The 113915-nt window shown below is 70.8% G+C and carries 99 protein-coding genes and 13 pseudogenes (1 of these 112 running past the window's edge); 67 read left to right on the top strand and 45 right to left on the bottom strand.

Features of this window, described 5'->3' with window-relative positions:
* Positions 1–1616, top strand: a pseudogene (locus ADL12_RS11010) (xanthine dehydrogenase family protein molybdopterin-binding subunit) (it extends 539 nt beyond the left edge of the window).
* 272 nt (positions 1617–1888) lie between these two features.
* A pseudogene (locus ADL12_RS11005) lies at positions 1889–2192 on the top strand (SbtR family transcriptional regulator); the annotation flags it as partial.
* Between the two features lie 128 nt (positions 2193–2320).
* On the opposite strand, the gene ADL12_RS11000 reads toward ADL12_RS11005, so the two are convergent.
* Both ADL12_RS11000 and ADL12_RS10995 read right to left on the bottom strand, forming a co-directional pair.
* Entirely contained in the window at positions 2321–3184 is an 864-nt protein-coding gene (locus ADL12_RS11000) for a class I SAM-dependent methyltransferase (RefSeq protein WP_062701025.1), read from the bottom strand.
* Positions 3185–3327: 143 nt separating this feature from the next.
* Positions 3328–4206 carry a helix-turn-helix transcriptional regulator gene (locus ADL12_RS10995; RefSeq protein WP_062701023.1) on the bottom strand — a complete coding sequence of 293 codons (879 nt, stop codon included), beginning with the start codon at positions 4204–4206 and terminating at the stop codon, positions 3328–3330.
* Between the two features lie 102 nt (positions 4207–4308).
* Between ADL12_RS10995 and ADL12_RS10990 the strand changes: the two genes are divergently transcribed.
* Positions 4309–5004, top strand: a complete 696-nt coding sequence (locus ADL12_RS10990) for an SDR family NAD(P)-dependent oxidoreductase (protein WP_062701021.1) — start codon at positions 4309–4311, stop codon at positions 5002–5004.
* Positions 5005–5095: 91 nt separating this feature from the next.
* Here the strand turns inward: ADL12_RS10990 and ADL12_RS10985 are convergent, their stop codons facing one another.
* Complete coding sequence (locus ADL12_RS10985; RefSeq protein WP_062701019.1) at positions 5096–5773, bottom strand: helix-turn-helix domain-containing protein; 678 nt, start codon at positions 5771–5773, stop codon at positions 5096–5098.
* 72 nt (positions 5774–5845) lie between these two features.
* Here ADL12_RS10985 and ADL12_RS10980 point away from each other — a divergent pair, with 72 nt between their 5' ends.
* Entirely contained in the window at positions 5846–6694 is an 849-nt protein-coding gene (locus ADL12_RS10980) for an aldo/keto reductase (protein WP_062701017.1), read from the top strand.
* Positions 6695–6821: 127 nt separating this feature from the next.
* Positions 6822–7298 carry a tautomerase family protein gene (locus ADL12_RS10975; RefSeq protein ID WP_062701015.1) on the top strand — a complete coding sequence of 159 codons (477 nt, stop codon included), beginning with the start codon at positions 6822–6824 and terminating at the stop codon, positions 7296–7298.
* A 13-nt stretch (positions 7299–7311) separates the two neighbouring features.
* On the opposite strand, the gene ADL12_RS10970 is transcribed toward ADL12_RS10975, so the two are convergent.
* Entirely contained in the window at positions 7312–7896 is a 585-nt protein-coding gene (locus ADL12_RS10970) for a TetR/AcrR family transcriptional regulator (protein ID WP_079051961.1), read from the bottom strand.
* Positions 7897–8122: 226 nt separating this feature from the next.
* On the opposite strand from ADL12_RS10970, the gene ADL12_RS10965 reads away from it, so the two are divergent.
* From ADL12_RS10965 to ADL12_RS10925, 9 genes are all read left to right on the top strand, one after another.
* On the top strand, positions 8123–9160 hold the full coding sequence (locus ADL12_RS10965) for an AraC family transcriptional regulator (RefSeq protein WP_063806645.1): 1038 nt from the start codon (positions 8123–8125) through the stop codon (positions 9158–9160).
* A 56-nt stretch (positions 9161–9216) separates the two neighbouring features.
* Positions 9217–10740, top strand: a complete 1524-nt coding sequence (locus ADL12_RS10960) for a flavin-containing monooxygenase (RefSeq protein WP_062701011.1) — start codon at positions 9217–9219, stop codon at positions 10738–10740.
* A gap of 2 nt (positions 10741–10742) precedes the next feature.
* Positions 10743–11891: a serine hydrolase domain-containing protein gene (locus tag ADL12_RS10955; RefSeq protein WP_062701009.1), complete on the top strand. Its 1149-nt coding sequence runs from the start codon at positions 10743–10745 to the stop codon at positions 11889–11891.
* Positions 11892–12002: 111 nt separating this feature from the next.
* The gene (locus ADL12_RS10950) at positions 12003–12326 is read left to right on the top strand and encodes a putative quinol monooxygenase (protein ID WP_062701006.1); all 324 of its coding nucleotides are present in this window, start codon (positions 12003–12005) and stop codon (positions 12324–12326) included.
* Between the two features lie 72 nt (positions 12327–12398).
* Positions 12399–13418, top strand: coding sequence for a zinc-dependent alcohol dehydrogenase (locus tag ADL12_RS10945; RefSeq protein WP_062701005.1), 1020 nt, complete (start codon positions 12399–12401; stop codon positions 13416–13418).
* 269 nt (positions 13419–13687) lie between these two features.
* A complete protein-coding gene (locus tag ADL12_RS10940; RefSeq protein ID WP_062701003.1) occupies positions 13688–14377 on the top strand; it encodes a PaaI family thioesterase in 690 nt (229 codons plus the stop codon).
* A gap of 200 nt (positions 14378–14577) precedes the next feature.
* The gene (locus ADL12_RS10935; RefSeq protein WP_244187868.1) at positions 14578–15366 is read left to right on the top strand and encodes an MFS transporter; all 789 of its coding nucleotides are present in this window, start codon (positions 14578–14580) and stop codon (positions 15364–15366) included.
* Between the two features lie 178 nt (positions 15367–15544).
* Positions 15545–15919 carry a VOC family protein gene (locus tag ADL12_RS10930; RefSeq protein WP_062701001.1) on the top strand — a complete coding sequence of 125 codons (375 nt, stop codon included), beginning with the start codon at positions 15545–15547 and terminating at the stop codon, positions 15917–15919.
* Positions 15920–16077: 158 nt separating this feature from the next.
* The gene (locus ADL12_RS10925; protein WP_062700999.1) at positions 16078–16662 is read left to right on the top strand and encodes a GNAT family N-acetyltransferase; all 585 of its coding nucleotides are present in this window, start codon (positions 16078–16080) and stop codon (positions 16660–16662) included.
* Here the strand turns inward: ADL12_RS10925 and ADL12_RS53890 are convergent.
* Positions 16628–16900: a hypothetical protein gene (locus ADL12_RS53890; RefSeq protein WP_159053139.1), complete on the bottom strand. Its 273-nt coding sequence runs from the start codon at positions 16898–16900 to the stop codon at positions 16628–16630. The genes ADL12_RS10925 and ADL12_RS53890 overlap by 35 nt on opposite strands.
* Before the next feature lie 6 nt (positions 16901–16906).
* Here ADL12_RS53890 and ADL12_RS10920 point away from each other — a divergent pair.
* Positions 16907–17359, top strand: a pseudogene (locus ADL12_RS10920) (P-loop nucleotide/nucleoside kinase family protein); the annotation flags it as partial.
* Positions 17360–17496: 137 nt separating this feature from the next.
* Here the strand turns inward: ADL12_RS10920 and ADL12_RS10915 are convergent.
* Positions 17497–17805, bottom strand: a pseudogene (locus ADL12_RS10915) (XdhC family protein); the annotation flags it as partial.
* 181 nt (positions 17806–17986) lie between these two features.
* Here ADL12_RS10915 and ADL12_RS56340 point away from each other — a divergent pair.
* The 6 genes and pseudogenes from ADL12_RS56340 to ADL12_RS10890 form a co-directional block, all read left to right on the top strand.
* Positions 17987–18193, top strand: a pseudogene (locus tag ADL12_RS56340) (DUF6766 family protein); the annotation flags it as partial.
* 49 nt (positions 18194–18242) lie between these two features.
* Positions 18243–18989, top strand: coding sequence for an SOS response-associated peptidase (locus ADL12_RS10910; protein ID WP_062700995.1), 747 nt, complete (start codon positions 18243–18245; stop codon positions 18987–18989).
* Positions 18990–19142: 153 nt separating this feature from the next.
* Positions 19143–20084: a metal ABC transporter solute-binding protein, Zn/Mn family gene (locus ADL12_RS10905; RefSeq protein WP_062700993.1), complete on the top strand. Its 942-nt coding sequence runs from the start codon at positions 19143–19145 to the stop codon at positions 20082–20084.
* Positions 20085–20095: 11 nt separating this feature from the next.
* The gene (locus ADL12_RS10900; RefSeq protein WP_062700991.1) at positions 20096–20929 is read left to right on the top strand and encodes a metal ABC transporter ATP-binding protein; all 834 of its coding nucleotides are present in this window, start codon (positions 20096–20098) and stop codon (positions 20927–20929) included.
* A complete protein-coding gene (locus ADL12_RS10895; protein WP_062700990.1) occupies positions 20926–21801 on the top strand; it encodes a metal ABC transporter permease in 876 nt (291 codons plus the stop codon). Before ADL12_RS10900 ends, ADL12_RS10895 begins: the two co-directional genes overlap by 4 nt.
* Positions 21802–21843: 42 nt before the next feature.
* Complete coding sequence (locus tag ADL12_RS10890; RefSeq protein ID WP_079051960.1) at positions 21844–23841, top strand: heavy metal translocating P-type ATPase; 1998 nt, start codon at positions 21844–21846, stop codon at positions 23839–23841.
* Between the two features lie 317 nt (positions 23842–24158).
* Here the strand turns inward: ADL12_RS10890 and ADL12_RS10885 are convergent, their stop codons facing one another.
* From ADL12_RS10885 to ADL12_RS10870, 4 genes are all read right to left on the bottom strand, one after another.
* On the bottom strand, positions 24159–25226 hold the full coding sequence (locus ADL12_RS10885; protein WP_062701049.1) for a LacI family DNA-binding transcriptional regulator: 1068 nt from the start codon (positions 25224–25226) through the stop codon (positions 24159–24161).
* A 98-nt stretch (positions 25227–25324) separates the two neighbouring features.
* Positions 25325–27694 carry a beta-galactosidase gene (locus ADL12_RS10880; RefSeq protein ID WP_062700986.1) on the bottom strand — a complete coding sequence of 790 codons (2370 nt, stop codon included), beginning with the start codon at positions 27692–27694 and terminating at the stop codon, positions 25325–25327.
* Positions 27691–29457, bottom strand: a complete 1767-nt coding sequence (locus ADL12_RS10875) for a beta-galactosidase (protein ID WP_062700984.1) — start codon at positions 29455–29457, stop codon at positions 27691–27693. The genes ADL12_RS10880 and ADL12_RS10875 overlap by 4 nt, the downstream gene beginning before the upstream one ends.
* Positions 29458–29494: 37 nt before the next feature.
* Positions 29495–30667 carry an MFS transporter gene (locus ADL12_RS10870; protein ID WP_062700982.1) on the bottom strand — a complete coding sequence of 391 codons (1173 nt, stop codon included), beginning with the start codon at positions 30665–30667 and terminating at the stop codon, positions 29495–29497.
* A gap of 153 nt (positions 30668–30820) precedes the next feature.
* Here ADL12_RS10870 and ADL12_RS10865 point away from each other — a divergent pair, with 153 nt between their 5' ends.
* The 3 genes from ADL12_RS10865 (at position 30821) to ADL12_RS10855 (ending at position 33083) form a co-directional block, all read left to right on the top strand.
* On the top strand, positions 30821–31606 hold the full coding sequence (locus tag ADL12_RS10865) for a helix-turn-helix transcriptional regulator (RefSeq protein ID WP_244187871.1): 786 nt from the start codon (positions 30821–30823) through the stop codon (positions 31604–31606).
* The gene (locus tag ADL12_RS10860) at positions 31603–32580 is read left to right on the top strand and encodes a threo-3-hydroxy-L-aspartate ammonia-lyase (RefSeq protein WP_062700980.1); all 978 of its coding nucleotides are present in this window, start codon (positions 31603–31605) and stop codon (positions 32578–32580) included. The genes ADL12_RS10865 and ADL12_RS10860 overlap by 4 nt, the downstream gene beginning before the upstream one ends.
* Positions 32581–32720: 140 nt before the next feature.
* Positions 32721–33083: a cupin domain-containing protein gene (locus ADL12_RS10855; protein WP_062700978.1), complete on the top strand. Its 363-nt coding sequence runs from the start codon at positions 32721–32723 to the stop codon at positions 33081–33083.
* Between the two features lie 24 nt (positions 33084–33107).
* On the opposite strand, the gene ADL12_RS10850 is transcribed toward ADL12_RS10855, so the two are convergent.
* Positions 33108–34082, bottom strand: a complete 975-nt coding sequence (locus ADL12_RS10850) for an NAD(P)-dependent alcohol dehydrogenase (RefSeq protein WP_062700976.1) — start codon at positions 34080–34082, stop codon at positions 33108–33110.
* A gap of 126 nt (positions 34083–34208) precedes the next feature.
* Between ADL12_RS10850 and ADL12_RS10845 the strand changes: the two are divergent.
* A pseudogene (locus ADL12_RS10845) lies at positions 34209–34672 on the top strand (SDR family NAD(P)-dependent oxidoreductase); the annotation flags it as partial.
* Positions 34673–34722: 50 nt separating this feature from the next.
* On the opposite strand, the gene ADL12_RS10840 reads toward ADL12_RS10845, so the two are convergent.
* Together ADL12_RS10840 and ADL12_RS10835 are read right to left on the bottom strand one after the other, a co-directional pair.
* Positions 34723–36081 carry a vWA domain-containing protein gene (locus ADL12_RS10840; protein ID WP_062700974.1) on the bottom strand — a complete coding sequence of 453 codons (1359 nt, stop codon included), beginning with the start codon at positions 36079–36081 and terminating at the stop codon, positions 34723–34725.
* The gene (locus ADL12_RS10835) at positions 36078–36944 is read right to left on the bottom strand and encodes an AAA family ATPase (protein WP_062700972.1); all 867 of its coding nucleotides are present in this window, start codon (positions 36942–36944) and stop codon (positions 36078–36080) included. Before ADL12_RS10835 ends, ADL12_RS10840 begins: the two co-directional genes overlap by 4 nt.
* 146 nt (positions 36945–37090) lie before the next feature.
* Here ADL12_RS10835 and ADL12_RS50090 point away from each other — a divergent pair.
* Positions 37091–37505: pseudogene (locus tag ADL12_RS50090) on the top strand (TetR family transcriptional regulator); the annotation flags it as partial.
* A gap of 165 nt (positions 37506–37670) precedes the next feature.
* Here ADL12_RS50090 and ADL12_RS10825 read toward each other — a convergent pair.
* Together ADL12_RS10825 and ADL12_RS10820 are read right to left on the bottom strand one after the other, a co-directional pair.
* Complete coding sequence (locus tag ADL12_RS10825) at positions 37671–38981, bottom strand: ABC transporter permease (protein ID WP_062700970.1); 1311 nt, start codon at positions 38979–38981, stop codon at positions 37671–37673.
* A 3-nt stretch (positions 38982–38984) separates the two neighbouring features.
* Positions 38985–39770 carry an ABC transporter ATP-binding protein gene (locus ADL12_RS10820; protein ID WP_425265087.1) on the bottom strand — a complete coding sequence of 262 codons (786 nt, stop codon included), beginning with the start codon at positions 39768–39770 and terminating at the stop codon, positions 38985–38987.
* A 216-nt stretch (positions 39771–39986) separates the two neighbouring features.
* Between ADL12_RS10820 and ADL12_RS10815 the strand changes: the two genes are divergently transcribed.
* Together ADL12_RS10815 and ADL12_RS10810 are read left to right on the top strand one after the other, a co-directional pair.
* Positions 39987–40916, top strand: coding sequence for a hypothetical protein (locus ADL12_RS10815; RefSeq protein WP_062700966.1), 930 nt, complete (start codon positions 39987–39989; stop codon positions 40914–40916).
* 224 nt (positions 40917–41140) lie between these two features.
* A complete protein-coding gene (locus ADL12_RS10810; protein ID WP_062700964.1) occupies positions 41141–42679 on the top strand; it encodes an FAD-dependent oxidoreductase in 1539 nt (512 codons plus the stop codon).
* A gap of 10 nt (positions 42680–42689) precedes the next feature.
* Here ADL12_RS10810 and ADL12_RS10805 read toward each other — a convergent pair whose 3' ends face one another.
* The 6 genes from ADL12_RS10805 to rhaI all read right to left on the bottom strand — a co-directional run bounded on the left by ADL12_RS10805 (position 42690) and on the right by rhaI (position 50432).
* Positions 42690–43331, bottom strand: a complete 642-nt coding sequence (locus ADL12_RS10805) for a LutC/YkgG family protein (RefSeq protein WP_062700962.1) — start codon at positions 43329–43331, stop codon at positions 42690–42692.
* Complete coding sequence (locus tag ADL12_RS10800) at positions 43328–44815, bottom strand: LutB/LldF family L-lactate oxidation iron-sulfur protein (protein WP_062700961.1); 1488 nt, start codon at positions 44813–44815, stop codon at positions 43328–43330. Before ADL12_RS10800 ends, ADL12_RS10805 begins: the two co-directional genes overlap by 4 nt.
* Positions 44812–45567 carry a (Fe-S)-binding protein gene (locus ADL12_RS10795; protein ID WP_062700959.1) on the bottom strand — a complete coding sequence of 252 codons (756 nt, stop codon included), beginning with the start codon at positions 45565–45567 and terminating at the stop codon, positions 44812–44814. The genes ADL12_RS10800 and ADL12_RS10795 overlap by 4 nt, the downstream gene beginning before the upstream one ends.
* Positions 45568–45672: 105 nt before the next feature.
* The gene (locus ADL12_RS10790) at positions 45673–47121 is read right to left on the bottom strand and encodes a rhamnulokinase (protein WP_425265085.1); all 1449 of its coding nucleotides are present in this window, start codon (positions 47119–47121) and stop codon (positions 45673–45675) included.
* Positions 47118–49157: a bifunctional rhamnulose-1-phosphate aldolase/short-chain dehydrogenase gene (locus ADL12_RS10785; protein ID WP_062700957.1), complete on the bottom strand. Its 2040-nt coding sequence runs from the start codon at positions 49155–49157 to the stop codon at positions 47118–47120. The genes ADL12_RS10790 and ADL12_RS10785 overlap by 4 nt, the downstream gene beginning before the upstream one ends.
* A gap of 114 nt (positions 49158–49271) precedes the next feature.
* Complete coding sequence (gene rhaI / locus ADL12_RS10780; RefSeq protein WP_062700955.1) at positions 49272–50432, bottom strand: L-rhamnose isomerase; 1161 nt, start codon at positions 50430–50432, stop codon at positions 49272–49274.
* A 282-nt stretch (positions 50433–50714) separates the two neighbouring features.
* On the opposite strand from rhaI, the gene ADL12_RS10775 reads away from it, so the two are divergent.
* The 10 genes from ADL12_RS10775 to sigJ all read left to right on the top strand — a co-directional run bounded on the left by ADL12_RS10775 (position 50715) and on the right by sigJ (position 61510).
* Positions 50715–52232, top strand: coding sequence for a sugar ABC transporter ATP-binding protein (locus ADL12_RS10775; RefSeq protein WP_062700953.1), 1518 nt, complete (start codon positions 50715–50717; stop codon positions 52230–52232).
* Positions 52229–53269, top strand: a complete 1041-nt coding sequence (locus ADL12_RS10770; protein ID WP_062700951.1) for an ABC transporter permease — start codon at positions 52229–52231, stop codon at positions 53267–53269. Before ADL12_RS10775 ends, ADL12_RS10770 begins: the two co-directional genes overlap by 4 nt.
* Entirely contained in the window at positions 53262–54257 is a 996-nt protein-coding gene (locus tag ADL12_RS10765) for an ABC transporter permease (RefSeq protein WP_062700949.1), read from the top strand. The genes ADL12_RS10770 and ADL12_RS10765 overlap by 8 nt, the downstream gene beginning before the upstream one ends.
* Positions 54258–54377: 120 nt before the next feature.
* Positions 54378–55457, top strand: a complete 1080-nt coding sequence (rhaS, locus tag ADL12_RS10760; protein WP_062700947.1) for a rhamnose ABC transporter substrate-binding protein — start codon at positions 54378–54380, stop codon at positions 55455–55457.
* 17 nt (positions 55458–55474) lie between these two features.
* Complete coding sequence (locus ADL12_RS10755) at positions 55475–55795, top strand: L-rhamnose mutarotase (protein ID WP_062700945.1); 321 nt, start codon at positions 55475–55477, stop codon at positions 55793–55795.
* A gap of 50 nt (positions 55796–55845) precedes the next feature.
* Entirely contained in the window at positions 55846–57276 is a 1431-nt protein-coding gene (locus ADL12_RS10750; RefSeq protein WP_062700943.1) for a BNR repeat-containing protein, read from the top strand.
* 84 nt (positions 57277–57360) lie between these two features.
* A complete protein-coding gene (locus ADL12_RS10745) occupies positions 57361–58386 on the top strand; it encodes a LacI family DNA-binding transcriptional regulator (protein ID WP_062700940.1) in 1026 nt (341 codons plus the stop codon).
* A 101-nt stretch (positions 58387–58487) separates the two neighbouring features.
* Positions 58488–59789, top strand: a complete 1302-nt coding sequence (locus ADL12_RS10740) for an alpha/beta fold hydrolase (protein ID WP_062701045.1) — start codon at positions 58488–58490, stop codon at positions 59787–59789.
* A 28-nt stretch (positions 59790–59817) separates the two neighbouring features.
* Positions 59818–60561: a PIG-L deacetylase family protein gene (locus tag ADL12_RS10735; RefSeq protein WP_062700938.1), complete on the top strand. Its 744-nt coding sequence runs from the start codon at positions 59818–59820 to the stop codon at positions 60559–60561.
* A 49-nt stretch (positions 60562–60610) separates the two neighbouring features.
* A complete protein-coding gene (gene sigJ, locus ADL12_RS10730; RefSeq protein WP_062700936.1) occupies positions 60611–61510 on the top strand; it encodes an RNA polymerase sigma factor SigJ in 900 nt (299 codons plus the stop codon).
* A 3-nt stretch (positions 61511–61513) separates the two neighbouring features.
* On the opposite strand, the gene ADL12_RS10725 is transcribed toward sigJ, so the two are convergent.
* A complete protein-coding gene (locus ADL12_RS10725; RefSeq protein WP_062700935.1) occupies positions 61514–61714 on the bottom strand; it encodes a DUF5999 family protein in 201 nt (66 codons plus the stop codon).
* Positions 61715–61855: 141 nt separating this feature from the next.
* On the opposite strand from ADL12_RS10725, the gene ADL12_RS10720 reads away from it, so the two are divergent.
* Positions 61856–62698: a pentapeptide repeat-containing protein gene (locus ADL12_RS10720; protein WP_208614515.1), complete on the top strand. Its 843-nt coding sequence runs from the start codon at positions 61856–61858 to the stop codon at positions 62696–62698.
* On the opposite strand, the pseudogene ADL12_RS10715 reads toward ADL12_RS10720, so the two are convergent.
* Positions 62660–63187, bottom strand: a pseudogene (locus ADL12_RS10715) (cytochrome P450); the annotation flags it as partial. The gene ADL12_RS10720 and the pseudogene ADL12_RS10715 overlap by 39 nt on opposite strands.
* On the opposite strand from ADL12_RS10715, the pseudogene ADL12_RS10710 reads away from it, so the two are divergent.
* Together ADL12_RS10710 and ADL12_RS10705 are read left to right on the top strand one after the other, a co-directional pair.
* Positions 63128–63412 (top strand): annotated as a pseudogene (locus ADL12_RS10710) (TetR/AcrR family transcriptional regulator); the annotation flags it as partial. The pseudogenes ADL12_RS10715 and ADL12_RS10710 overlap by 60 nt on opposite strands.
* 31 nt (positions 63413–63443) lie before the next feature.
* Positions 63444–64169: a DUF2470 domain-containing protein gene (locus tag ADL12_RS10705; protein ID WP_062700931.1), complete on the top strand. Its 726-nt coding sequence runs from the start codon at positions 63444–63446 to the stop codon at positions 64167–64169.
* On the opposite strand, the gene ADL12_RS10700 is transcribed toward ADL12_RS10705, so the two are convergent.
* From ADL12_RS10700 to ADL12_RS10690, 3 genes are all read right to left on the bottom strand, one after another.
* A complete protein-coding gene (locus ADL12_RS10700; protein ID WP_208614516.1) occupies positions 64137–65357 on the bottom strand; it encodes a lactonase family protein in 1221 nt (406 codons plus the stop codon). The genes ADL12_RS10705 and ADL12_RS10700 overlap by 33 nt on opposite strands.
* A 113-nt stretch (positions 65358–65470) precedes the next feature.
* Positions 65471–66529, bottom strand: a complete 1059-nt coding sequence (locus ADL12_RS10695) for a hypothetical protein (protein WP_062700929.1) — start codon at positions 66527–66529, stop codon at positions 65471–65473.
* Between the two features lie 46 nt (positions 66530–66575).
* Positions 66576–67829 (bottom strand): FUSC family protein, encoded by a 1254-nt coding sequence (locus ADL12_RS10690; RefSeq protein WP_062700926.1) that lies wholly within the window; start codon positions 67827–67829, stop codon positions 66576–66578.
* A 265-nt stretch (positions 67830–68094) separates the two neighbouring features.
* Here ADL12_RS10690 and ADL12_RS10685 point away from each other — a divergent pair, with 265 nt between their 5' ends.
* Positions 68095–69426, top strand: coding sequence for an erythromycin esterase family protein (locus ADL12_RS10685; protein ID WP_062701038.1), 1332 nt, complete (start codon positions 68095–68097; stop codon positions 69424–69426).
* 14 nt (positions 69427–69440) lie between these two features.
* Here the strand turns inward: ADL12_RS10685 and ADL12_RS10680 are convergent, their stop codons facing one another.
* Positions 69441–69935 (bottom strand): FBP domain-containing protein, encoded by a 495-nt coding sequence (locus tag ADL12_RS10680; RefSeq protein WP_062700924.1) that lies wholly within the window; start codon positions 69933–69935, stop codon positions 69441–69443.
* A 102-nt stretch (positions 69936–70037) separates the two neighbouring features.
* Here ADL12_RS10680 and ADL12_RS10675 point away from each other — a divergent pair, with 102 nt between their 5' ends.
* On the top strand, positions 70038–70961 hold the full coding sequence (locus tag ADL12_RS10675) for a DUF3626 domain-containing protein (protein WP_062700922.1): 924 nt from the start codon (positions 70038–70040) through the stop codon (positions 70959–70961).
* Here the strand turns inward: ADL12_RS10675 and ADL12_RS10670 are convergent.
* Positions 70892–71488 (bottom strand): PAS domain S-box protein, encoded by a 597-nt coding sequence (locus ADL12_RS10670; protein WP_425265086.1) that lies wholly within the window; start codon positions 71486–71488, stop codon positions 70892–70894. The two genes, ADL12_RS10675 and ADL12_RS10670, sit on opposite strands and share 70 nt — an antisense overlap.
* A gap of 522 nt (positions 71489–72010) precedes the next feature.
* Between ADL12_RS10670 and ADL12_RS10665 the strand changes: the two genes are divergently transcribed.
* The 5 genes and pseudogenes from ADL12_RS10665 to ADL12_RS10645 all read left to right on the top strand — a co-directional run bounded on the left by ADL12_RS10665 (position 72011) and on the right by ADL12_RS10645 (position 79117).
* On the top strand, positions 72011–72832 hold the full coding sequence (locus tag ADL12_RS10665; RefSeq protein ID WP_062700919.1) for a lipase family protein: 822 nt from the start codon (positions 72011–72013) through the stop codon (positions 72830–72832).
* Positions 72833–73322: 490 nt separating this feature from the next.
* The gene (locus tag ADL12_RS10660) at positions 73323–76487 is read left to right on the top strand and encodes a cytochrome P450 (RefSeq protein WP_062700917.1); all 3165 of its coding nucleotides are present in this window, start codon (positions 73323–73325) and stop codon (positions 76485–76487) included.
* A 23-nt stretch (positions 76488–76510) separates the two neighbouring features.
* Positions 76511–77497, top strand: coding sequence for a phosphotransferase family protein (locus ADL12_RS10655; protein WP_062700915.1), 987 nt, complete (start codon positions 76511–76513; stop codon positions 77495–77497).
* Between the two features lie 28 nt (positions 77498–77525).
* Positions 77526–78815: an ROK family transcriptional regulator gene (locus ADL12_RS10650; RefSeq protein ID WP_062700913.1), complete on the top strand. Its 1290-nt coding sequence runs from the start codon at positions 77526–77528 to the stop codon at positions 78813–78815.
* A gap of 72 nt (positions 78816–78887) precedes the next feature.
* Positions 78888–79117: pseudogene (locus ADL12_RS10645) on the top strand (hypothetical protein).
* Between the two features lie 27 nt (positions 79118–79144).
* Here ADL12_RS10645 and ADL12_RS10640 read toward each other — a convergent pair.
* From ADL12_RS10640 to ADL12_RS10620, 5 genes and pseudogenes are all read right to left on the bottom strand, one after another.
* Positions 79145–80198, bottom strand: a pseudogene (locus ADL12_RS10640) (SDR family oxidoreductase).
* Positions 80199–80269: 71 nt separating this feature from the next.
* The gene (locus tag ADL12_RS10635) at positions 80270–81232 is read right to left on the bottom strand and encodes an SDR family NAD(P)-dependent oxidoreductase (protein WP_062700911.1); all 963 of its coding nucleotides are present in this window, start codon (positions 81230–81232) and stop codon (positions 80270–80272) included.
* Between the two features lie 292 nt (positions 81233–81524).
* Positions 81525–82660 (bottom strand): annotated as a pseudogene (locus ADL12_RS10630) (FUSC family protein).
* Positions 82657–83202 carry an HAD family hydrolase gene (locus ADL12_RS10625; protein WP_062700909.1) on the bottom strand — a complete coding sequence of 182 codons (546 nt, stop codon included), beginning with the start codon at positions 83200–83202 and terminating at the stop codon, positions 82657–82659. The pseudogene ADL12_RS10630 and the gene ADL12_RS10625 overlap by 4 nt, the downstream one beginning before the upstream one ends.
* Positions 83203–83255: 53 nt before the next feature.
* A complete protein-coding gene (locus ADL12_RS10620; RefSeq protein ID WP_062700907.1) occupies positions 83256–84302 on the bottom strand; it encodes a PHP domain-containing protein in 1047 nt (348 codons plus the stop codon).
* A gap of 114 nt (positions 84303–84416) precedes the next feature.
* On the opposite strand from ADL12_RS10620, the gene ADL12_RS10615 reads away from it, so the two are divergent.
* Positions 84417–84653 (top strand): hypothetical protein, encoded by a 237-nt coding sequence (locus tag ADL12_RS10615; RefSeq protein ID WP_062700905.1) that lies wholly within the window; start codon positions 84417–84419, stop codon positions 84651–84653.
* 9 nt (positions 84654–84662) lie between these two features.
* Here ADL12_RS10615 and ADL12_RS10610 read toward each other — a convergent pair whose 3' ends face one another.
* On the bottom strand, positions 84663–85892 hold the full coding sequence (locus ADL12_RS10610; RefSeq protein WP_062701037.1) for a ricin-type beta-trefoil lectin domain protein: 1230 nt from the start codon (positions 85890–85892) through the stop codon (positions 84663–84665).
* Between the two features lie 198 nt (positions 85893–86090).
* On the opposite strand from ADL12_RS10610, the gene ADL12_RS10605 reads away from it, so the two are divergent.
* Positions 86091–86867 carry a sulfite exporter TauE/SafE family protein gene (locus ADL12_RS10605; RefSeq protein WP_062700903.1) on the top strand — a complete coding sequence of 259 codons (777 nt, stop codon included), beginning with the start codon at positions 86091–86093 and terminating at the stop codon, positions 86865–86867.
* 119 nt (positions 86868–86986) lie between these two features.
* On the opposite strand, the gene ADL12_RS10600 is transcribed toward ADL12_RS10605, so the two are convergent.
* Positions 86987–87625, bottom strand: a complete 639-nt coding sequence (locus ADL12_RS10600) for a VanZ family protein (protein WP_107119879.1) — start codon at positions 87623–87625, stop codon at positions 86987–86989.
* Positions 87626–87857: 232 nt separating this feature from the next.
* Here ADL12_RS10600 and ADL12_RS10595 point away from each other — a divergent pair, with 232 nt between their 5' ends.
* Complete coding sequence (locus ADL12_RS10595) at positions 87858–88181, top strand: hypothetical protein (protein WP_062700901.1); 324 nt, start codon at positions 87858–87860, stop codon at positions 88179–88181.
* Between the two features lie 15 nt (positions 88182–88196).
* Here ADL12_RS10595 and ADL12_RS10590 read toward each other — a convergent pair whose 3' ends face one another.
* Entirely contained in the window at positions 88197–88859 is a 663-nt protein-coding gene (locus tag ADL12_RS10590) for a DUF4230 domain-containing protein (protein ID WP_062700899.1), read from the bottom strand.
* Positions 88860–89031: 172 nt separating this feature from the next.
* On the opposite strand from ADL12_RS10590, the gene ADL12_RS56335 reads away from it, so the two are divergent.
* The 4 genes from ADL12_RS56335 to tuf all read left to right on the top strand — a co-directional run bounded on the left by ADL12_RS56335 (position 89032) and on the right by tuf (position 92329).
* Complete coding sequence (locus ADL12_RS56335) at positions 89032–89253, top strand: hypothetical protein (RefSeq protein WP_062700898.1); 222 nt, start codon at positions 89032–89034, stop codon at positions 89251–89253.
* Positions 89254–89346: 93 nt separating this feature from the next.
* Positions 89347–90003 (top strand): cytochrome P450, encoded by a 657-nt coding sequence (locus tag ADL12_RS10580; RefSeq protein WP_062700896.1) that lies wholly within the window; start codon positions 89347–89349, stop codon positions 90001–90003.
* Positions 90004–90104: 101 nt separating this feature from the next.
* On the top strand, positions 90105–91058 hold the full coding sequence (locus tag ADL12_RS10575) for a ribose-phosphate diphosphokinase (protein ID WP_062700894.1): 954 nt from the start codon (positions 90105–90107) through the stop codon (positions 91056–91058).
* Positions 91059–91135: 77 nt separating this feature from the next.
* On the top strand, positions 91136–92329 hold the full coding sequence (gene tuf, locus ADL12_RS10570; protein ID WP_062700892.1) for an elongation factor Tu: 1194 nt from the start codon (positions 91136–91138) through the stop codon (positions 92327–92329).
* A 28-nt stretch (positions 92330–92357) separates the two neighbouring features.
* Here tuf and ADL12_RS10565 read toward each other — a convergent pair whose 3' ends face one another.
* Complete coding sequence (locus ADL12_RS10565) at positions 92358–92738, bottom strand: anti-sigma factor antagonist (protein WP_062700890.1); 381 nt, start codon at positions 92736–92738, stop codon at positions 92358–92360.
* Between the two features lie 152 nt (positions 92739–92890).
* A complete protein-coding gene (locus ADL12_RS10560) occupies positions 92891–93328 on the bottom strand; it encodes a MarR family winged helix-turn-helix transcriptional regulator (RefSeq protein WP_062700888.1) in 438 nt (145 codons plus the stop codon).
* Positions 93329–93431: 103 nt separating this feature from the next.
* Here ADL12_RS10560 and ADL12_RS10555 point away from each other — a divergent pair, with 103 nt between their 5' ends.
* Together ADL12_RS10555 and ADL12_RS10550 are read left to right on the top strand one after the other, a co-directional pair.
* A complete protein-coding gene (locus ADL12_RS10555) occupies positions 93432–94883 on the top strand; it encodes an aldehyde dehydrogenase family protein (RefSeq protein ID WP_062701033.1) in 1452 nt (483 codons plus the stop codon).
* Between the two features lie 25 nt (positions 94884–94908).
* Complete coding sequence (locus ADL12_RS10550) at positions 94909–96015, top strand: NAD(P)-dependent alcohol dehydrogenase (RefSeq protein ID WP_062700886.1); 1107 nt, start codon at positions 94909–94911, stop codon at positions 96013–96015.
* Between the two features lie 12 nt (positions 96016–96027).
* Here ADL12_RS10550 and ADL12_RS10545 read toward each other — a convergent pair whose 3' ends face one another.
* Positions 96028–96978: an NADP-dependent oxidoreductase gene (locus ADL12_RS10545; protein ID WP_062700884.1), complete on the bottom strand. Its 951-nt coding sequence runs from the start codon at positions 96976–96978 to the stop codon at positions 96028–96030.
* Positions 96979–97049: 71 nt separating this feature from the next.
* On the opposite strand from ADL12_RS10545, the gene ADL12_RS10540 reads away from it, so the two are divergent.
* The 7 genes from ADL12_RS10540 (at position 97050) to ADL12_RS10510 (ending at position 103563) form a co-directional block, all read left to right on the top strand.
* On the top strand, positions 97050–98024 hold the full coding sequence (locus ADL12_RS10540; protein ID WP_062700883.1) for a GlxA family transcriptional regulator: 975 nt from the start codon (positions 97050–97052) through the stop codon (positions 98022–98024).
* Positions 98025–98106: 82 nt separating this feature from the next.
* Positions 98107–98958: a hypothetical protein gene (locus ADL12_RS10535; protein WP_062700881.1), complete on the top strand. Its 852-nt coding sequence runs from the start codon at positions 98107–98109 to the stop codon at positions 98956–98958.
* A gap of 266 nt (positions 98959–99224) precedes the next feature.
* Positions 99225–100949, top strand: coding sequence for a sensor histidine kinase (locus tag ADL12_RS10530; protein WP_062700879.1), 1725 nt, complete (start codon positions 99225–99227; stop codon positions 100947–100949).
* A gap of 5 nt (positions 100950–100954) precedes the next feature.
* On the top strand, positions 100955–101365 hold the full coding sequence (locus ADL12_RS10525; protein WP_062700877.1) for a roadblock/LC7 domain-containing protein: 411 nt from the start codon (positions 100955–100957) through the stop codon (positions 101363–101365).
* On the top strand, positions 101362–101733 hold the full coding sequence (locus ADL12_RS10520) for a DUF742 domain-containing protein (protein WP_062700875.1): 372 nt from the start codon (positions 101362–101364) through the stop codon (positions 101731–101733). Before ADL12_RS10525 ends, ADL12_RS10520 begins: the two co-directional genes overlap by 4 nt.
* Positions 101714–102319 carry a GTP-binding protein gene (locus ADL12_RS10515; protein WP_062700873.1) on the top strand — a complete coding sequence of 202 codons (606 nt, stop codon included), beginning with the start codon at positions 101714–101716 and terminating at the stop codon, positions 102317–102319. The genes ADL12_RS10520 and ADL12_RS10515 overlap by 20 nt, the downstream gene beginning before the upstream one ends.
* Entirely contained in the window at positions 102316–103563 is a 1248-nt protein-coding gene (locus ADL12_RS10510) for a cytochrome P450 (RefSeq protein ID WP_062700871.1), read from the top strand. The genes ADL12_RS10515 and ADL12_RS10510 overlap by 4 nt, the downstream gene beginning before the upstream one ends.
* A gap of 148 nt (positions 103564–103711) precedes the next feature.
* Here ADL12_RS10510 and ADL12_RS10505 read toward each other — a convergent pair whose 3' ends face one another.
* The 3 genes from ADL12_RS10505 to ADL12_RS10495 form a co-directional block, all read right to left on the bottom strand.
* Entirely contained in the window at positions 103712–105328 is a 1617-nt protein-coding gene (locus ADL12_RS10505) for a hypothetical protein (RefSeq protein WP_244187867.1), read from the bottom strand.
* Positions 105329–105924: 596 nt separating this feature from the next.
* Positions 105925–107559 carry an amidohydrolase gene (locus ADL12_RS10500; RefSeq protein WP_062700870.1) on the bottom strand — a complete coding sequence of 545 codons (1635 nt, stop codon included), beginning with the start codon at positions 107557–107559 and terminating at the stop codon, positions 105925–105927.
* Positions 107560–107626: 67 nt separating this feature from the next.
* Positions 107627–109129, bottom strand: coding sequence for an APC family permease (locus ADL12_RS10495; protein ID WP_062700868.1), 1503 nt, complete (start codon positions 109127–109129; stop codon positions 107627–107629).
* Between the two features lie 136 nt (positions 109130–109265).
* On the opposite strand from ADL12_RS10495, the gene ADL12_RS10490 reads away from it, so the two are divergent.
* Together ADL12_RS10490 and ADL12_RS10485 are read left to right on the top strand one after the other, a co-directional pair.
* Positions 109266–109985 (top strand): TetR/AcrR family transcriptional regulator, encoded by a 720-nt coding sequence (locus ADL12_RS10490; RefSeq protein ID WP_062700866.1) that lies wholly within the window; start codon positions 109266–109268, stop codon positions 109983–109985.
* Between the two features lie 54 nt (positions 109986–110039).
* A complete protein-coding gene (locus ADL12_RS10485) occupies positions 110040–110504 on the top strand; it encodes a pyridoxamine 5'-phosphate oxidase family protein (protein ID WP_062700864.1) in 465 nt (154 codons plus the stop codon).
* A gap of 414 nt (positions 110505–110918) precedes the next feature.
* Here ADL12_RS10485 and ADL12_RS10480 read toward each other — a convergent pair whose 3' ends face one another.
* The gene (locus ADL12_RS10480; RefSeq protein WP_062701029.1) at positions 110919–111221 is read right to left on the bottom strand and encodes a DUF4235 domain-containing protein; all 303 of its coding nucleotides are present in this window, start codon (positions 111219–111221) and stop codon (positions 110919–110921) included.
* Between the two features lie 42 nt (positions 111222–111263).
* Positions 111264–112142, bottom strand: coding sequence for a glutathione S-transferase family protein (locus ADL12_RS10475; protein WP_062700862.1), 879 nt, complete (start codon positions 112140–112142; stop codon positions 111264–111266).
* A gap of 107 nt (positions 112143–112249) precedes the next feature.
* Here ADL12_RS10475 and ADL12_RS10470 point away from each other — a divergent pair.
* Positions 112250–113189: pseudogene (locus ADL12_RS10470) on the top strand (cation diffusion facilitator family transporter).
* A 95-nt stretch (positions 113190–113284) separates the two neighbouring features.
* On the opposite strand, the gene ADL12_RS10465 reads toward ADL12_RS10470, so the two are convergent.
* Entirely contained in the window at positions 113285–113734 is a 450-nt protein-coding gene (locus tag ADL12_RS10465) for a nitroreductase family deazaflavin-dependent oxidoreductase (protein ID WP_062700860.1), read from the bottom strand.
* Between the last annotated feature and the right edge of the window lie 181 nt (positions 113735–113915).

Here is a 113915-nt window from a genome sequence, read left to right as displayed (position 1 = left end):
GCTCACTCTGTGGGAGAAGACCAACTGGGTGAGTGGCACCGTGATGACCATGGCCGCCGAGTTCGGCCTGACGCGGGACAAGATCCGTGTCATCGCTCCGGTCCTCGGCGGTGGCTTCGGCAGCGCCGGCCGGACCTGGGTGCACACCGTCATCGCGGCCATGGCTGCCCGGGATGTGAAGCGCCCCGTGAAACTCGCGCTCACCCGCAGGCAGACGTACTTCGGCGTGGGGTTCCGGCCCGCATACGAGTACGGACTGCGGCTGGGCAGCGACCGGCGGGGCCGCCTGACCGCGTCGGTGCACGATGCCCGCGCCGAGACCTCCAGCTACGAAACGCACAGGGAAGGCGTGCTCATTCCCGGCCGGATGCTCTACAGCACGCCCAACGTCCGCCAGGTGTACGGGCACGTACCGCTGGATGTGAACACACCGACGTTCATGCGCGGTCCCGGCTATGCCAGCGGCGCCTACCCCGGCGAGTCGGCGATGGACGAACTCGCCCACGAACTGGGCCTCGACCCGATCGAGCTGCGGCTGCGCAACGAACCCAGCGCCGACGAGTCCAGCGGGCTGCCGTTCTCCACCCGCCGCCTGCGCGACTGCTACCGCGTGGGCGCCCGCGAGTTCGGCTGGCACCGGCGCAACTCGAAGCCCCGCTCAACGCGCGACGGTGACTGGCTCGTCGGTATGGGGATGGCTGCCGGTGTCTACGACACCGAGCGCAGCGAGGCCCAGGTCTCGGTGGCTCGACGCCGACGGCAGCGCCCTGCTGCAGTCCGGCACCAGCGACATGGGTCCCGGCACGGCCACGTCCATGACCCAGGTCGCCGCCGACGCCCTCGGCCTGACCATGCGTCAGGTGACTTTCCGGCTCGGCGACTCCCTCATGCCCCCGGCCCCCGTCCACGCCGCCTCGCAGACCATGGCCAGTGTCGGCCCTGCCGTCCAGGACGGCTGCGACAAGCTGCGGGGGCAGGCCATCACGCTCGCGGTCAAGGACGAGGTATCACCGTTGCACGGCGTCGACCCCGCTGACGTCGTCGTACGCGGCGGCCGGCTGCACGTCAAGGACAACCCCGCGCGCGGGGAGACGTACCAGCGGCTCCTGGCCCGCAACGACCTCACCCACCTCGAAGCGCTCGGCTCGTACGCCGGGGCGTCCGGATCGGAGAAGTTCTCCTTCTACGCCTACGCCGCGACCTTCGCGGAAGTGGCCGTCGACGCAAGCCTCGGCCTGGTACGGGTCCGGCGCATGGTCGGTGTGTACGACGCCGCCCGGATCATCAGCCCGAGACTCGCCGACAGCCAGGCCATCGGCGCCATGATCGGCGGCATCGGCCAGGCCCTCCTGGAGCACACCGTCACCGACCACCGTGACGGCCGGATCGTCAACGCCAACCTCGCCGACTACCTCGTGCCGGTGCACGCCGACATCCCCGCCGACCTGAAGGCGGTCTACATCGACGGGGAGGACTACGAGGCCGACCCGATCGGCGTCAAGGGGCTCGGTGAGATCGTCATCGTCGGAGTGGCGCCCGCCATCGCCAACGCGGTCTTCAACGCCACCGGCCGCCGGATCCGCGAACTGCCCATCACCCCCGAAGCCCTGCTCTGAACGGCCGGGCGGTTCGGTTCACCCGCCGGCCACCCGGGGATTCCCCACGAACGCCCGGCGCTTACGACGCCACACCGCCGGGCATCAGGGCCGCCGCCGCGTCCTCTTCCCCCCGGGGGGGCACGGCGGCGGTGCGCTCGACCCCCTTTCCCGGAGCGCACGCCATCCTGAACAACGCGGGGCCGTGACGGGCTCGTGAGGCTTGACGTCCTTGCATGACAGGACGAGGGCGTGCACCGCCCGCTCAAGCCGGACTCGTTCGCCCGCGCACCAAGAAGGCGGGCGTCGGGCAGGGGACGTTCCACCGCAACTTTCCCCATCGTGAGGCGCTCGTCCTGGAGGTGCACAGCCATGAGGTGCAGCAGCTCACCCATGGTCGAGCTCCTGCTCGACGCCAACCGCAAGGCCGGTACCATCCGCGCGGGCGTGACCACCGACGACTTCATCCTCGCCATCGCGGGCATCTGGGAGATCGACCCCGGCGGCGACTGGCATTCCCAGGCCGCCCGCCTCCTGGACATCATCATGGACGGCTTGTGCGCGGGAGCGCCCGGTCGACGCCGGCCCGGCCCGTGACGAGCGCCAGGGGTGGTCGGTCAGACACGGCTGGGCTCCTTCGGCGGTTGGGACGCGGAAGGGGCGGGGCGTGTCGGCGCGGCCAGGAACGCGCCGGACGCCGACGCCCGCTGCCTGTCGGCTGTGCCTCAGGGCACCCTGGTCCAGGCGCCGTACTGCAACGCCCCCAGGACCTGACTGCCCTGTTCCAGCACGGCCTTCTCCAGCTGGTCCGGCAGGGTGTCGTCGGCGACGAGGCCCTCGGGCAGGGACAGACCCGTCTTCGCCAGCACCGGTTCGATGCTGCGCAGCGTGTACGCCAGCCACGGAACGATCGGTGAGTCCCCGCCCGCTGCGACCGGGGCCTGGCACTCAACCGTCGGGGCGGGCAGTCCGGCATCGAGGAAGGCGCGGTTCAGCCGGCGGCCGAAGTCCGGAGGTGTTCCGGTGACCCGGTACACCTCGGAGAGCAGCCGGTAGCACTCGTCCCACAGAGGGCTCGGCGGCCAACTGGGGTTCTGAACGGTGAAGTCGACCTCGTGGAACGCCACGATCCCGCCCGGCCGCAGGAACCGCGTGAACCGGCGGAGCGTGTCGGCGGGATCCTTCTGGTACATCAGGACGTAGCGGCCCACCACGGCGTCGAAGCGCTCCGTGGTATCGAAGCCGTCGAGCTCGGTGACCTCGAACTCGAGGCTTCCGCCGAAGCCTTCGTTCTCCGCCCTGCGGCGGGCCTTCTCCGTGGTCACCTGGTCGCGGTCGATGCCCAGGACCCGCCCGCGCGGCCCCACGACCTCGCCGGCCAGCATCGAGACGTCACCCATCCCCGAACCGAGGTCCAGGACGGACATGCCGGGCCTCAGACCGCCCAGGCGCAGGAACCGATCCGTGGAGGAACGCAGGATCCGTCCCTGCAGCATGAGACGCCGGTGCTCCAGATCCGAGCCTCCGAGCAGGTAGTCGGCGTACGCGTCGGATTGGGCCCCAGTGGCCGGGATGGCGTGTTCCGTCATTTTCTTTCCCGTCCTTCGTGATGTCCCAGGTTTCGTCGAGCGCGCCGTCGCGACCGGCTTCCAGCAGGCGGGTGACTCGGCTGCCTCCGTCCGGTCCAGACACGAGGAGGGCGGCGGTTGGACGGGTCCGGTCGGCCCGATCGTTACGGCGTGGAGAACAGGCCGGGACCCGGAGGTGAGGGGCCGTCTGCGCGGGCGCCGTTCGTGACCCGTAGGAACTCCAGCTTTTCCGCGTCGGCGGATCCTGCTGCCACCGTGTAGACGACGAGGCGGATGTCGCAGCCTGGGACGGTGAGCACGTCGCAGTCGCAGATCACCTCACCCACCTGGGGGTGTACGACGGTCTTGCGGGCCGAGACGTGCGGGCCGACCGTGCCCTCGTCCCACAGCCGGGCGAACTCCGTGCTGGTGGAACGCAGTTCCTCGACGAGGTCGGTCAGGCCGCGGTCGCGGGGGTAGTCGATGAGAGCTGTGCGCAGGTCGGCGACGAGGGCGAGTTTCAGGGCGTCGCGGTCCTGGAGCACGGGCCAGGACGTGAGCCGGCTGGGCCCTGTGGCGAAGACCGCCCGTGCCAGGTTGCGCTCGTCGTGTGTTCGTGCGCTGGGGTCGCCCATCAGTACTGACCAGGCGGGGGTCCAGGACAGCAAGGTCCAGTCGGCGCTGAACACGCCCACGGGGAACTCCCCGAGGCGGGCCAGCATCCGCTGGACCCCGGCCGGAACATACGTGGAGACCGTTCCCTCCTGGGGAGGCAGGAGGCCGGCCAGCCGGTAGGCGTGATCGCGCTCCATGGGCTGCAGTTGCAGTGCCCTGGTCAGGCTCGCGACGACCTGCGCCGAAGGGCTCGTGGCGCGGCCCTGCTCCAGGCGGACCACATAGTCGACCGACAGCCCTGCGAGCTCGGCCAGTTCCTCGCGTCGCAGCCCCACCGCGCGTCGTCCGGGCCGTGAGGTCAGTCCGACGTCGGCGGGAGAAAGGCGGTCGCGCCAGCGGTGCAGTGCCGTGCCCAGGGTCTCGTCCACTCGGCCATTGTGTCCGCCGGACAGTCGTTGTGCCTGGTACTGGCTGTCCTACCGTCACGGAGAGCACTGGTTGTCCTCTCGTCACGCGCCGAGAGTGGACGCATGACTACAACATTCATCACCGGAGCCAACAAGTCCCTCGGGTATGAGACTGCCCGCCGCTTGATCGAGGCCGGCCACACCGTGCTCGTCGGTGCGCGTGATCCGGAGCGCGGCCGGGCGGCCGCCGACGCGCTCGGGGCCCGTTTCGTCCAGATCGATGTGACGGACGACGCGTCAGTGGCTGCGGCCGCCGCCGATATCGGGGCTCACGAGGGCGGCATCGACGTCCTGATCAACAACGCAGGTGTCTTCGGGACACACAGCCCCGCCGAGCAGATCACGGCCGCTGACGCCAGCGAGGTGTTCGAGGTCAATGTCGTGGGGATCGTCCGGGTGACGCACGCGTTCCTGCCGCTGCTGCGCAAGGCCGCGAGCCCGGTCATCGTCAATGTGTCCAGCGGCATGGGGTCGTTCGCGCTGACCCACGACGCCGAGCGCGTCGAGGGCCGGGCCATCGCGCCGCTCTACACGGCGTCGAAGGCCGCCGTGACCATGCTGACCACGCAGTACGCGAAGTCCTGGCCGGACATGAAGGTGAACGCCGTCGACCCGGGCTACACCGCGACCGACTTCAACGGTCACAGCGGCCCGCAGACCGTGACCGAGGGAACCGACGCGATCGTCGAACTCGCCACCATCGGGGCGGACGGACCGACCGGAACCCTCCGTGACCGTCACGGTGAGCTGGCCTGGTGATCCACCCCTGAATCCGGGGCGTGCCCCGGCTGCTGCTCACAAGGGGCCGTCACCCGTGTGCTGCGGCAGTGGCTCGGCTGGAGAAGGCCGCTCACCTGCGGGTCAGGCCCAACTCGCCCGCGCGCATGCCGGCCTGGAAACGTGAGTCCGCGCCCAGGGCGACGAGGAGTTCGGCGACCCGGCGGCGGTAGGTGCGCAGCGACATGCCCAGGTCTCGTGCGGCTGCTGCGTCGGTCACACCGGAGCCCAGTGCGTGCAGCACCGCACGGGCCTGTGTGTCGATCTGAGGCCGGTCGGGGTGGAAGAAGGCTGCCAGGTCGGTAGCGGTCTCCCACGCGGCTTCGAACAGCGCGTACGCCCCGCTGACCAGGGCGGGTTCGGCGCTCATCGTGTACGTACGGTGACCGTGGCCGCGAGCGGACGGGGACGCGGAGGCGGCTGTGGGATGGGTGAGGAACATGGTTCGCCGGTCGATGAAGACCGTTCCCTGCGAGAGCGGGGTGGCGGCGATGCGTACCTGCATGCCGTGGGCGGCCATCTCCCGGAGAGTCTCCCGGTCGCCCTCGTCGGCGAGTACGGCGGGACTGTACAGCTTGCGGGCCCGACGTGCCCCGTCACGTCGGGCCCGCAGTCGTGCGGCCGCGCGGGCGCCGGGCCAGGTGTCGAGGTCGCGCGCGGCGCTGACCCATTCCGCGTCGTACGACTCCGCCAGGGGCACGACCCGTGCCCGCAACTCGAGATCACCCCTGAGGACCATGTTCTGTGGCATGCGTTCATTGTGTCCCTGGCAGCAAGGTGCCACTGCCTCGTCAGCAGGTTTGAGGCTGTGCAGGCTGGGCTCATGAACAATGAATTCCGCCTCGGTGGAGACCTGGCCATCAATCGGCTCGGCTTCGGTGCCATGCGCCTGCCGTCCAAGGACGGCATGGGTGGTCTCGCCCGCGACCCCGAGACCGGCCGTGCCGTACTGCGGCGCGCCGTCGAACTCGGCGTCAACCACATCGACACCGCCGACTTCTACGTCAGTGCCGGCGGTGCGGTGCGAGCGAACACTCTGATCCGCGAGGCCCTGCATCCGTACCCGTCCGACCTGGTCATCGCCACCAAGGTGGGCCCGATCATCCGTGAAGGCGGCCTGCACCACGCCACCCTGGCCGACATGCGTGGCCTCGTCGAGGCCAACCTCGAAGGCCTGGACGTGGACCGCCTCGATCTTGTGTATCTGCGCATCGGCCCCATGGAACCCCCGCGCGGTGAATCCCTCGCCGCACGCTTCGAGGCGCTCGCGGCGCTGCGCGAGGAGGGCCTGATCCGGCACCTCGGCCTCAGCAACATCGACATCGACCACCTCGCCGAGGCCCGCGCGATCGCGCCGGTGGCGGCCGTGCAGAACGAGTTCCACGCCGCCGAGCGCGGCGACGTGGAGCTGCTGGCCGCCTGTGAGGAGTCCGGTATCGCGTTCGTGCCCTTCTTCCCGCTCGGTGGCGGCCGGGAACTCGACGATGAGCGTCTGGCCAAGGTCGCCGCCCGGCACGGCGGCTCCGTGTCCCAGATCGGCCTGGCCTGGCTGCTGGCCTCCTCCCCGGTGACCCTGGCCATCCCCGGCACGGGCTCCCTCTCGCACATCGAGGACAACATGGCCGCCGCCGGGATCACCCTGACCGGGGAAGACCTCGCCGACATCGCCTGACGTCAGGTCCCCGGATCGTCATCGGGCCAGGATCAAGCGGGCGCGCGAACACCGGCGCTCGGTATGACAGTGGCTCCAGAACTGTGTAATCTGCTGCTGTTCTATAACGAGTGTCATAGGAGCTGTCGTGACGATCATCACCGTGAATACCCCGAAGGGGCGCCTGAGCCTTGAGCAGCGTCGTGAGTTGGCCGAGACGCTGACCGACGCGGTGCTGGTGCCCGAGGTCGGGCAGCACGCTCCGGCCGCCAGGGCCGGGTTTCAGGTGCACTTCGTCGAGCGTGAGCGGGACATGATGGCCATCGGCGGACGGCTGTTGGCCGACGCCGATCATGACCTCGACGTCATGGTGATCGACGTCGCGGTCATGGACGCCGCCTGGCAGCAGGACGTGCGGGCCGAGGTGATCGAGCGGGTGCTGGCCGCGCTCGCGGCGGCCTGTGGGCTGGAGAAGCCGGCGCCGGCCTGGTGGGTCAACTTCCGTGTGATCGACGAGGGCAGTTGGGGGTCGTCGGGGGGTGTGCTGTCCGTCCTGCCGCTCCTCGAGAGCGGGGTCTTCACCGAGGAGCGGGTCAAGGCCGTCCGCGCGGCACTGGGGGCGTGAAGCCAGTCCTCGATCAGCCCTCGATCGCGGCGAGGACCAGGGCCTGCAACTGCTCCGCCGTGTCGTCGAGGGGCTGGGTGCTGCGCTTGGCGCGGCACATGGCCACGGTCCCTTCGACCGCTGCGACGATGAGCGTCGCAAGCTGAGCCGCCTGCCGTGGCTCGGCGCCGTGCTCACGCAACGATCCGGCCAGCAGGTTCTCCCACTCGGTGAAGACGTCGGCGGCGGCCAGGAGAGAGGCCGGTGGCTCATCGGTAGGGGGCTCCTCGACGGAGACGGCCAGGACGGGGCAGCCGGCCCGGAAGTCGCTGTCGACGACGATCTTGCGCCACAGGGCAAGGAAGGCGCGAAGTCCGGCGACCGGTCCCGCCTGAAGTTCCTTGCGCAGACTGCCGGCGGTCCATGCCCCCGTGTAGCGGACTGCCTCGGTGACGAGTTGCTGTTTGCCCTCGGGGAAGTAGTGATACGTCGAGCCGAGTGGTGCCCGGGCATGCTTGGCCGTCTCGCGGATGCTCGTGGCGTTCAGGCCGCGCCGACTGATCATGTCGGCCGCACCGGCCACGATCCGCTGGCGCACTGTCGTACTGGACTTGGTCACGGACGAAACCCCTTCTGAACCCACCGGCTATGACGATCGTCATAGCATAGCGCGAAGCAGATATACGAAGCAGATGGATCACGCCGTCCCGGCCGCCGCCGGACTGGCCGCGGACGACGCCTTGCGGGGGAATGCCGGTGGGCAGGGCGAGACGGGCAACGGCGATGCATGAACCGTACGTCGCCGAGGGCGCCGTCCTGGCGGCCATAGCGTGGGGATATTGCAGATGGAAATCCGGGCCGCTGCGATCCGGGGCATCGACCGGCTGATCGACGATCTCGGCGGCGACGGGGCGGGGTTGCTCGCCGAGTTCGGCGTCTCACCGGGTGACCTGGATTCCGACCACGGGCTGCTGCCGGCGGTGACGGCCGGGCGGATCCTGCGCCGCGCCACGAAGAAGCTGGACTGTCCGGATCTCGGACTGCGTCTGGCGGCGTACCAGGACATGTCGATGCTCGGCCCGCTGGCTCTGGCGGTCGGTAACTGCGACACGGTCGGAGAGGGTCTGGACTGTGCGTCGCGGTTCCTCTTCGTGCACAACCAGGGCATTCGTCTGTCTCGTGCGGAGGATCCCGAGCGCTATGCGGGGGTGGGCGCCGTCGAATACCGGATGTTGCATCCGGATACTCCGTACGAGCCGCAGACGATCGACGCGGGTCTGGGGCTGCTGCACCGCAATCTCATCACGATGAGCGGCGGATACGAGTTGCTCGGGGTCTACATGCCTCATCCGCCCCTGACGGATGAGTCGGTGTACACCGAGTTCTTCGGGGCACCGGTCCGGTTCAACACCGGACGCGCCCTGCTGCGGGTGCCGGCCAAGCTCTTCGTCCAGCCGATGTCGACCCCGGTCAACCCCGAACTGCGGCGCATGGTCGTGGAGTACCTGGAGGCGCACTACACCGATCCCCGCGACAGCGTCACGACCACGGTGCGGTCGGCGGTCGGGCGCGCCCTGGGCACGGTTCCCGCGCGGATCGACCTGGTCGCGGCGTGGCTGCACATACATCCGCGCACGCTGCAGCGGCGGCTGGCGCAGGAGGGCACCTCGTTCCAGGCGATCCTCGACGACGTACGCAAGAATGCGGCGCACCGGCTGTTGACGGGGACCGACATGCCGTTCTCGCAGGTCGCGTCCTTGGTGGAGCTGGCCGGGCAGGCGGCGCTCACGCGTGCGGCGCGCCGCTGGTTCGGCCGGACGCCGACGCAGGTCCGCCGTGACGCCAAGCGCATTCCTCTGTCACCGCGTGTCGGGCAGAGTTAAATTTTTGTCGCCCAGGGTAAAGCGGAGCTCTCGGAGCGTTTCCATACTCGGGTGCCATGACCAGCTCCCCACGCTCCGCCTCGCTGCCCGCCCATGTCGATGTCCTGATCGTCGGCGCGGGTATCTCCGGTATCGACGCCGCGTACCGGGTTCAGTCGCGGTGCCCCGACCGGTCGTACGCCGTACTGGAGGCCCGTGAGTCCCTGGGCGGGACGTGGGATCTGTTCCGGTACCCGGGGGTCCGCGCCGACTCCGACATCTACACGCTCAGCTTTCCGTTCCAGCCGTGGACCGGCGAGAACTCCATGGCCGACGGGGACGAGATCCTCGACTACCTGCGGCGCACCGTGGAACGGTTCGGCATCGACCGCCACATCCACTGCTCGACGAAGGTGATCTCGGCCAACTGGTCGGGCGAGACGGCCCGTTGGACGGTGACCGTCGAACGGAGCGGCGGCGAGGAGAGTCCGCGGCGGTCCACCATGACCTGCTCGTTCCTCTACATGTGCACCGGCTACTACGACCACGAACGCGGCCACGACCCGCAGTTCCCGGGCGTCGAGTCCTTCGCCGGCACGGTGGCGCATCCGCAGTTCTGGCCCGACGGGCTCGACCACACCGGCAAGCGTGTCGTCGTGATCGGCAGCGGCGCGACCGCGATCACGGTGGTCCCCGCGATGGCCCGGGACGCGGCGAAAGTGACCATGCTGCAGCGCACGCCGACATGGATCAGCGCGCTGCCGCGCCGGGACCGGTTCGCCGCCAGGGTCCGGCGGCGGCTGCCCGCCGCACTGGCGCACCGGGTCATCAGGGCGCGCAACGCCGCCTACTCCAACGGCTTTTACCACTACTGCCGACGCTTCCCCGACCGGGCGCGGGCGCTGCTGACCACGGCCGCCGCGCGGCGGATCGGCCAGGACGCGGTGCGTGAGCACTTCACCCCGTCGTACGCGCCGTGGGACCAGAGGCTGTGCATCACGGCCGACGCGGACCTTTTCAAGGCGATCCAGCGCGAGGAGGTCGACGTGGTCACCGATCAGATCGAGGGCTTCGTCGCCGAGGGGATCCGGTTGCGGTCGGGCAGGGTGCTGCCGGCCGACATCGTGGTGACGGCGACCGGGCTGCGCATGCTGGCGTTCGGCCACATCGCGGTGAGCGTCGACGGCGAGCCGGTCGAGCCCGCGCGTCACCTGCTGTGGCGGGGCGCCATGCTCAGCGACGTGCCGAATTTCGCGCTCTGCTTCGGCTACGTCAACCTGTCCTGGACGATGCGGGCGGATCTCACCGCGCGGTTGGTGTGCCGGGTCCTCAACCACATGCGCCGCGCCGGCCTCGCGGCGGTCACCCCGTCCGCGGAACCCGGCGTCCGGGAGCAGCCCATGATCGAGCTGGCTTCCGGCTACGTCCAGCGGGGCGTCCAGAGCTTTCCACGGCAGGGCCACCGCGCCCCATGGCGGATGCACCAGACCTATCTGCTGGACGTGGCCGACATCGCGCGCGCGAGCCTGCGCCGCGAGTTGCGCGGCGTGCCCCGCGCGGCGGTGCGTCCGGCCGGCGACGACGTCCGGACGGGAGGCTGACCATGGCGGAGCTGGAAGGAGTGTGCGACCCGCGCTTCGCGGAGCTGGCCGCGCGGCTGTCCGAGAACCTCGACGCGGGCGAGGAACTCGGTGCCTGCGTCGCGGTCACGGTCGACGGGGAGCCGGTGGTCGACCTGTGGGGCGGATGGGCCGACCAGGGCCGGTCGGCGCCGTGGCGGCGCGACACGATCACCAACGTGTGGTCGTGCACGAAGACGGTCACGTCCCTGGCGGCGCTGCTGCTGGTCGAGCGCCAACTGCTCGACATCGATGCCCCGGTGGCCCGGTACTGGCCCGAGTTCGCCGCGCGCGGCAAGGAAGGCGTGCTCGTCAGGCACCTGCTGTCGCACACCTCCGGCGTCTCGGGTTGGGACCGGCCGGTGACCGTCGCGGACGTCCTCGACGTGCCGGCGTCGACGGCCCGGCTGGCCGCGCAGGCGCCGTGGTGGCCCCCGGGCACGGCGTCCGGCTACCACCTGCTCAACTACGGTCATCTGGTGGGCGAGTTGGTCCGGCGGATCGACGGGCGCACCCTGGGCGGGTTCGTCGCCGAGGAGATCGCCGGTCCGCTCGGCGCCGACTTCCACATCGGTCTGCCGGACTCCGAGTTCGGCAGGGTCGCCGATGTCGTACCGCCGCCGTTCCGGTCGAGTGACCTCGCCGGCGCCGACCCGAACGGTGTGGCGATGAAGACCTTCACCGGCCCCCTGGGCGGTGCCGACGAGTCGTGGCGTCCCGAGTGGCGTCGCGCCGAGATCGGTGCGGCGGGCGGCCACGGCAATGCCCGGTCGCTCGCCAGGATCCACTCCGTCATCGCCTGCTGCGGCACGCTGGACGGCGTACGCCTGCTGTCGCCGTCGACCATCGACCTGATCTTCAGCCGGCAGTCCGACGGCCCCGACCTGGTACTCGGAGCGCATCTGCGCTTCGGCATCGGCTTTGGGCTGCCGTCGCCGGCGGTGCCGTATCTCCCGCCAGGACGGATCTGCTTCTGGACCGGATGGGGCGGATCGGTGGTCGTGATCGACACCGAACGCCGGGCCGCGATCTCGTACGTCATGAACAGCATGGGCACCGGGATCCTCGGCAGCGACCGCACACACCAGTACGTCGAGGCCGCTTTCGCGTCCCTGGGAAAGGTGCACCGATGAGTCGCGCCAGTCCCCACGCCGATGTGGAGCTGCCCGCCGCTGGTGTGAACTGCCAGGTAAGACGCGTGTCATAATTATAACGAGTGTCATATAGGTGAAAGGTGTGAGCCCATGACAGATCCGGTGGTTCTGGTGGCGACGATGGTCGCCAAGCCCGGCCAGGAAGAGCTGGTCGAGAAGACGTTGGCGGCGGCGTTGCCCAAGGTGCACGCCGAGCCTGGATGCCTGCGGTACGCGCTGCACCGCAAGGCCGGTACCACCGGTGAGTTCGTCATGATCGAGAAGTGGGCCTCGCAGGAGGCGCTGGGCGCGCACATGAAGGGTGCCGCGATGCGGGAGGTGGGCGCCGCCCTGGCGCAGGCACTGGCCGGCCCCCCGGACATGGTCTTCCTGGACGCGATCTCCGCCGGCGACCCGGACGCCGGCGCCGTCTGACCGAGTACGGCGACCGGGTCGACCGGCACCCCGGCCGGCCCCGGGTTCCCCACGAGACCGAGGAGCTTTCCCATGAAGAGCCTGATGTTCGTTGCGCCCGGACACCTGCGCTTCGACGAGGTCGACGCCCCCACCATCGTCGAGGGCACGGACGCGCTCGTGCGCCCGCTCGCGGCCACGACATGCGATCTCGACCACCATGTCATCGACGACAAGACGCCGTTCTCCGGATTCGGCCCGTTCCCGATCGGCCACGAGTGCGTGGGCACGGTGGTCGAGGTCGGCCCCGACTGCACGGATGTCGCGGTCGGCGACGTCGTCGGCGTCGCGTGGCACATCGCTTGCGGCAACTGCGCGCAGTGCAGGCTCGGACACCCGGCCCGCTGTCTCGTCCACGGCGACGCCCAGTACGGACTTCCGGTGAACGGGGCCTGGGGCGGGACCTTCGACGAACTCATCCGCGTTCCCTACGCGGACTTCAATCTCGCCAAGCTGCCCGCCGACGTCGATCCGGTGCACCTGGCCTCGATCGGCGACAACCTCGCCCTCGGCTGGGAGACGGTGATGCCGACCGTCGCCGGGATCTCCGACCCGAAGATCGCGGTATTCGGCGGGACCGGCTCCATCGGCCTGTACTGCGTCGACGTCGCGGTCCACTGCGCCCGCGCCCGCACCGTGTACTACGACGACGACCCCGTCAGGATGAAGGTCGCCGAGCAACTCGGCGCCGAGGTCCACGACATCAACGGCAAGCGGGAGAAGGACTTCCACCTCGCCGTGGACGCCAGCTGCAACCCCGAGCGGCTGCGCAAGGCGCTGCTCTCGGTCATGCCCGAGGGCTACGTCAACAGCGTCGGCATCTACTTCGACGAGGTCCAGCTCCCACTGCTCGCGCTGTACCAGCGCGGAGTCCACTTCCACAACGGCAAGGGGCACGCGCGGCCGAACATGACACCGACGCTGGAGGCGGTGGCCGCGGGGACGCTCCATCCCGAGCTGGTCACCAGCGGAGTGTACGGCTGGGACGAGATCCCCGACGTACTGACCTCGGACCGCGCCGGCCACAAGCCGATCTTCGTCCTGGAGAACTGAGGCGGCAGACCCTACGGTCCGTCGTGGCGGGGCGCGGTGGGTCGGTCCGTGAATGGGGGAGGGGCACCGATGGCCTCGGCCTCGCCGCCTCCGACATCGATGTCCCGCACGGGCCGTCTCCCGCATCCTCGGCCGGGAACAACTTCCCGACGCCCTGCGCGAGAAGAACCTCAAGCCCGTCCTCGTACGCGACACCGCCCCGATCCCCACCACGACAGGCTGACCCCCACCGGGCTGCGACATGCAGCACGGCGACACCCGGAAACGCGATGAACTCGTCTTTGAATGACCACGCCACGACCAGCGCCGTCCCTGAACAACCGGCACACCACGAACCGGAACACGAACGGGCGGCGATTGCCGCACTGGGCCACGAGCTGCGTGCCCTGGTCGACGCCACCGTCCGCACCGCGGCCTCGCCGGACACCTTGCACCGCGTGACGGACGGAGTCCGCAGCCTCACCAGGCAGCTGACCGGGCGGCGCCGCGCACGCGCGGAGATCCCGTCGGTGGACGAGTTTCCGGGAGGGGTGCGGATGTACAGCCCTGTCACGGGTGCCGGCAGCCCACTCGCACCCCCCATGCGCGTCACGCCGGCCGACGGCGGAGTGGCGGGAACCTGCGTCCTCGGCAAAGCGCACGAAGGCCCGCCCGGTTACGGGCACGGAGGCATGAGCGCCATGCTCCTGGACGAACTGATGGGCTGGGCCTGCGTCGCCGCCGGGACGCCGGCGATGACCGTCTCCCTCCAGTTGCGCTACCACCGTCCCGTTCCTCTGGACACGCCTCTGCGCGCGTTCGCCCAGGTCACCGGGGTCGAGGACCGAAGAGTCTCGGTAGGCGGCGTCATCACCACCGAGGAGGACCACGCCACGGTCCTGGTGGCAGCGGACGGCGTCTTTGTGTCTCCGGACCCCGACCGTGCCCGCGCGCTGTTCCCAAGCCTTCCGGGCACGTGACCTCCTCACCGACCTGGCCGTCCTGCCGGGCCTGGCCGGCGAAGCGGTCGTAGGAGACCTGCCGCCCGTCGGGAACAACTGCTCCCTGGTTCGTTCATGCGCGCCGTTCCCCTACGCTCGAGGAAGTCATCAACTACCGCATGACATCTGCCCGGTGACGGAGTCGGCGTGGGGTGCGCGTCGGGCGAAAGGGATGCGTCGTGCCTTCGGCTTCGGCGAACTACCGCACCCTGCTGCGCACTTCGGGTGCCGCGGCCTTCTTCCTTCCGGCCGCTGTCGGGCGTCTGGGCATCGCCATGACGGGGATCGGCATTGTCTGGCTGGTGCACGCACGCACCGGGTCGTATGCCGCCGCGGGTCTCGTCACCGGTGGGTTCGCTGTCGCGGACGCCGTCGCCGGGTCCCAGATCGGTCGCCTTGTCGACCGGTTCGGGCAGACGCGGGTACTTCCCTGCGCCCTGGGCGCACATGCCGGGGCCGTGGCGCTGCTGCTCGTCGGCGCCGTTGTGGACCTCGTCGCCGGAGTGCTCGTCGGGGCAACGCTGCCCCAGCTCAGTGCCCTGTCCGCCGCTCGCTGGTCCGCCCTGCTGTCCGGCGAACGGGCTGCCGCGCTGCCCACCGCCTTCGCCCTGGAGGCCCTCGCCAACGGCGTGTCCTACCTGGCCGGCCCGGCCCTGGTGAGCGTCCTCGGCGCGGCGGGCCGCCCGGGCGCCGGGGTGCTGCTCGCCGCCGCGAGGAGGTCACCGCCCCGACCGGGAATTTGGACAAGGACGGCAACATCGATCAGGCGGGGATCAATCATTGCCCTCGATCAGCGAGAGGTGCGGGTAGGCGCCGCCAAGGTGCTGAGCAACGAAAGAGTGCAGGGTTCCCTATTACCTCGAACATGTTCAGCGCAACCCGACCGGCTGGCCGGCGAAAACGTAGCCGATGGCTTGGCTGTTGAATGCGGAACCGCAGCGATTCCGCGTGCCGTACGAGGGCCGTGACGCGATCTGCGGCCGCCACGGCCAGCCTGGCCTCGGCGGACGGGGTTCTGTTCGCGCTTTCTGGGTGGAGCCCGGCGGCGGTCCGGCGTGCCGCCGCGCATGCCCGCCGCGGTGGCGGGTACGACCCCTCCCGTGCCGGGGCGTCGCGGAAGCGGCCTAAGAGCGAGGGGTGTTGGAAGTGATCCGAAAGCTGCAGGCGGTCGCGCTGGACTGCGCTGATCCGGTACGGCTCGCTGAGTTCTACGCGGATCTGCTCGGCGGCCGGGTGATCGCGGACCCTGACGAGCCCGACTGGGTCGAGGTGCACGGGTTCGAGGGGACACCGCTGGCCTGCCAGCGGGTGGACGGCTACCAACCGCCCGAATGGCCCGGCCAGGAGCGCCCGCAGCAGCTCCACCTGGACTTCGACGTGGACGACCTGGACGGAGAGGAGAAGCGGGCGCTCGCCCTCGGCGCGACCGTGCTGGAGAGGACGGACCAGATCCGCCCCGGGGCCAACTGGCGGATCTACGCGGACCCGGCCGGCCATCCGTTCTGCCTCTGCTTCCACTGAGTCCATTTCCACTGAGTCCATCGGGCCCAGTCCTGGCTCCGAGCACTTCCTGGCATTCGTCGCATCGCCGGCGCCCTCATCTGACACCGCCGCTACACCAACTGAGCCGGCGTCGTATTCATTTGCCGCAGGCCGGCCCGGTCGGATAAGAAGCCTGCATGCTGAAGGGCAACAAGGTCGGGCTGAGGGCCCGGCACGAGGACGACATCCCGATCCTGCGGGCCGAGCTCTACGACGACGTGGTCAACTCCTCGCGGGCCGAAAGCGGGCCGTGGCGGCCGATCACGCCGGGCTCGAAGGACCCGCGGCTCGTGGTGGACGACAAGGAGCAGGGGCACGTCCCGTTCTCCGTGGTGGAACTGGACGGCGGCACGCTGGTCGGCACCGCGACGCTGTGGGGCATCGACAATCACAACCGGTCCGCGCACATCGGGCTGGGGCTGCTGCCGTCCTCGCGCGGCAAGGGCTACGGCACCGACGTCGTCGCGGTGCTGTGCCACTACGGTTTCATCGTGCGCGGCCTGCAGCGGCTGCAGATCGAGACGTTGTCGGACAATTTCGCGATGCTGCGCTCCGCCGAGCGCAACGGCTTCGTCCGCGAGGGCGTGCTGCGCTCCTCGGCCTGGGTGATGGGCGAGTTCCTGGACGAGGTGCTGCTCGGGCTCCTTGTCCAGGACTGGAAGCCGGACTCGACATCTGCTATCGCCGCTACACCGACTGAGACGCCCCCCTGTTCGTCGTGACGTGGGTGGTCAGGGCGGTTGTTGATCGGCGTCCGGTCCGGGAGGGCGAGCGGGCGGCGTTCGCGTAGCGGATGGCGGTGGCTGTGCTGATGCCGAAGACGGCGGCCAGGCAGACAGCAGCCAGGCGGAGTGGGTCGGGGCCGCCCTGCGATGGTGATGAGGCGCGGTGGCCTGGATCCAGGGCGTGGAGCTGGAGCCTGCGGATGTTGCCGACCTTCGGCGGCAATTCCTGCAGCATGAGTGCATGCTCATCGTGATCGGCGGACTGCCTGCAACGGGAAAGACGACCCTGCGGGTCGACACCATCGAGCAGGCCATCGTCCGCTCCGGCCTGGCTCACCACCCCGTCGGACCGGTCGGTTACGTCGTCGGATACGCCCTGGCCAAGGAGTATCTCCACCAGGGACTGACCGTGATTGCGGAGTCGGTGAACCCGCTCGCCGTCACTCGGGACAGCTGGCGGGACGTGGAGACCAAGGCAGCCGTGGCCGTCGCCGAGGTGGAAGTGATCTGCTCCGCTCCGGCGGAGCATCGACGCCGTGTCACCTCACGCTCGGTCGACATCCCCGACCTGCCGCTGCCCGACTGGCAGCAGATCCTCGACCGCGACTACGCATCATGGGACCGCGAACACATCGTCATCGACACCGCCGAGCAAGACCCACAGGAATCGCTCGCCGTCCTCCTCCACAGCCTTGATCGCCTTCGGTCCACACCGCACAACTCGCACCCGGCTTACGTCCAGCGTGGGGGCGTCACACAATGCCACCGCCGCGCCCCGACGGGGAGCGGGTCCGCGGCGGAGACCCCAGGGGCGATCGGCCCTTCGATCACTCAGCTCACTGAGGCCGGTTGTTCCTGCCGGGTCGGCTGATGGATCGGGCCGGCGGTCTGGGACAGGGGCAGGCTCGTTCCCTTGCCGGTGCGGGCGATGATCTCCGCTGCGATGGGCACGGCGGTTTCGTCGAGCGTGCGAGCGCCGAAGGCGAGGGCGGTGGGTGAGGACGCAGACAGCCGTACGGGCGTCCAGGCCGTGCTTTCCCGGTAGCGGTGCGGCCGGTCGGCCGCGACGTCGTCCGCATGTGGAAAGCGCGCGCGGGTGGCGAAGACCGGGCGGGCGTCGCACACGGTGACCCGATAGCCGCGACTCGGATGTGAGGTGCGGCGGCTTCCGCGCCTGCCGACCACGGCCTTCCAGCGAACACGTGCCCTCGGCCGTAGTTGATCGCGGAAGTCAGGGAAGTCAGGTATCGCCGTCGCGCGACGCCGGCGGTGGCGCTGTGGTGCGGCGCGCCACCAGCGCGGGTGAGAGCGTGACACGGTCGAACAGCAACTGCGCGGCCTCCAGGCCCCCATCAGCTGGGCCCAGTACCTCACCTCCGCCGACTTCTGGAACCGCACCCTGCAGAACTGGCAGTCCGAGCTGCTGGCGGTGGCGTCGATGGTCGTCCTGTCGATCTACCTGCGCCAGCGCGGCTCCCCGGAGTCCAAGCCCGTCGGCGCCGCGCACACCGCGACCGGCGTGGAGGGGGGGATGACGAGCCGGAGCGCAGTTCGCTCCCATGCGGCACAGTGGCAGTATGTGCGGCCGCTACGCCTCCTCCCGGGGCCCCGAGGACCTCGCCCAGCTGTTCCAGGTGTCCGAGTGGCATCCGGAGGAAACCCTCGCGGCGAGCTGGAACGTGGCCCCGACCGACGAGGTGTGGGCCGTCCTCGAGCGCACGCCGCGCGGCGCTGCCGAAAACGAGCCGGCCCGGCGCCGACTGCGGCCCCTGCGCTGGGGCCTGGTGCCCTCGTGGGCGAAGGACGCGAAGATCGGTGCGCGGTTGATCAACGCCCGGGTGGAGACCGTGCACGAGAAGCCGGCCTTCCGCCGCGCGTTCGCCAAACGCCGTTGCCTGCTGCCGGCCGACGGCTTCTACGAGTGGGACGAGGTCAAGGACCGGAAGTCGGGCAAGGTCCGTAAGCAGCCCTACTTCATCCACCCGGAGGACGGGCAGGTGATGGCCCTGGCGGGCCTGTACGAGTACTGGCGCGATCCGGAGATCAAGGATGCCGACGACCCTGCCGCCTGGCTGCTGACCTGCACGATCATCACCACCGAGGCCACCGACGCGGCAGGCCGCATCCACCCCCGCATGCCCCTCGCCCTCACCCCCGACCACTACGACGCCTGGCTCGACCCGCACCACCAGGCCACCGACGACCTGCGCACCCTGCTCACCCCACCGGCAGGCGGCCACCTGGACGCCCGACCCGTCTCTCCGGCCGTGAACAGCGTCCGCAACAACGGCCCCCAGCTCCTGGACGAGGTCCCCGCCCCCTGACCGGTGCAGGCGACCGGAGTAGGTGAGTTCTCGGTAAGGGCTGCGCCCGCGGACGCCCGAGCGAGGCTCTTGATATCCATTTTCATCTAGCGTGGAGCCGAAGCCGGGACGGATGGAGCTCGGCGGACCATTCGCCGTGCCTCGGAGGTATCCATGCCCGCGCCCTCGTCCCGACGTCTTGCCCCGCTGATAACCGGCACCTGCCTGATCCTCCTTGCGGGCTGCGGCAGCTCTTCGGACTCCGGAAGCGACACCGACGCAGCGCAGAGCCCCGCCGCGGCCTCCGTCGTCCCGGTGGTGGCCTCGACGGATGTCTACGGGGACATGGTCGAGCAGATAGGCGGCGGGAAGGTGGCGGTCACCTCGATCATCAGTGACCCCGACCAGGATCCGCACTCCTACGAGGCCAACACGCAGAACCAGCTGGCGCTGTCCAAGGCGAAGGTCGTCATCGAGAACGGCGGCGGTTACGACGACTTCATCGACCGCATGATGAAAACGAGCGGCGGTTCGTCCGCCGAGGTGATCAACGCGGTCAAGGTGTCCGGCAAGAGCGCCCCGGCGGGCGGGGAGCTCAACGAGCACGTCTGGTACGACTTCCCCACGGCTGCCAAGCTCGCCGACCGCATCGCCGCCGCCCTGGCCAAGGCGGCCCCGGACGACGCCGCCACCTTCACGAAGAACGCCAAGGACTTCAAGGAGAAGTTGAAGCCCCTGGAGCAGAAGGAAGCCAAGATCAAGGCCGACCACGGCGGCGAGGCGGTGGCCATCACCGAGCCCGTGCCGCTGTACATGATCGAGGCGAGTGGGCTGAAGAATGCGACGCCCGCGGCGTTCAGCGAAGCCATCGAGGAGGGCGACGACGTCTCCCCGAGGACCCTGCAGGACACGTTGGCACTGTTCACCGGCAAGAAGGTCAAGGCGCTGGTCTACAACGAGCAGACCTCCGGACCGCAGACCGAGAAGGCCGAGCAGGCGGCCAGGGCGGCCGGGATCCCGGTCGTCCCCGTGACCGAGACCCTGCCCAAGGGCAAGGACTACCTCGGCTGGATGACCGCCGAGGTCGACGCGCTCGCGAACGCGCTGGCCAAGTGAGGCGCGTCGGCGTGTCCGACCCTCGCACGGACACCGCGGTGATCAGCCTGCGGGCAGCGGCCCTCTCCTACGGCGAGCGCGTGCTGTGGCGGGACCTCGATCTCGACGTACGGCCGGGCGAGTTCCTGGCCGTGCTCGGCCCCAACGGATCGGGCAAGACCAGCTTGGTGCGCGCCCTGCTGGGCGGGCGGCAGCTGTCGGCCGGCACGCTGACGGTGCTCGGCCGTCCGCCCCGGGGCGGCAGTCGGCACATCGGTTACGTCCCGCAGCAGGGAACGCTGTCCGCGCACGCCATGCTGCGCGCCCGGGACTTGGTCCGCTTCGGCATCGACGGGCACGGCTTCGGACCCCGGCTGCGCACCAGCGCCGTACGCCGCCGCGTGGACGAGATCCTCGCCTCGGTCGGGGCCGCCGCGTACGCGGACGTCCCCGTCGGCCTGCTCTCCGGCGGCGAACGCCAGCGCGTACGCATCGGACAGGCGCTGGCGACCGACCCCCGGATCCTGCTGTGCGATGAGCCACTGCTCTCCCTCGACCTGCACCATCAGCGGGCCGTGACGGAGCTGGTGGACGCCCGGCGCCGCTCCCACGGCACGGCGGTGGTCTTCGTGACCCACGAGATCAACCCCGTACTGGGACTCGTGGACCGCGTGCTGTACCTCGCCCGCGGCGGCTTCCGGGTCGGCGCACCCGACGAGGTGCTGACCTCCGAGGCGCTGTCGCAGCTGTACGGCACGCCGGTCGACGTCATCCGCGTCCGGGACCGGATCACGGTCGTGGGCGTGCCCGACGAGGTGGCGCAGCCGCCGCATCACCCCGAACTGCCGCACGGAGTACGGCCATGACCATCGCCGACGGGATCTGGCAGCAGATCTTCAACTTCGACAACTACGGCGAACTGCTCGCCCTCGTCCGCAACTCCCTGATCGCCGGCGTCGCACTAGGCCTGGTCGGCGGTCTGGTGGGGGTCTTCGTGATCATGCGGGACCTGCCGTTCGCGGTGCACGGGATCAGCGAGCTGTCGTTCGCCGGTGCCTCGGCCGCGCTGCTGCTGGGCGTGAACATCGTGGCCGGCTCGATCGTCGGTTCCCTGATTGCCGCCGGAGCCATAGGGCTGCTCGGTACGCGCGCCCGGGACCGCAACTCGGTGATCGGCATCATCATGCCCTTCGGCCTCGGCCTCGGCGTGCTCTTCCTCGCCCTGTACAAGGGCCGGGCGGCGAACAAGTTCGGCCTCCTCACCGGGCAGATCGTCGCCGTCGACACCCCGCAGATGTCGTGGCTGCTCGGCACGTCGGCGGTGGTGCTCGTGGCGCTGGCCGTGATGTGGCGGCCGCTCGCCTTCGCCAGCGCCGACCCGGATGTGGCCGAGGCGCGGGGCGTGCCGGTACGGGGGTTGTCGTTCGCCTTCATGATCGTGCTGGGCCTCGCGGTCGCGCTGTCCGTCCAGATCGTCGGGGCGCTGCTGGTCCTCACCCTCGTCGTCACGCCCGCGGCGGCCGCGGCCCGGATCACGGCCTCACCGGTGCTCCTGCCGACGCTGAGCGTGGTGTTCGCGGTGGCCTCCATCGAGGGCGGGATCCTGCTGGCCCTGGGCAGCAGCGTTCCCATCAGCCCATACGTCACCACGATCTCCTTCACGATCTACCTCGTGTGCAGGCTGGTGGGCAGGTCCCGGGCACGGCGGTGGGGAGCCGCGCGAGCCGCTCCAGTATGAAGACATGAATGAGTCTTCATCTGTTCCTGTATCGTGTCGTGCATGACTTCCACGCTTACCTCGCCGTCGGCCGACCGAGCTGTGTCCGCGCGGTCCGGCGACGTGCCCCGGCGGCGTACGCGGCTCCTCGCACTGCCGGAGGTCCGCTGGGCCGTCGCGGCCACCGTGCTGTTCCTGCTCGCGCTGCCCCTGCAACTTGCCGGAGCACCTGCCTGGACCTGGGGCCCGCTGTACGCGCTGTCGTATGCCACGGGTGGCTGGGAGCCGGGCTGGGAGGGGCTCAAGGCGCTGAAGGACAGGACCCTCGACGTCGATCTGCTGATGGTCGTCGCCGCGCTCGGCGCCGCCTCGATCGGGCAGGTGATGGACGGCGCCCTGCTGATCGTCATCTTCGCGACCTCGGGTGCCCTGGAGGCGCTGGCCACCGCGCGCACCGCCGACTCGGTACGCGGACTGCTCGACCTCGCCCCCGCCACGGCCACCCGGATCGGCCCCGACGGCACCGAACAGGCCGTCCCCGTGGAGGAGTTGGCGGTCGGCGACACCGTCCTCGTGCGACCCGGCGAGCGCGTCGGAGCCGACGGCCGGGTGCTGGACGGCGCCAGTGAGGTGGACCAGGCGACCATCACCGGCGAACCGCTTCCCGCGGCGAAGGAGCCGGGCGACGAGGTGTTCGCCGGCACCCTCAACGGCACCGGCGCCCTGCGCGTCCGGGTCGAGCGCGACGCCTCCGACTCCGTGATCGCCCGGATCGTACGGATGGTGGAGGAAGCGTCCGAGACGAAGGCCCCCACCCAACTGTTCATCGAGAAGGTCGAACAGCGCTACTCGCTGGGCATGGTGGCCGCGACGCTCGCCGTGTTCGGCGTCCCGCTCGCCTTCGGTGAGGCGTTCTCCGAGGCGCTGCTGCGCGCCATGACCTTCATGATCGTGGCCTCGCCGTGCGCGGTGGTGCTGGCCACCATGCCGCCCTTGCTGTCGGCCATCGCCAACGCCGGCCGGCACGGTGTCCTGGTGAAGTCGGCGGTGGCGATGGAACGCCTCGGCCAGGTCGACGCCGTCGCACTGGACAAGACCGGCACCCTCACCGAGGGCACGCCGCGCGTCACCGACGTACGGCCGCTGCCCGGACGCGACTTGGACGAGGACGAGTTGCTTTCGCTCGCCGCGGCCGCCGAGCACCCCAGCGAACACCCGCTGGCCCGGGCCGTCGTGGCCGCGGCACACGAGCGCCACCTCGAACTGCCCTCCGCGCAGGACTTCGCCTCAGCGCCCGGGGTCGGCGTGAGGGCCCTGGTCGACGGCCGCACGGTCGAGGTGGGTGCCCCCGCCCGCCTGCTCGACGACACCGACGGTGACGCGAGCCCGGCCGCCACGCTCGCCGGGGAACTCGAACTGTCCGGACGTACGGCCGTCCTCGTGGTCGTCGACGGCGCCTCCGCAGGAGTCCTCGGCATCGCGGACCGCCTGCGCCCAGACGCAGCCGCCACCGTCGCCGCACTCACCACCCTCACCGCAGCCGCCCCGATCCTGCTCACCGGCGACAACCCCCGGGCCGCCGCCCACCTGGCCGCCGAGGCCGGCATCGAAGACGTGCGCGCCGGGCTGCTGCCGCAGGACAAGACGGGCGCGGTCAAGGAGTTGGAGGGCGCGGGCCGCAAGGTGATGGTCGTCGGGGACGGTGTCAACGACGCGCCCGCCCTGGCCGCCGCCCACATCGGCGTTGCCATGGGCCGGGCGGGCTCCGACCTCGCCCTGGAGACCGCCGACGCGGTGATCGTCCGCGACGAACTCGCCGCCGTCCCCACCACCGTCGCCCTCTCCCGCCGGGCCCGCAAACTGGTCGTGCAGAACCTCGCCATCGCCGGGGTGTTCATCGCGGGCCTCGTCACCTGGGACCTGGTCGGCACCCTGCCGCTGCCGCTCGGCGTCGCCGGCCACGAGGGCTCCACGGTCCTCGTCGGCCTGAACGGCCTGCGCCTGCTGCGCGAGGGAGCCTGGCAGCGGGCGGCGACCGACGGGACCGGCCGAAGGGACTGACGGGCCGTTGGACCGCCGGTCGCGGTGAACTGGTAGAGCTTGGGCGTCGGCTCGTTGCTGATCGCGGCGCCGGCCGGACAGCTGCCGACCGTCACCCTGTCCTCGGACACTGTCACGTCGTAGGCGTTCAAGGTGTTCGGGGTCTCCGGGCTGAGGTCCGCTTGCCGTCCAGGTAGGCACGGGCGGCTGCTGCCGCGCCGCCCGGGGCCGGGGCCGGCTCCCGGTTGTGACCGCGCGGCGATGTGCGGTTCCATCAACGGGACGGGCGTGCCCACAGGTGACTTCCGGCCGCCGGAGGCGCTCTCGGGGGAGGGCCGTCAGTGTCCCTGCGCCGGGCCGCTGCTGCGGCGGATCACGAGGTCGACCGGGACCAGAGTGTCGACCGGGGGCGGCTCGGCGGGGCCGTCGAGCCGGCTCAGGAGCAGGCGCAGCGAGCGTGTGCCGATCTCGGCGAAGTCCGTGCGTACGGTGGTCAGCGGGGGCAGGAAGTGCGCGGCCTCGGGGATGTCGTCGTAGCCCACGACGCTGACGTCGTCCGGGACCGAGCGGCCGGCTTCGTGCAGGGCGTGCAGCAGACCGAGGGCCATCTGGTCGTTGGAGGCGAACACGGCCGTGACCTCCGGGTGCCGGGCCAGCTGTCGGCCCAGCTCGTAGCCGGAGTCGGCGCTCCAGTCGCCGATCAGCGGGGCCGGGACCTCGGCGCCGGCGGCCTCCAGAGAGGCCTGCCAGCTGCCCGTCCGGTGGTCGGCGGAGGTCCAGCCGGTCGGGCCCGCGATGTGCCACACGGTGCGGTGGCCCAGCCCCAGCAGATGCTCGACGGCCTTGCGGGCCCCGGCCCGGGAGTCGCCGGTGACCTGCTGGGTGTCGACGTCGAGGCCGTTCTCCAGCACGACCAGCGGGGTGTCGAGGCGGGTGTCCGCAAGGGTCTTGCCCACCCACAGCTGGGGGGCGATGGCGATCACCCCGTCCGCGCCCTCGGCCGACAGTCGGTTCACCGCCTCGACCACCGTGTCCGGCTCGGCCGTGTCCAGCGCGATCGAGCTCAGCAGGTAACCGGCCTCCTGGGCCGCGGTGTTGATCGCGGTGAGGATGGCGGCGGGCCCGTAGCGGGCCGCGTCGAAGGAGATCACGCCGAGCATCCGGGTCCGGCCACTGGCCAGCGACCTGGCACTGCGGCTCGGTCGGTAGCCCAGCGTCCGCATGGCCGCCAGAACCGTCTCGCGGGTCTCGGGCCGCACCGACGGATGGTCGTTGAGGACGCGCGAGACGGTCTGCTTGGAGACACCGGCCAGCCGGGCCACGTCGTCCATCACGGGACGCGAGCCCGCGAAGTTCCGTCTGCTGCGTCCCCTCGGAGCGGAGCCGTCGGCGGAGCTGCGGGTCATGATGGCTGTTTCCTCGACGTCGGTACGGCGGTGGTGTCCCGCCCCGGCAGACCCCAGCATAGGCAGGCCGACGGGGCGGGTTCCCGGACGGGCGCCGCTCAGCCCGGCGGTCGGACCGCCCAGGTACGGCTGCTGATCCACTCGGCCCGCGTCACGGCAGCCGTCCGCGCCGCGTCCCCCGCGTCCTGCGGCACATGGACCCTGGCGTCGGCGTGCAGGGGCAGCACCCGCACCCGCAGCACCGCTCCCGCCGGGAGCCGTCCGATGTCCCAGACCCGCCCCGAGAAGAACTGGTCGGCGACCAGCGTGTCCCCCACATACGCCCGCCCCACGTCCCCGCTCCAGTACAGCCGCAGGACGGTCCCGTCCGGGAGATCCTCCGGTACGTCGATGCGGTACTCGACGGCCACCGTGTCGAAGTACTTGTCGGCAGGCGCGCTCGCCCGCTTCAGCACGCCCGTCGAGGGCTCGGGCGCCGGACCGGCAGGCCGGACGAGGGTGACCGGCGCCGCGGAAGCCTCACCCTCGCCGCCGCCCCCGACGGTGTAGCGGGCGAACACCCCGTCCGCCTCGCCGGCCACCGTCCCACCGCCCACCACCAGCGGATGCTCCGGCGCGGGCAGCACGGCGAACGACGGCCGTGCGGCAGTGCTGTGCACCCGTACCTCGTCGCGGTCGAAGACGACCCCGTCGGCGCACAACACCAGCCGCTCGGCACCCCACGCCTCACCCCGGTAGACGGTACGAGCCGTCGCCGCGTCCAGCACCAGCAGACCGACCCGCCCGCCGTCCACCGCCTCCACCTCGACCAGCGCGTCGGTTCCGGGCCGCAGTCCCGTCACCAGGATCCGGCCGTCGATGTCGGCGATGTCCCCGGACGGCGCGCTCACGGACTTCACCGTGCCCGCGTCCAGGGCGAGTTCGGGCCCGATGCCGTCGGTGGCGGCGAGCACGAGGACCGTACGTCCGCCGAGATCGACCGTGCACACCGGCTGCGCGGTCGCCCACTCCAGCCGCACACCCGCGACGTCGAGCCGCAGCGGCCAGCAGAAGTAGGCTCCCGCGGGCACGGTCACGGGCGAGCTGGGCAGGGTCAACGTCCCTGCGCCGACCGGGAATTCGACCGTGAAGGAGGTGTCCGGGCGGTCGGGCAGGGGCTCGTGCGGCTGGTGGTTGTTGACGAACAGGAAGCCCGAGGTGCCGTCCGCGCGGACCGCCCAGCGCAGCGTGTCCCGGTCGTGCTGGCCCGCGGGCCGATCCTGCGGCAGCACGGACTGCATCGGGGCGATGAGGTGGCCGAGGTCCGCCAACAGCAGGTGCTGGAGGCGCAGTTCGTCGTACGAGGGCCGGTACTGGCCGTACTCGCCGAGCGGTGCCTGGAAGTCGTACGTCAGGACGGGCAGGTCGTTGGGGTAGGCGGTGGCGTGGGACTCCTGGAGTGTGGACAGCTCCCCGGCCGGATTCGTGCCGCCGTGGAACATGTAGTAGCCCTGCCACACCGAGCCGCAGCCGATCTTGGTGAGCCCGAGCGCGCCGATGTCGGCGGCGTTCAGACGCGGCCGTCGGTGGTAGGCCACCGCCATGCCGCCGCCCAACTCACAGGTGGCCCAGGGGAATCGGTCCGCGAAGGCGTCCGGGTCACCGCCCCGGACGGTGGTCGGCCGCAGATCGGCGCCGATGCCCTCGTCGTCGCGCTGGTGGGTGAAGAAGAAGTGCTTGCGGCAGGTGTCGGGCCAGCCGCCGTCCGCCTCGGTCCAGAAGGCCTCGGGGTAGCCGCCGTACAGGGGGAGCAGTTCGTCGCCCGGGAGCTGGACGCCGCCCCACGCGGTCGACGTCCACATCGGCGCGCTCAGGCCGGCCTCCTGGGCGAGGCGCTTCAACGTCCTGAGGTGACCGGGCTGGTCGTAGAGCTCGTTCTCGATCTGGATCGCGATGATCGGGCCGCCGTGGCCGCGGTCGAGGCCGCGCAGCTGCTCGGCGATGGCCGCGAACCAGCCGCGCACCGGCTCCAGATACGCCGGGTCGTCGGTGCGGGGCGTGCAGTCGCGGGTCAGCAGCCAGTCGGGCAGACCGCCGTTGCGGACCTCCGCGTGGGACCAGGGGCCGACGCGCGGGATGAAGTCCAGGCCGTGGCGGGCGCACAGCTGGGCGAAGCGGCGCAGGTCGCGGTTGCCGTCGAAACGGACGCGGCCCTCGATCTCCTCGTGGTGGATCCAGATGATGTAGGAGGCCACGGCGGTCACTCCGCCCGCCTTCATCTTCAGCAGCTCCTCCTCCCACTCCCCGGCGGGGAAGCGGGAGTAGTGGAACTCGCCGGAGACCGGGAACCAGGGGCGTCCCCCGCGGGTGAGCCAGCGGCTGGTCACCTCGATCGGGTCGGTGACGCCGGGCGCGTCGGCGAACGGGAGGTGCCCCGTCAGTGGGGGAGTGGCGGGTGCGGGGATGCGCAGGCGGTGTGGCTGGGTCACCAGGTGTTCTCCGGTCCGAGGTCGGCGGTGTCGGTGAGCTGGGCGCGGGTGGCGGTGGTGGCGTGCAGTTCCAGGACGACGAGGTCGTTGGTGCCCGGGCGCAGGACCGGCGCGGGGACGTACAGGGTGTGCTGGGGGCCGCGGTTCCAGTAGCGGCCGAGGTGGAAGCCGTTGATCCAGGCCTGGCCCTTGGTCCAGCCGGGCAGGGCGAGGAAGGTGTCGGCCGGGGTGTCGACGTCGAAGGTGCCGTGGTGGAAGGCGGGTTCGGCGGCCGTGGGTGCGTCTGACGGCTCGAACGGCACCGCGTCCAGGCTGTCCAGCGGCAGCGGGTGGCAGTCCCAGCCGTGCAGGGGGATGCCGTTGAAGGAGACGGGGCCGAGGAGGCCCTTGGGGGCGCCGATGCGGGGGCCGTAGTTGACACCGCCCATGTTCTCGACGAGTACCTCCAGCGTGGCGCCGGGGCGCGGCACGCGCACGGGGAGGGTCTCGTCGTGCCGTTCGCGTTCGAGGACGCCGACGGGGGCGCCGTCGACGAAGACCTGGGCGCGGTCGCCGACTCCGCCCGCGAAGTGCAGCAGACCGTCGCCCGCCGCCTCGAACGTCGTGCGGTAGAGGGCGTAACCGGTCTGCAGGCCCAGGCCGTTCATCGTGGCCGGGTCGTCGGTGCGGACCGGTTCGGCGAGGGTGGACGCGTGGGGGAGGAGCGGCGCTCGGCGGTCCAACTCGACGATGACGGGCGGGAGTTTGATGGCGGGCGCGGGGGCCGGCTCGTCGGGGACCGGTGCGTGGCGGGCGATGACCTCGCGGAAGGCGTGGTACTTGGGGCCGGGGTCGCCGCACTCGGTGAGGGCCGCGTCGTAGTCGTAGGACGTGACGGTGGGCTCGTAGGCGTACTTGTGGTTGGCGCCGTTGGTGAAGCCGAAGTTGGTGCCGCCGTGGAACATGTAGATGTTGACCGAGGCACCCGCGGACAGCAGGCGGTCCAGGTCGGCGGCGGCGTCGGCCGCGTCCCGCACATGGTGGGGCCCGCCCCAGTGATCGAACCAGCCGATCCAGAACTCCGCGCACATCAAGGGGCCCTCGGGCTGGTGCCTGCGCAGCTCCGCCAGATTCTGGTCGACCCGACTGCCGAAGGTGGCCGTGGCCAGGACGCCGGGAAGGCCCCCGGTGGCCAGGTGCTCGGGGTTGGCCTGGTCGCAGGTGAAGAGCAACTCCTCGACGCCCCGGGAGCGGAAGGCCTGTTCGAGGTGCTTGAGGTAGGCGGAGTCGTCGCCGTAGGCCCCGTACTCGTTCTCCACCTGTACGGCGATCACCGGGCCGCCCGCCGCGGCCATGTGCGGCAGCAGCGGGGGCAGCAGGACGTCGAGGTAGCGGTCGATGGCCCCGGTGAAGCGGGGGTCGCTGGTGCGCAGCCGGATGTCGTGGTCCGCGATCAGCCACGCGGGCAGACCGCCGTCGTCCCACTCGGCGCAGATGAACGGACCCGGGCGCAGCAGGACGTGCAGGCCCTCGTCGCGGGCGAGGCTCAGATAACGGGGCAGGTCGAGGAAGCCGTCGAGGACGAGGGGGCCGTCGGGATCGGGCTGGTGGAGGTTCCACGGTACGTATGTCTCCACCGAGTTGAGCCCCATCAAGCGGGCCTTGCGCAGCCGGTCGGCCCACTGGTCGGGGTGGATCCGGAAGTAGTGCATCGCGCCCGAGATGATCCGGAACGGCTCGCCGTGCAGCAGAAAACCGTCGGGGGACGTCGTCAGAGAGGACATGCGGAAGCTTCCCTTCGCTATGAAGTGCGCAGCGGGTTCAGCGAGTTCGCGTACTGCGGATCAGCCAGAGCGTGGCGGCGAGGCACAGCGCCGAGACACCGGACAGCAGGAGCGGGACCGCGCGGATCCCGGACCACTCGATGGCCTTGCCCAACGCCGGACCCGCCACCACGCCGCCGACCATGGAGGCGGCGATGACCACCGCTCCCGCTCTGCGTGCCTGCGGGGCCGCACGGTTCAGCCACGGCAGCCCGGTCGGGAAGATCGGCGCGATGAACAGGCCGACGCCTGCGTACGCGTACGGAGCCAGTGCGGGGACAGTGGCGAGCAGCAGGCACACCGTCATGCCCGCGCACGAGACGGTGATGATGGCCTGGGCCGAGAAACGCAGCGCGATCGGGGCGACCAGGAAGCGGCCGACCGTCATCATCAGCCAGTACACGGACGTGGCGGTCGCGGCGAATCCGGCGCTGTAACCGACGGTCTCCAGATGGGTCGGTTCCCAGCCGCCGACACCGGCCTCGATGCCGACGTGCAGGACGTACAGGGCGACGAACACGGCGAGCACGGAGCCGAGACTGCGGGCCAGAACCTGACCGCCGTGCGACTCGCCGGCCGCCTCGGACGGCTGCGGCGCCCGGTCGCGTACGCCGCGCAGGCACAGCAGCAGCGGCAGGTTGGCCAGCGCGAAGCCGAGGAAGACGGCCGGGTAGTGGGCGGCGCCGACCGTGCCGATCAGGGCAGGGCCGAGGATCGCGCCGATGCCGAAGTGGGCGTTGAGGATGTTGAGCATCGCGGTCGAGCGGTGGCCGAAGCCGACCGCGAACAGCTGGTTGAGGCCGTAGTCGATACCGCCGAAGCCGAGCCCGGCCAACAGGGCCATGGCCAGGGCGGTCGGCCAGTTCGGCGCCAGCGCGAATCCGGCCGCGCCGACGGCCATCAGCAGATACGAGGCGCCCAGGATCCGCCGGTTGCCGATCCGGCCGTAGAGCCGGTCGAAGAGCAGCACGCCGGCCACCCCGCCGACGAAGTGCGCGCTCAGCCCGAGCCCGGCCGCCGACGGGGACAGGCCGAACTCCTCGCGGAAGGCGGGAATCGCGGGGCCGTACAGGGCCTGGAGGGCGCCGATGAGCATGAAGCCCACGCAGGAGGCGACTACGGCGGCGGGGCTGAAGACCCGGGGGTGCGGGGGTGCCGACGTCACTGTCATGAGGCGCTATGTTACCGGTAACATAACGCCGCTCGTCAAGATCCGTGCCGCATTCCGGGATGCTCTGGACTGCCAGTACAAGCTCTGGACGTATAGTCTAGGAGCTGCTCGGTGGGGTATCACGCCGAGCCAAGGGCGGACGAGGAGTGCGCGATGGCGGCCGAGCAGGCCCTGGAATCCGAGCGGGACGCGATCGTCGCCGCGCTGACGCCGGTCATCGACGGTCTCGCGGCCACGTTCGGGCCGATGTGCGAGGTGGTCCTGCATGACTACCGGCGGCCGGAGAAGTCCGTGGTCGCCGTGGCCGGTTCGGTGACCGGGCGGGCCGTGGGCGGGGCGATGAGCGAGATCGGCATGCGGATCGTCGCGCGCGGCGACGGAGCGGGCGACGAGCTGAACTACGTCACCCGGACCCGGGGCGGCAAGCTGGTCAAGGCGTCCACCATGGTGCTGCGGGACTCCACGGGCACCGTGTTCGGTGCCCTCTGCGTCAACCTGGACGTCACCGCCGTCGGCGACGCCCACGCCCTGCTCGGCGCCCTCGCCGGCATCGGCGGCACCCCGGCCGACGTGCCGGTCACCACCTTCGGCAACGACATCGACTCCGTCGTCGACGCCATCCTCGACGCCCACCAGCTCCGGCAGAACGGCAGTTGGGCCGCTCTCGACCGCGCCCAGCGCCTGGAGCTGTTCCGCGGCCTGGACGAGCGGGGCGTCTTCGCCGTGCGGCGCGCGATCGAACAGGTCGCGGCACGGCTCGGCATCTCCCGCGCGTCCGCCTACAGCTATCTGTCGCAGGCACGCGCCGACGCCCAGGCTGTGACGGACCGAGTGCCGGACCGCACGACGGACCGGGCGCCGGATCGAGCGACGGACCGCGCAGCGACCGAGACGGACCTTGCAGCGACCGACGAGACATCCCCTGGAGGACACGCGTGACGACCACCACCCCACCGGTCACCCTCGACGACGTCCGCGACGCCGCCGCGCGGCTCAAGGGCGTCGCGCACCGCACGCCGGTGCTGCGCTCGCGGACGCTCGACGAACTCGTCGGTGCCGAGGTCTTCCTCAAGTGCGAGAACTTCCAGCGCGTCGGCGCCTTCAAGTTCCGCGGCGCCTACAACGCGGCCTCCCGTCTGACGCCGGAGCAGCTGGACCGCGGCATCGCCGCCTACTCGTCCGGCAACCACGCCCAGGCCGTTGCCCTGGCCGCCCGGGAACTCGGCACCACCGCGGTGATCGTCATGCCCGAGGACGCCCCGCCGTCGAAGCGGGCGGCGACCGTCGGCTACGGCGCCGAGATCGTCACATACGACCGCTACACCGGCGACCGCGTCGCGATCGGCGAGGCCCTGGCCGCCGAGCGCGGCCTCGCGCTCATCCCGCCCTACGAGCACCCGCATGTCATCGCAGGCCAGGGCACCGCGGCCCTCGAACTGCTCGAAGAGGTAGGGGAGTTGGACGCGCTGGTCACGCCGGTCGGGGGCGGCGGACTGATCGCCGGCAGCGCCACGGTGGCCAAGGGGCTGCACCCGGACATCCGGATGATCGGCGTCGAACCGGAGGCCGGCGACGACACCAAGCGATCCCTGGAAGCGGGGCGGCGGATCAGCATCCCGGTGCCGCACACGATCGCCGACGGCCAGGCCCTGCACACGCCGGGCGAGCTCACCTTCTCCGTGAACCGGCGGCTCGTCGACGAGATCGCGCTGGTCGGCGACGACGAGATCCGGGACGCGATGCGGTTCGCGTTCGAACGCCTGAAGATCGTCGTCGAGCCGAGCGGCGCCACCCCGCTGGCCGCCCTGCTCGCCGGCCGGGCGGGTGCGCTGCCGCGCCGGGTCGGCGTGATCATCTCCGGCGGCAATGTCGACGCCGAGCGCTTCGCCGAGCTCTGTGGGAAGCAAGCCTGAGCGGACGTTCCCCGATTGGCGGGCCCGGATGGACGGGCGGACCATGGACCGGTAGGGGGTCGGCCGCCGACGGCGGTGTCCAGGGCCACCGGGGAGACCGGCCCCGGTCGCGGTGATCCGCGGCCGGAAGGGAGCGCGTCATGACCTTGGAAGTGAAGACGCTCGACAAGCCGGACGAGCGCCGTGATTTCCCGCGCGGCCACCTCGAAGCCGTCCACATGACGGACCTCGACTTCGCCGTGGCGACCTTCGAGCCCGGCTGGCGCTGGTCCGAGTCCGTGGCCCAGATCGCGGGCACCGAGAGCTGTCAGATGCACCATAACGGCTACATCGTCCAGGGCCGCATGCACATCCGCATGGACGACGGCGGCGAACAGGAAGTCGGCCCCGGCGACGTCTTCGTCTGCTCGCCCGGACACGACGCCTGGGTCGTGGGCGACGAGCAGTGCGTGGCCTATGACTTCCAGGGGCAGACGGCGAGGGAGTACGCGAAGAAGGAGTAGCGCCGCCCGTCCCGCGCCGGCTCGTCACACGGTGACGACGATCTTCGCGCGCGCGTGCTCCACCTCCAGGTGCCGGATGGCCTCGGCCGCCTCGCTGAGCGGATACGTCCGCTCGACGACCGGGGTCATCTGGCCGGACTCGGCGAGTTCGCGCAGCGTCGCGAGGTTCGCCCTGCTTTGCCTGGCCGGGAGTTCGAGCAGTCGCTGGCGGGCGAAGGGGGCCGCCAGCCGCCTCTTGAAGAAGAGCCCCATCGGTCCGACGATGCTGCCGCCCTCGTACACGCCGCCGCCGGACAGCACGAGCGTGCCGGTGGGAGTGATCGCGCGCCGGAACCCGGCCAGCGAGTGGTTGCCCACCAGGTCCAGCACGACGTCGTACCGCCGGCCGCCCCGGGCGAAGTCCTCGCGGGTGTAGTCGATGACGTAGTCCGCGCCCAGGGAGCGGACCAGGTCCGCGTTCCTCGTGCTGCACACCGCGGTCACCTCCGCGCCGTACGCCTTGGCCAGCTGCACGGCGAACGTGCCCACACCGCCCGACGCGCCGTTGACCAGGACCGTCTGGCCCCGCTGCACCCGGCCCACGTCCCGCAGCCCGATGAGGGCGGTGTTCCCCGCCAGGGGTATCGCGGCCGCCTGCTCGAAGGTCAGGTTGGCCGGCTTCGGGCCCACCATGGTGTCCTTTGCGCACACGAACTCCGCGAACGCGCCGTCGGCCTCGCCGAACACCTCGTCGCCGGGCTTGAGCCCCATGACCCCGCTGCCCACCGCTTCGACGCGGCCGGCGAAGTCCCGGCCCCGGACCCTGGCCTTCGGCCTGGTGACTCCGAGGACCAGGCGGGCGATCTTCGGGTCGCCGTGCATCAGATGCCAGTCGTAGGCGTTGACCGAGGCCGCGTGCACCCGCACCAGCACCTCGTCGGCCGCCGGCACCGGAGTGTCGAAGTCCCTGAACTCCAACGTGTCCGCCGAGCCGTACCGGTCCTGAACCACTGCCTTCATGGGATCCCCCTCTGTTTGTGGCGAGCGTACGGAAGGCCCACGGAACCGGATATCGGGGATGAACCCTGATTTTCTCCGGGGCCGACCCTGACCTTGTCCGTGTTCCGAGACAGCCGGGAGAGACCCATGACCACCATCGAAGGCTCCGTCGCCCTGGTCACCGGCGGCAGCCGCGGCATCGGCCGCGCCCTGGTCGCCGCCCTGTACGAGCGGGGCGCGAAGAAGGTGTACGCCAGGTGAACGCGAACTTCATCGACTCGCCCGTCGACGACGTGCGGCGCGAATTCGAGACCAACTTCTACGGACCGCTCCTGGTCACCCGGGCCTTCGTCCCCGTCATCGAGCGCAACGGCGGCGGCCACATCCTCAACGTCCACTCCGTGCTGTCGTGGATCGGCCTCGTCGGCTCCCACAGCGCGTCCAAGGCCGCCTTCTGGTCACAGACCAACTCGCTGCGCCTCGACCTGAAGCCGCGCGGCATCGAGGTCACCGGCCTGCACGTCGGCTACGTCGGCACCGACCTGACCGCCGGCATCGACGCGCCCAAGTCCACAGCCGAGAGTGTCGCGGCCCAGGCCCTCGACGGGATCGCGTAGGGCGCCCTCTACCCGCAGCTCACCGCCGCTTGATCAGCTCCCGATCACACGGGCAGCAGGCGCGCCACCAGCGCGCTGAGCTGCCGGGCGGTGCGGCACTCGTGCATCTCGACCAGCTCGGCGTAGTCGGGCGCGGCGGAGTCGCCCGTGCCCCAGCGGGAGCGCTGCTCGGGGTTCAACCAGTAGACGCGGCGCGCCCGTCCGGCGATCTGCCGTACGGCAGGCAGATTCGGGTCGCTCATGTTGGTGCGGGCGTCGCCGAGGACGAACACGGTCGTGCGCGGGCCGACCGCGGCGCCGTACCGTTCGGCGAACTCGCCCAGCGCCATGCCGTAGTCGCTGCTGCCGTGATAGCCGGTGAGCGTGGCTTCCGCCTCGATGCGGGCACTGAGCCCCTCCGGGTCGGCGGTGCCGCGTTCGAGCAGCCCGGTCACCTCGTCGATCCGGTTGACGAAGGCGAACACGCGCACCTTGCTGAACTGGTCGTGCAGCGCCTGCACCAGCAGCATCGTGAAGTCCGAGAAGCCGGACACCGAGCCCGACACATCGCACAGCAGCACCAGTTCGGGGCGGACGGGACGCCGCCGACGCAGCACCGGCTTCATCGGCACCCCACCCGTCGACAGCGACCCGCGCAGGGTCCGCCGTAGATCGATCGAGCCCCGGGAGGCGCGGCGGCGACGGGCCGCGAGCCGGGTCGCCAGCTTGCGGGCGAGTGGTTGAACCGCCCTGCGCAGCTCGGCCAGTTGAGCCTTCCCCGCGAACAGGAAGTCGACCCGGTCGGCGGTCGGAGTCACCGCCCGCCGGGCGATCTCGTCCCGGCCCCGTCGCTCGGCGACCCGGCGCCGCGCCTCCGCGGCCACCAGCGCCCGGAACGCCTCGATGCGCTGCCGGATCTCGTCCTCCAGCAGCCGGTCGGCGAACCCCGAACTGCCGCCCTGCGACCGGATGTTGTCGCGGACGCGGGCGAGCAGGGTCTGCGGGCGCAGTCGTTCGAGCGTCTGGTACGACGACCAGCCGTCAGACTCCGGCGCGGAACCGTAGCCACCGAACCCGTCGACCGCCTCGACCGCCAACCGGCCCATCATCACGTGGTCGTTGGCCGTGAGCGCGGCCGCCAGCCGTTCGCGCAGATCGTCCCGTCCCGCGGCCTTCTGCTCCGGCCCGCCGACACCGCGCGGGAAGTACAGGTCGAAGACCGGGTCGAACACCTGCCGCTGGCCGGTGCCGTGCAACAGCGTCGCCGCCAGCCCCTCGCGCAGCAGCTCCCGGTCCGCGAAGCCGAGTGCCTCCACCGCCTGCGCCGCGTCCACGGTCTCGCCGGTGCCGATCCGGACACCGTGCGCGCGCAGCGCCCCGACGAGGGAGGTCAGCCGCTCCGCGACACCCGCGGGCGTGGTCACAGGGCGCCCAGGGTGTCCAGGTCCAGCTTGGCGGACGCCTTGAGCACGTCGTCCTGGTGCTTGAGGAGGACGCCGAGGCTGGCCTGTACGACCGTCTCGTCCAGGGTGTCGGCGCCGAGCGCGAGCAGCGTGCGCGCCCAGTCGATGGTCTCGGCGACCGACGGCAGCTTGCGCAGGTCCATCGCCCGCAGCGCACCCACGACCCGTACGACCGAGCGGGCCAGCGCCTCGTCGAGCCCCGGCACCTTCAGCCGTACGATCCGGCGCTCCAACTCCTCGTCCGGGAAGCCGATGTGCAGGAAGAGACAGCGGCGGCGCAGCGCCTCGGACAGCTCCCGGCTCGCGTTGGAGGTGAGGACGACGAACGGGCGGCGCGTTGCGGCGATGGTGCCCAGCTCGGGCACGGTCACCTGGAAGTCGCTGAGCACCTCCAGGAGCAGGCCCTCCACCTCGACGTCCGCCTTGTCGGTCTCGTCGATCAGCAGCACCTTGGGGTCGTCGCCCCGGATGGCCGTCAGCAGCGGCCGCGTGAGCAGGAACTCCTCGCTGAAGATGTCCGTGCGCGTCTCGTCCCACGTCTCGTCGCGGCCCGCGCTGATGCGCAGCAGCTGCTTGGCGTGGTTCCACTCGTACAGGGCCCGGGACTCGTCGACCCCCTCGTAGCACTGCAGGCGTACGAGCCGTGCTCCGGCGACCTCGGCGACGGCCTTGGCGAGCTCCGTCTTGCCGACCCCGGCGGGGCCCTCCACCAGGAGCGGCTTGCCGAGGCGGTCGGCGAGGAAGACGGTCGTGGCGACCGCGGGCGAGGCGAGATAGCCGGTCTCGGCCAGACGTGCGGAGACGTCGTCGACGGATGTGAACAACGGGGCCTCCAGCTCGGCGGCGACAGTCGGAGCACCTATCTAAGCGCTTGTTCAGTGATGCTGTCACAGTGGTTCCGGGTACCGGAAGGGCGGATACCGATCGGTTTCCCGGTGCTTCGTGGCGAGGTGACCTCGCTCGTACGGCCACATCGGACAAGACGTCCACCAAGGACCGGCATCTCGACGCCGCGGCCGAGCTTTTCTACCGCGAGGGCGTCTCCATCGGCGTGGAGGCGCTGTGCCGGACCACCGGGGTCTCGAAACGGTCCATGTACCAGCTCTTCGCGAGCGGCGGAACCCGCCTACCGGGGCTGCCCCTGTCCAGCCGCGCTGGTCGAGCTGAAGGATCCCGAGCACCCGGCGAGCGTGGTCGCCCGCGGGGCGAAGGAACGACTGGAGGGCTTCTTCCGCGTGCGGGAGGGGGAAGGCGGGGCGCGGGATCCGGAGCTGCTCGCGCGCCAGCTGATGCTGGTCTTCGACGGGGCCGGTGCGCGCGCGGGTGCAAAGGTGGAGACCCTGGAGGGGCTGGCGACCGCGACCGTGACCGTGTTGTTGGATGCGGGCAGGGCCGGCGCGCCGGCGAGTGCGAAGGTCGAGACGCTGGACGGGCCGGCCACCGCGACCATGAGCGCGCTGCTCGACGCGGCCGGCGTGAAGTGACGGAAGGGGCGGCCGCCGCAGCGGCCGCCCCTCGTCGTAGGGGTCCTTCTCGCGACGTCACCGTTCTCATGACGCCACAGCGACCGCCCCGACCGCCGGAGTGCGCAGCATCCGCCGGGCCGTGACCAGGCTCGTCCCCAGCGTCACCGCCGCCGCGATCGCGACCACCGCGGCACCGATGCCGTAGGCCTCGCCCGGCAGCACCCCGTCGGTGCGGACCACGGTGAACGGGACGATCCCGGCCAGCGCGGCCACCATGCCGAAGAGAACTCCGGTGACGGTCAGGATCAGCGTCTCGGCACCGACCGTCCCGAGCACCTGGCCCGGGGTCGCCCCCGCCAGGCGCTGCTGGCCGAACTCCCGGGCGCGGTAACTCGTCGCCGCATACAGGGAGTTGACCAGCATCACGCAGACGAAGACCGCGATGATGCCGACGACCGTGAAGTTGAGCGTCTCGAGGTTCTTGGCGTCGACCGACTTCGTCAGGCCCGAGGCCTCGACGGCGTCGCTCTCCACCGCCTGCATGGTGAGCGTGGCGGTGGCCACCGCCGCGAACAGGATCAGCGACATCAGGATCCCGGCCAGATGACCGGCCCGCTCCCGCAGATTCCGTACGGCCAGCCAGCCGCTCGCCCCGCTCAGCGGCAGCCGGTCCAGTACGCCCTCCAGCAGCCGCGGTGCCCGCAGCGCGAAGCCCACCGACAGCAGGATCGCCCCGTAGGCCGGCGGCGCCATCAGGGCGGCGTCCGTCGCCGAGAACACGAAGGTGGAGGAGACCGACGCCGCACCGGTGAGCAGCGCCGCGTACGCGAGGAACTTCCGCGCCCCGCCCCGCCGTTCGTGCCCGCGCGTGGCTCGCCGTACGGCGAGGAAGGCGGCGCCCGCCGACGCGAGCAGCGTGATGCCGATACCCGTCATGAGCGCGATCGGGCCGAAGGAGTGGTCGACGGACTCGGCGACCTGGCCGCTGTCCTGGAACACCTCCAGCAGTGCCTGTCCGCCCAGCATCGCCGGGCCGATCGCCAGCGCCGCACCCACCAGGGCCACCGCCACCGCCTCACCCACGACCATCCGCCCCAGCTGCGCCGGAGTCGCCCCCGAGCAGCGCAGCAGCGCCAACTCGGCGGCGCGCTGACGGACGTTGACCGTCAAGGTGGAGGCGACGGCGAAGAAGACCAGCAGGGTGCCGTAGCCGCCGACGACGCCCGCCGCGGTGGACAGGGTCTCCGCGCTGGTCGGGTCGACGCCGTCCTGCGCCGCCGTGTCGTGCAGCGAGTTGAACGTCATGATGATCGCCGCGCCCAGGAAGGCGGACAGCAGCGTCGCGAGGAACCGCCCGGGGTGGTGCCGTATCGACCGCATGGCCAGCAGGAACATCGCTCACACCCCCGTCGCCACGTCGTCGCCCAGGTGCGCGAGGCGTTCGGCCACCGAGTCCGCCGTCGGGGCGTCCATCCGGCCCGCCAGCCGGCCGTCCGCCAGGAACAGCACCGAGTCGGCGTAGGAGGCGGCGACCGGGTCGTGGGTCACCATCACCACGGTCCGGCCGTGCACCCGCACCGCCTGCTGGAGCAACCGCAGCACGTCACGTGCACTGCGCGTGTCAAGGGCGCCGGTCGGCTCGTCCGCGAAGATCACCCGAGGCTCCGTCACCAGGGCGCGGGCGATCGCCACGCGCTGCCGCTGACCGCCGGACAACTGGTCGGGGCGGTGCCCGAGCCGGTCGCCGAGGCCGACGGAGGTCAGGACCTCCCTGGCCCGCCTGCGGTCCACGCGCTGTCCGGCGAGCTTGAGCGGAAGCACCGTGTTCTGCGCGACGGTGAGCGTGTCCAGCAGGTTGTACTGCTGGAACACGAACCCGATCCGTCCCCGCCGGAACTTCGTCAGCTCGGCCTCGCCGCCCCCGGTCAGCTCGGTGCCGTCCACCCGCACGATGCCGCTGTCCGGCCGGTCGAGCCCCGCCGCGCAGTGCAGCAGCGTGGTCTTGCCGGAACCCGACGGCCCCATCACCGCGGTGAAGGTGCCCCGGCCCAGTCCGAGGGTGACCCCGTCCAGGGCGGTCACGGCACTGTCGTGCGCACCGTAGGTCTTGGTGACCTTGACCAGCCGGAGCGCCTCGGCGGCGGGTCCCTTGTCGTGCGTGTGTCGCGAGCCTGCGCGCAACATCGTCATCACTCTCCGTCCGGCACTCCCTGTGCCCTGCCGAAGAAGCTACGGAGCCGGCGAGCGGACCACATTGGGCGCAGAACCCGTATTGCCGGGTGTACTCAGCGACACCCCCGGACGGGGGCCTGGCGGAGGTCACGGCTCCGTGACGTCGGTGACCGGACTGGTGCCGCGGGGAGGCTTCCGGCCGGGATCCGGCACCGGTACAGCTTTCTCATGACGGACAACGGGGGACGCCGCCACCTGTGGTGGCGGGGATTGCGGGAGTCGGTCCAGGGGGCCGACACCGAGTTATGGCCCGAAGGGCTGCGGGAGGTCGTGCCGGCCGGCTTCGACGGCACCTATGTGAAGTTCGGCGATCTGTATCCCGAACAGCAACTGCAACTGCAGCTTCTCCTCGGCGCCTCGCAGCGCGCCTTCGAGCGCAGAACGCGGGTGGCGGCGCGGGTCGCGGTGGTGCGGGTGCTCGGCAACGCGCTGAGCGATCCGCGGCTCGCCGACGCCAAGCCGAACGAGCACCTGACCGCCTGTCTCGACCAGGAGATCCGCGACTTGAAGGGCCGGCTGGCGCAGGACAGTGCGACCGCCGTCAGCCGGGGCCTGAACATCGGCCTCGCCGTCGGCTCGGCCGCAAGCCTCGCTCTGCTCGCCGTGCCGCTGCTCTGGGGCGTCGACCTGCTCGGTGCCCTCGGCGTGACGCTGAACTGCACCAACCGCTGGAGCATGCTCGGCGCGTTCGTGTGCGGCGGTGTCGGGGCGTTCGGGGCCGTGCTCAGTGTGCTGGTACGGCTGCGGGGCAGCGTGGACCAGCTGACCCGTCGACTGACCGACGGGCGCGAGGACGTCGTCGTCCCCGGCCAGATGGCCCGCAGCATGCGGCACGAGGGCGTCTACCGCGTGTTCGTCGGCTGGATCCTCGCCCTCGCCGTCTACTTCCTGCTCAGCGGCGGCATCGTCCCGGTCTTCGAGTCGCCCGCCACCGCGGCCGAGATCTGCCCGGCCACGGGAAGCCCGGGATCGGCCGCCAAGGGCACCGAGTTCTGGGGCTTCTGGTGTGCCATCGGCTTCGTGGCGGGCTTCAACGAGCGGTGGGCCTTCGGCATCCTGAGCCGCGATTCGACGAGGCGGTCAGGGAAGAGCGCCTGATTCCACGGTGCTCACCACGGCACTCGGCGCCACACCCGACACCCGACACCCGGCCCACCGGCCCACCCGGGCACCCAGCGCTTCTTCCTGCCCCGCACCTCGACCCCACCGGGCGGATCCCACGGCCGGCCGCCGCGCACCTGTCGCCGTACGGCGGCGACCCTGCACATCCCCACGCCCCCGAACCGTCGTGTGGCGCAGCCGGTCCGGGGAACTCGGCCGCCATGGACGATCAGGCCCGAACCCACACGTCGTACTGGATCGAGACGGCACCGCCCGGCGACCTCGCGCCCCCGCCGGACGGCGACCTCGCCGTCGACGTCGCCGTCGTGGGCGCGGGCATAGCCGGGCTCAGCACGGCCTGGGAGCTGGCCCGGCGTGGCCAGGAGGTCGCCCTGCTGGAGGCGGACCGCGTCGCCGCCGGCGTCACCGGGCACACCACGGCCAAGCTGAGCGCGCAGCACACCCTGATCTACGACCGGCTCCGCCGCACCCGCGGCAAGGACGGGGCGCGTCTGTTCGCTGCCTCGCAGATGGACGCGATCCGGCACGCCGCCGAGACCGCCGAGGTGCTCGGTGTGGACTGCGACTGGGAGGACACGGCGGCGTACACCTACGCCGAGGACGGCGAGCGCACCGACGAACTGCGGGCCGAGGCCGCCGCGGCCCGCCAGGCGGGTCTGCCCGCCGAATTCGTGACCGACACGGACCTGCCGTTCCCCGTCGCGGGCGCGGTCCGGGTCGAGGAACAGGCACAGTTCCACCCCCGCAAGTACCTGCTCGCGCTCGCCGAGGACCTGCGCCGCCTGGGTGGCCGCGTGCACGAGCACACGCGCGTGGTCGGTCTCTCCGAGGGCGACCGGTGTGTGCTCACGACCGAGGACGGGGTGAAGGTGACCGCGCGGTCCGTCGTGGTCGCGACCCACTATCCGATCTTCGACCGGGCCCTGCTGTTCACCCGGCTCTCGCCCCGCCGTGAACTGGTGGTGGCCGCTCCCATCGAGACGACCGCCGCTCCGACCGGCATGTACATCACGCCCGAGCAGAACACCCGCTCCGTGCGCACGGCACCCTACGAGGACGGCAAGCGCCTGCTCATCGTCACCGGAGAGCACTTCACCCCCGGCACCGGCGGCGATGTCGAGGCGCGGTTCGAGACTTTGTCCGCGTGGGCGGTCGAGCGTTTCGGCGACCTCGACTTCACGCACCGGTGGGCGACGCAGGACAACGACCCCACCGACTCCGTGCCCCTCGTCGGCCCCCTGCACCCCGCGAGCCGGCACACCTACGTGGCCACCGGCTTCGGCGGCTGGGGACTCGCGAGCGGGATCATGGCGGGCCGCCTCCTGTGCGATCTGATCACCGGCCGCGAGAACACCTGGAGCGACCTGTACGACCCGCGCCGCGTGACGTCCGTCCTGCGCGAGGGGAAGGACTTCCTCAAACACCAGGCCGACGTGGCACGCCACTTCGTCGGCGACCGGCTCCAGCACCTGCCGGGCCCCTCGACCACCTCGGTGGACGAGATCGCTCCGGGCGACGGCGCCGTCGTCCACGTGTCCGGCAAGCGCTGTGCCGTCCACCGGGACGAGGACGGAAAGCTGCACGCCGTCTCCGCGAAGTGCACGCACCTGGGCTGCCTGGTCGCCTTCAACCGCGCCGAGCGGACCTGGGAATGCCCCTGCCACGGCTCCCGCTTCGACCCCGGCGGCCGCGTCGTGCAGGGCCCCGCCGTGCGGCCGCTGGAGCCGCGCGACACCTGAGGCGCTTCACTCAGCCGACCAGCACGACCTCCAGGGTGCGCGGACCGTGCACCCCCTCGACCCGGTCCAGCTCGATGTCGCTGGTCGCCGAGGGGCCCGAGATCCACGTCAACGGGCGGGTGGGGTCCAGGCGTTCGAGGGCCTGCGGGACGGAGGAGACGACCTGCTCGGGGACCCGTACGACACAGATGTGGTGGTCGGGGACGAGAGTGATACGGCGACGCCCCTGGTCGGCCGAGCCGTCCAGCACGATGGTGCCGGTCTCGGCGACGGCCACCGCGCACGCCGTGACCACGCTGTCGACCCCGTCCAGTTCATGCGGGGTGCTCTCCGGCCGGTCCGCGATGCGCTCCGCGGCGGTCGCCGAGAGCCACTCCGGCTCCAGCCCCGGCGGCACGAGCACCGTCTTCGCACCCCGCGCGGCGAGCATCCCGGCGATCGTCGCCGCGAGATCGGCGGCCGTGCAGCGGTGCACGATCGCCCGGTAGTCCGCCAGGTTCTCAGCCAGCAGATCGACCGTCTCCGCAACACTGCGCGTCCCGTGCTCGCGCAGATAGTCGCGCGGCACCGCCTGCTCGTACGGAGTGTCGTCCCGTGGTCCGTCCCCCAGCGCACGCCGCACCCGGCCCAGGATCCGTTCCCTGCTGCTCACTTGCCACCGTCCTTTCCGCCGTTCGTCCGCTGCCACCAGTCCCGGAACGGCTCCTTCGGCACGGTCGGCAGATCCCGCGTCCCGCTCCACGCCTTCCCCGGCCCCGGCAGCGACCGTGGATGCAAGCGCCGGGTACGCGAGGCGAGCCGCTGCCCGGCGCGCAGGGCGCCCGGACGGCTGAAGGCCCAGCGCGCCGCCCGCATCGCGGCCCGTTCGGCGGCGTGCCCCTTCGCTGGCTTCAGCACCACCTTGTTGCCCTGCGCGGTCACCTGACCGCCCTCCACGACGCGCTCCCGCAGATGCACCAGCACTTCGGGGATGTCGATGGCGACCGGGCACACCTCGTAGCAGGCGCCGCACAGCGACGACGCATACGGCAGCGAGGCGTCGATCTCGCTTGTCACGCCCCTGAGTTGAGGGCTGAGGATGGCACCGATCGGGCCCGGGTACACCGAGCCGTAGGCGTGCCCGCCGGCCCGCTCGTACACCGGGCACACGTTCAGGCACGCCGAGCAGCGGATGCAGCGCAGGGCCTGGCGGCCGACCTCGTCGGCGAGGGTGTCGGTGCGGCCGTTGTCGAGCAGGACCAGGTGGAAGTTCTGCGGGCCGTCAGCCGTCTCGGAGTCTGTTGTACCGGTCCACATGGACGTGTACGGATTCATGCGCTCGGCGGTGGAGGAGCGGGGGAGTGTCTGCAGGAACACCTCCAGGTCCTGCCAGGTGGGCACGATTTTCTCGATGCCGACGACCGAGATCAGCGTCTCGGGCAGCGTCAGGCACATCCGCCCGTTGCCCTCGGACTCCACGACCACCATCGTGCCGGTCTCGGCGACCATGAAGTTGGCGCCGGAGATGCCGACTTTGGCCCGCAGGAACTTCTCGCGGAGGTGCAGGCGGGCCGCCTCGGCGAGTTCAGCGGGCGTGTCGGTGAGGCCCTCGGGTGCGGGGCGGCCCCACTCGCTCATCTCCTTGCGGAAGATGTCCCGGATCTCGCCCCGGTTGCGGTGGATGGCGGGGACGAGGATGTGCGAGGGCCGGTCCTTGCCCAACTGCACGATCAGCTCGGCGAGATCGGTCTCGTAGGCGCGGATGCCCTCCGCTTCCAGCGCCTCGTTGAGCCCGATCTCCTGCGTCGCCATCGACTTGACCTTGACGACCTCCGACTCGCCGGTCGCCTTGACGAGGTCCGCCACGATCCGGTTGGCCTCGACGGCGTCGGCGGCCCAGTGGACCGTACCGCCCGCCGCCGTGACCGACTCCTCCAACTGCACGAGATACCGGTCGAGATGACGCAGCGTGTGGTCCTTGATCAGCTTCCCGGCCTCCCGCAGCGCCGCCCAGTCGGACACCTCCGCGACGGCCTTCGCCCGCTTGGCGCGGATGGTGTGCGTGGCGTGCCGCAGATTGCCGCGCAGGGTCTGGTCGTGTACGGCCTCGTGCGCGGCCTTGGGAAAGGCCGGCATCCCTACGAACGTCCCGCTCATACGGTCGGTTCCTCCTCCGTGCTCGCCAGGATCTCCGCGATGTGCACGGACCGCATGCCGGTCCGCAGCCGGGTCATGGTCCCCCCGATGTGCATCAGACAGGAGTTGTCGGCCGCGCACAGCACCTCGGCGCCGGTCGACTCGGCGTTGCGTACCTTGTCCGCACCCATCGCCGCCGAGACATCGGAGTTCTTCAGCGCGAAGGTGCCGCCGAAACCGCAGCATTCGTCGGCGCCCGGCAACTCGGCCAACTCCAGCCCCTTGACGGCCTGGAGCAGCCGCCGGGGCCGGTCGCCGAGCCCCAGCCCGCGCAGCCCGTGGCAGGTCGGGTGATAGGTGACCTTGTGCGGGTAGTAGGCCCCCACGTCCGTCACCCCCAGCACATCCACCAGGAACTCCGTCAGCTCGTACGTCTTCGGCACCACCGGCGCCAGCGTCGCCGCGAGCGTGTCGCCGCGCCCCTCGGCCCGCGCCCGCTCACCCATCCGCGGATAGAGCTCCCGCACCATCGCCCCGCACGAGCCGGACGGGGTGACGATCGCCTCGTACTCCCCGAAGACATCGGAGAAATGCCGGGCCAGCGGCTCGGCCTCATGCCGGTAACCGGTGTTGTAGTGCGCCTGCCCGCAACAGGTCTGGCCCATCGGAAAGTCGACCTCGACGCCCAGCCTGGTCAGCAGTTTCACCACGGCGCGCCCGGTGTCCGGATAGAGCGTGTCGTTGACACAGGTCAGGAACAGGGCGACACGCATCGCGGCTCCTTGTGATCGATCATCGGATGAGTGCAGCGTAATGCGGGCGCGCGGCCCGGGGGAGACCCCGCTCACCGTGAGGTGAGATTGACCGTCGGGTGAGATTCACCGTCGGGTGAGCCGGGCCTCCGCCTCGTCCCAGCGTGCCGCGTCCCCCCGCGGCTCGTACCGCGTCAACGGCTGCGTACGGGTGAGCAGTCGCCGCCCGTCCGCCAGGTCTTCCACCAGCCCGTGCGATCGGGCCTGGACCAGCACGTTCCCGAGGGCGGCGGCCTCGGTCGGGCCGGCCACCACCGGCAGCCCGCAGGCGTCGGCGGTCAGCTGGCACAGCAGAGCGTTGCGCGTGCCGCCCCCGACGACGTGCACGACGTCGACCGGATGGTCGGCCAGCCGCTGTGCCTCGGCGATCGCCCTGCGGTGGGCGAGGGCGAGCGAGTCGAGGATGCAGCGCGTGATCTCGGCGGGCGACTCGGGCACCGGCTGCCCCGAGGCACGGCACGCCTCGGCGATCCGCTCCGGCATCCGCCCCGGCGCCAGGAACGCCGCGTCCCCCGCGTCCACGACCGACCGCAGCGCCGGCACCTTGGACGCGTCGAGCAGCAGGGCACCCAGATCCGGGACGCCCCAGGCCCGTACGCACTCCTGCAGCAGCCACAGCCCCATGATGTTCCGCAGATACCGGACCGTACCGTCCAGCCCCAGCTCGTTGGTGAAGTTGGCGGCCCGGCTCTCCTCGGTCAGCACGGGGGCGCCCAGCTCCAGGCCCGCCAGCGACCAGGTGCCGGTGCAGATGTACGCGAACCGCTCGCCCCCGGCCGGGACCGCGGCCACGGCGGACGCGGTGTCGTGCGACCCGACCGCCGTCACCGGCACCGGACCGCTCAGCCCGGTCTCCTCCAGCACCTCGCCGCGCAGCAGCCCCGCGGGATCGCCGGGTTGCCGCAGCGGTGCGAAGAGGCCCAGGTCGATGCCGAGCCGGGAGGCGATGTCGTGCGACCAGTCGCGCGTCCGGGGATCGATCAGCTGGGTGGTGGAGGCATTGGTGAGCTCCGTGCCCTGCTCGCCGGTGAGCCAGTACGTCAGCAGGTCGGGGATGAGCAACAGCCGCTTGGCGTAGGGAAGTTGAGCCGAGGACCGGGCGGCGGCCAGCTGGTACAGGGTGTTGAAGGGCGCGTACTGCAACCCGGTGGCGGCGTACAGCTCCTCCGCCGGGACGGTCGCCCAGACCTTCTCCGCGACGCCTTCCGTCCGGGGGTCCCGGTAGTGCACGGGATTGCCGAGCAGCGCCCCGTCGGCGTCCAGCAGCCCGTAGTCCACGGCCCAGCTGTCGATGCCGACGGAGTCGACCTGCCCGGCCGCCCTGAGCCCCTCCAGTACCCCCGCGTACAACCCGAGCACATCCCAGCGCAGCCCCTCGGGCACCCGCACGGGCCGGTTCGGGAATCGGTGCGCCTCGGTCAGCTCCAGGCCGTCGGGGCCGACGCGGCCGACCATGACACGCCCGCTGGACGCGCCGAGGTCGACCGCGGCGTACGACTTCACGGCCGCGCTCACCGCAGGAAGGCGGCCGCGACGCCGGCGTCGACCGGGATGTGCAGTCCCGTGGTGTGGGTCAGGTCACCGCCGGTGAGGGCGAAGACGGCGTTCGCGACATGGTCGGGTAGCACCTCGCGCTTGAGGATGGTTCGCTGGGCGTAGAACTCGCCCAGCTTCTCCTCCTCGACCCCGTACACGGCGGCCCGCTTGGCTCCCCAGCCACCGGCGAAGATCCCGGACCCACGCACGACGCCGTCCGGGTTGATCCCGTTGACGCGGATGCCGTGCTCACCCAACTCGGCGGCGAGCAGCCGTACCTGATGCGCCTGGTCGGCCTTGGTGGCGGAGTAGGCGATGTTGTTGGGCCCGGCGAAGACGGCGTTCTTCGAGGCGATGTAGACGACGTCACCGCCCAGCTGCTGAGCGATCATCACGCGGGCCGCCTCCCTCGACACGAGGAAGGAACCGCGCGCCATGATGTCGTGCTGGAGGTCCCAGTCCTTGGCCGAGGTCTCCAGCAGCGGCTTGGAGATGGAGATACCGGCGTTGTTGACCACCAGGTCGACCCCGCCGAAGGCCAGCACGGCCGCCTTGAAGGCCTCGGCGATCTGCTCCTCGGACGTGACGTCGACCGTCACCGCGACGGCCTTGTCGGACCCGCCGAGCTCCGCGGCGACGGCCTGGGCGTTCTCGGCGTTGAGATCGGCGACGACCACACAGGCGCCCTCGGCGACGAGCCGCTGCGCGATGGCCTTCCCGATGCCACTGCCGGCACCGGTCACCAGCGCGACCCGCGTCGCGAGCGGCTTGGGCTTCGGCATCCGCTGAAGCTTGGCCTCCTCCAGCGCCCAGTACTCGATACGGAACTTCTCGGACTCCTCGATGGGCGCGTAGGTGGAGACAGCCTCCGCCCCCCGCATCACATTGATGGCGTTGACATAGAACTCGCCGGCCACCCGGGCGGTCTGCTTGTCCTTGCCGAAGCTGAACATGCCGACCCCGGGGATCAGCACGATCGCCGGGTCGGCGCCACGCATGGCGGGGGAGTCGGGCAGGGCGTGCCGCTCGTAGTAGGCGGCGTACTCCTCGCGGTACTCGGCGTGCAGCTCCCCCAGCCGGGCGACGGCCTCGTCGAGAGGAGCGGTGGGCGGCAGGTCGAGGACGAGGGGCCGGACCTTGGTCCGCAGGAAGTGGTCCGGGCACGAGGTGCCCAGGGCCGCGAGACGCGGGTGCTCGGCGCTCGCGAGGAAGTCGAGGACGACCTCGGAGTCGGTGAAGTGACCGACCTGCGGCCGGTCCTGGGAAGCGATGCTGCGGATGACCGGCGCCAGCACCGCGGCCCGCTCCCGCCGCTCGACGGCGCCGAGCGCCGCGTACCCCTCGATCACCGGCCCGAAGGGCTCCGGCTTCCCGCGCTCGGCGAGAAACGCCTCGGCGGTGCGGATGATGTGCAGCGAGTTCCGCTCGCACTCCTCGGAGGTGTCGCCCCAGGCGGTGATGCCGTGCCCGCCGAGGATGCACCCGATGGCCTGCGGGTTGGCCTCCTTGACCGCGGCGATGTCGAGCCCGAGCTGGAACCCGGGCCGCCGCCACGGCACCCACACCACGCGGTCACCGAAACACTCGGCGGTCAGCTTCTCGCCGTCGGCCGCACAGGCGAGCGCGATACCGGAGTCGGGGTGCAGATGATCGACGTGCGCGGCCTCGACGAGCCCGTGCATGGCGGTGTCGATGGAGGGAGCCGCCCCGCCCTTCCCATGCAGGCAGTAATCAAAGGCTGCGACCATCTCGTCCTCACGCTCGACGCCGGGGTAGACGTCTACGAGCGCCCGCATACGGTCCAGCCGCAGCACGGCGAGCCCGGCTTCGGTGAGTGTCCCGAGGTCGCCCCCGGATCCCTTGACCCACATCAGCTCGATGTCACCGCCGGTGACGGGGTCGGTGTCGGTGCCCTTGGCGGACGCATTGCCACCGGCGTAGTTCGTGTTGCGGGGGTCGGAGCCGAGCCGGTGGGAGCGAGCGAGAAGGGCGGCGGCCTCGGGATGGGGAGCCATGATCTTTCAGTCCTATCTGAGAAAGGGAGCGGACATGCCCTTTAGGGGCGCGGGGAACTGCGCGACCAGCCACACACGGCCCGCACCCCGCAGACAACGGAACTCGGCAGACGCTTACGCCCCCCACCCGGCCTGCTCGCCACCAACCCGCTCAGCCACGATTTTCTCGGCCCACCCGGACCGGGCATACGCAGCGATCGGGTCGGCATCAAGCCCCATCTCTTCCCGCACCTCGGCCAGCAACGGCCGCACATCCGTGTTGTACGCGTCCATCACCACGGCATTCGCCCCGAGCACGTCACCGGCAGCCTGTGCATCGGCCAAAGCGACGCGGTCAACCAGCAACGCCTTCGCCGTCGCCTCCTGCACATTCATCACGGACCGGATGATCGCCGGGATCTTCGCCTCGATGTTGTGGCACTGGTCGAGCATGAACGCGACCTCAGGGGAGAACCCACCCCCGCGCACGACCTCGTACATGATCCGGAACAGCTGGAACGGATCCGCGGCCCCCACCATCAGGTCGTCATCCGCATAGAACCGAGAGTTGAAGTCGAACCCCCCGAGCTTCCCCTCCCGCAGCAGCGTCGCGACGATGAACTCGATGTTGGTCCCCGGCGCGTGGTGCCCGGTGTCGACCACGACCTGCGCCTTCTCCCCGAGCTTCAGGCAGTGCGCATACGCGGTCCCCCAGTCCGGCACATCCGTCGTGTAGAACGCCGGCTCGAAGAACTTGTACTCCAGCAGCATCCGCTGCCCCTCGCCCAGCCGCCCGTACACCTCGGAGAGGCCCTCGGCCAGCCGGTCCTGCCGCGCCCGGATGTCGTCCTGCCCGGGGTAATTGGTCCCGTCCGCGAACCACAGCTTCAGATCCTGCGACCCCGTCGCGTCCATGATGTCGACGCACTCCAGCAGATGGTCCACGGCCTTGCGCCGTACCACCGCGTCGGGATGGCAGATGCTGCCCAGCTTGTAGTCGTCGTCCTGGAAGGTGTTGGAGTTGATCGCGCCCAGCTTCACGCCACGCTCTTCGGCGTGCTTCGCCAGCGCCGCGTAGTCGTCGACCTTGTCCCACGGAATGTGCAGGGCAACGGTCGGCGCGACACCTGTGAACGCGTGCACCTGAGCCGCGTCATCCAACTTCTCTCGCGGCGTACGCGGAACGCCCTGCTGGGCGAACACCTTGAACCGCGTCCCCGAGTTCCCGTACGCCCACGACGGCGTTTCGACTGCCTGGGTCTTGAGTGCGGCCTTCACCGCGGCGAGCTCGGTCACTGAGGGCTCCTGTGACGTCGGGACGGAAGTCGGACGGTAGACATCTGAACAGCTTCGCTATGAAACGATTCAAGAGGGGAACGTATGAGCCGCCCGAAGGGGTGTCAACCCCCGGGGCCAAGGCTGTTTCTTGTGACTTGCCCGTGACCTTGATTCATCGAAACTTTTTCGACACGGACCCATTGACGTGACATGCGCTCCGTGCCTAACGTCCCGGCAACCAAGTTGAAACCTTTCACGACGCCGAGAGGGCCGTCCCGCCGGCGTCGTCGAGGAGCCCCCATGACCCACCCGTCCAAAACGGGTCCGGCCCCGGTTCTGGCGCTCAAGGACATCTCCAAGTCCTTCGGCGCGGTCCGCGCCCTGCGGGACGTCTCCCTGGAGCTGTTTCCCGGGGAGGTACACGCTCTCGCCGGCGAGAACGGCGCGGGCAAGTCGACCCTCATCAAGACGCTCGCCGGCGTGCACCGTCCCGACGCGGGCCAGGTGCTGCTCGACGGTGCGCCCGTCGTCTTCCACGGCCCCGGTGACGCCCGCGACGCCGGCATCGCCGTGATCTACCAGGAGCCGACTCTCTTCCCCGACCTGTCGATCGCCGAGAACATCTTCATGGGCCGCCAGCCGCGGCGCGCGCTCGGCCGGATCGACCACAAGGCCACCCACGAGGCGACTCTCGCCCTGATGCAGCGCCTCGGCGTCGAACTCGACCCCGACCGCCCCGCGCGCGGCCTGTCCATCGCCGACCAGCAGATCGTCGAGATCGCCAAGGCGCTCTCCTTCGACGCCCGCGTCCTGATCATGGACGAGCCGACCGCCGCCCTCACCGGCAGCGAGGTAGCCCGCCTCTTCGGCGTTGTCCGCACCCTGCGCGAACAGGGCGCCGCCGTCCTGTTCATCTCCCACCGGCTGGAGGAGATCTTCCAGATCTGCCGGCAGGTGACCACCCTGCGCGACGGTGCCTGGATCGCCAGCGAGCCGCTGGACGGCATGACCGAGGACGACCTCGTCCGCCGGATGGTCGGCCGCGACCTCGACGAGCTGTACCCCAAGCAGGACGTGCAGCCGGGCGAAGTCGCCCTGAGCGTGCGCCGGCTGACCCGCGAGGGCGTCTTCACCGACGTCTCCTTCGATGTACGACGCGGTGAGATCGTCGGCCTCGCGGGGCTCGTCGGCGCGGGGCGTACCGAAGTCGCGCGGGCCGTGTTCGGCATCGACCGCTGGGACGCGGGCGAGGTCTCCGTCGACGGCAAGGCCCTGATCAACGGCGCCCCGTCCACCGCCATGGCCTCCGGCCTCGCCCTCGTCCCTGAGGACCGGCGCGCCCAGGGCCTGGTGATGGACATGTCCATCGAGCGCAACATCGGCCTCACCGGACTGCGTACGACCGTCAAGGCCGGCCTCATGGACCGCGGCGCCGAGCGCAGCCGGTCCCTCGACTGGGCCGTCAAGCTCCAGGTCAAGTACGCGCGGATCGCCGACACGGTGAACACCCTGTCCGGCGGCAACCAGCAGAAGGTCGTCCTCGCCAAATGGCTCGCCACCGGCCCCAAGGTGCTGATCGTCGACGAGCCCACCCGCGGCATCGACGTCGGCACCAAGGCCGAGGTGCACCGGCTGCTGAGCGAGCTCGCCGCCGACGGCGTGGCCGTCCTGATGATCTCCTCCGACCTGCCCGAGATCCTCGGCATGGCCGACCGCGTGCTCGTGATGCACGAGGGCCGACTGACCGCCGAGATCCCGCGCTCCGACGCCACCGAGGAAACCGTGATGGCCGCAGCAACCGGGAGGGCCGCCGCATGACGGTGATCACTCCCAAGGAGGCCCCTGTCACCGACGTACCGAAGTCCAGCGGCACCCGCCTGGTCGACCGCGTCTTCAAGATGCGCGAACTGGCCATCCTGGTCGTCTTCGTGGTGATGATCGTCGTCACCCAGCTCGGCAACAGCCAGTTCCTCACCGAGCAGGGCATCAAGGACCTGCTCCTGAACGCGACGATCCTCGTCCTGGTCGCCACCGGCCAGTCCCTCGTGGTGATCACGAGGAACGTCGACCTGTCGGTCGGCTCCACGCTCGGCATCAGCGCCTTCGCCGCCGGTACGTATCTCCAGGGCGGCGGGAACCCGGTCGTCGCCGTGCTCCTGGCGATCCTGACGGGCATCGGCTTCGGACTGCTGAACGGCCTGCTGGTCAGCCTCGGCCAGGTGCCCGCGCTCGTCGTCACCCTCGGCACGCTCTACATCATCCGCGGCATCGACTCGATCTGGGTCGGCTCCCGGCAGATCACGGCGTCCGACCTCCCGGACGGCTTCGTCGACTTCGGCTCCGGTGGTATCTCAGCCGTGCCGTGGCTGGCACTGATCGCCGTCGCCGTTCTGGTGGCGACCGCGTACTACCTCAAGCACTTCGGCAGCGGACGTGAGCTGTACGCGCTCGGTTCCAACCCGGAGGCCGCCCGCCTCGCCGGCATCCCGGTGCGCAAGCGGATCCTCGCCGCGTACACCTTCTGCGGAGCCCTCGCCGGACTCGCGGGCGCCATGTATCTGGCCCGGTTCGGCAACGTCGACTCCAGCACGGGCAACGGCTACGAACTCACCGTCGTGAGCGCGGTCGTCGTCGGCGGTGTGGTCTTCACCGGCGGCTCCGGCAGCGTCTACGGCGCGGCGCTCGGCGCGCTGCTGCTGACCTCCATCAACAGCGTGCTGCCCGCGCTCGGCGTCAGCTCCGTCTGGGTGCTCGCCATCAACGGCATCCTGCTCATCCTCGCCATCGCGGTCGACCGGATCGTCGCGCTGCGCGTGGCCACCGCCCTGAAGAAGAGGAACGCCCGCCATGGCTGACTTCTCGCTGAGCCGAGCGATCCGCTGGTCCGCCTTGAAAAGGTGGGATTCAGCCGTCGGTGCGCTTCTGATCGTCGTGCTCCTGCTGTCCTTCGGAACGGTCGATGGTTTCGGGAACGCTCTCAACCTGTCGTTCCTGATCGGAAACACCCTTCCGATCGCATTGATCGCCCTGCCGATGACGCTCCTGGTCGTCTCGGGCGAGATCGATCTCTCGGTCGCCTCCACGGCCGGTCTGTCGGGTGCGGTCATGGGTGCCCTGTGGAACCAGGGCATGACGATCGAGACGATCATTCCGATCTGTCTGCTGCTCGGAGTGGTCTGCGGACTGATCAACGGCCTTCTGGTGACCAAGCTGGGGCTCCCGTCGCTCGCCGTCACCATCGGCACCCTCGCCGCCTACCGCGGCATCGCACAGATCATCCTCGGCTCCGACGCGGTGACCGACTTCCCCACGCAGTACCTCGACTTCGCTTCCGGACGCATCGGCGACACCTTCATCCCGTACGCCTTCCTGCCCTTCCTGGTGCTCCTCGCGATCGCCGTGATCGTCCTGCACGCCACCCCGTTCGGGCGGTCGGTCTTCGCGACCGGCGCGAGCGAGGAGGCCGCGAGGTTCGCCGGTATCCGGGTCAAGCGGCAGAAGCTGATCCTGTTCACCGTGACGGGCCTGATGGCCTCGCTCACCGGGATCTTCTGGGCGCTGCACTTCGCCAGCGCCCGCTACGACAACGCCACGGGGCTCGAACTCTCCGTCGTGGCTGCCGTGTTGCTCGGCGGTATCGACTTCGACGGCGGCAAGGGCACGTTGGGCGGCGCCATCGCCGGGGTGTTCCTGCTGGGGGCGCTGCAGAACGTGATGAGCCTCCAGGACGTCTCCGCCCAGTCGCAGATCGTTGTCACCGGCGTTCTGCTCGTCCTGTCCGTGCTCGGCCCCCGGGTCGCGCGCCAGATCTCCGTAGCGAGGGCGGCACGCTCCGCTGGTTAGGCCGTTCGAAAACTGCCGGTCCGTCGTGGCTGGTCGCGCCCACGCGGCGGAGCCGCATATCGATACCGCCCCGCGCCCCTAACGGGGCGCTCCACCTCACCTTCGTAAAAAGGACCCACCATGCGCAAGGCATCCATCCGCCGTACCTGCGCGGCCCTCGCCGCCGTCACGTCCCTCGCCCTGGCCGCCACCGCCTGCGGCGGCACCACCAAGGAGGACGTCAAGAGCGAGGGCGCCTCGGCCGCCACCGCAGGGAAGGCCGACCCGAACGCCGAGCTGAAGAAGGGGCTGACCGTCGGCTTCCTGCCCAAGCAGGTCAACAACCCCTACTTCACCTCCGCCGACAAGGGCGGCGAGGCGGCCCTGAAGGAGCTGGGCTCCAGCTACAAGGAGGTCGGCCCGTCCAGCGCGACCGACACCGCCGGCCAGGTCTCCTACGTCAACACGCTCACCCAGCAGCAGGTCGACGCGATGGCCGTCTCCGCGCAGGACCCGGGTGCCCTGTGCACCGCGCTCAAGCAGGCCATGAAGAACGGCATCAAGGTCGTCACCTACGACTCCGACACCACCGCCGACTGCCGCAACGCCTTCGTCTCGCAGGCCTCCGCCGAGGACCTCGGCCGCACCGAGGTGCAGCTGCTCGCCGAGCAGATCGGCTACAAGGGCGAGATCGCGATCCTGTCCGCCGCGCAGACCGCGACGAACCAGAACATCTGGATCGACTTCATGAAGCAGGAGCTCGAGGACCCCAAGTACAAGGACGTCAAGCTCGTCAAGGTCGCCTACGGTGACGACGACGCCCAGAAGTCCTTCCAGCAGACCCAGGGCCTGCTCCAGGAGTACCCGAACCTGAAGGGGATCATCTCCCCGACCACCGTCGGCATCAAGGCCGCCGCCCAGTACCTGTCGGGTTCCAAGTACAAGGGGAAGGTCAAGCTGACCGGCCTCGGTACCCCCAACGACATGCGCAAGTACGTCAAGAACGGCACCGTCGAGGGCTTCGAGCTGTGGGACCCGGCGAAGCTCGGCGACCTGGCCGCCCGCGCCGCCGTCGCCCTGGTCTCCGGCCAGATCACCGGCAAGGAGGGCGAGACCTTCAAGGCCGGCGACACGACGTACACCATCGGCAAGGACGGCGTGATCAGCCTCGGCAAGCCGACCGTTTTCGACGCCAAGAACATCGACCAGTTCAACTTCTGACATCCGGAGGGTTGTTGATGCAGCGCGTGTGCTTCCTGCTGAAGGTCAGGGCGGACCGCCTCGACGAGTACCGCGAGCGGCACGCCGCCGTGTGGCCCGAGATGCTCGATGCGCTCTCGGCCACCGGCTGGCACAACTACTCGCTCTTCCTGCGCGAGGACGGCCTGCTCGTCGGCTACCTGGAGACCGAGGACTTCGCAGCCGCCGTGGCCGGTATGGAAGCCACCGATGTCAACGCCCGCTGGCAGGCGGAGATGGCGCCGTTCTTCGAGTCGTTGGACGGCGCCCGGCCTGATGAGGCCATGAAACCGCTCACGGAAGTGTTCCACCTCGCCTGACCCCTGAAGGTCCCCCTCCCCGCACCTCGCCGACAACGGAGTCCCCCGAGATGAAGAGACGCACGCTGCTGGGCGCTGCCCTCGCTGGAGCCGTCGTGACCCCCGCCCTCGCCTCCGGCACCGCCCGTGCCGCCGACCCCGGCCCGTCCCTCACCCTGACCGGCACCACCACCCTCGACACGCAGGCCATCTTCTTCGTGTCGTACGACGGTCTGGTCAACAACAACTCCTTCCAGAAGAACGGCCTGCTGACCTACAAGGGCTACCAGTACGCCGTCTGGTACACCGCCGACCGCAACGCCGTCGTCGGCCGCCGCGTCCTCGGCTCCAGCACCTGGTCCACGGTCAAGGTCGGCCACACCCTGCGCTACAACGACTCCCACAACGTCATCTCGATGGGGATCTCGAAGGTCGACGGCCGCCTCCACCTCAACATGGACTCGCACAGCGACGGCTTCACCTACGTCAAGTCGGTCGCGGGGCTGATGGACAACCCGTCCGGCCTGAGCTGGACCGCGAGCCGCTTCGGCGCCCCGCAGTCCACCCTCGACGGCCTCGCGCTCACCTCGCAGTTCACCTACCCGCAGTTCGTCTCGACCCCCGAGGGCAAGCTGCAGCTCAGCTACCGGGTGGCCATCTCCGGCAACGGCCGCAACGCCCTCGCCGAGTACGACGGTTCGACCTGGACCAACCTCGGCGAGTGGACCAGCTCCACCGGGACGTACACCAGCGAGCACGGCTCCTCGACGGCCCGCAACATGTACCTGCACGGCATCGACTACGACAAGAACGGCCGCCTGCACTCCTTCTTCACCTGGCGCGAGCAGAACGGCGCCGTGATGTGCAACGGCGGCGGCATCACCAACCACGACACCGGCTACGTCTACTCCGACGACCGCGGCCGCACCTGGCGCAACAACGCCGGTACCGTCGTCGGTACCACCGGCGGCTCCGACAAGGTCGCCGTCACCGACAGCGGACTGGTGATCGACGCGCTCAACCCGGACCACTCCCTGATGAACCAGGAGAGCCAGTTCACCGACTCCGCGGGCCTGCCGCACGCGATCATCAGTTACGTCCCCGGCCGCTTCGGCCAGTGCACGACGAACTACGTCGCCGACCGCACCGCGAACGGCCGCGCCTTCCACGTCCGCAAGAACTCCTCCGGCACCTGGCAGAAGACCGAGCTCCCGGTCCCGCTGAACTCCAGCCAGCGCACCAAGCTGATCCTGGACAAGTACGACAACGCGTATGCGATCTTCCCGTTCTGCCGGATCGCCGGAGCCTCCAAGGCCTCTGGTCACACGGACTGGTCGGTCCTGTACGACGGCGTCACGGCCGGGCTGAACGCCTTCGGCGAGGTCGTCATCGACGAGACGCGCATCGCGCAGGACAACTTCCTGTCGATCATGTACCAGGAGAAGTCCAGCGGTACGACGCCCTCGGCGCTGCGCAACCTCAACTTCCGCCTGCCTGCCTGACCACAGCCGTTGTGGGCGGCTTGACGGTAATGTGCGTTCCCACCGCCCCACGTCTTCTCGCGTCTCACTGGAGGTCCCTGCCCGATGGCCCAGTCGGTGGGTATCAAGGACGTCGCTCGCGCCGCCGGAGTCTCCGTCGGCACGGTCTCGAACGTCATCAACCGTCCGGACACGGTCGCGACCGAGACCCGGGCGCGGGTGCAGTCCGCGATAGACCGGCTGGGCTATGTCCGCAGCGAGTCCGCGCGCCAGCTGCGCGCGGGCCGCAGCCGCATCATGGGGCTGCTCGTCCTCGACATGGGCAACCCCTTCTTCGTCGACGTGGCGCGCGGCGCCGAGCGGGCCGCGCGTGAGGCCGGGCTCGGCGTGATGGTCTGCAACAGCGCACAGAGCGCGAGCGAGGAGGCCGACTACCTGTCGCTCTTCGCCGAGCAGCGGGTGCGGGGCGTCCTGCTGACCCCTGCCGACGCCACCGGCCGCAACATCGAGACCTTCCGGCGGCACGGCATCCCCTTCGTCCTCGTCGACCGGGTCGCCGAGGGCACCACCGAGTGCTCGGTCTCCGTCGACGACGTCGCGGGCGGCGCCCTCGCCGTACGCCATCTCGTCGACGCAGGGCACCGCTCCATCGCGTACGTCAGCGGCCCGCCCGGCCTCAACCAGGTCCGCGACCGCCGCACGGGCGCCCTGCACGCGCTGGAGGAGGCCGGCCTCGGCCCCGAGCACCTGCGGGAGCTGCCCACCGAGCGGCTCGACGTCGCCGCGGGCCGGGACGCCGGCGCCCGCCTGCTCGGCCTCGCCGAGCGCCCGACCGCCGCTTTCTGCGCCAACGACCTGCTCGCCCTCGGTGTCCTGCAGGCCATGTACGCCGCGGGCGTCGGCGTCCCCGACGACCTCGCGATCGTCGGCTACGACGACATCGAGTTCGCGGCCGCCGCGGCCGTCCCCCTCACCTCCGTACGGCAGCCCGCGGTCACCATGGGCACCCTCGCGGCGGAGATGCTGCTGGAGGAGACGGAGGAGGAGACCGCGACGAGGAAGCACGAGCACCGGCGGGTCGTCCTGCAGCCGGAGCTGGTGGTGCGGCGGTCCAGTCTTTCGGCCCGCTGATCCGCCATTCAGTACGATTTCATGATCCCGGGGCTCGGTCGGCGGACGAACATGTGCTGAACTGGGACGCGGCCCGAAAACCCTCCGTCCCGGGAGCCCTGTTGACCGTCAGCTACCGCCAGCCCGGCGTCGTCCTCACCGACCGCCACTTCACCGTGCCCCTCGACCACGACGCCCCGACGGGGGAGACGATCGAGCTCTACGCCCGTGAGGTCGTCGCCGGCGACAAGGCGCACCAGGACCTCCCGTGGCTGGTCTACCTCCAGGGCGGCCCCGGCTTCGGCGCGAACCGCTTCGTCGGCAAGGGCGCCTGGCTCGGCCGCGCCCTCAAGGAGTACCGCGTCCTGCTCCTCGACCAGCGCGGCACCGGCCACTCCACGCCCGCCAACCGCCAGACCCTCCCCCTGCGCGGCGGCCCCGCCGAACAGGCCGACTACCTCACGCACTTCCGCGCCGACGCGATCGTCCGCGACTGCGAGGCGATCCGCCGGGAGGTGACCGGCGGCGCCCCCTGGACCGTCCTCGGCCAGAGCTTCGGCGGCTTCTGCACGGTCAACTACCTCTCCACCGCCCCCGAGGGCCTGACCGCCGCCGTCATCACCGGCGGCCTGCCCTCCCTCGACGCCCACGCCGACGACGTCTACCGCGCGGCCTACCCCCGCATCGAGCGCAAGGTCGGCGCGCACTACGCCCGCTACCCGCAGGACGTCGAGCGCGCCCGCCGTATCGCCGACCACCTCCTCGAAAACGACGTGGTCCTGCCGAACGGCTACCGCCTCACCGCCGAGGCCTTCCAGTCCCTCGGCATCGTCCTCGGCGGCAGCGAGGGCAGCCACCGCCTGCACTACCTCCTGGAAGACGCCTTCGTCCGCACCCCGCAGGGCCCGGCCCTCTCCGACGCGTTCCAGGAGGAGGTCCAGGGCCTGCTGTCGTACGCGAGCCACCCCCTGTACGCCCTCGTCCACGAGGCGATCTACGGCCAGGACGCCCGCCCCACCGCCTGGTCCGCCGAGCGCGTCCGCGCCGAGTTCCCGCAGTTCGACGCGGCCAAGACGCTCGCCGGAGACGGGCCGTTGCTGTTCACCGGCGAGACCATCCACCCCTGGATGTTCGACTGCGACCCGGCCCTGCGCCCGCTGCGCGAGACCGCCGAACTCCTCGCCGCCCGCACCGACTGGAAGCCCCTTTACGACTCCGCCCGCCTCGCCGCCAACGAAGTGCCGGTCGCGGCGGCCGTCTACCACGAGGACATGTACGTCGACACCGCCCACTCCCTCGCCACCGCCCGCGCCATCCGCGGGCTGCGTACCTGGGTCACCGACGAGTTCGAGCACGACGGCGTACGGGCCGGCGGCCCCCGCGTCCTGGACCGGCTGCTCGCGCTCACCCGTGACGAAGCGTGATGTCGGTGTGACCGGTTAGTGTGCGGGCATGACCGAGCCGACGATCACTCAGCTCCAGCCCATGCCCGACGACTGGCAGCGCGCGCTCGCCGTCGTGGCGCACCCGGACGACCTCGAGTACGGCTGCTCGGCGGCGATCGCCGCCTGGACGGACGGGGGCCGCGAGGTGGCGTACGTACTGGCGACGCGCGGCGAGGCCGGCATGGACACGCTGGAACCGGCGAAGTGCGGTCCGCTGCGCGAACGCGAGCAGCGGGCCAGCGCCGCGGTGGTCGGCGTGTCGACGGTGGAGTTCCTCGACCATGAGGACGGCGTGATCGAGTACGGCACCGCCCTGCGCCGTGACATCGCCGCCGCGATCCGCCGGCACCGGCCCGAGCTGGTGATCACGCTCAACCACCGGGACACCTGGGGCGGCGTCGCCTGGAACACCCCGGACCACGTGGCGGTCGGCCGAGCCACGCTGGACGCGGCCGGGGACGCGGGCAACCGGTGGATCTTCCCGGAGCTCGTCGAGCAGGGCCTCGAGCCCTGGAACGGCGTGCGCTGGGTCGCCGTCGCGGGCTCCAGCACGCCCACGCACGCGGCGGACGCCTCGGCGGGTCTGGAGCGTGCGGTGCGCTCGCTGCTCGAACACCGCACCTACATCGAGGCGTTGACGAGCCAGGATCCGGAGACGTACGCCCGCGGCTTCCTCACCGCGAACGCCGAGGCGACGGGGAAGCGGTTCGGCGGGAAGCCGGCTGTGGCGTTCGAGTTGTTCAGCCGGTAGAGCTGCTCACCGGCAGACCTGCTCAACTGAAGGGCGAAACGGGGGGAATGTGAACGACACGGAACTGCTGGCGGACCGCTTCGAGGAGCACCGCGGCCATCTCAAGGCGGTCGCCTACCGCATGCTCGGCTCCCTGGCCGAGGCGGAGGACGCCGTCCAGGAGGCCTGGCTGAAGCTGAGCCGCAGCGACGCGGGCGACATCGAGAACCTCGGCGGCTGGCTGACCACGGTGGTCGGCCGGGTCTGCCTGGACATGCTCCGGTCGCGCACGCGACGCCACGAGGAGCCGCTGGACGACACCTTCGTCCCGGATCCCGTGATCAGACCGCTGTCGACGATCGACCCGGAACAGGAGGTGCTCCAGGCCGACTCGGTGGGCCTGGCCCTGCTGGTCGTGCTGGAGACACTGGAGCCCGCCGAGCGGATCGCGTTCGTGCTGCACGACATGTTCGCGGTGCCCTTCGACGACATCGCGCCGATCGTGGAACGCTCCTCGGCCGCGACCCGTCAGCTGGCCAGCCGTGCCCGGCGCCGGGTGCGGGGCGCCACGCCGTCGGCCGAGCCGGACCTCGGCAGACAGCGGCAGGTCCTCGACGCCTTCATGGCGGCCTCCCGCGCCGGGGACTTCGAGGCGCTGCTCGCGGTCCTCGACCCCGACGTGGTGCTGCGCGCCGACTCCGGGCCGCTGGTCCGCGGTGTCGCGGCGTCCAAGGTGGTGCGCGGTGCGAAGCCGGTGGCCGAACAGGCGCTGCTGTTCCGGCAGTTCGCGCAGGACACGCAGCTCGCGCTCGTGCTCGTCAACGGCACGGTCGGGGTCCTCAACGCCCCCGAAGGGAAGCCGCAGTCGGTCATGGGCGTCACCATCGCCGACGGCCGCATCACGGAGATGTACATCCTGGCCGACCCCGAGCGTCTGGGGCGCCTGGACCTGACCGGTCTGGACGACTGACGCTCAGGCGGCCACGGCCAGTACGCCGACCGTACGGTGCGGGCTCACCACCCGCCCGTCCGGGAGGAGTTCACCGGTGTCGTCGAAGACGATGGTGCCGTTGCACAGCAGGCTCCAGCCCTGTTCGGGGTGGGCCGACACGATCACAGCGGCGTGATGGTCCGGGCTGTCGGCAGTGGGGCACGAGGGCTGGTGGCTGCACATGATGGCTCTCCTCGACTCTTCTTCGACGCGGTGGTGCTCCTGCTTTCGTCGGCTCGTATCTCAGTGGTAGCCGAGCTTGTTTTCCGTTGGATGAGAAGACCCCCACAGCCCCGGAAACTCGTCGGTGAGTTTTCGTTCCGTATGCTGAACGTCATGCAAGATCAGACCGTCGACCGGGCGGACCTGCACGGGGACTGCGAGCGGTGCTTCGGGCTGTGCTGCGTCGCCCTGCCCTTCGCCGCCTCCGCCGACTTCGCGGTCGACAAGGCGGCCGGAACACCCTGCCGGAACCTCCAGGACGACCACCGCTGCGGCATCCACGCCCGGCTCCGGCACAAGGGCTTCACCGGCTGCACGGTCTACGACTGCTTCGGCGCCGGTCAGAAGGTCTCGCAGGTCACCTTCGCCGGGAAGGACTGGCGCACGGCATCCCGGGAGCACGCCCGCCGGATGTTCGACGTCTTCCCGGTCGTCCGCCAGCTCCACGAACTGCTCTGGTACCTGACCGAGGCCCTCACCCTGCCCGCCGCCCGCCCCCTCCACGCCGAGCTGCGCGGCCTCCTGGAGACGACCGAGGAGTTCACCCGCCGGACCCCGGAGGAACTCGGCGCGCTGGACGTGGCCGCTCACCGGCAGCAGGTCAACGTGCTCCTGCTGAAGACCAGCGAGCTGGCGCGGGCCGGCACCCGCGGCCGCAAGAAGGACCGCCGGGGCGCGGATCTGATGGGCGCCCGTCTCAAGGGCGCCGACCTGCGCGGCGCGAACCTGCGCGGCGCCTACCTCATAGCCGCCGACCTGACCGGCGCCGACCTGCGCGGAGCGGACCTCATCGGTGCCGACCTGCGCGACACCGACCTCACGGACGCCGATCTGACCGGCGCGTTCTTCCTGACCCAGCCCCAGCTGAACGCGGCCCGGGGCAGCGCGGGCACGCGACTGCCCGCCTCAGTCAGCCGCCCTGTGCACTGGACAGCCGAGCTCTGAGGGCGCGTCCTCCGCGGTCCCGGGCGAGACGGGTGCCGTAACCGGAGTGCCGGCCGCCCGCCGCTCCAGGCGCAGCCGCAACCCCTCCGGCATCAGCGTCAGCCGCTCCGTCACCCGCAGCCGATAAGCCGGGTCGCTCCGGAACTCGTACCGGCGCAGCAGCAGCCCCAGCACCAGCCTGGCCTCGTGCAGCGCGAACTGGCGCCCGATGCAGGCCCGCGCCCCCGTCCCGAACGGCCAGGCCCCCCGCCGCATCGGGTGGACCCCGCCGAGCAGCGTGTCCTCGCGTGCTTCCCGGGTGAAGGCCGGCACCGTTGGCCACAGCCGCTGCGACTCGTCCAGTACCCGGCGGACGTACCGCAGCTTGGCCACCTGGTCGTAGCCCGGTACCGCCGTGTCGCCCCAGACCTGAGAGGTAGTGCAGGGCGAGGAGAGCGCGCCCGACGTCGTCTCGTGCCCGGCGACCAGGAAGGTGATCACCTGACGGCGGTCTACCAACAGGCCCTGGCCGCACAGGAAAAGCAGATCCTGGCGGCCATGGCGGCGGACCCCGAGTTCGGCCCGGTCTTCGAGGAGCGGCCCGATGTGGGGCTCGCCGTGCGGGGCTGGCTGGCGTTCACCACGGCCGTCTGCCTGGAGTGGCTGAGGGGCTCGGACCTAAGAGATCGCACAGGATCGGTGGGGCTGGTTGGCGTGCGGCCCGATCTTCGATAGGTTAGGCAAGGCTTACCTAAGGAGGTCTGGGATGGGTGACAGCCAAGCGTGGACGGCCGCGCCTTCCGCGGCGGAGCGGGCCCGGTCGGTGCTCGACGTCGCGTGGTCCTGCGCGGTGACCGCGGAGGGCAGTCGCGAGGAGTTCGTCGGCGCGCACACCGTGGCCGAGGACGGCCGCGTCCTGCTGGACGTGCCGGAGGACAGTGCGCTCGTCGCGGCGGCGATCTGCGCGCCCCGCGGAGAGCCCGCCGCCGTCCTGGAGTTCGCCGACGTCGCCCCCGTGCCCGTACGCAAACGGATCCGCGCCCGGCTGTGGCTGTCCGGCTGGTTCACCCCCGACGACGGCAAACTGGCGTTCCAGCCGACGCGGGTGGTGCTACGCCAGCCGTCCGGTGCCGTGGTCGTCGACCTCGACGAGTTCGCCGCCGCCACGCCCGACCCGCTGGCCACCGCCGAGGCCCGGCTGCTCACCCACCTCGCCGACTGCCATCCGGACGCCGTCGAGCGGCTCACCCGCCTCGTCGACTCCGACAGTCTGCACGGCGCCGTCCGCGTCCAGCCCCTCGCCGTCGACCGGCACGGACTGACGCTGCGCATCGAACGCGCCCGCGCCCAGGCCGACGTACGACTGCCGTTCCACCGGCCCGCCGATGGCGTCGCACAGCTCACCGAACGCATGCACATCCTGCTCGCGCAGGCCAGTGCCGCCGCCTGCCCCCGCGCCCTACAGCGGCAGCGCACAGACGGCGACGGGTGACGCGAACGGCTCGCCCGCGAGCCGCAGTTCCCCGCTCCTGCGGTCGACGTGGAAGACGGTGACCGAGCTGGAGCGCTGGTTCGACACGAAGAGCAGCCTTCCGTCCGGCGAGAACGCGGTGTGCCGCGGCCAGTCGCCGTGCACCGGCACGGTGTCGAGGAGCCGGACCCGGGCACCGCTCGCCTCGATGGCGTACCGCGTCAGGCTGTTGTGTCCGCGGTTGGCGAAATAGGCGTACGAGCCGTCCGTGGTCACCAGGATCTGCGACGGATAGCTGGTGACCTCGCCCGTGCCGGTCGGCTCCGGGTCGCCGATCGTGAGACGCCCGGTGGCCGGATCGTAGGCGCACACGGTGATCGTGTTGTCGAGTTCATTGGCCAGGTAGGCGTACCGCCCGCCCGGGTGGAAGGTGAGGTGGCGCGGTCCGGCTCCCGGCTTGGCCCGCGCCCGGGAGACCTCGGTGAGCGTGCCCTTCGCCTGGTCGAGACGGTAGGTGTAGACGGTGTCCGTGCCCAGGTCGACGGCGAGCACATGGACGCCGTCAGGGGTGGTGACGATCTGGTGCGTGTGCGGACCGTCCTGACGTTCGGGGTCGGGGCCGGGCGGCGGGCTGGAGTGCGTGACCACGTCGGTGTGCTCGCCGAGCGCGCCCGAGGCGGCGATGGGATGCACGGCCACGCTGCCGGAGTTGTAGTTGGCGCTCAGCAGCCAGCGCCCGCTCGGATGCACGGAGAGGTGGCACGGGCCCGCACCCCCCGAGCTTCGGGTGCCCAGAACATGCCGGTCGGCGAGCCGCACCGCGGTCACGCCCCCGTCCTCCCGCTCGTTGACGGCGTACAGCGTCCTGCCGTTCGGGTGCAGGGCGAGAAACGAGGGGTCGCCGGTCTCCGCCAGGATTCCGCGGTCGGTGATACGGCCCGTGGTGGCGTCGTACGTAGCGAGGCCGATGCCCTTGCCGCCGCCCTCGGCGGAGGTGTAGGTGCCCAGGTAGAGCGGGTGGGGACCCGGGCTGCGAGCCTCGCTCGGCGTGCCCGCGGCCGCCTCTGGGGTGTTCGGTGATGCCGAGGCACTCGACGGTGCCGATCGGGTCGGGGGCGGCGCGTCGTTGCACGCCGGGAGTGCCGCGGCGGCGGCCGCTCCCGTGAGCGCTCCGACGAACCGGCGCCTGCTCCAGCCACCCGTGTCCATGTCGCCCCTCAGATCGTCCGTCGACCCCGTCGCGACAGCCACCTTGGCGTGGATCACCCGTCCGATGCAAGACGGACACTGAGCGTTGCATACTGTGCAATGCCTTCGTACGGCTACCAGTCGCCGTCCTGCACCGGCTTGCCCTGCATGTCCGTGAGCGGCGTCACCTGGCCCGGCGAGGGCGCCTGCCAGGGCTCGTGGTCGTCGCCGAGCCAGTCGCCGACCGGCTTCACGGCCTCCAGGGTGTCCGTGGGGGCGAGATCCTCGGCGTCCTGGTCGTAATAGTCGAACCACGGCAGCCCCGCGCGCGTGTACGCCGCCCGGTCCACCGGCGACGGCGGGGGAGCCTCGCCGGTGATGCGGCGCCACTCCGGAGGCGTCACCAGATGGACGAAGACCCTGCCTGCGGGGCCCTCGGACCAGTCCGACAGCGGCCGGTCGTCCTCGTAGACCTCCTGGCGCATCGAACCGCCGACGCCCAGGCCCATCGCCGCGGCGGCCCGGGACCGACGGCCGGCCGGAGCGGCGGCGGGCGCCGGGACCGCGCCCTGGGGGGCCGGTGCGGCCATGGGCATGGCGGCACCGTAGCCGCCGTACTGGGGCATCGCACGCGCCTGCTCCGCCCGGCGCAGCTCCTCCTCACGCCACCTGGCCAGCTGCGGCTCCTTCAGCGCGAACGACTGCAGCTGTACGCCGCCCCAGACCTCCTCGCCCGTCACCTGGCCCTCGACGGTCGCCCCGAGCCCCAGCGGTACGGCCACGAACTGGCGGACCGTGCCCTTCCCGGAGTTGATGCCGTCCAGCCAGGGCTGGCGGGGCAGCACGACGTAGTTCTGCGGCTTGCGGGACAGCCGGTCACTCCACGGCTTCCCCGAGACCGCGCACACCTTGCCCACCCCGACCTGCAGGGCGGCCGGCTCCGTCGTGCCCCCGAAGCTCAGCCACATCGCCTCGCGCAGATACACCGGCAGCATCACACCGCCGCGTGACCGCCACGCCTCGGGAACGCTGTCCGCGTAGTCCGCCACCCGCCGCACCGGGAACTCGCCGAGCCCCGGCGGCAGCGGGTGCGTGCCCGACTCGGGCAGCCGCAGCGTGCGGATGAACCGCACCGCCACACCGCCCGGCAGCCGCAGCGTGTTTCCGTCGATCCGCACGGTGGTGTCGGCCATCGGACAGCTCCCTCGCTTCCGGCGCCGGCCCCGTCCCGGCGCTCCCTCACGAAGAACGCCCGCCGAACCCCGTACGGTTCCGCCACAGCTGCTCCTGAACGCCCATCCGCTCGCGCAGCCGGGTCAGGCGCGGCATCCGAGCGCGCTGATCCTGCGAGACGCGGTCCAGTTCCTCCAGCAGCCGCCGCGAGCGGTGCTCGGTGTCGAGCTCGTCGAGGATGCGGTTCACCTCGGTGAGGACGGCGCCGAGCAGTTGCCAGTGCCGGTCCTCGCGCTCGGCCTCCTCGCGCAGCAGCAGGGCCAGCTTGTCGCGGGTGCCCGCAGCCGCGCGCAACTCGGCGGCGAGCCGGGACTCCGCCGCGTCGGCGTTGCTGCTGACATGCGTGGTGACCAGCACCGAGAAGCTGACCACCGCGTCCGCGATCTCGGACAGCAACTGCTCCACGACGGCGCCCGTCTCCTTCGCGAACAGCGGCTCGGGCTCCCGCTCCTTCGCGAGGTCGGTGAGCGTGCGCGCGAGCACCCGCAGGACCACCGTGCAGATCTCCAGCGTGTCCAGCCCGGTGCGCAGCACCACGCGGTGCAGCAGGCTGTCCCGCACGCGCGGATTGAGCCGCAAACTGTCCTCGGCCTGCTTCAGCGCCGCATCCACCTCGACGATGTCGTGGTCGAGCCGGCGCGCCTCGTGCAGCCGGGCCGCGGCCTGCTCGAACGGCGTGTGTCCGGCGGCCTCCTCGCCGATGCGCAGCATCAACTGCCGCAGCCGACGGGCCAGTCCCTCCAGCGACTCACCGGCTTCCTCCACCCACACCGGCGGCGCGAGGAGCAGATTGAAGCCGAGCCCGACCACCGCGCCGATCAGCGTCTCCAGAATCCGCGCCCAGGCCGTGTCCCCGACGGTGGTGACCCCGAGGACCAGCATCGCGCTGATCGCCACTTCGGGCACGTACTCGTCGACCCGCACCAGGTGGCCCACCACCAGCGAGGCCACGATCAGCAGCGCCAGACTCCACCAGGTCAGGCCGACCAGCAGACTGAAGGCGATGGCGACGAGGACGCCGGCCACCACCGAGTTCACCCGGCGGATGCCGTTGGTGAGCGTGGCGTACAGCGTGACCTGGACGACCAGCAGCGCGGTCAGGGGCGCGGTCAGCGGCGCGGCCTCGGGGCTCAGGCGCAGCGCGATGACGTACGCGATCGTCGCCGCGGCCGCCGACCGCAGCGTCTGGACCACCACCGGGTCCCGGCGCAGCTTCCCGAGCCGCTCCAAGGACACCGACCCCTCACGTACCTCTCGCATCCTTGGGCTGTTCCCTTTCCACAGATGCTTCCCACACCCTGATTGCGGAACGTAACCGTCCGCAAGGCCCCCAGATTGATCGCTGCGCCGCAGTACGGCAAGGGGCTGGGCTGGTGATCGTCGACACCTGCGCGAGGCCGGGCGTCCGACCGGGGCCGGCCCCGAGGGCTGAGGAAAACCCCCGCCGTCACCCCGTGGTTGTCCGCACCCGGGGACGGAGGACCGCCGTATGGTCCCCGCCGGCTCTAAGCGCAAGCCTTGGATCATGAAACGGCATCCGACCGGGTTGGTGCTGACCCTGTTCATCATCCTCGCCGCCCTGACGACCGGCATCCCGGCCACGGCGGCACCGGCCTCCACGGTCGTCGGGGCACTCGACCGCGCCGCCCACCCTCTGCGGACCGTCGAACCGGGCGGCGCCACCGGCGATCTGCGTCCCCTGGACCGGATGATCGGCGGCGCCCGGGTCGTCGGCCTGGGCGAGGCCACCCACGGCTCGCACGACTTCTTCGCCCTCAAGCACCGCGTCTTCCAGCGCCTCGTCGAGGAAAAGGGCTTTCGCACCTTCGCCCTGGAGGCCCCCTGGAGCACCGGCCTGCGCCTCAACGACCATGTGCTGTACGGCAAGGGCGATCCGCGGCGCATCATGCGCGAGGAGTTCCAGCGGGACTACCAGTTGTGGAACAACACCGACTATCTGCGGCTCGTGGAGTGGATGCGTGCGTACAACGTCCGCCACCCCGGCGACCCCGTCCGCTTCATGGGCGACGACGTCGCCTGGACCGGACCCGAGCTGTACGACGCCGTCGAGGACTATGCGGCCGACGCCGCTCCCGGGCTGAGCGCCCGCCTCGCCGAGCTCTACCGCGGACTGCGGCCCACCGTGCCGACCGGGGCGTACATCGAGCAGTACCTGAGCCTGCCGTACGCCGAACGCGAGGAGCGGGCGGACCGCACGGGCAAGGCGCTTCAGCTGCTGAAGCGGCAGGCTCCGGGCGCCGACCGGGAGGCGTACGACTGGGCCGTCCAGCACGCGACGGTGATCGACCGGACCGCCCGGCAGTACGCCTTCGACATCGAGGACCCCGCACAGATCGCCGAGGCCATGCGCTACCGCGACGGGGTGATGGCCGCCAACGTGGTGTGGTGGCAGCGGCACACCGGCACCAAGGTGCTGCTCTCGGCGCACAACAACCACGTCGGATACGTGCCGGAGGAACCCGCCGAGAACCCGAAGGTGCAGGGTGCGTTCCTGCGCGGCCTCCTGGGCGCGGGCTATGTGAGCGTGGGTCTGACCTTCGACCGCGGCTCGTTCAACGCCACCGGCTGGGACGACGACGCCGTCCGCCACTGGACACTCGGCCCGGCGGGGCCGGGGAGCAACGAGCGGACACTCGACCGGGTGCGGCACCGTGACTACGTGCTCGACCTGCGGGCCGCCGGATCTCCGGCCCGTGACTGGCTGCGGCAGGCGCGGCCGACGCGCAGCATCGGCACCGCCTACCCCGACGGCCCGCACGACATCGCGCTCGCCCGCAGCTACGACGTCCTGATCCATCTGCACCGGGTGGAGGCGGCGCGGCTACGGGACCGGTAGCCGCCCGGTGCCCGTCAGGCGTACAGCTTGTCGAGGAAGGCGGTGAGATTGCCCGTGGTGCGGGCGATCTGCTCCTCCAGCGTCAGGCTCTCCTCGAAGCGGCCGCCGGGCTCCGGGATCTTCTTGCCGCGGACGTACAGCGAACAGGCGAGGTCGGTGCACATGTAGAGGCCGACCGAGTTGCCCTCACGGCCGGCCGTCCCCGCCTTGCGGGCCGTCATCAGCGAGACGCCGCCGCCCGAATGGGTCGTCAGACACAGGGAGCACATGCTGCGGTGCAGGAAACCGCGCTGCGAGGACGGGAAGCGGAGGGTGACACCCACCGGGCGCGCGTCCCGCTCGGTGACCAGATAGCTGCGATCGGGGGCTCCTGGATCCCGCCAGCCGAGGAAGTCGAGGTCGTCCCACGGACGTTCGTCGAGATCGCGGGGGAGGGACAGGCGCTTGGCCTCCCCTTTCGAGCAGTTGATGAAAGAGTTGCGGATGTCCTGCTCGGTGAGTGGCTTCATGGGAGTCTCCGGGGTGTACGGGCATTGGGTCGGTTCGGCTTCCGTAAAACCTAGGGTGTCTAGGTTCATGGCTAGGGTAGGCAGCTTGATGAGGGGGAGCCAGTGAATTTCGGCCCTGTCGGGTCACCTCGGGCCCGGGCGGCACTGCGGCATGTCGCGGCCTCGTCCACGGGGCCTGCCCTCGACCCCGACGTGCGCATCACCCTCAACTTCCACCCGGACCGGCTCGTGCGGGGCGTGCCGATCCTGCGTGCGCTGGCCGAGGACGGCGCCTACCACTCGCAGTTCGTCACCGGCACCAGCAACGGCGGGCTCACCGCCCACCCCGGCGGTGACCGCTGGCGCTGGGAGAGCCGGATCTTCGGCGGGGCGTACGACGACGCGGCCGCGCACGATCGGCCCGTGTACGGCGCGCTGAACTTCCGCCGGCAAGTGGTGGGCGCCGCCCCGCGGTTCGGCTCCTCGCACTTCCGGCTGACCGGTGCGGCACTCGCCCGCGCCACCTTCTGCTACCCCGACAGTGCCGCCGAACCGACCGACTTCGCAGTGGCGGCCGACATGCACCTCCTCGCACTCGCCGAGGCCGACGAGCAGGACGCGCTCAACGACTACATCGAGGCGCAGGTCCACGGCGGCGTCGTCCTCGCCCGCGACGTGGAGGCCGTCGTCCTGGACGCGTGCTACCGCGGCACGCCCGTCGAGACCGCGGCCCGTCTGCTGCCGTTCCCGGTCGAGTGGCACCCCGGCTACCGTCTCACCGTGGCAGACCTGCACCGCCACGCCGACTACCGCGGCCAGGAGTACGCCGATCTCGGCGCCCGCATCGCCGAGGACGGCCGCATCGACCCGCGCGTCATCGGCGACGCCGCCCGCACCGGCCGTCATGAGCTCCAGGACCTGAAGATGGTGTGGCACACCCTCGCCCGCTTCGGCGCGCCCGAGGGGGCCGGGACCGCCTACTCGGGTCCCTCCGAGGCGGCCGGCGCCGGCGGCCACACCCCGGGAGCCAAGACCCCCAGCGCATAGGCCCTGGCCACCAACTCCGTGCGGTTCGCCGCGCCCCACCGTGCCGACAGGCGCCGCAGGTGGTAGTTCACGCCGTCGACGGTGAGGCCGGTCTCCCGGGCGGCCTGCGCGGTGGTGGCGCCCCCGGCGAGCAGCGCCAGGATGCGTGTCTCGACGGGCGCCATGCTCACGGGCCTGCGCTCATGTGCCTCGCGCTCTCCCAGGACGCGGAGCATCACCAGCAGTGCCGGCGTCTCCTCCACGGTGTCGCTCACCGGGTCCGCCGTCAGCTCTCCGTACCGCTCCGCACCGCCGGGCGCCTGCCAGCGCACCGACACCTGGTACCGCGACCGGTGCCGCAGCCGCAGCGCCTCGGCGATGCGCTCCACCTGCGTCGCCTCCTGCGGCCGGAACAGTTCGAGTACGTCCTGGCCGCGCAGCCGCCCCGGGGTCGTACCGCATTCCGCCGCCATGGCCGGATTGGCCAGCAGAACCGCGCCGTACACATCGCAGACCGCAATCGGCACCGAGACGCGGTCGAAGACCATCAGGGCGCGGTTGCGCCACACCACGGCCTCGGGCCGAGCCCAGTCCACAGCACCTCCGGTCCCTCGGCGCAAGAGTGACGCACATCCATGGACTGAACAATCATGTAGTGCAAATTTCTCACACGCGGTGTGCATCATCCCTGCCTGAGCGCCGCACCATGAGCCCCGTACGACAGGCAACTGTGCCGGGGGTCGTACAGCCTCACCCGCCGCAGCCCGAGCCTGGCCATCAACTTGTAGGCGTGGCAATCGCAGGTCACGCGTCGTCAGGGCGCTGCCTGCCTCGATCTTGACGCCCTTGGCGACGACCTGCGCGGCGAATGTGTCCAGACACGTAGGACGGGCGAACGCGCCCACACAGACCAGGCGGGCGAAGTTCCCTGTCCCCGGAACAACACCTGCTGGATCTTTTCGAGTGAAGATCGGCTTCTGACGCGCGCCCGCCCACGGAACAGCGGATAGGAAGAAAACGATCACGCCACTCGGCCACCTGCTCGCTGCGACTCGTAGGAGGCGACCGCCATGCCCGTTCCCCCGATCGACCACCGTGCCACCGGCTACAGCCTCACCCACGCCTACTGGCTCGCCCGCGCCTCCGACCTGGCCTACAAGGACGAGGCCATCATCGACCAGCAACTGCGGGACTGGGGCTTCGACCGGGTCCGCCACCACCACACCACGTTCACCCCGCCCTTCCCGTTGCAGGACACCCAGGCCTACACAGCCGCCAACGAACACATGGTCATCACCGCGTTCCGCGGCACCGAGCCCGCCAATATCCGAGACTGGCTCACCGACGCCACCACACCGCCCTGTCCCGGACCTGCGGACACCGGCATGGTCCACTACGGCTTCGCCGAGGCCCTCGACTCCGTCTTCCCGAAGGTCAAGGACGCCCTCGCTGAGTTCCACGACAACGGCCAGACCCTCTGGTTGACCGGCCACAGCCTCGGCGGGGCACTGGCCATGCTTGCCGGCTGCCGCCTCTACCTGGAGGACCCCCAACTGCTGGCGGACGGCGTCTACACCTTCGGCCAGCCCCGCACCTGCGACAGCAAGCTGGCCGCCGCATGCAACAAGGCGTTCAAGAACCGCCTGTTCCGGTTTGTCAACAACAACGATGTCGTCCCACTGCTGCCGCCGGAGCCCCCCTTCCAACACGTGGACGTCCTACGCCACATCGACTCCAGCGGAAAGGTACGTGCGACCACCCCGTCTTTCCTCGGCGGCCTGACCGACCGTGCCCAGGGCCTGACGACGGCTGCCTTCACCCCGACCGGAGACGGCATCCGCGACCACTTCATCGACAGCTACCTCACCGCACTGGAAGGTAACCTCGCCTGACTCCGCAAACACCGTCAGGGCCAGCAGGTCTGCGGCTGGCTTCGTTCCGCCCGCCGAACAGCACCGCGCACGCCCCGGCGGTCAGCAGCAGCATGGCGTTCTGGGTGGTCATGAACACTGGCCCGAGTGCACCGCCCATCAGTGCCAGGAACACCACCGCCATTGCAGGCTCTGCATGATGGCGTTCTCATCCGGGACGGCGTCGCGCTGTCCGGGGTCGGTGGGGAGAGCCCAAAGGGGCGCTGATGGCTTCACCTTCCGGGGCCGTCGCCGTCTCACACATGTCTCACAGACTGCGTGTGAGACGGCGGACTCGGAGCCTTTGACCTGGACGTTGAGCGGTCCTACGGGCTCACACAAGCCCTGTGGGCCGCTTTCGACTGCACAATCATGTAGTGCCGGGGTGCGGGCGGCCGGGGCGCGTCGATCACGCTGGAGCGCAGTACTCCCGTACCGCGAAAGGCAGTTGTCGCGCCATGCCCCCACCGATTTGCACCCGCGGACCATCGACACTCTCCCCGGCGTCCCCGTCGTCGACATCACCGCCGTAGGACCCGGCCGTACCCCGATCCAGCAGCTCATGGAGCTGATGCGGGAGCATGGGCCGGTGCTCGTGCGGCGGTTGCACGGGCGGGACGCGCTGTTCGCCGCCGACCTGGACCTGGTGGCCGATCTCGCGGACGAGAAGCGGTTCGCCAAGCACGTCGGGCCCGCCCTGGAGAACGTGCGGGAGTTCGCCGCCGACGGGCTGTTCACGGCGTACAACGACGAATCGAACTGGGCCAGAGCGCACGACATCCTCATGCCCGCCTTCGCGCTCGGCTCGATGCGCACCTACCACCCCGTGATGCTGAAGGTGGCACAGCGGCTCATCGCGTCCTGGGACCGTGACGCCCGCGCCGGACGGCCTGTGAACGTCCCCGACGACATGACCCGCATGACCCTCGACACCATCGGGCTGGCCGGCTTCGGCTATGACTTCGGGTCCTTCGAGCGGGCCGAGCCGCATCCCTTCGTGGAGTCGATGGTGCGGTGCCTGGAGTGGAGCATGAACCGCCTGGCCCGCGTCCCGGGCCAGGACCACTCCGCGGCCGACGCGGCCTTCCGGGACGACGCCGCCTATCTCGCCCAGGTCGTCGACGACGTCATCGCCTCCCGCGCCGGCACCGACCAGCGTGACGCCGAGGACCTCCTCGGCCTCATGCTCTCCGCCGAGCACCCGCGGGACGGCAGCACCCTCGACGCCGCCAACATCCGCAACCAGGTCATCACCTTCCTGATCGCCGGCCACGAGACGACCTCCGGCGCGATGTCCTTCGCGCTGTACTGCCTCGCCAAGCACCCGACGGCACTCCAGCTCGTGCAGCGCGAGGTCGACGAGCTGTGGGGTGAGCGGACCGACCCCGAGCCGACGTACGACGAGGTCGGCAAGCTGACGTACACCCGCCAGGTCCTCAACGAGGCGCTGCGGCTGTGGCCCACGGCCGCCGCCTTCAGCCGGCATGCCCTTCAGGACACGATGCTCGGTGGCCGCATCCCGTTGCGTGCCGGGCAGTCCGTCACCGTCCTCGCCCCGATGCTGCACCGGCAGCCCGTCTGGGGCGACAACCCCGAGCTGTTCGACCCCACCCGCTTCACACCCGAGGCCGAGGCGGCGCGCTCGGTGCACGCCTTCAAGCCGTTCGGCACCGGTGAACGCGCCTGCATCGGGCGGCAGTTCGCGCTGCACGAGGCGACCATGCTGCTGGCGATGCTGGTCCACCGCTACCGGCTGCAGGACCACGCCGACTACCGCCTCACCATCAAGGAGACCCTCACCCTCAAGCCCGACGGCTTCACCCTGACCCTGGCCCCGCGCACGCCCGCCGACCGCGTCCACACTCCGCTGCCCGGCGCCGCCCCCGCGGCCACGCAGGCCGTGCTCGACACGGCTGCCCTCCCCGCCCGCGTCCGCCCCGGCACCAGCGCCTTGTTTCTGCACGGCAGCAACTACGGCACCTGCCGCGACTTCGCCGCCCAACTCGCCAACGAGGCCGCCGCGATCGGCTGCGAGACGCAGGTCGCGGCCCTCGACGACTACGCCGGTGCCCTGCCCACCGACCGCCCGGTCGTGATCACCGCCGCCTCCTACAACGGCCGCCCCACCGACGACGCCACTGCCTTCGCCGCCTGGCTGGAGGAGGCCGCCGACGCCACGGACATCACCTACGCGGTCCTCGGCGTCGGCGACCGCAACTGGGCCGCCACCTACCAGCACGTCCCGACCCGCTTCGACGACCGCCTCGCCGCACTCGGCGCCACCCGCCTGACCGACCGCGCCGCCGCCGACGCCTCCGGCGATCTGACCGGCGCGATACGGGACTTCACGGCCCGGCTCCGCACGGCGCTGCTGGAGCAGTACGGCGACCCGGACGCCACCGCCGCGGCCGAGGGTGAGCCCACGACGGCGTACGAGGTCCGTATCCTGACCGGTGGCCCCCTGGACGCCCTCGCCGAACGGCACGGCCTCGTCCCGATGACGGTCACCGAGGCCTACGACCTCACCGCACCCGGCCACCCCCGCCGCAGGCGCTTCGTCCGCCTCGCCCTCCCGGAAGGCGTCACCTACCGCACCGCCGACCACCTCACCGTGTTGCCCGCCAACGCGCCGGCCTTGGTCGAGCGAACCGCGGCCGCACTCGGCATCGACCTCGACACCGTCCTGGACATCCGGGCCACCCGCCCCCGCCGGGACGGCCTCTCGGTCGACCGGCCCCTGACGGTACGCCAACTCCTCACCCATCACGTCGAGTTGCAGGAGCGCCCGAGCGCCACCCAGCTGTCCACGCTTGCCGCCGCCAACCCGTGCCCGCCGGAGCGCATGGCGCTGGCGAACCTGACCGACGATCCGCGCACCCTCGTAGAGGTGATCGAGGACTTCCCGGCCCTGCAGGGCGCCCTGGACTGGCCGACGCTGCTCGACCTCCTCACCCCGCTGCGCCCCCGCCACTACTCCATCTCCTCCTCGCCCGCCCTCGACCCCGGCCACGCGGACCTGATGGTGTCCCTGCTGGAGGCACCGGCCCGCTCCGGTAAGGGCGGCCTCTACCGGGGCACCGGATCCGGACACCTCACGGCCGTCCAGCCCGGCGACACGGTGTATGCCCGGGTGCAGCCGTGCCGGGAGGTCTTCCGGATCGACGGCTCCGCACCGGTCGTCATGGTCGCGGCGGGCACGGGCCTCGCCCCGTTCCGCGGGGCCATCGCCGACCGTGCGGCGGCACGAGCTGCCGGCGCCGAACTGGCCCCCGGTCTCTGCTACTTCGGCTGCGACGCCCCCGACGCCGACTTCCTGCACGCCGAGGAACTGCGCGCCGCCGAGGCCGCCGGTGCGGTCTCGCTGCGCCCCGCCTTCAGCGCCGCCCCGCAGGACGGCGTGACCTTCGTCCAGCACCGCATCGCCGCCGAGGCCGACGAGGTCTGGGGGCTGCTCGGTGCGGGCGCGCGGGTGTATGTCTGCGGCGACGGTTCGAAAATGGCACCCGGGGTGCGGGAAGCGTTCCGTACCCTGTTCCGGGACCGCACGCCGGGCGCCGGTGAGGCGGCCGCCGAGCAGTGGCTCGACGGACTGGTGCGGGAGGGGCGTTACGTGGAGGACGTGTACGCCGCGGGCTGACACAGCGAGAACGGGGCGGTACGTTGACGGACTCCTGGAACTGGGCTCGGCGCGTACTGAAGGGCGCGCGCCTCGACCCCGGCCTGCTTGCCGGGGTCCGGCCCCTGAGCGGCGGCACGTACAACACCGTCGAGGAACTCCTCCTCATCGACGGCAGCCGCTACATCCTCAAGGTCCCGCCCGCGTCCACCGTCCCGGGCCTGCGCTACGAGCGCGGCCTGCTGACCTCCGAGGCGGAGTTCTACCGCGGGGCCGCCGGGGCCGGTGTCCAGGCGCCGCACGTCGTGGTGGTCGACGAGAAGGCCGCCGTACCGCATCTGCTGATGACGGCCTGCCCCGGCGAGCCCTGGAACGGCTCGCTCCCCGAAGCCGAAAGGGCCCCGCTGCGCCGGGAGCTGGGCCGTCAGGTGGCCCGTCTGCACACGGTGACCGGGCCGGGCTTCGGCTACCCCTCCGACGCCCTCGGCCCGCTCGCGCCCGACTGGCGGACCGCGTTCACCGCCATGACCGAGGCCGTCCTGGACGACGCCCGGGACTACGAGGCCCGGCTGCCCCGCTCCGCCGACCAGGTGGCGCGCATGCTCCGGCCCGCCTACCCCGCGCTCGACGAGGTCACGGTCCCCGCACTGGTCCACTTCGACCTGTGGGACGGGAACATCCTGCTGGACCGCACGGCAGACCAGGAACCCCGCATCGGCGGGCTCATCGACGGCGAGCGGATGTTCTGGGGCGACCCCCTCGCAGACTTCGTCTCCCTGGCACTGCTCGGGGACATCAGGAAGGACGAAGCGTTCCTGGCGGGCTACCGGGAGGCGGGCGGCCGGGCCGAGTTCGATGTCCCGGCCCGCCTGCGACTGGCCCTGTACCGCGCCTACCTCTACCTGATCATGCTCACCGAGACGGTCCCGCGAGCGGTCGACGTCGACGAGGAACGCTGGGTCCAGGCGGTGGTCGCGCCGGAACTCGTGGCAGCGCTGGACGAGATCGAGGAACTCGCCCAGACTGCTTAGATCTTGAGGGCCCGGGGAAGGGAGCCGCATGGCGGGGCGGAACGGGCGCACGGTACGGGACCTCAGACGCGGCAACCGTACGGCCGTACTGCAGCGCCTCTACTTCGACGGCCCCCTCAGCCGCTTCGAACTCGGCCCGGCGACCGGGCTCAGCTCCGGTTCCATCAGCAACGTCGTCGCCGAGCTGATCGCCGACGGCCTGGTCGAGGAGGCCGGCAGCGTCGACTCCGACGGCGGCCGCCCCCGCATCCTCCTGCGCGTGGCTCCCGGCAGCGGTCACATGATCGGCGTCGACGTCGGCGAGACCCGGGTGCGGATCGGGCTGTTCGACCTGACCCTGACCGAACTCGCCCGTGCCGAACGGCCTCTGGCGCAGCAGCGGTACGAGGTCGAAGGCATCGTCGGCCATGTGCGCGACGGCGTCGCCGAGGCGCTCGCGGCAGCCGGTATCGGGCCCGAGCGGCTCCTCGGCGTCGGCATCGGCGTCCCCGGGATCATCGAGCACACGCCGCGGCTCGGTGCCCTGGTGCACGGGCAGACGATCGGCTGGGACGCGGTACCGCTGGAGCAGCTCCTGCGTGACGGCTCCGAACTCCCGGACGCCGTCCCGTACTTCATCGACAACGGCGCCAGGACCCTCGGCCAGGCCGAGATGTGGTTCGGCGGCGGACGCGGCGCCCGCAGCGCGGTCGTCGTGCTGTTCGGCTCCGGCGTCGGCGCCTGTCTGGTCACGCCCGAGGCGGAGCACGGGCGGGCGGTGGAGTGGGGGCATCTGACGGTACGGGTCAGGGGGCGCCGCTGCCGCTGCGGAGCGCTCGGCTGCCTGGAGGCGTACGCGGGCGCCGAGTCGCTGCTGGGACGCTGGCGCGAGGAGGGCGGGAGCCTGCCGGAGGGCGCCGACGAGGAGACCGCGCTGGCCGCGATGCTGACCGGCGCCTATCCGCCCGAGGGCGGTGCGGCCGACCCGGTGGCGCTCGCCGTACTGGAGGAGACGGCCGAGTACGTGGGCGCGGGCCTGTCCGACCTGATCAACCTCTTCCAGCCCGAGCGCATCCTGATCGGCGGCTGGGCCGGTCTCCGGCTCGGCGCCCACCTCCTGCCCGTCGTACGCCGGCACGCGGCCGCGTACGCCCTGCGGCATCCGGCCGGGAAAGTCACCGTCGACCTGGGCAGGCTCGGCCCGGACGCGGTCACCGTCGGTGCCGCGATCCTGCCGCTCGCCGACTTCTTCGCACGCGGCGGCCGCCGCGCCGAGCCCGTCCCCGAGAGCCCGGCGCCCGCCTGGCGCACGGCCCTGGCGGAGCGGGTCGCGACCTGAGGTTTCGCAGGTGGTGGGAACGGTACTCGCGGGGCTCACGAACGACCTGGGACGACGCGAGGGAGGTGCACCATGGCCGACGACCGTCGTGCGACGCCGGACGAGAACGGCGAGCCCGTGCCGCGGGACCTGCCGGACCAGCAGGCGAACCCGGGCGAGGACCCGTGGGAGGTCGCCGTCGAGCCCGCGGACGACAGCACCGAAGCGGACGACGTCCCCGACACGGACGAGGCGGGCACGGGCCGGCAGGGTGCAGCCCGGTCCACCCGGAACATCCGGAGCCCGAGGAGCCGTCCGGCTGATCCGCCCTGACCTGGGCGGGGCGCGGGTCAGCCCACCTTGCGGCCCCGCATCGGCTCCGTCGGCGCTCCCTCGCCGCGCTGCAGGCATTGCAGGAACTCGTCCAGCACCTCGGGCGCCGTGCGCTGCGGGCGCCAGCCCAGTTCCGTACGCGCGCGCGTGCAGTCCATCAGCGGCAGTCTGAGCACCGCGTCGAACAGGTGTGGGGCTGTGTCAATATGCGGCTCCGCCGCGTGGGGGCAGCAGGTGCAGCCCCCACGCGGCGGCGATCGCCGAGCGGGCCGCCGTACGGGGGAGCCGGACCGGGCGGGCGCCGAGCATCTGGCCGAGCAGCCCCGCATCGACCGGGGGCTCCGCCGCGAGGTTGAACGCGCCGCGGACGTCGGACTTCACGGCCAGCTGATACGCCGAGGCCGCGTCGTCGGTGTGCAGGGCCTGCACCCGCAGTCCCGGGATGTCGGGCAGGAACGGCAGCAGCTCCGGGCGCGCCAGGGGCCCCGGCAGGAAGCGGCCGCCGAAGATACGGCGCTGCTCGCTCGCCGACTCCCGCTTGAACAGGAACGCCGGCCGCATCCGCACCACCCGCACCCTGGGGTGGGCCCGGTCGAAGGTGTCCAGCGTCCGCTCCAGGTAGGCCTTCTCCCGGCAGTACGCGGCGTCGGGCCAGCCGTGTGTCGGCCACGACTCGTCCACGGCGTGCTCCTTCGGCCCCGGCGAGTACGCGCCCACCGACGACGCGTGCACCAGTGTCGGCACCTTTGCCGCGGCCACCGCCTCGAAGACCCGGATGCCGCCCAGCACGTTCGTGCGCCAGGTCGTCGCCGGATCGTGCGTGGGCTGGAACGCCCAGGCCAGATGGATGACGGCGTCGGCACCTTCGAACATGGTCGCCAGGTCGGCCTGCACGGAGGCCAGGTCGACCGCCGCCCAGTCCGTCTTCGGCGGCGACCAGTCGGGCATCCGGCGGGCCAGCCCCAGCACGGAGCCGACCTCCGGATCCTCCGACAGGAGCCGCACCACACTCGTTCCGACGTTGCCCGTGGCACCGGTGACCACGATCCTGCGGGCCGCTTCGCTGCTCACCTGCGGCTCCTCCCGAAGACGGGGACGGGCGCCCGGGTACCCGTCCGCGGCGCGCGCACGCTCCGGGCCCCCTACACGGCGAACGCGTTCACACCGGTGAGCTCCGCCGACAGCGTCCACAGGCGGGCGGCCTGCTCCGGATCGATCGCCCAGTCCTTCACGCCGCGCATCGCGCCGTCCGCGGGGGCGGGCTCGGCCACTTCGCAGTCCTCCAGGTACAAGCCGCCCAGACCGGCCAGCTGAGGCGAGGTCGCCGCCCACACCTGCGTGGCGGCGCCCTGCTGCGGGGTCTTGAAGCCCTCGGGGTTCAACGGGGTGCCGTCCTCGTCGATCCAGCCGCGGTCCACCATCTCCTCCTTGGCCATGTGGCGCTGGAGCGGCGTGAGGATGGCGCCCGGGTGGAGGGCGAAGGCGCGGACGCCGGAGCCCTTGGCGAGCCTGTCCAGGTGAACGGCGAACAGCACGTTCGCGGTCTTGGCCTGCCCGTAGGCCGCCCACTTGTCGTAGGCCTGCTGCCAGTGAACGTCGTCCCAGCGGATGCCGGACAGGTGGTGGCCGCCCGAGGAAACGGAGACGACTCGCGCGCCGCCCGGCTCCAGGGCCGGCCACAGGCGGTTGACCAGGGCGAAGTGACCGAGGTGGTTCGTCGCGAACTGCGCCTCCCAGCCGGGTCCCACCCGGGTCTCGGGGCAGGCCATGATCCCGGCGTTGTCGATCACGAAGTCGACCGTGCGGCCCGAGTCGAGGAACCGCTCGGCGAAGGCGCGCACGCTCTCCAGGTCCCCGAGGTCGAGCGCGTCCACCTCGACACCGTCCAGCCCCTGGAGCGCTTCGCGCGCGGTGTCCGGACGCCGGGCGGGAACGACGACCCGCGCGCCGGCCTGGGTGAGGGCACGGGTGGTCTCCAGACCGAGCCCCGAGTAGCCGCCGGTGACGATCGCGAGCTTGCCGGACAGGTCGATGCCGCTGAGGACGTCGCCGGCGGTGCTGTGGGCGCCGAACCCCGAACCGATCTTGTGCTGTGCAGTGCTCATGTCCGGAACGCTATGAATGGGAGCGCGCTCGAAGTCAAGCCGACCCGTCAGGGCGCGCCCGCACAGAAGAAAGCCCCGACCGGGACGGGGGAATCACGGTCGGGGCGGTCTGTGGTGGGCGCGGATGGCGGTCGCCTCTCGGCGAAAGGCTCCACAGGGCTTCAGCCGAACGATCGTCCCTGTGGGCAAAAGGTGAAGCCCGGGGACACTGTCCCATCCGCACCCACGCGTTGTTCAACGGGCAACGACCATTCGGTGTTCCGGCACAGCGGGCGATTTCAGGTGATCTGCGTCACCCTCGCCGACCTGCGGGAACGGTCTCGCTCCACACGTTCTCGGCCTGCAGCAGCAGCGTCCCGAGAACCGTCGCCCGGGCCGCCCCCTGCCCGGCGTGCTCCCGCAGCCAGTCCTGCAGGTCCTCGTGCAGCCGAAGCATCGCGGCCTCGGTTCGACCGTCCGGACGGGCGGCACCGCCGGCCCCCAGCAGTCGGCGGCTCACCGTGTGGCAGGCGTCGCCGACCAGCTCCAGCAGCCGGGCGTACGTGTGCAGCGCCGGCCCGTCGGGGGGCAGAGGCGTACGGCCGTCGCCGGCCCGGGAGGACGCCGGACACCGCGCAGCGCTCCGGCGGTCAGCCGCAGGCTCTCCCGGCTCCAGGCACGCGCGGACCGCAGCGCCTCCAGACGGTGCTCCAGGCCCGCCGAGGCACTCGACCAGCCGGCCGCGCTCTGTGCGTTCCATTCGGTGTCCCGCAGGTCCCCGGCCACGCTGTGCAGGAGGTCCCCCGCCTCCTCCGCCAACGCCGCCAGGTGCTCCCGTACGTCCCGCAGATGGATCGGCGGCAGCACGAGCGCGTTGACGGCGACGCCGATCACCGCGCCGAGAGCCGCCTGCCCGACCCGGTGCCCGACCGCGGACGCCCCGGCGGCGCCCGTGGCGAGGGTGAACAGCGCGGTGGTCGCGCCGAAGACGCCCTGGTCGCCGAAGCGCAGCCAGTTGGCCAGCAGCATCAGCAGGGGTACTGACAGGGCCAGCGCGCCCAGGGTGCTCCCGGTGACCGCCGGCGCCGCGGACGCGAGCAGGGTCCCGGCACAGATCGCCGCGAACTGCTGCGCGGCCTGCAACAGTGAGCTGTACACGGTGGCCTGCACCAGGATCAGAGCGACCCAGGACGCCATCAGGGCCATCGGATCGCCCAGCCACACGCTCGCCACGAGCCAGGCGAGCAGCGCCGCAGCCGCCGCCTTGAGGGACTGCACGACCAGGTCCCGCTCCCGGCCCGGCCCCTGCCAGGCGGCCTTGTCGACGGCATGCCCTTCGAGCCGTAGCGCGTCGGCCACGCGGGCACCGAGCGCCCGTTGTCGTATCGATTCCGCCGTCCGGGAGCCCCGCCGTGCAGGCCGACGCCCCGCATCCGTCACACGCGTCATCCGGTGTGCGTGTCCGCGTAGACCGCCTGCGCGCCCGCGTCCAGCAGGTCGGCGCGGGGGATGCCGCCGCACAGGACGCCCACACAGCGCACGCCGGCTCGGGTCCCGGCCTGCATGTCCCACACGGTGTCGCCGACGAAGACCGCGCGCTCGGCGGGCACCCCGGCCAGTTCCAGGGCGTGCTCCACGGGCTCCGGTGCGGGCTTGCCCTCCTCGACGTCGTCGGCGCTCGCGGTGGCGGTGATCGCGTCGTCCGCGGAGATCGCCCGGCGCAGCGCGGACAGCTCCGCGCCCCCGGCCGAGGTCGCGAGGACGACTTGCCAGCCGTTGCGGTCCAGTGGGGCAGCCGGTCGAAGTACTGCCCGTACACGGCCGAGGAGGTGGGCGATCAGGTCGGTCGAGCCGAGTCCGACGGCCCGGTGGACGGCGTGCATCGGCACCGGGTGTCCGGCCTGCCGGAAGGCTTCCCACCACGTCGTCACGTGGAGGTGATTGGTGTCGACGAGGGTTCCGTCGACGTCGAACACCGCCGTCCGTTGCATGTACCGCCCCTTTCCAGCGCGGGTCGTTCCTCTCGCGCCGCACGAGTACCACGTCAGGCGCCCGCCACTCGGGTCGGTGTCCGGCCCTCTTGGGTCCAGGCCAGCAGTTCCTCCAGGCTCCAGGTGGTCACCACCCTCTCGGCAGGCACCCCGCACTCCTCCGCCCGGGCGCACCCGAGGATCTGCCAGTCCAGCTGACCGGGCGCGTGCGCGTCGGTGTCGATCGAGAACAGCACGCCCGCGTCGGCGGCCCTGCGCAGCAGCCGGCGCGGCGGGTCCAGCCGTTCCGGACGGCTGTTGATCTCCACCGCCGTGCCCGACTCGGCGCACGCGGCGAACACCTCCTCCGCATCGAACTCCGACTCGGGCCGACCCCGCCCGGCCACCAGCCTCCCCGTGCAGTGCCCCAGAACGTCCGCGTGCGGATTGCGTACGGCGCTCACCATGCGCCGCGTCATCGCGGGGGCCTCCATGCGCAGCTTGGAGTGCACGGACACCACCACGACGTCCAGACGTTCCAGCAGCTCCGGTTCCTGGTCCAGCGAGCCGTCCTCGAGGATGTCGCACTCGATGCCGGTGAGCAGCCGGAACGGAGCCCAGGTCTCGTTCAGCTCCGCCACCACCTCCAGCTGCTCGCGCAGTCGGTCGGCCGACAGCCCGCGGGCGACGGTCAGCCGGGGGGAGTGGTCGGTCAGTGCCGCCCACTCATGTCCGAGCCCGGCCGCCGTCCGCCCCATCTCCTCGATCGGGCTGCCGCCGTCCGACCAGTCGGAGTGCAGATGACAGTCCCCGCGCAGCAGTGCCCGCAGTCGCCCGCCGGCCCGGGCGTCGGACCCGGTGGCCTCCTCGGCCTCGCCCTCCAGCTTCTCCAGATAGCCCGGCGTCCCACCCGCCAGCGCCTCCCGGACCACCTGGGCCGTCTTCGGGCCGACGCCCTTGAGCGACTCCAGCGACCCGCCCGCCGCCCGCTCGCGCACCTCGTCCTCGGGCAGCCGGGCCAGCACGTGGGCCGCCGTCCGGAAGGCACGGACGCGGTACGTCGGCGCCAGGGCCCGCTCCAGCAGGAAGGCGATCCGCTCCAGGGCCTCGACGGGGTCCATCGCCACCTCCTCCTCCAGAGTTCCCCAGGCTCACCGGGGCCGCACGACGGGCGGCCGATTCGATGCCCCGGCCCGAAGGATCCGTTGACGCGGGTTGCGCTCTACGCTCTATGCATGACCGAAATCGCGAGCCCGCACATTTCACATCCGCGGATCATGGTGCTCGGGGTTCAACCGGGCACGCCGCCGTTCCGCATCCTGGAGATCGACGGTGAGGTCGTCGGTCAGGCGAAGACCGTGACCGACGTCCTGGAGGCCGCCGCCGCCTTCGGCATCAAGATCCACGACCTCGACGACCCGGACGTGGTCCGCTGGGTCGGCGGGGACAAGTTCACCTGGCACCACCACTAGACGGCCGGGTCAGCCGACCGTCCATTTCTGGTTGCCGCCGCCCGTGCAGGTCCAGATCTGCAGCCGCGTACTGTTGGCCGGGTTGTTGCCGGTCACGTCGAGGCACTTGTCGGCCTGCGGGTTGACGATGTCGCGCGCCGCGGAGACGGCCCATCTCTGGTTCGGGCCGCCGGTGCACTCCCACAGCTGGACGGTCGAGCCGTCCGCCGTGCCGTTGCCCGTCACGTCCAGGCACTTGCCGAGCGCGCGGAGCGTGCCGTCGGCGCCCACGGTCCACTGCTGGGCGGCGGACCCGTTGCAGTCGTAGAGCTGCACGGGCGTGCCGCCTGCGGGGTTCGCCCCGGCCACGTCCACGCACTTGCCGGCCAGCCCCCTGATGGCGACACCAGCGGCCGAGTCGCCGGTGGTCACCGAGACGTGGTCCACCACCAGCTGCTGCGGAAAGACCGTGGATCCGTCCGGATCGCCGGGCCAGTAGCCGCCGACCGCGAGGTTCAGGATCAGGAAGAACGGCTTGTTGAACACCCAGGTCCGCCCGCCCAGGTCGGCGGGCGTGCGCCGCTGGTAGACGTTGCCGTCCACGGACCAGGTGATCGAGTCGGGCGCCCAGTCGACGGCGAAGGTGTGGAAGGCGTCGGCGAAGGCCTGCCCGTTCGGGAGGGAGTAGGCGGCCCCTATGCCGCCCGACCCGGAGTAGCCGGGACCGTGGAGAGTGCCGTGCACGGTCGAGGGCTCGAAGCCGACGTTCTCCATAATGTCGATCTCGCCCGAGTCCGGCCAGTTCACCGGTGTGCCGAGCATCCAGAACGCGGGCCACATGCCCTGCCCGCGCGGCACCTTCAGCCGCGCCTCGACATGCCCGTACTGTGCGGTGAACTTCCCGGCGGTGTTCAGCCGGGCGGACGTGTACTGACAAGTGCCGTACCAGCACTGGTAGTTGACCGGATTCTCGCGCCGGGCCGTGATCACCAGGTGGCCCTGGCCGTCCAGGGCCGCGTTCTTGTTGCCCGAGGTGTAGTACTGCCGCTCATGGTTGTTGACGTTGTCGCCGGTCTCGATCTGCCACTTCGACGAGTCGACCGCGACACCGGCGGGCCCGTCGAAGCTGTCGGAGAACGTCACCGCGGCGGCCGTGACATCCGGCGGTTCCGCCTGAGCGGGTCGGATCGCGGCGGACGCGACCAGGACGGCCGGCAGAGCGGCGAGGAGACACGTGCGGAGCAGGCGTGGGGCGGCCATCATGCTCCCTTCCGTACGACGACCCGGTGGACGGGTACGCCGAGCGAGGTGGGGGGTGAAGGTGTCGCCACTTGATTTAAGGAGTGAGATAAGGGGTCGTCAATACTTTGGTACAGACCAGAAGTTGAGCGTGCGTGCTCCTCCCGGCACGGCATGATTCGTCCGCTGCCGAAGTGTTCGGTTTCTAGGCTTCTCGCCATGAACGCCGCACACATCGGTGAGCTCCTCGCCGTCCTGGGCGCAGGCATCGCCGCCGGTGCCGTCAACGCCGTCGTCGGCTCGGGGACGCTGATCACCTATCCGGTCCTGCTCGCGACCGGCCTGCCGCCCGTCACCGCCACGGTCTCGAACGCGCTCGGCCTGATCCCCGGCTCGATCAGCGGAGCCATCGGATATCGCGCGGAACTCCGTGGCCGGCGCCGGCGCCTCCTGAAGTGGGGCGCCGGCGCCCTGCTCGGCGGACTCACCGGCGCCACGCTGCTGCTGGCCCTGCCCGCCTCGGCGTTCGAACGGATCGTGCCGGCCCTGGTGGGGCTCGCCCTCGTACTGGTCGTTCTCCAGCCGCTGATCACCGCGAAACTGCGCGGTCGCCGGGCACGCAAGGGGCGGTCCGTACGTCCCGACGGTGGCCCTCTGCTGCTTGCCGGGCTGACCCTGGCCAGCGTCTACGGCGGCTACTTCTCGGCCGCCCAGGGCATCATCTACGTCGCCCTGATGGGCATGCTCCTCGACGACGACCTGCAACGCCTCACCGCCGCCAAGAACGTGCTCGTCGCCGTGGTCAACTCCGTCGCCGCGCTGTTCTTCCTCGTCTTCGCTGACTTCGACTGGGCAGCCGTTGCTCTCCTCGCGATCGGGTCCGCAGTCGGCGGCCATCTCGGGGCCACGACAGGCCGCCGCCTGCGCCCTTCCGTTCTGCGCGCGCTCATCGTGGTGGTCGGCACGGTGGCCATTGCCCAGTTGGTGCTGCGCTAGGGCCTGTCCGGCGGATCAGGCCGGCTGCAAGAAACAGTGCAGACCGGCCGAGCCGAGCGGTGCCAGGCACCGCGACGCCGGCATGATCCGCCGGACAGGCCCTAGGCCTTGGTGCCGCGTCAGGCCTTGTCGGAGCGCGGCCCCCGGGCGTGCACCGCGCGGCTCAGTCGCCGGCCCAGCAGGAGGTAGCCGATCAGGGCCCCGGTGGTGTTGAGGATGACGTCGTCGATGTCGAAGGCGCGCCCCGTCACCAGCGCACCCTGCGCGCACTCGACGAGAAGCATGACGGTCGCCGTCAGCAGAAGAACGCGCAGGACGCCACGCGTCCGTGGTGCGACGACGGGGACCAGGATGCCGAACGGGACGCCCAGCAGCAGATTCCCGCCGATCTGCCGGACGGCGTCGCGCAGTTCGGGCTGGTCCAGATAGGCCCGCAGGGAGCGGCCCGGGTGGAGGTTGGTGTGGGTCAGGGCCTCCGAGGCGGGGGAGGGCTGCAGGGTGAGTTTCGCCAGGACGACGGCGAAGGCGACCATGAACGCGAACGCGCACAGCATCGCCAGGAGCCGGGCGAGGAAGCGCAGGGCGTGCTGCTTGGGGCGCGGGGCGCGCCGGGACTTGGCGGCGCGCTCGGACTTGGCCCTGCCTGTGGGCTTCGTGCCGCGCGACGATTTGGCGCCGCCCGCCGACTTGGCGGCGCCTGGGGTCTTGGAAGTGCCGGGGCGTATCGCGGCACGCGAACGTGGGGTTCCACGGGCCATGCGGTCCTCCAGTCTTCAACTTCCCTTTGTAGTAAGGGGATTACCCCGCCAACCCGGTGAAATGCCGCCTGCGCCGCTCCCGGTCACGGCCGTCCATGGTTTCCCTTCATGCTGTCGGGGCACTCCGGCCAAGGACCCGCGCGTGCCGCCGCCTCTGTCACCCGGGGTGGTGTTTGGATGACGCGGAACCGAAGTAACGGAAATAACGGACTCTGGCCCGCGGAGGTGGCGTATGGACCGGCGTACGACGCTTCCCGCCGCGGCCGAGTTCCTGGCCTGGCGGGCCGCGCACGCCGTGAACGAGGCCGGGTCCGGCGGCGCCGTGGTGGCCGCGCCGCACTGGAGCCCGGCCGGTGTGCTGCTGGACCTCGCCTCGACCGCGCTGGCCCTGGGCCTGGCGGCCCTGGCCGTCACCCGGCCGGGTCTCCTCACCGCCCCGGACCGCGCACGGCCGCTACGGCGCCTGCAGTCCGGGCACGTCGGGGACTACGTGGCCTGGGTGCTGGTGGGCGCCGCCGTGCTCGGCGCGCCGGCCCTGCCGGGCCTGCTGTCGTAGGGGAGTCGCAGGGGCTCAGGCCCCGTACGTCACCTTCACCTCCTTGAAGCCGAGGGAGTGGAGCAGCCCTTCGAGCATGTCGGTGGTGTTGGTCTCGGCACGCGCGGTCAGCCTGCTCTCCTTGGCCGCGTCGCCGATGTGCTTCACCGCCAGTTTCTGGACGGCCTGTTCGCTGTTGGGGTTGTCCGAGAAGAGATCGCCGAGGCGGTCGAGGAGACCGCGCTCCTTGGACACGGCGTAGGAGCGGTCGGGGTCCAGGGACGGTTTGCCGAGGGCGGCGTGCGGGAGACGGAGTGTGGCGGACGTACGGTCGTCGTTGACCGTGACGTCGTTCTCACCGACCTTTCCGAGGTCGACATAGGCGTCCACGGTGCCCGCGCCGACGTACAGCGTGCGGGTGCCGCGGATCGCGTCGGGCAGGAACTTGGCGTCCTTCTCCAGATCCACGACGATCTGGAAATTGCCGGAGGCGGCGTCGTAGCGGCTCATGTCCTGGATGGACTGGAGCAGTGCGGGACCCGAACGGTCGTTGGTCTCGGTGCCGAACAGGTCCTTGAGGCCGGGGATCACGCTCAGCCGGATCCCGGCGAAGAAGACGACGAGCACCAGGATCAGGGCGCTGACCACCTTCGCCCAGCCGGGCATGCGCTTGTTGATGCGCTTGATGGGAGTCGTCATGGCGACGGCCCTCCTTCCCTGTTCAACCAAGTACCCCCAAATCCCTTGCCGGACCTGTCTGTTGGCCGATTGCTGCCCCTGACTGGGGCAGGGACGGCGCATTAGCGTGGGAAACCGCCCGTACCGGCGCGTCTGGAGACCCGGATGAGCGCAGACAACACGCCCCGGCCTCGTGACCCGGTACGCCGAGGTGCGGCAGGTGCTCATGGACCCCCGGTTCAACAGGAGTTCGCTGCACGCGGCGGACGCCCCGCCCCTGCTCGTCGTACCGAACCTGCTCGACTCACCCGACGGGCTCCTCAACCAGGACGGCACCGCCCACCAGCTGCTGCGCGGTCCACGTGCTCCAGCCCCATCAGGCGGCAGATCACCGAGACGGGCAGCGGCCGGGTGAACCCCTCGATGATGTCGGCGGGAGCGCATCCGGCACTGAGCCGACCACGCCCTGTCCGGCGGCGCCCACAGCGCCGAGGAAGTCGGCCTGGCCATGCGGGAGTTCGGTGAGTTCGCCGGTCAGCTGGTGGCCGAGCGGCGGACGGCACCCGGCGACGACCTGGTGAGCGGGCTGGTCGCGGCGGGCGACGAGCTCGGCATCGACGAGCGCCGCCTGGTCACCCTGGTCTGCGGACTGGTCGTCGCCGGACACGAGACCACCATGACGGCCCTCGGCAACGCCGTCGTCCACCTCCTCACCGACGGACAGGCCGCCTGGCCGGGGCTCGCCAAGGACGCGGAGGCGGCGGCCACCGCGGCCGAACAGCTGCTGCGCACCATCCCGCTCAGCGAGGGCCGTGTCCTGCCCGGCCTGATCCGCCGCGCCGTCGAGGACACCGAGGTGGGAGGCGTGCTGATCCCGGCGGGCAGCGTGGTCGCCGTCCGGACCAACTCGGCCGGCCGCGACCCCGAGGTCTTCCCGCCCGGCGATCCCGACCTCTTCGCACCCCTGGCCTCGCCCAGCATCGCCTTCGGCGCCGGACCCCACCACTGCCTGGGCGCCTGGCTCGCCCGCCTGGAACTCGAACCCGCCCTGCACCGCCTCGCCGCCCGCTTCCCACGCCTGCGCGCCGAGTTCACACCCGAGACCATCGAGTGGCGGGAGGGGCAGATGACGCGGAGCCCCCTCCGGTTGCCCGTGTCCTGGTGAGGCCATCACCGCACGTCCACGCCTTGGCGTGAGCCGCAACGTTTCTGCCGAGGTCAGTAGCATGATTCCGCCACCCGTAATGATCATGCGAGGAGCGGTTCGTGCGAGAGATCGCCGTGTTCAGCGGTAGTGCCCACCCCGAACTGGCGGCGGAGGTCTGCGCTCACCTGGGGGTGCCGCTCAGCCCCACCCGGGTCAGCCGGTTCGCCAACGACTGCCTGGAGGTGCAGCTGCAGGCCAACTGCCGGGAACGGGACGTCTTCCTGATCCAGCCGCTGGTCCGGCCGGTCCAGGAGCACCTGGTCGAGCTGCTGCTCATGTGCGACGCCGCACGCGGGGCGTCCGCGAGTCGGATCACCGTCGTCATGCCGCACTACTCCTACGCCCGCTCCGACAAGAAGGACGCGCCCCGCATCTCCCTCGGCGGCCGGCTCGTCGCCGACCTGATGGTGGCGGCCGGCGCGAGCCGCGTCCTCGCCATGACGCTGCACTCGCCCCAGGTGCACGGCTTCTTCACGGTGCCGGTCGACCACCTGCACGCGCTGCGCGAACTCGCCGCGCACTTCCGGCAGTACGACCTCTCCCGTACGACCGTCGTCTCGCCCGACCTGGGCAACGCCAAGGAGGCGGCCGCGTTCGCGCGGCTGATCGGCGCCAAGGTCGCCGCGGGCGCCAAGCAGCGGTTCGCGGACGACCGGGTCAGCATCAGCTCGGTGATCGGTGACGTCGCCGGGCGGGACGTCATCGTCCTGGACGACGAGATCGCCAAGGGCAGTACCGTCCTCGAACTCCTCGACCGGCTACGTGAGTTGGGTCCGCGGTCGATCCGCGTCGCCTGTACGCACGGCCTGTTCGCGTCCGGCGCGCTGAAGCGGATCGGCGAGCAGCCCGACGTACTGGAGATCGTGTGCACCAACACGGTGCCGGTCGCACAGGAGGAGCGCACCGAGAAGCTGCGGATCCTGTCCATCGCCCCCGCGCTCGCCGAGGCCGTGCGCCGCATTCACAACGGGGAGTCCGTCAGCGCCCTGTTCGACGCGCCGGGAACCGAATAGACAGGAAGGAGCGGAGCAAGGCTCGGCATCACCCGGATGCTCGGCTCGGCATCATCGGTTGCTCAGGAGGGCTCGCCATGGCGAAGGCGAAGTTCGAACGGACCAAGCCGCATGTGAACATCGGGACCATCGGTCACATCGACCATGGGAAGACCACGCTCACGGCGGCCATCACGAAGGTGCTGCACGACAGGTATCCCGACCTGAACCCGTTCACGCCGTTCGACATGATCGACAAGGCTCCTGAGGAGCGGCAGCGCGGAATCACCATCTCCATCGCGCACGTCGAGTACCAGACGGAGCGCCGGCACTACGCGCACGTCGACTGCCCGGGGCACGCCGACTACATCAAGAACATGATCACCGGCGCGGCCCAGATGGACGGCGCGATCCTGGTCGTCGCCGCCACCGACGGGCCGATGCCGCAGACCAAGGAACACGTGCTGCTCGCCCGGCAGGTGGGCGTGCCGTACATCGTCGTCGCGCTCAACAAGACCGACATGGTGGACGACGAGGAGATCCTGGAGCTCGTCGAGCTGGAAGTGCGCGAGCTGCTGACGGAGTACGAGTTCCCGGGCGACGACGTCCCGGTCGTCAAGGTCTCCGCGCTCAGGGCCCTGGAAGGGGACCCGGAGTGGGCCCGGTCGGTGCTCGATCTGCTGGAGGCCGTCGACACGGCCGTCCCGGAGCCGGAGCGTGATGTCGACAGGCCGTTCCTGATGCCGATCGAGGACGTGTTCACGATCACCGGCCGGGGCACGGTCGTCACCGGCCGGATCGAGCGCGGCAGGGTGCTGGTGAACAGCGAGGTCGAGATCATCGGCATCCACGACCAGAAGACGAAGACCACCGTCACCGGCATCGAGATGTTCCGCAAGCTCCTCGACGAGGGCCGGGCCGGGGAGAACGTCGGGCTGCTGCTGCGGGGTGTGAAGCGGGAGGACGACGAGCGCGGGCAGGTCGTCATCAAGCCCGGGTCGGTCACCCCGCACACGGAGTTCGAGGCGCAGGCATACATCTTGTCGAAGGACGAGGGCGGACGGCACACGCCGTTCTTCCAGAACTACCGTCCCCAGTTCTACTTCCGCACGACGGACGTGACGGGCGTGGTCACCCTGCCGAAGGGCACAGAGATGGTCATGCCGGGCGACAACACCGGCATGCACGTCCAGCTGATCCAGCCCATCGCCATGGAAGAAGGGCTGAAGTTCGCCATCCGCGAGGGCGGCCGGACGGTGGGGGCCGGTCAGGTCACCAAGATCCTGAAGTAGGGGGCAGCAGGAGGGCTCGACAGGAGCCTCATAACGTGCCGGACGTGGCCTCGGGCCGGCCCAGGGCCGCGTCCGGCGTCGGATGCGGGGGCAGCAGCCGGGACAGCCCGGTGATCCGCAGGACCCGCAGGGTGAGCGGGTGGGTGCAGACGAGGTGCAGCTGTCCGCCGTGGTCGAGTGTCCGGGCGCGGGCCCGGTACAGCAGGCGCAGTCCGGAGCAGTCGAAGAACTCGACCCTCCTGAGGTCGATCACGATCCGGGCGCCGGGGTGGGTCGTCACCCGGTCCAGGTACGGCGCTATCTCCACCGCGGCGGCGATGTCGATCTCGCCGCGGAACTCCAGCACCGTGTGGCCCCGGTGCCGGTGGACGCGCAGATGCCGACTGAACGGCGCAGGATCCTGCTGCACGACGACATCGCCTCCGACCTGCTCACTAGCGACGGGTGCTCAAATCCAGTACCCGCACTGCAAGTTACCCTCGATCGAGCGAATTTGAGCATGTTCGATTGACATATGTCTTTGAATTGCGACAGAGGCGTCGCGAGATGAACGGGGCGTGGCTACGACAGCGCGTGCCAGGCCTTCGTGAGTGCCTGGCGGAACTGCTCGGCCTGATGGGCCGTGAGGTCCCGCACCATCCGCTCCTCCAGCTCCCGCACGGACTCCTCGTGCCCTGCGAGCAGCTCGCGCCCCGCGTCGGTCAGCAGGATCAGCAGCTCCCGGCGATTGCGCGGGTTGCGCTCCCGGCGGATGAGCCCGCGGCTCTCCAGGCTGCGCACCAGATCGGCGATCGACTGCGCCGTGACGAACGAGTCGCGGGCCAGCTGCGCGGCCGACAGTCCGTCGTGTCGCTGGAGCACGGTGAGCGCGGTGTACTGCAGTGCCGTGATCCCGGACGGCTTGACCAGCTCGTCGAGGTGGGAGCGCACGACGAGCTCCACCTGCTTCACCATGTAGAGAAGCGACGGAGGTGCCTTGGCTGCCTGGGTGTCGAGCATGAGTTCACCCTAGAGCATTGACAGGAAACCTGTCTGTAATGAGACTGCGAACACGCAGGAATCCTGTTAGTTGAAATCTTGGCGATGAGGCTGAGGAGTGGTGATGACCACCTTCGAGATCGAACCCGGTCGGTTGTTCATCGGGGGCCAGTGGCGTGAGGCCGCCGACGGAGCGCGCACCGAGGTGGTCGACCCGTCCCGCGGCGCGGTGGTCACGACCGTCGCGGACGCCGGTGCCGCCGACGTGGACGCGGCCGTGCGCGCCGCGCGGGAGGCCTTCGACGACGGCGCCTGGTCCGGGCTGAGCGGCCGTGAGCGGGGCAGGGTGTTGCACCGGGTCGCCGAGCTGATCCGGGAGAACGCCGACACCATCGCCGAGCTGGAGAGCCGCGACGTCGGCAAGCCGATCACGCTCGCCCACGCCGTCGACGTCACCAACGCGGCCAACGACTACGAGCACTTCGCCGCCCTCGCCCACTCCCTGGACGGCTCCCTCCGGGACACGCCCATGAACGCCCTCGCCTATGTCCGGCGTCGGCCGATCGGTGTGGTCGCGGCGATCACGCCGTACAACTTCCCGCTGATCCTGGCCGGTTCGAAGATCGCCCCGGCGCTCGCGGCGGGCAACACGGTGGTGCACAAGCCGGCCGAGGAGACCCCGCTCAGCGCCCTGTACATGGCCGAGCTCGTCAAGCGGGCCGGTGTCCCCGACGGCGTGGTCAACGTCGTCACCGGCGGCCCCGCGGCCGGCGAGGCACTGCTGCGGCACTCCGGTGTGGACAAGGTCGCCTTCACCGGGTCGACCTCGGTCGGCCGGAAGGTGGCGGGCATCGCCGGTGAGGCGCTCAAGCCCGTGACCATGGAGCTCGGCGGTAACGCGGCCCACCTCGTCTTCGAGGACGCCGACCTGGAGAAGGCCGTCGGCGCGGTCATCAAGGGGTTCGTCTTCAACACCGGGCAGTTCTGCATGGGCGGGCCGCGGCTGCTGGTGGCGCGCCCGGTCTACAGCACACTGCTCGGCATCCTCGCCGACGCCGTGCCCGGCGTTCCGGTCGGCGACCCGCGGGGGCCCGAGACCGTCGTCGGCCCGATGGCGGGGGAGCGGCACCTGCGCAAGGTCGAGGAGTACGTCGACCTGGCCCGCAAGGAGGGCGGCCGCATCGTCTGCGGCGGTGAGCGGCTCGACCTCGACGGCGGCTACTACTACAAGCCCACCGTGATCGCCGACCTGCCGAACGACTCCCGGGTGATCCAGGAGGAGATCTTCGGCCCGGTCCTCACCGTCCAGCCCTTCGACTCCGAGGACGAGGCCGTCGAGCTCGCCAACTCCACGCCGTACGGTCTGGCCTCCGGCGTCCAGACCGGCAACCTGGCCCGCGCCCACCGCGTCGCCGACCGGCTCCAGGCCGGCATCGTCTGGGTCAACGACTGGGCGATGCTCGACCCCGCGGTCCCCTTCGGCGGCGTCAAGGACTCCGGCTTCGGCCGCGAGTACGGGCCCGAGGCGCTGGACGCCTACTCCACGACCAAGTCCGTCGTCGTCTCGCTCGACTGAGCGCACTGCCAAGGAGATTCGCCAGATGTCCATCCCCACCCGTGCCGCCGTCGTCGAGTCCGGCGGAGCACCCTTCACCCTCTCCGACATCGAGCTCGACGAGCCCGGCCCGCACGAGGCCGTCGTCCGCATGGTGGCGGCCGGCCTGTGCCACACGGACCTCGGCGTGGCGAGCGGCGGACTGCCCTTCCCCCTCCCCGGCGTCCTCGGCCACGAGGGTGCGGGCGTAGTCGAGGCCGTCGGCCCGTCCGTCACCGGCGTCGCGCCGGGCGACCACGTCGTACTGTCCTTCACCTCCTGCGGCGACTGCCGCAACTGCCGGGGCGGACACCCGGCGTACTGCGCGACCTGGCTGCCGCTGAACCTCATCGGCGGCCGCCGGGCCGACGGCAGCAGCACGATCAGCCGGGGCGGCGAGGAGCTCGGCGGTCACTTCTTCGGGCAGTCCTCCTTCGCCGAGCGGGCGCTGGTGGACGAGCGCAGCCTCGTGAAGGTCGACCCCGACGTGCCGCTGGAGTCGATCGCCCCGCTGGGCTGCGGCGTGCAGACCGGAGTCGGCGCCGTCTGGAACGTCCTGAAGCCGGTCACCGGCAGCACGGTCGTCGTCCTCGGCGCCGGAGCCGTCGGCCTGTCCGCGGTCATGGCCGCCGCCCTCACCCCCGCCACCAACATCGTCGCCGTCGACCGGGTCGGCGAACGCCTGTCCCTGGCCAAGGAGTTGGGCGCCACCCACACCGTCAACGCTGCCGAGACCGACCTCGCCGAGGCGCTCGCCGGGATCACCGGCGGCCAGGGCGCCGACGGCGTCGTGGAGACCACGGGCAACGTCGGCGTCCTGCGCCAGGGCGTCGACGCGCTCGCCGCCCGCGGCACCCTGGTCGTCGTCGGCGCCCCGCCGTTCGGCACCGAAGTCGCCCTGGACGTCAACGGGTTGCTCGGAGGCAAGCAGGTCGTCGGTCTCACCCTGGGCGACGCCGAGACGCAGAACTTCATCCCGGCGCTGGTCCGCCTGGTGAAGGAGGGGCGGCTCCCGCTGCACCGCCTGATCAGCACCTATCCGTTCGCGGACATCGACCAGGCGGTACGGGACATGGGTGCGGGCAAGGCGATCAAGCCCGTGCTGACGTTCTGACCCCGGTCGGGATCAGTCCATCACGAGGACGAGCTTCCCCGTCGTCCGGCCGGTGTCGCCCAGCGCGTGTGCCTCGGCGGCATCGGCCAGCGGGAAGGTACCGGCGATCTCGGCGCGCAGCCCGCCCGCCTGGACCAGCTCCGCGATCGCCGTCATGCCGCTGTGTGACGCGTCGACGAGCATCCGCAGCGCCCGGACACCGAGCCGCTCGGCCTCCTCGTAGAAGTCGTCCGAACCGACCGGCAGGATCGATACGACGAGTCCGCCCGGTCGCAGCACACGCAGGGAGCGCGTCGAGTAGTCGCCGCCGATCGTGTCCAGGACGACGTCGATGTCCTTGACGGCCTCGGTGAAGTCGGTCTCCCGGTAGTCGATCGCCTCGTCCACGCCGATTCCGCGCAGGAACTCGTGCTTGCTCGCGCTCGCCGTGCCGATCACATACGCGCCCCGTGCCTTCGCGATCTGCACGGCCACGTGCCCGACCCCGCCGGCGGCGGCGTGGATCAGCACCCGCTGCCCGGGCCGGAGGTCGGCGTACTCGACCAGGGCCTGCCACGCGGTGAGGGAGACCAGCGGCAGCGCGCCCGCCTGAATGTGGTCGATCGAGGCCGGCTTGTGCACGAAGGTGCGCGCCGGCGCGGTGACGTACTCGGCGTGCGAGCCGTGGCCGAACGGGTACGACAGCATCCCGAAGACCTCGTCGCCGGGCTTGAACCGGGCGACGCCGATCCCGACGGCCTCGACCACGCCGGAGACGTCCCAGCCCAGGACGAAGGGCGGCTCGCCCAGGAAACCGCCTGTCGCGCGGTGCTTCCAATCGGTCGGGTTGACGCCGGCGGCGCGGACGCGCACCAGCACCTCGTTCGTGCGCGGCGTCGGGCGCTGCAGTTCCACTTCCTTGAGGACCTCGGGACTGCCGAGAACGTCCTGGCTGATGGCTCGCATCGTGTTCACAGTGCTCATGGTCCAACAGCCTGCCGGGAGCCGCCGCGCAGGAAAATGGCACGATTGCCAACCTTCGATAGGATCGTGCCATGAGTGACGAGCGACGCGGTGAACGGCACGTGGAACGGGTCGTGGTGCTGGCCCTGGACGGCGTCTACCCCTTCGAGCTCGGCATACCCAGCCGGATCTTCGGCGCGGCCGACGGCCGGTACGAGGTGCTGACCTGCAGCGTCGACGGCCGGCCGGTGCGCAGCAACGCGGACTTCACGATCGGCGTGCGGCACGGCCCGGAGATCCTCGCCACGGCCGACACCGTGGTGGTCGCCTCCATGGCGGCCCCGTACATCCCCACGGAGCTGACCGCCGAGATCGCCGACGCACTCGCGCTGATCCGCCCGGACGCCCGCATCGTGTCGATCTGCACCGCCGCCTTCGTCCTCGCCGCGGCGGGCCTCCTCGACGGCCGCAGGGCCACCACGCACTGGCAGGTGACCGAACCGTTCCGGCGCCGCTACCCGCACGTCGACCTCGACCCGGACGTCCTCTTCGTCCACGACGGCCGGATCCTCACCTCGGCCGGCGCCGCCTCCGGCGTCGACGTCTGCCTGCACATCGTCCGCACCGACCACGGCCACGAGCTCGCCAACGCGGTGGCCCGGCGCTGCGTCGTGCCCCCCTTCCGGGACGGCGGCCAGGCCCAGTACATCGAGCAGCCGGTCCCGGAGAGCGAAGCCGTGAGCACCGCCGCCACCCGCGCCTGGGCCCTGGAACGCCTCGACGAACCCCTCACTCTGGCCGACCTCGCCGCCCACGCCCGGATGAGCCTGCGCACCTTCGCCCGCCGCTTCAACGACGAGGTCGGCCTCAGCCCCGGCCGCTGGCTGATCCAGCAGCGCGTCGCCCGCGCCCGGCATCTGCTGGAGTCCAGCGACCTGTCGGTGGACCAGATCGCCGGCCAGGTCGGCTTCGCCACGGGAGCCTCCCTGCGTCAGCATCTGCATGCCGCGATCGGGGTGTCGCCGCAGGCGTACCGGCGCACGTTCCAGGCGGCGGCCGCCAGGTAGGCGCGCGCCAGGTCGAGGCGAACGTTCCTGCCCACCGCCGCGTCGAAGGGTCAAGACAGCACGGTGAACAGGGGGGGCAGGAATGCGCAGAGGGCTTGTGGCAGTGGCGGTGCTGGTGGCGACCGCGGTCGTGGGATGCGGTACCGAGGAGGAGAGCGCGGTCGTCGAGGGCACACCGGCGGCCACGCCGTACGACGGACCGCTGTACGTGCCCGTCCGGAACCTCGACGAGGAGGGTCCGCGGGCGACCCGCATCGAGTCGGGCGCCGCCGGCCGGGCACTGGAGTGCGACGGGGAGATCTACTCGGGTGGCGGCAGCGAACCGTGGAGCGAGGGGGACGGCGGATCCACGCCCGAGGGCGGCCTCAAGACGTACTTCGAGATCGAGCAGCCCGACGTGCCGCGGTCCGGATACCGCGTGGAGCGCGAGGAGGGCGGCCGGGTCCTGTTCTCCTACGACGTCGACGGGCGGACCAAGGTGGCGGTCGTCGTGGCCAAGGACCGCAAGAACCGCCCCGGTTGGGGCCCGGAGACCAGCGCCTCCTGCGACCCCGCCGAACTCCCCGAGAGCTTCACGGCCACCAAGGAGTACGAGATCTGGACGGACAGGGACGGCCACCGCGTGCCGATCACCGAGGTCAGCAGCTCCGTCGGATCGGCCCACTGTGACTGGCAGCAGGCGCACTTCCTCGAACTCGGCGCGTACCAGGACCGCAAGCTGTACGCCCGCGATCCCGACGGTGTCCTCGAACCCGGCATGCTGAACGACGCGTACGACGGCGACGTACCCATGCCCGAAGGCGCGCACGATACCGGATACCGGCTCGGTGACCGGCAGTTGTGGCTGACCGAAGACACGTCTACGGCGTACGTCCGCACCCCCGACGGCGTCGAGGCCTGGCCTCGGGTGAAGGACGGCATGGGCTGCAGGTGAACCCCACGTGAACCTGGGCGTCGTTTTCTCCGACTGTGCAGGTCAGTAAAGGCATTTGTCGATGTTTGTGCTCTTGGCTGAGAGTGATGGAACCCTCACTTCCGCCAAGCCGTCAGGTTGATCCTTTTGCGTTCGAACCCGATAAGCTCCCGTTCGGCGCTGCGAGTTGACTCGGTCGCGATCGGTCATCTCGTGGTGCGTATGCATCAGTGCGCTCCCCCCTTGCACACCCCCCCTGTTCGATCGTGTTGCTTGTAAGGATGCAGATGGAACTCGCCACTCCGCCGCCGGCGGCGCGGGCCCCTGTCGCCTGGTACAGCTGGTGGCTGATGCCGCTGGCCTTAGGAGGCGGGACGGTTGCCGCCACGTTCATGAGCTCCGAGCGAATAACCGCCGGAGTCGCGGGTGTCGCGGCTACGGCCGCGAGCGCCGTCTGCGTACGGCTGCTGATCCGCACCCGCACCCAGCTGAGCCGGTCCGAGGGTTCCTTCCGCACCACGCAGGCCGAGCACTCGCAGCAGTGGCAGCAGCATGTGGCGGGCCTGGAGCGGAAGTTCACCTCGGAGCGCGCCGCCCTGGAGGGACAGCTCACGGATCAGTCCGGCGCGTACGAGGCGCAGCTCGCGGAGCAGCGCTCGACGTACGAAGCCCAACTGGCCGAGCAGGCACGCGCCTTCGAGGAGCGCCTCACCGCCCAGGTGACGTCGTACGAGTCCCAGCTCACCGATCAGGCCGACGTCTGGCAGGAGCAGCTCGCGCACCAGCAGGGCGCGGTCGCACGGCTCGCCGACGAGCAGCTGCCCGAGGCGCTGAAGCAGTTGCGCGCAGGCGAGGCCATCGACGACCTGCTGCCCGCGGCCAGCCAGTGCGCCAAGGTCAGCGCCGACCTGCAGGCCGAACTGCGCAAGGTGCTGCGCACCGCCCTGATCGCTGTGGAGGAGGAGTTCAACCGCTCGACCTCCGCCGAACAGGCCGTCATCAGCATCGGCAACCGTATCCACGTGCTGACCAGCAAGCTCCGCGGCCGCCTGCACGAGATGCAGGGCGAGCACGGGCGGCTGCCCGCCGTGGCCCGCGGTCTGATGGAGCTGGACCAGGAGCTGGGCCCCGCCGACTCGCTCGCCGCGAGCATCGGCGTGCTCGGCGGCTCGGACCGGCCGGGACGGCAGTGGCAGGAGCCGCAGCGTCTGCTCAGCGTGGTGCGCGGCGGCGTCGGCCGGATCAAGGACTTCCACCGCGTGGACATCCGCCACCTGCCCGAACTCGGCGTGGACGGCGGCCTGGTGGACCACCTCACGCTGATCTTCGCGCACCTGCTGGACAACGCGGCCCGCTACTCGCCGCCCAGCGAGCCCGTGCTGGTCTCCGGCAAGGAGGTGCCCAACGGCGTCGGCATCGAGATCCAGGACTCCGGCAAGGGCCTGAGCGACGAGAAGAAGCGCGAGGCCGAGGACGCCCTGACCGGCACCGCGGCCGGACCGGGCATCGGCGGCATCTCCGAGGACGCCAGCCTCGGCCTGCGCGTCGTCGGTGCACTCGCCCGTCGCTACGGCATCCGCGTCACCTTCGCGGACTCGCCCTGGCTCGGTACTTCGGTGGTTGTGGTGGTTCCGCACAAGTACTTCAGCCCGCTGCCCGCCGCCGCCCCGGCCACCGCCGCGACCCCGGCGGCCCAGCCCGCCGAGGCCGCCCCGGTGCGCACGGCGGCCACCGCCGAATGGGTGGCCGAACCCGGCGAGGCCGTGGACACCACGCCCGGCGGACTGCCCCGGCGCCGCAGCAAACGCAACGAGGCGGCCGCGCCCCAGCCGGCCGAGCGCCGGGAGCGGACCGAGGAGACCGTCGTCTCCGCGGTCCCGCCGGACGCCTCGTTCGTCGGCCTGGCCGCCTTCGCGACGGCCGGCCGGGAGGCCGGCGAGGAGTCCACCGAGGAGGAAACCGCACCTGCCGGGCGCGGATCCACCGAGCACCACACTGAAGAGAGCGACTAGTCCACATGACGCAACAGGGAACCGACGTGAGCTGGGCGCTCCGCGATCTGGTGGAGTCCATCCCGGAGATCCGCTTCGCCCTCGTGGCCTCGAGCGACGGCAAGGCCGTCACCTCCTTTGGCGCCGAAGACCCCGACGACGTGGACCGGTTCGCGGCCGTGGTGGCCGGACTGCAGGCCCTGGCCCAGCCGGTCGCCGAGCAGTTCCCCAAGTACGCGGGGCAGCTCAGGCTGGCGATGATCGAGGTGGACGGCGGCCACCTCTTCGTCGTACGGGCCGGGGTGGAGACGTATCTCGGCGTCCTTGCCCGGGAAGGCCTCGACCAGGGGCTGCTCGGCCACCAGATGAGGGACCTGGCGCGCAGGATGGGCGAACTGCTCGGCACCACTCCGCGCCTGGAGGAGCACTCTGGATGAGTGCTCCCCGCCGGTCCACGAACCCGTCCGGTCTCGAGCGTTACTACGTCCTCACCAAGGGGCGTAGCGGACCGGGCGGTTCGGCGTCGAGCCTCGACGTGGCGACCCTCATCGTCTCCCGCACCAGTCCCGTACCGGGGATGCAGCACGAGCACGAGGAGATCCTCCGGCGCTGCCGCGATCCGCTGTCGGTGGCCGAACTCGGCGCCCATCTCGGACTGCCCTTCAACATTCTCGCGGTGCTGCTGACGGATCTGCTGGAGGCAGGCCATGTCGAAGCCCGTGACCCCATCCCGGCCCATCACGCCGGTCGCGGGCCCGACCTCGCGCTCCTTGAGGAGGTACTCAGTGGACTTGAAAGGCTTTGACCATCCGGGGCGGCCCGGTGGGTCCGGCCCCCGCTCGGTGAAGGTGATGATCGCCGGCGGCTTCGGCACCGGAAAGACCACCATGGTCCGCTCGGTCAGCGACATCAAGCCGCTGACCACCGAGGAGACGCTCACCCAGGCCAGCGCCGACGTCGACCACCTCATCGGGGTCGCCGACAAGACGCAGACCACCGTCAGCCTGGACTTCGGCAAGATCAGCCTCAACGACAGCCTGATGCTGTACCTGTTCGGCACGCCCGGCCAGGAGCGGTTCTGGTTCCTGTGGAACGGCCTGTTCAAGGGCGCGCTCGGCGCCGTCGTCCTGGTCGACACCCGGCGCCTTGCCTCCAGCTTCCGGGCCATCGAGGAGATGGAGCGGCAGAACGTCCCGTTCGTCGTCGCGCTGAACGTCTTCCCCGACTCCAAGGACTACCCGGTCGAGGAGATCCGCGACGCCCTCGACATCCCCGAACACATCCCGGTCGTGGCCTGCGACGCCCGCGACCGGGCCTCCAGCCGTGACGTGCTCGTCGCGCTGATACGTCACTTGCAGGCTCGCTCCGCCGTCGCACTGGAGTCCCGATGAACGCCCAGCCCTTAAACGATCCCGACGCCCCGCGTGGCTGCCCGGTCGCCCACGGGGCCGACCTCACCCGGCTGTTCGGGCCGGAGGCGTCGACCGACCCGTACGGCATCTACGAGCGGCTGCGCAAGGAGCACGGGTCCGTGGCGCCGGTGCTCCTCGAGGGCGACGTCCCCGCATGGCTGGTCCTCGGCTACCGCGACAACCGGCGGGTGCTCGACAACCCCCGCCAGTTCAGCCGGGACGCGCGGATCTGGCGGGACTGGCGCGAGGGGCACATCCCGGAGACGCATCCGCTGATCCCGATGGTCGGCTGGCGGCCCGACTGCGTCTCCCAGGACGGCGAACCGCACCGCCGGTTGCGCGGCGCGGTCACCGACGGGCTGCTCGCGGCGTCCAGCCGTGGCGTGCGGCGACACGCCACGTACTTCGCGAACAAACAGATCGACGCGTTCGTCGACGCCGGGCGCGCCGACCTGGTGGCCGACTACGCCGAGCACCTGACGATGCTCGTGCTCACCCGGATCCTGGGCCTTCCCACGGCGGACGGGCTACGTCTGGTCGAGTCGTGCGCCCAGGTCTTCAAGGGTGGCGAGGGCGCCCTCGAGCACAACGAGCGGATCATGCAGATCCTCGGGGAACTCGCTGAGCGCAAGCGGGCCGAGCCGGGCTCCGATTTCGCCACGGCCCTGCTGGAGCACCCGGCCGGCCTCGACCACGACGAGGTCGTCAGCCATCTGCGCCTGGTGCTGATCGCCGCGCACACCACCACCAGCAACCTGCTGGCCCGGGTTCTGCAACTGGTCCTCACCGACGCTGCCCGGCTGTCCGGTCTGGTCAGCGGGCAGCTGAACATCTCCTCGGTGGTGGAGGAGGTCATGTGGGACACCCCGCCGCTGGCCGTGCTGCCGGGCCGGTTCGCGGCCGCCGACCTGGAGCTCGGAGGCCATCACATCCAGGAGGGAGAACTGCTCGTCCTGGGCCTGGCCGCCGGCAACCTCGACCCCGAGGTACGGCCCGACTCGGCCGTGGCCGTGCAGGGCAACCAGTCGCACCTGGCGTTCAGCTCCGGACCGCACGAGTGCCCGGGGCAGAACATCGGCCAGTCCATCATCGAGATCGGCGTGGACGTCCTGCTGCACCGGCTGCCGGGCCTGCGCCTGGCCGTACCGTCGGAGGAGCTCTCCTCGACCGCCTCCACCTGGGAGTCCCGGCTCGACAGCCTGCCGGTCGAGTTCTCCGTCTGACACCACCGCTGCCCGGCCGGACCCCCGGCCGGGCAGCGCCGTCTCCTCACCCGGCCGGCAGGTCGTCCACCGAGCCCCGCCCGGCCAGTTCGGCCGAGACCACCGGACCCTCCTCAACGACTGCCGGCTGCGTCAGCAGGTTGAGGCGTCAGCCGTCGAGCCAGTCGCCTGCGACGCCCGTGGGGCGGTATCCCGTTGCGTTCCAGAGGAAGTGCGGGTGGGCGCCGCCGAACATGTAGGCGAGCAGGGCGGTGTCTTCCCTCCCGGTCCGAGGGTCGTGCAGGGTGTGAAACTTTTCGGATCCGACTACGCCGGAGTCCTCTTGGATCTGACGAGCGCGCTCCGGGGACGGTTCGGCGCTGGATGCCTCCACGGCGGCGATGTAGGTGCGGCGCAGGATCTCCCATGCGCTGTCGATGCTGCCGTACCAGGGGCCGTGCAATGCCTCGAAGGCATGGAGCTCGGCGTCGAAGAGGGGCCATGCCTGGGGGTGTTGGGCCCGGCAGCGTGCGGACAGCTCGGCGGTCCGGGCGCTCAGTGCCGGTGCGGTGGGCCGCGGGCTGATGGTGAGGGTGGTGCCGTGGGTGAGGACGCCGGCGCATGCGTTGGGCTGCAGGTCGCACAGCGGGCAGTCCTCGGCCGGGGGGAGGCCCTGGGTGATGCCGTCGAACCACAGGGCGTGGCGGCCCGTGAGCCCCATCCAGACGATGGTGGTGGTCATCAGCCAGGTGTTCCACATCGGGTCATGCGCCTCGGGCATGCAGCCGTACTTGACGATGGCTATGGCGCAGGCCGCGTAGAGGGCCTTGGTGTGGGTGGGCATGTCGGCGAGCCAGAAGTTGCTTATCTCGCCGGTGAGGGCGTCGGCTCGTACATCGGCCATGTCGTCGATGACGCGGCACAGCAGCAGGGAGGCGAGGTTTTCCTCCTGCCAGAGTTCGGTGTCGGGTGCGACGTGCCAGAACAGGCAGTCCAGCATCTGCAGGATGGAGTAGGTGCTCTGGTTGAGCGGGTTGGTCTGGGGGAGCGTCACGCTGCCCGCGTCGTGCTGTTGGAGCCAGTACTCGTCGACGGTTCGCTTGTGGGCTGCGAAGAGTCCGGAGACCAGCGCCCGTGCGCCGTTGGTGCTGAAATTCTCGGCCAGGCGGCCTTCGATGAATTGGGTGAGCCGCGTTGTGTCGATGGTGTCGACCACGCGTTTGTATTCGTGGAAGACGAGTATGTCGTCCTCGAAGCGGTAGCGGTGGCCAAGGTCTCGTTCGAGGTCGTTCATCTGCCGGGTCCAGGACCATCCACCGGTCAGGACGCTGTCGAGTTCCCGGCGGTTCGGCCAGGTCTTGACGGTGAGGGGACGACCGGCGCTCTGCCGCCAACGGTAGTCATCCAGCGTGCGTGCGGGGGGCGTGGGCAGCCGACGGCACAGAGGGCAGGTACAGGCGGCTGTCTGCTCCTCCTCGCGCGTCGGTATGAGTGCCCGGCTCCTCCAGGCCCCTTCCAGCATCATGCAGGTCAGCCGGCAGACCTCAATATCGGTGCTGACCTGAGGGAAGGCTGCTTCGATCACGCGCAGGCCGGCGTCGAGGTGCCTCAACCTGGCGTAGCCCTCCTCGTCGGGCGGGAGGAACGCGGGCCGCGCCAGGTGGAGGGCTCCCTCCACCTGCAGCGTGGTGCTGGGGTGGGGGGATCCGAGTGCGCTCAGCCGCTGCTGAGCGGCGTTCTGGGACCTTCGGTGCTCCTGCGTGCTCCCATTGATGCGTTTCGCCAAGAGGCCGGCCAGGGTGTTCCCCGCCTCCGTGGGCTGGAGCTGGGCGCTTGGCTGCGCCGGGAGCAAGCTGTCGGCGGACGCCTTCGGAACAGCACCTACGACTCGAGATTTCACACCGGTTTCCCATCAAGCTGTGGTCATGACAACGGAATCGATCGACCGTGGTTGTCGGCCGGTCGTGTCCGAGGAACTTCTGTACTTTCCGCGGCGGCCTCGCCGAACAGCCGGACTCACGCGACCGGCTCGGCGAAGCGGATCGCCTACCTGCCCTTGGGTGACGAACTGCCCCGGGCGTGCTCGGTTCTCGACCGGCCATCAATGAACCGTCGGCCGAGGCGTGTGGGTAGGCGCTCTTGGGCGTACTCCAGATGTCTGCTGACGGGGGTGGGGAGGTCGAACGTGACGTCCTGAGGCATGCGCTTCCTTCCGGGAGACGGCGATACAGAGCCCCCCCGGCCCTGCGAACGGGTAGCCGAAATGGCCACCCGTGTACTCGAACTCAGCTTCTATGGCCGAAAGTTGAACCTAAAAGCGGTACGAGGCTGCCCAGAACCTAAACGATCAACACGTGACCTGTCCGTGATCTGTGTTACTGCTCACGCCTCCTGAGCTGCGTATACTCGCGCGCCCCCCACATATGTCCGCGCGACCCGCGCCTCCGCGATCGCCTCCGTCGGCCCGTCGAACGGATCGCGGTCCAGCACCACGAGATCCGCGAGCGCTCCCACCCGTACCTGTCCGGTGCCGTCGAGGTGGTTCACATACGCCGAGCCCGCCGTGTACGCCGTCAACGCCTCGGCGAGTCCGATGCGTTCGGTGGGCAGGAACACCGGCGTGTCGCCGCCGTCGGGCGCCACGCGGTTGACCGCGACATGGATTCCCTGGAGCGGATCGGGGCTGCTCACGGGCCAGTCGCTGCCCGCCGCGAGCCGGGCGCCGGAGCGAAGCAGCGCCTCGAACGGGTACTGCCACGCGGCCCGTTCGGGCCCGAGGAAGGGGATGGTCAGTTCGTCCATCTGCGGTTCGTGGGCCGCCCAGAGCGGCTGGATGTTCGCGATGGCGCCGAGCCGGGTGAAACGCGGCACGTCGTCGGGGTGGACGACCTGAAGATGCGCCAGGTGGGGCCGCGTGTCGCTCGGTCCGTTCGCGGTCCGCGCCGCCTCGATCGCGTCCAGCGCGTCGCGTACGGCACGGTCGCCGAGGGCATGGAAGTGGCACTGGAAGCCGAGGGCGTCCAACTCGGTGACGTACTTGCGGAGTTGATCGGCGTCGAGAAAGCTGGTGCCCCGGTTGGCGGTGGCGCAGCCGCACTTGTCCAGATAAGGGTCGAGCAGTGCGGCGGTCCCGGTCTCGGCGACCCCGTCCAGCATCAGCTTGACGCTGCTCGCGCGGAACCGGCCGTGGCTCGACGCGGCGCGCCGCTCCACGAGTTCCGGGATCTGCTCGGCACCGCGCTCGCGGTCCCACCACAGCGCCCCGACGACACGCGCGGTGAGCAGGCCGTCCCGGGCCGCCGCGAGGTACGCGTCGGACGGGTCGTCCATGCCCAGGAAATCCCCGACCAGCGCGTCCTGCCAGGCGGTGATGCCGAGCGCGTGCAGATGACGCTGGGCGTGCAGCAGGGCCGCCAGCCGGTCGGCCGGTGTGGCGGGCGGGGTGAGCCGCCCGACGAGCTGCATCGCCCCCTCCTGCAACGTCCCGCTGGGCTCACCGGAGGCGTCCCGGTCGATGCGCCCGTCGGCCGGGTCGGGCGTGTCGCGCGTGATGCCCGCGAGTGCGAGGGCGCGGCTGTTGACCCACGCGCCGTGGTGATCCCGGTTGGGCAGATACACCGGCCGGTCGGGCACCACCGCGTCCAGCAGCTCCTTCGTCGGCGTGCCGCCCGCGAACGCCTCCATGGACCAACCGCCGCCGGTGATCCACTCCCGCTCGGAGTGCGCGTCGGCGTACGCGCGCACCGCGGCGAGGGTCTGGTCCGCCGTCTTCGTTCCGGTCAGGTCGCACTGGGTGAGCTCCAGCCCCGCCGGCACGGGATGCACGTGCGCGTCCTGGAATCCGGGCAGCAGCAGACGCCCGGCGAGGTCCACCACCTCGGTCCGTGGCCCGGCGAGATCGTGCACCTCCTCCCTCCCTACGGCCGTGATGCGCTCGCCGGTGACGGCCACAGCGGTCGCGGTGCGGCCTTCGGGGGTGAGGACGGGACCGCCGGTGAAGAGGAGATCTGCGTGCATGTTCCGTTTCCTGGTCGAGGTGGTGGTCGAGATGATCGAGTCGGTCGAGTTGCCCGGATCGGTCGGGTCAGCGGGATACGGCGACCAGTTGGGGCGCGTCCGCGTCGGTGCCCTTGCCGGTGTGGAAGTACGGCGACCTGCGCACCCACCTGGCCCACGCGGCGGCCGCGAAGCCCGACGCGATCATCGCCACCGGAGTGCACAGCAGGAACCACCCGTTGTCCGCGCTGACTTCGAAGTGATCGGCGGAGGTGTAGAACGACCAGCCGAGGTAGCCGCCGAGGCCGAGCAGGGCCGCCGCACTCAGCGCGGGCAGCACCACCGCCCGTATGCCTTGCCGCCAGTCCTCGCGCAGCAGAGAGCGGAAGCGGACCGCGGCCGCGAGAGCCGTGAGAGCGTACGACAGGGCGACCACGATGCCCACGGCACTCACCGTCGCCATGATCATGTCGGCGAGCCGCGGGATGACCAGCGCGAGCGCCGCGACCACCGCCGCGAGCGCGCCGATGAGCAGCGTTCCGGCAGCCGGAGTGCCGTACCGGGGGCTGACCTTGGACCACACCGGCCCGAGGGTACGGTCCCGGCTCATGGCGAACATCGCCCGGGCCGTGGGGATCACGCCGGCCTGCAGCGAGGCGACCGCCGAGAACATCAGGGCGACCAGGGGGAGCGCCGCCCATGGCTGGGACGCCAGCCGCTCGCCGAAGAAGGCCAGGCCTTCGGCGCCGTGACCGGCCAACTCCTCCTCGGACAGGACGCGTTGGAAGGCGATCGAGCCGAGCAGGAACAGCGCCAGCATGGTGAACAGGGTGGTGATCCCGGCCCGGGACGCGTCGCGCGGGTCGCGTACCTCCTCGTTGACGCTGAAGGCCGACTCGAAACCCCAGTAGCAGAACACCGACAGCAGCATCCCCTGCGCGAGCGCCGTCGCCGACGGGATGGCGAACGGGTCGAACCAGCTCAGGCTGAAGTCGTGCGGGCCGGTGACGATGCCGTATCCGCAGAAGCCGAGCAGGACGACGTACTCGAAGACCAGCAGTCCGGCCTGCAGCCGCGCGGCGGTGCGGATGCCGGTCACGGCGGTCAGCGTGACCGCCAGCAGGACCAGGATGCCGACCGCGGTCGTCTGCGCGGTCGAACCCGGGTCCAGCGCCAGACCGCCCACCCGGTGCACCCCGGCGTCCCCCGCGAGCTGGAGCAGGGCCGAGCCGGTGACCGCCGTGGTGTACGCGAGGAACGCCAGCACGGCGACGATGTTCACCCAGCCGACCATGAAGCCGAGCCACGGAGTGAGCGAACGGCCCACCCACACATAGCCGTTGCCCGCGTTCGGCTCGACGCGGTTGAGCCGGGAGTAGGCGCCCGCGATACCAAGGACCGGCAGAAAGGCCAGCAGCATGATCGCCGGCAGGTGCAGGCCGACCACCCCCGCCGTGACTCCCAGGCCGATGCCGATGCTGGTGGTCGCGGCCGTGCTGGACGCGGCGATGGCGACGCCGTCGAGGACACCGAGGGATTTGCGCAGCGCGGGGCGCGCCGGCTGGTCAACGCTGCAGGGCTGGTCGGGCATGGCCGATCTCCGCTCGCACCGGGGGCCTGGGCGGCCCCGATGAGCGGACATGAAACTGTCCGGGGGCTTAACAGGTCAACGGTGTTGTCATAAGGTCTCGCCCATCGACCCTGTTGCCCGGCCCACGGAGGCGCCCATGACCGACCGCGTCGTCCGGCCCGCCGCCCGGCAGCGCCGCCGCCCCACCAAGCAGGGTGTCGTCCTGTCCGAGGAACTGATCGTCGAGACGGCCCTGAGGCTCATCGAGGAGCACGGCGCCGATGCCCTCTCGGTACGCCGCCTCGGCCGCGCCCTCGGCGCCGACCCCAGCTCGCTGTACCGGTACTTCCGGCACACCGACGACCTGATGCTCGCCATCGCCGACGAGCTCATCGGCCGGACGCTGCGCACCTGGCGCCCCACCGGCGACTGGCGCGCCGATCTGCGGGACCTCGGCATGCGGATGCACGCGGGCGCCCTCGCCCACCCACGGGCGGCCGTGCTCAGCTCGTACCGGGTGACCGGGCGGGGGTACGAGATCCAGGCCGTCGAGACCATCCTCGGCGTCCTGCGAGGCGCCGGTTTCCCCGACGCGGAGGCGGTGCGGATCTACCACGCCTTCGTCGACCAGGCCCTGTCGTTCGGGGCCCTCGACGCGGCCGGCGCCGCGCTGCCGAGGGCCGCCCGGGAGGCGGAGACGGCTGTGTGGCGGGCGAAGTACGGCCGGTTGCCCGCCGACACTCACCCGCACATCGCCGCGACCGCCCGCCACCTCGTGGCCGACATGCGGCACAGTTCCTATCCGGTGGCCCTGGACCTGCTGTTGAGCGCGGCTGAGGTGCGGCTGACGGAAATCCGGGGCCGGCCGGAAGCCTGACGGTCACACTGGAAACGTCCGACCACAGTCGTCCCGTCAGGAGGCCGTCCACCGATGACCCGCCCGCCCGCACGCCCCGCCAAGCAGCGCAAGCAGGACACCCTGAACCGACTGGAGCACGACGAGGACGTGTGGGTCGCCACGGCCGAGGTCGACGGGGGCGTGCCGTATCTCGTCCCGCTCTCCTACCTCTGGGACGGCTCGACCCTGCTGCTGGCCACACCGGCCAACAGCCCGACGGGCCGGAACCTGAGGACGACCGGCAGAGCGCGCCTCGGTGTCGGGCCGACCCGGGACGTCGTCATGATCGAGGGCACGGTCGACACGATCGCCCCTGCTCAACTGCCCGAGGAGGTGGCCGACCGCTTCGCGGCCAGGACCGGCTTCGATCCGCGTCAACTCTCCACGCCCTACCTGTACTTCCGCGTCCGGCCGCATCGGGTGCAGGCCTGGCGCGAGGCCGACGAGCTGGCCGGGCGCGAGCTCATGCGGGACGGCGAGTGGCTGGTCGCGGACTGAAACGCCAGGGCGGGGTAACTGGGAGGCGTTGGGGCACGGAGCGGTACTGCCCCGCGCCCCCAGAGTCGGAGGACTCATGCCACTGTTGAACCCTCCCCTCCTTGAGGGGGATTCCTGGCTCACGCTGCTCAGTCCCTCAGCGAGCGACCGAGTCTGACGCGATCAACACCAGCCGGGTTGGAACCTGCCCGGTCTCCGTAAAGCTGGAGCTTGCGCTGGCTTGGTTCTCGCTCAGCGCACCGTAGCTCTATCACCACATGGTGTGACCGCCGCCCTTGCGGGAAGCCGCCGTACCCAACCGTTTAGTGCGGCTACGCCGACCCGGTCGGCCACTCCTTCACCCTGCGCCGCGTCGCACCTACGGCACCGAAGCATGCCTGAACTACTCAACGGCGCTTGAACGGCCTGATCCGCTCAGTCCCGACCGCCCTTCTCGCTGACCGGCCACACACCCGTCGAGTGTTCGATCGCCTTCGCGCCCGTGCGGTCCGCCAGGCTGCGCGCCACCGCGAAGAGGGCGCCCTGGACCGCGGCCGCCAGCAGGATCTCGCCCCAGCCGCGGTCCCGGTCCAGGGCGTCGGGGGCGTCTTCCTCGTGTCGTATCGCCATCCATGTCTTGCGGAAGGCGAGCCCCGCCAGCGCACCGCTCGCCCAGCCGAGCGCGAATCCCAACGGCTTGTAGGCGAGGGGGAGCTTCAGCTTCTTGTGCTTGTACATCTTGTCGTTCCTGGCCATGTGCGCCTGTGCCTCCCTTATCGGTCAGGGCCGCCCCCGCGCCGGGACCTGCTCGGCCTCCGGAACCGGCCCGGGCGGCGTCCCGTCGCCGAACGGCCTGCCGCCCAGCTCCTGACGGTGATGCGGCGTCAGCCACCCCGGCAGATCCGGTCCGAGGGGCACGATGCCGGTCGGGTTGATGCTGCTGTGTACCTGGTAGTAGTGCCGCTTGATGTGGTCGAAGTCGACGGTGTCACCGAATCCGGGCGTCTGGTCGCCCACCAGATAGCGCTGCCCGGCCAGTCGTTGGGCCAGCAGCTCAAGCCGCCGGAAGAGACGCGCGCACGCACCCTCGTACTCGTCCTGGCCGGTGGCGAAGCCCGCCCGGTACACGCCGTTGTTGACGTCCTCGTAGACGTCCGCCATCACGGCGTCGATCTCGTCCCGGCGCGCCTCGGGGTAGAGATCGGGCGCCCCCTCGCGGTGCAGGGCCGTCCACTCGGTGGCGAGGTCGAGCGTGATCCGCTGATAGTCGTTGGTGACAAGCCTGCCGCTGGGCACGTCCACGATCGCGGGCACGCTGACACCGCCCGGGTAGTCGGTCTCCCGCCTGTCGTAGGCCTCGCCGAGGAAGCGGATGCCGAGCACCGGGGCGCGGTCGTCGGGGTCCAGCGTGAAGCGCCAGCTGCGGTCGTCCTGGATCGGGTCGGCGATCGCCAGCGACAGCGCGCCCTCCAGGCCGAGCAGCCGCCGGGAGATCACCGCCCGGCTCGCCCACGGACAGGCACGGCTGACGACCAGACGGTAGCGGCCCGCCTCGACCGGCCAGCCGTCCTGGCCGTCCGCGGTGATCCGGTCCGTGAAGTGGGCCTTCGACCGCTGGAACGACTTCCTCCCGTAGGCGGTGGTGCCCCCGCCGCTCATGACCGTGCTCCTTCCTGCCGCACGCCTCTGCCTCGTGCAGGGTCCCCGATGCCCTGTGCAGGTTCCCCGATCTCATAGAGTCCCCCGATTTCCGCCGACGGCACGGTGTGAGCGGTGCCGACCGGGGCAGTCGGTGGAAACTGAGCAGGACGACCAAGGCACCGAAGACGGATCACAGGACCCGAGTCACCGTCCTGGTGGCTCTCGCCGCCAACCTGACAGTATGAACGAGGTCTTCCTGCTGGCCGCGCTGCGCCGCAGCCGCCGCCCCGCCGACACCCGCCATCCCTTCGGCTACGGCAAGGAGCGCTTCTTCTGGTCGCTGCTCGCGGCCGTGGGCATCTTCGTGAGGGGTGGCTGCTTCTCTTCTTCCAGGGCGTCGAGGCACTGCGCGGCGGCGCCGAGGAGGACTTCGGCGGCTATGTGGCGGGCATGATCGTGCTCGGCGTCGCCTTCGTGGCCGAAGGGCTGTCGCTGGTGCGGGCGCTGTACCAGGTGCGCCGGCAGGGCGGCGTCGTGGACGGGCTGCGCGACCCGGCGTTGCGCACGGTCGTCGCCGAGGACGCCACGGCGGTGCTCGGCTTGACGCTCGCCCTCGTCGGCATGGCGCTGCACATGATCACCGGGCAGGTCGTGTGGGAGGCGTCCGCCTCACTCGCGATCGGCGCGCTCCTCGTCCACGTCGCCTATCGGCTGGGGCGCGACGCCCGCGACCAGCTGATCGGGCAGGCCGCCGATCCCGAGGCCGACGCCAGGATCCGCGCGCTGCTGGAGGCGCAGCCCGAGATCGACAGCGTGGAGGCGCCACGCGGCGGTAGCCGCATATCGAATGCAGCCACGATGAAGGCAGGGCTGGAGACGGCCCTGGTGGCGGCCCGGGTCGATCTGGTGCCCGGCCTCGACAGCGAGTAGGTCGCCGTCCGCATCAAGCGGTCCCTCGGCCACACCGTCGCCGAGGCGGACCAGATCTTCCTCGACGTGACCGAACGCTCCGCGCGCGAGGCACCAGGAAGCCCCGCCGCGACGGGGGAGCGCGGCGGGGCCTGACGCACGTGTGCCCGGCGAACAACGGTTCATGCGTCCTGGCCGAGAAAAAATTTCCGGAGGCCGATCAACCGCAGCCGAAGCGCCGGCCGACCCGGTCAGCTCCCGTCGAACGGCTCCAGCACGAAGACCGGGATCACCCGGTCCGTCTTCTCCTGGTAGTCGGCGTACGGCGGATACGCCGCGACGGCCCGCTCCCACCACTCGTCCTTCTCCGCGCCGGTGATCTCGCGGGCCCGCATGTCCCGCTTCACCGGCCCGTCCTGGAGCTCCACCTGGGGATCGGCCTTGATGTTGTGGTACCAGACCGGGTGCTTGGGCGCCCCGCCCTGCGAGGCCACCACGGCATAACGCCCCTCGTGTTCGACGCGCATCAGCGGTGTCTTGCGGATCTTGCCGCTCCGGGCACCCCGGTTCGTGAGCAGGATCACCGGCATCCCGGTGTCCATCAGGGTCGTACCCTGGGTGCCGCCGGAGCTCTCGTACAACTCCACCTGGTCGCGTACCCACTTGGTCGGACTCGGCTCGTACTCACCGTAAAGAGGCATGGCCTCGGTCCCATCGTCGTGTCCTGGCACTGACTTACGTCCCTCTTCAACACCCGCACGCGCGTGATTCATCCTGCCGCGACTACACCGGCATCCGCGCCGCCAGCGCCAGGATCACGCCGCTCGACACCAGCGCCGTCACCAACCGCCCCCGCCGCCCCGTCAGCACCCGCCCCAGCAG

Origin of the sequence: Streptomyces regalis (assembly GCF_001509475.1) — a bacterium.
GTDB classification, from domain to species: domain Bacteria; phylum Actinomycetota; class Actinomycetes; order Streptomycetales; family Streptomycetaceae; genus Streptomyces; species Streptomyces regalis.
Note: the sequence above shows the minus strand (reverse complement) of the source record. Positions and strands in the feature narration are given on the sequence as shown.

Coding starts and splice junctions, on each gene's coding strand:
- ADL12_RS11000 (WP_062701025.1), bottom strand. CDS start 3,184: ATGACGGAACACGCCATCCCGGCCACTGGGGCCCAATCCGACGCGTAC.
- ADL12_RS10990 (WP_062701021.1), top strand. CDS start 4,309: ATGACTACAACATTCATCACCGGAGCCAACAAGTCCCTCGGGTATGAG.
- ADL12_RS10985 (WP_062701019.1), bottom strand. CDS start 5,773: ATGCCACAGAACATGGTCCTCAGGGGTGATCTCGAGTTGCGGGCACGG.
- ADL12_RS10980 (WP_062701017.1), top strand. CDS start 5,846: ATGAACAATGAATTCCGCCTCGGTGGAGACCTGGCCATCAATCGGCTC.
- ADL12_RS10965 (WP_063806645.1), top strand. CDS start 8,123: ATGGAAATCCGGGCCGCTGCGATCCGGGGCATCGACCGGCTGATCGAC.
- ADL12_RS10960 (WP_062701011.1), top strand. CDS start 9,217: ATGACCAGCTCCCCACGCTCCGCCTCGCTGCCCGCCCATGTCGATGTC.
- ADL12_RS10955 (WP_062701009.1), top strand. CDS start 10,743: ATGGCGGAGCTGGAAGGAGTGTGCGACCCGCGCTTCGCGGAGCTGGCC.
- ADL12_RS10950 (WP_062701006.1), top strand. CDS start 12,003: ATGACAGATCCGGTGGTTCTGGTGGCGACGATGGTCGCCAAGCCCGGC.
- ADL12_RS10945 (WP_062701005.1), top strand. CDS start 12,399: ATGAAGAGCCTGATGTTCGTTGCGCCCGGACACCTGCGCTTCGACGAG.
- ADL12_RS10940 (WP_062701003.1), top strand. CDS start 13,688: ATGAACTCGTCTTTGAATGACCACGCCACGACCAGCGCCGTCCCTGAA.
- ADL12_RS10925 (WP_062700999.1), top strand. CDS start 16,078: ATGCTGAAGGGCAACAAGGTCGGGCTGAGGGCCCGGCACGAGGACGAC.
- ADL12_RS53890 (WP_159053139.1), bottom strand. CDS start 16,900: ATGCTGCAGGAATTGCCGCCGAAGGTCGGCAACATCCGCAGGCTCCAG.
- ADL12_RS10910 (WP_062700995.1), top strand. CDS start 18,243: ATGTGCGGCCGCTACGCCTCCTCCCGGGGCCCCGAGGACCTCGCCCAG.
- ADL12_RS10905 (WP_062700993.1), top strand. CDS start 19,143: ATGCCCGCGCCCTCGTCCCGACGTCTTGCCCCGCTGATAACCGGCACC.
- ADL12_RS10895 (WP_062700990.1), top strand. CDS start 20,926: ATGACCATCGCCGACGGGATCTGGCAGCAGATCTTCAACTTCGACAAC.
- ADL12_RS10890 (WP_079051960.1), top strand. CDS start 21,844: ATGACTTCCACGCTTACCTCGCCGTCGGCCGACCGAGCTGTGTCCGCG.
- ADL12_RS10885 (WP_062701049.1), bottom strand. CDS start 25,226: ATGACCCGCAGCTCCGCCGACGGCTCCGCTCCGAGGGGACGCAGCAGA.
- ADL12_RS10875 (WP_062700984.1), bottom strand. CDS start 29,457: ATGTCCTCTCTGACGACGTCCCCCGACGGTTTTCTGCTGCACGGCGAG.
- ADL12_RS10870 (WP_062700982.1), bottom strand. CDS start 30,667: ATGACAGTGACGTCGGCACCCCCGCACCCCCGGGTCTTCAGCCCCGCC.
- ADL12_RS10865 (WP_244187871.1), top strand. CDS start 30,821: ATGGCGGCCGAGCAGGCCCTGGAATCCGAGCGGGACGCGATCGTCGCC.
- ADL12_RS10855 (WP_062700978.1), top strand. CDS start 32,721: ATGACCTTGGAAGTGAAGACGCTCGACAAGCCGGACGAGCGCCGTGAT.
- ADL12_RS10850 (WP_062700976.1), bottom strand. CDS start 34,082: ATGAAGGCAGTGGTTCAGGACCGGTACGGCTCGGCGGACACGTTGGAG.
- ADL12_RS10825 (WP_062700970.1), bottom strand. CDS start 38,981: ATGTTCCTGCTGGCCATGCGGTCGATACGGCACCACCCCGGGCGGTTC.
- ADL12_RS10820 (WP_425265087.1), bottom strand. CDS start 39,770: ATGTTGCGCGCAGGCTCGCGACACACGCACGACAAGGGACCCGCCGCC.
- ADL12_RS10815 (WP_062700966.1), top strand. CDS start 39,987: ATGACGGACAACGGGGGACGCCGCCACCTGTGGTGGCGGGGATTGCGG.
- ADL12_RS10810 (WP_062700964.1), top strand. CDS start 41,141: ATGGACGATCAGGCCCGAACCCACACGTCGTACTGGATCGAGACGGCA.
- ADL12_RS10800 (WP_062700961.1), bottom strand. CDS start 44,815: ATGAGCGGGACGTTCGTAGGGATGCCGGCCTTTCCCAAGGCCGCGCAC.
- ADL12_RS10795 (WP_062700959.1), bottom strand. CDS start 45,567: ATGCGTGTCGCCCTGTTCCTGACCTGTGTCAACGACACGCTCTATCCG.
- ADL12_RS10785 (WP_062700957.1), bottom strand. CDS start 49,157: ATGGCTCCCCATCCCGAGGCCGCCGCCCTTCTCGCTCGCTCCCACCGG.
- ADL12_RS10775 (WP_062700953.1), top strand. CDS start 50,715: ATGACCCACCCGTCCAAAACGGGTCCGGCCCCGGTTCTGGCGCTCAAG.
- ADL12_RS10770 (WP_062700951.1), top strand. CDS start 52,229: ATGACGGTGATCACTCCCAAGGAGGCCCCTGTCACCGACGTACCGAAG.
- ADL12_RS10765 (WP_062700949.1), top strand. CDS start 53,262: ATGGCTGACTTCTCGCTGAGCCGAGCGATCCGCTGGTCCGCCTTGAAA.
- rhaS (WP_062700947.1), top strand. CDS start 54,378: ATGCGCAAGGCATCCATCCGCCGTACCTGCGCGGCCCTCGCCGCCGTC.
- ADL12_RS10755 (WP_062700945.1), top strand. CDS start 55,475: ATGCAGCGCGTGTGCTTCCTGCTGAAGGTCAGGGCGGACCGCCTCGAC.
- ADL12_RS10750 (WP_062700943.1), top strand. CDS start 55,846: ATGAAGAGACGCACGCTGCTGGGCGCTGCCCTCGCTGGAGCCGTCGTG.
- ADL12_RS10745 (WP_062700940.1), top strand. CDS start 57,361: ATGGCCCAGTCGGTGGGTATCAAGGACGTCGCTCGCGCCGCCGGAGTC.
- ADL12_RS10735 (WP_062700938.1), top strand. CDS start 59,818: ATGACCGAGCCGACGATCACTCAGCTCCAGCCCATGCCCGACGACTGG.
- ADL12_RS10725 (WP_062700935.1), bottom strand. CDS start 61,714: ATGTGCAGCCACCAGCCCTCGTGCCCCACTGCCGACAGCCCGGACCAT.
- ADL12_RS10720 (WP_208614515.1), top strand. CDS start 61,856: ATGCTGAACGTCATGCAAGATCAGACCGTCGACCGGGCGGACCTGCAC.
- ADL12_RS10705 (WP_062700931.1), top strand. CDS start 63,444: ATGGGTGACAGCCAAGCGTGGACGGCCGCGCCTTCCGCGGCGGAGCGG.
- ADL12_RS10700 (WP_208614516.1), bottom strand. CDS start 65,357: ATGGACACGGGTGGCTGGAGCAGGCGCCGGTTCGTCGGAGCGCTCACG.
- ADL12_RS10695 (WP_062700929.1), bottom strand. CDS start 66,529: ATGGCCGACACCACCGTGCGGATCGACGGAAACACGCTGCGGCTGCCG.
- ADL12_RS10690 (WP_062700926.1), bottom strand. CDS start 67,829: ATGCGAGAGGTACGTGAGGGGTCGGTGTCCTTGGAGCGGCTCGGGAAG.
- ADL12_RS10685 (WP_062701038.1), top strand. CDS start 68,095: ATGAAACGGCATCCGACCGGGTTGGTGCTGACCCTGTTCATCATCCTC.
- ADL12_RS10680 (WP_062700924.1), bottom strand. CDS start 69,935: ATGAAGCCACTCACCGAGCAGGACATCCGCAACTCTTTCATCAACTGC.
- ADL12_RS10670 (WP_425265086.1), bottom strand. CDS start 71,488: ATGGTCTTCGACCGCGTCTCGGTGCCGATTGCGGTCTGCGATGTGTAC.
- ADL12_RS10665 (WP_062700919.1), top strand. CDS start 72,011: ATGCCCGTTCCCCCGATCGACCACCGTGCCACCGGCTACAGCCTCACC.
- ADL12_RS10650 (WP_062700913.1), top strand. CDS start 77,526: ATGGCGGGGCGGAACGGGCGCACGGTACGGGACCTCAGACGCGGCAAC.
- ADL12_RS10635 (WP_062700911.1), bottom strand. CDS start 81,232: ATGAGCACTGCACAGCACAAGATCGGTTCGGGGTTCGGCGCCCACAGC.
- ADL12_RS10625 (WP_062700909.1), bottom strand. CDS start 83,202: ATGCAACGGACGGCGGTGTTCGACGTCGACGGAACCCTCGTCGACACC.
- ADL12_RS10620 (WP_062700907.1), bottom strand. CDS start 84,302: ATGGACCCCGTCGAGGCCCTGGAGCGGATCGCCTTCCTGCTGGAGCGG.
- ADL12_RS10615 (WP_062700905.1), top strand. CDS start 84,417: ATGACCGAAATCGCGAGCCCGCACATTTCACATCCGCGGATCATGGTG.
- ADL12_RS10610 (WP_062701037.1), bottom strand. CDS start 85,892: ATGGCCGCCCCACGCCTGCTCCGCACGTGTCTCCTCGCCGCTCTGCCG.
- ADL12_RS10605 (WP_062700903.1), top strand. CDS start 86,091: ATGAACGCCGCACACATCGGTGAGCTCCTCGCCGTCCTGGGCGCAGGC.
- ADL12_RS10600 (WP_107119879.1), bottom strand. CDS start 87,625: ATGGCCCGTGGAACCCCACGTTCGCGTGCCGCGATACGCCCCGGCACT.
- ADL12_RS10595 (WP_062700901.1), top strand. CDS start 87,858: ATGGACCGGCGTACGACGCTTCCCGCCGCGGCCGAGTTCCTGGCCTGG.
- ADL12_RS10590 (WP_062700899.1), bottom strand. CDS start 88,859: ATGACGACTCCCATCAAGCGCATCAACAAGCGCATGCCCGGCTGGGCG.
- ADL12_RS10580 (WP_062700896.1), top strand. CDS start 89,347: ATGCGGGAGTTCGGTGAGTTCGCCGGTCAGCTGGTGGCCGAGCGGCGG.
- tuf (WP_062700892.1), top strand. CDS start 91,136: ATGGCGAAGGCGAAGTTCGAACGGACCAAGCCGCATGTGAACATCGGG.
- ADL12_RS10560 (WP_062700888.1), bottom strand. CDS start 93,328: ATGCTCGACACCCAGGCAGCCAAGGCACCTCCGTCGCTTCTCTACATG.
- ADL12_RS10555 (WP_062701033.1), top strand. CDS start 93,432: ATGACCACCTTCGAGATCGAACCCGGTCGGTTGTTCATCGGGGGCCAG.
- ADL12_RS10550 (WP_062700886.1), top strand. CDS start 94,909: ATGTCCATCCCCACCCGTGCCGCCGTCGTCGAGTCCGGCGGAGCACCC.
- ADL12_RS10545 (WP_062700884.1), bottom strand. CDS start 96,978: ATGAGCACTGTGAACACGATGCGAGCCATCAGCCAGGACGTTCTCGGC.
- ADL12_RS10540 (WP_062700883.1), top strand. CDS start 97,050: ATGAGTGACGAGCGACGCGGTGAACGGCACGTGGAACGGGTCGTGGTG.
- ADL12_RS10535 (WP_062700881.1), top strand. CDS start 98,107: ATGCGCAGAGGGCTTGTGGCAGTGGCGGTGCTGGTGGCGACCGCGGTC.
- ADL12_RS10530 (WP_062700879.1), top strand. CDS start 99,225: ATGGAACTCGCCACTCCGCCGCCGGCGGCGCGGGCCCCTGTCGCCTGG.
- ADL12_RS10525 (WP_062700877.1), top strand. CDS start 100,955: ATGACGCAACAGGGAACCGACGTGAGCTGGGCGCTCCGCGATCTGGTG.
- ADL12_RS10520 (WP_062700875.1), top strand. CDS start 101,362: ATGAGTGCTCCCCGCCGGTCCACGAACCCGTCCGGTCTCGAGCGTTAC.
- ADL12_RS10510 (WP_062700871.1), top strand. CDS start 102,316: ATGAACGCCCAGCCCTTAAACGATCCCGACGCCCCGCGTGGCTGCCCG.
- ADL12_RS10500 (WP_062700870.1), bottom strand. CDS start 107,559: ATGCACGCAGATCTCCTCTTCACCGGCGGTCCCGTCCTCACCCCCGAA.
- ADL12_RS10495 (WP_062700868.1), bottom strand. CDS start 109,129: ATGCCCGACCAGCCCTGCAGCGTTGACCAGCCGGCGCGCCCCGCGCTG.
- ADL12_RS10490 (WP_062700866.1), top strand. CDS start 109,266: ATGACCGACCGCGTCGTCCGGCCCGCCGCCCGGCAGCGCCGCCGCCCC.
- ADL12_RS10485 (WP_062700864.1), top strand. CDS start 110,040: ATGACCCGCCCGCCCGCACGCCCCGCCAAGCAGCGCAAGCAGGACACC.
- ADL12_RS10480 (WP_062701029.1), bottom strand. CDS start 111,221: ATGTACAAGCACAAGAAGCTGAAGCTCCCCCTCGCCTACAAGCCGTTG.
- ADL12_RS10475 (WP_062700862.1), bottom strand. CDS start 112,142: ATGAGCGGCGGGGGCACCACCGCCTACGGGAGGAAGTCGTTCCAGCGG.
- ADL12_RS10465 (WP_062700860.1), bottom strand. CDS start 113,734: ATGCCTCTTTACGGTGAGTACGAGCCGAGTCCGACCAAGTGGGTACGC.